This window comes from Psychrobacter sp. (assembly GCF_049295055.1).
In the GTDB taxonomy this organism is placed as follows: Bacteria; Pseudomonadota; Gammaproteobacteria; order Pseudomonadales; family Moraxellaceae; genus Psychrobacter.
The window spans coordinates 1-115,343 of record NZ_JBAQQF010000033.1 but is presented as its reverse complement, the minus strand read 5'-3'; the positions used below and the strand labels follow the sequence as shown (position 1 = coordinate 115,343).

The 115,343-nt window shown below is 42.7% G+C and carries 90 protein-coding genes, 4 tRNA genes and 1 pseudogene (1 of these 95 running past the window's edge); 30 read left to right on the top strand and 65 right to left on the bottom strand.

All coding sequences use genetic code 11. From position 1 onward, the window contains the following. Nucleotides 1-819: the 5' portion of a DNA gyrase subunit A gene (gyrA, locus tag WAZ74_RS04585; protein WP_422306254.1), read on the bottom strand. The gene continues 2,016 nt to the left of window position 1, outside the view; only the first 819 of its 2,835 coding nucleotides appear in the window; the start codon lies at nucleotides 817-819; the stop codon falls past the left edge of the window. A 538-nt stretch (nucleotides 820-1,357) separates the two neighbouring features. Between gyrA and WAZ74_RS04580 the strand changes: the two genes are divergently transcribed. Then, nucleotides 1,358-2,236, top strand: coding sequence for a methyltransferase domain-containing protein (locus WAZ74_RS04580; RefSeq protein WP_422306252.1), 879 nt, complete (start codon nucleotides 1,358-1,360; stop codon nucleotides 2,234-2,236). 73 nt (nucleotides 2,237-2,309) lie between these two features. On the opposite strand, the gene WAZ74_RS04575 is transcribed toward WAZ74_RS04580, so the two are convergent. From WAZ74_RS04575 to WAZ74_RS04545, 7 genes are all read right to left on the bottom strand, one after another. After that, nucleotides 2,310-3,548, bottom strand: coding sequence for an ABC transporter ATP-binding protein (locus WAZ74_RS04575; protein ID WP_422306250.1), 1,239 nt, complete (start codon nucleotides 3,546-3,548; stop codon nucleotides 2,310-2,312). A gap of 268 nt (nucleotides 3,549-3,816) precedes the next feature. Continuing rightward, complete coding sequence (locus WAZ74_RS04570) at nucleotides 3,817-5,535, bottom strand: ABC transporter permease (RefSeq protein WP_422306248.1); 1,719 nt, start codon at nucleotides 5,533-5,535, stop codon at nucleotides 3,817-3,819. 91 nt (nucleotides 5,536-5,626) lie between these two features. After that, nucleotides 5,627-6,751 (bottom strand): Fe(3+) ABC transporter substrate-binding protein, encoded by a 1,125-nt coding sequence (locus WAZ74_RS04565; protein ID WP_422306246.1) that lies wholly within the window; start codon nucleotides 6,749-6,751, stop codon nucleotides 5,627-5,629. Nucleotides 6,752-7,012: 261 nt separating this feature from the next. Further along, the gene (locus WAZ74_RS04560; protein ID WP_422306244.1) at nucleotides 7,013-7,792 is read right to left on the bottom strand and encodes a 16S rRNA (uracil(1498)-N(3))-methyltransferase; all 780 of its coding nucleotides are present in this window, start codon (nucleotides 7,790-7,792) and stop codon (nucleotides 7,013-7,015) included. Continuing rightward, nucleotides 7,789-9,381: a 3-deoxy-D-manno-octulosonic acid transferase gene (locus WAZ74_RS04555; protein WP_422306242.1), complete on the bottom strand. Its 1,593-nt coding sequence runs from the start codon at nucleotides 9,379-9,381 to the stop codon at nucleotides 7,789-7,791. The genes WAZ74_RS04560 and WAZ74_RS04555 overlap by 4 nt, the downstream gene beginning before the upstream one ends. Before the next feature lie 132 nt (nucleotides 9,382-9,513). After that, entirely contained in the window at nucleotides 9,514-11,157 is a 1,644-nt protein-coding gene (locus WAZ74_RS04550; protein ID WP_422306240.1) for a tetratricopeptide repeat protein, read from the bottom strand. A 164-nt stretch (nucleotides 11,158-11,321) separates the two neighbouring features. Beyond that, nucleotides 11,322-12,962, bottom strand: a complete 1,641-nt coding sequence (locus WAZ74_RS04545) for a cardiolipin synthase (RefSeq protein ID WP_422306238.1) — start codon at nucleotides 12,960-12,962, stop codon at nucleotides 11,322-11,324. 262 nt (nucleotides 12,963-13,224) lie between these two features. Here WAZ74_RS04545 and WAZ74_RS04540 point away from each other — a divergent pair. Beyond that, a tRNA-Val gene (locus WAZ74_RS04540) sits at nucleotides 13,225-13,300 on the top strand. A 54-nt stretch (nucleotides 13,301-13,354) separates the two neighbouring features. Then, nucleotides 13,355-13,431, top strand: a tRNA-Asp gene (locus WAZ74_RS04535). A gap of 460 nt (nucleotides 13,432-13,891) precedes the next feature. On the opposite strand, the gene WAZ74_RS04530 is transcribed toward WAZ74_RS04535, so the two are convergent. Continuing rightward, entirely contained in the window at nucleotides 13,892-14,329 is a 438-nt protein-coding gene (locus tag WAZ74_RS04530) for a CopD family protein (protein WP_422306236.1), read from the bottom strand. A gap of 60 nt (nucleotides 14,330-14,389) precedes the next feature. Between WAZ74_RS04530 and WAZ74_RS04525 the strand changes: the two genes are divergently transcribed. Beyond that, nucleotides 14,390-14,869, top strand: a complete 480-nt coding sequence (locus tag WAZ74_RS04525; RefSeq protein WP_422306234.1) for a hemerythrin domain-containing protein — start codon at nucleotides 14,390-14,392, stop codon at nucleotides 14,867-14,869. A 255-nt stretch (nucleotides 14,870-15,124) separates the two neighbouring features. On the opposite strand, the gene WAZ74_RS04520 is transcribed toward WAZ74_RS04525, so the two are convergent. The 3 genes from WAZ74_RS04520 to surE all read right to left on the bottom strand — a co-directional run bounded on the left by WAZ74_RS04520 (nucleotide 15,125) and on the right by surE (nucleotide 18,316). Beyond that, nucleotides 15,125-16,429: a lytic murein transglycosylase gene (locus WAZ74_RS04520; RefSeq protein ID WP_422306232.1), complete on the bottom strand. Its 1,305-nt coding sequence runs from the start codon at nucleotides 16,427-16,429 to the stop codon at nucleotides 15,125-15,127. Nucleotides 16,430-16,577: 148 nt separating this feature from the next. After that, complete coding sequence (locus WAZ74_RS04515) at nucleotides 16,578-17,390, bottom strand: LysM peptidoglycan-binding domain-containing M23 family metallopeptidase (protein WP_422306230.1); 813 nt, start codon at nucleotides 17,388-17,390, stop codon at nucleotides 16,578-16,580. Between the two features lie 113 nt (nucleotides 17,391-17,503). Then, entirely contained in the window at nucleotides 17,504-18,316 is an 813-nt protein-coding gene (gene surE, locus WAZ74_RS04510) for a 5'/3'-nucleotidase SurE (protein WP_422306228.1), read from the bottom strand. 560 nt (nucleotides 18,317-18,876) lie between these two features. Between surE and WAZ74_RS04505 the strand changes: the two genes are divergently transcribed. Then, the gene (locus tag WAZ74_RS04505; RefSeq protein ID WP_422306226.1) at nucleotides 18,877-19,311 is read left to right on the top strand and encodes an MCR_0457 family protein; all 435 of its coding nucleotides are present in this window, start codon (nucleotides 18,877-18,879) and stop codon (nucleotides 19,309-19,311) included. 489 nt (nucleotides 19,312-19,800) lie between these two features. Next, complete coding sequence (locus WAZ74_RS04500) at nucleotides 19,801-20,967, top strand: D-alanyl-D-alanine carboxypeptidase family protein (protein WP_422306224.1); 1,167 nt, start codon at nucleotides 19,801-19,803, stop codon at nucleotides 20,965-20,967. A gap of 165 nt (nucleotides 20,968-21,132) precedes the next feature. On the opposite strand, the gene WAZ74_RS04495 is transcribed toward WAZ74_RS04500, so the two are convergent. From WAZ74_RS04495 to WAZ74_RS04435, 13 genes are all read right to left on the bottom strand, one after another. Continuing rightward, a complete protein-coding gene (locus WAZ74_RS04495) occupies nucleotides 21,133-23,094 on the bottom strand; it encodes a sensor histidine kinase (protein ID WP_422306222.1) in 1,962 nt (653 codons plus the stop codon). A 207-nt stretch (nucleotides 23,095-23,301) separates the two neighbouring features. Beyond that, entirely contained in the window at nucleotides 23,302-24,723 is a 1,422-nt protein-coding gene (der, locus tag WAZ74_RS04490; protein ID WP_422306219.1) for a ribosome biogenesis GTPase Der, read from the bottom strand. 473 nt (nucleotides 24,724-25,196) lie between these two features. After that, nucleotides 25,197-26,405, bottom strand: coding sequence for an outer membrane protein assembly factor BamB (bamB, locus tag WAZ74_RS04485; RefSeq protein WP_422306217.1), 1,209 nt, complete (start codon nucleotides 26,403-26,405; stop codon nucleotides 25,197-25,199). A 190-nt stretch (nucleotides 26,406-26,595) separates the two neighbouring features. Next, on the bottom strand, nucleotides 26,596-27,390 hold the full coding sequence (locus WAZ74_RS04480) for a YfgM family protein (RefSeq protein ID WP_422306215.1): 795 nt from the start codon (nucleotides 27,388-27,390) through the stop codon (nucleotides 26,596-26,598). 114 nt (nucleotides 27,391-27,504) lie between these two features. Further along, complete coding sequence (hisS, locus tag WAZ74_RS04475) at nucleotides 27,505-28,818, bottom strand: histidine--tRNA ligase (RefSeq protein ID WP_422306213.1); 1,314 nt, start codon at nucleotides 28,816-28,818, stop codon at nucleotides 27,505-27,507. Nucleotides 28,819-28,945: 127 nt separating this feature from the next. Continuing rightward, on the bottom strand, nucleotides 28,946-30,061 hold the full coding sequence (gene ispG, locus WAZ74_RS04470; RefSeq protein ID WP_422306211.1) for a flavodoxin-dependent (E)-4-hydroxy-3-methylbut-2-enyl-diphosphate synthase: 1,116 nt from the start codon (nucleotides 30,059-30,061) through the stop codon (nucleotides 28,946-28,948). A 148-nt stretch (nucleotides 30,062-30,209) separates the two neighbouring features. Continuing rightward, a complete protein-coding gene (locus WAZ74_RS04465) occupies nucleotides 30,210-31,028 on the bottom strand; it encodes a helix-turn-helix domain-containing protein (RefSeq protein WP_422306428.1) in 819 nt (272 codons plus the stop codon). Beyond that, the gene (gene pilW / locus WAZ74_RS04460; RefSeq protein WP_422306209.1) at nucleotides 31,025-31,966 is read right to left on the bottom strand and encodes a type IV pilus biogenesis/stability protein PilW; all 942 of its coding nucleotides are present in this window, start codon (nucleotides 31,964-31,966) and stop codon (nucleotides 31,025-31,027) included. Before pilW ends, WAZ74_RS04465 begins: the two co-directional genes overlap by 4 nt. 236 nt (nucleotides 31,967-32,202) lie before the next feature. Further along, complete coding sequence (gene rlmN, locus WAZ74_RS04455) at nucleotides 32,203-33,432, bottom strand: 23S rRNA (adenine(2503)-C(2))-methyltransferase RlmN (protein ID WP_422306207.1); 1,230 nt, start codon at nucleotides 33,430-33,432, stop codon at nucleotides 32,203-32,205. Between the two features lie 340 nt (nucleotides 33,433-33,772). Further along, a complete protein-coding gene (gene ndk, locus WAZ74_RS04450; protein ID WP_193011877.1) occupies nucleotides 33,773-34,204 on the bottom strand; it encodes a nucleoside-diphosphate kinase in 432 nt (143 codons plus the stop codon). A 382-nt stretch (nucleotides 34,205-34,586) separates the two neighbouring features. Beyond that, complete coding sequence (locus WAZ74_RS04445) at nucleotides 34,587-35,006, bottom strand: lysozyme inhibitor LprI family protein (RefSeq protein ID WP_422306203.1); 420 nt, start codon at nucleotides 35,004-35,006, stop codon at nucleotides 34,587-34,589. A 276-nt stretch (nucleotides 35,007-35,282) separates the two neighbouring features. Further along, the gene (locus tag WAZ74_RS04440) at nucleotides 35,283-36,572 is read right to left on the bottom strand and encodes an adenylosuccinate synthase (protein ID WP_422306201.1); all 1,290 of its coding nucleotides are present in this window, start codon (nucleotides 36,570-36,572) and stop codon (nucleotides 35,283-35,285) included. Between the two features lie 204 nt (nucleotides 36,573-36,776). Then, nucleotides 36,777-38,084 carry an ATP phosphoribosyltransferase regulatory subunit gene (locus WAZ74_RS04435; protein ID WP_422306199.1) on the bottom strand — a complete coding sequence of 436 codons (1,308 nt, stop codon included), beginning with the start codon at nucleotides 38,082-38,084 and terminating at the stop codon, nucleotides 36,777-36,779. A gap of 434 nt (nucleotides 38,085-38,518) precedes the next feature. Between WAZ74_RS04435 and WAZ74_RS04430 the strand changes: the two genes are divergently transcribed. Both WAZ74_RS04430 and corA read left to right on the top strand, forming a co-directional pair. Further along, the gene (locus WAZ74_RS04430; RefSeq protein WP_422306197.1) at nucleotides 38,519-38,908 is read left to right on the top strand and encodes a DUF2237 family protein; all 390 of its coding nucleotides are present in this window, start codon (nucleotides 38,519-38,521) and stop codon (nucleotides 38,906-38,908) included. A 46-nt stretch (nucleotides 38,909-38,954) separates the two neighbouring features. Further along, entirely contained in the window at nucleotides 38,955-40,178 is a 1,224-nt protein-coding gene (gene corA, locus WAZ74_RS04425) for a magnesium/cobalt transporter CorA (RefSeq protein WP_422306195.1), read from the top strand. Between the two features lie 134 nt (nucleotides 40,179-40,312). Here the strand turns inward: corA and WAZ74_RS04420 are convergent, their stop codons facing one another. The 4 genes and pseudogenes from WAZ74_RS04420 to WAZ74_RS04405 all read right to left on the bottom strand — a co-directional run bounded on the left by WAZ74_RS04420 (nucleotide 40,313) and on the right by WAZ74_RS04405 (nucleotide 42,848). Beyond that, the gene (locus tag WAZ74_RS04420; RefSeq protein WP_422306426.1) at nucleotides 40,313-40,795 is read right to left on the bottom strand and encodes a phosphate-starvation-inducible protein PsiE; all 483 of its coding nucleotides are present in this window, start codon (nucleotides 40,793-40,795) and stop codon (nucleotides 40,313-40,315) included. A 74-nt stretch (nucleotides 40,796-40,869) separates the two neighbouring features. After that, nucleotides 40,870-41,766, bottom strand: coding sequence for a bifunctional methylenetetrahydrofolate dehydrogenase/methenyltetrahydrofolate cyclohydrolase FolD (gene folD, locus WAZ74_RS04415; RefSeq protein ID WP_422306193.1), 897 nt, complete (start codon nucleotides 41,764-41,766; stop codon nucleotides 40,870-40,872). A gap of 235 nt (nucleotides 41,767-42,001) precedes the next feature. Continuing rightward, a pseudogene (locus WAZ74_RS04410) lies at nucleotides 42,002-42,575 on the bottom strand (IS5 family transposase); the annotation flags it as partial. A gap of 18 nt (nucleotides 42,576-42,593) precedes the next feature. Then, on the bottom strand, nucleotides 42,594-42,848 hold the full coding sequence (locus WAZ74_RS04405; RefSeq protein ID WP_422306424.1) for an IS630 transposase-related protein: 255 nt from the start codon (nucleotides 42,846-42,848) through the stop codon (nucleotides 42,594-42,596). A 278-nt stretch (nucleotides 42,849-43,126) separates the two neighbouring features. Here WAZ74_RS04405 and rluB point away from each other — a divergent pair, with 278 nt between their 5' ends. Next, the gene (gene rluB / locus WAZ74_RS04400) at nucleotides 43,127-44,047 is read left to right on the top strand and encodes a 23S rRNA pseudouridine(2605) synthase RluB (protein WP_422306191.1); all 921 of its coding nucleotides are present in this window, start codon (nucleotides 43,127-43,129) and stop codon (nucleotides 44,045-44,047) included. Between the two features lie 97 nt (nucleotides 44,048-44,144). Here rluB and WAZ74_RS04395 read toward each other — a convergent pair whose 3' ends face one another. The 3 genes from WAZ74_RS04395 to WAZ74_RS04385 form a co-directional block, all read right to left on the bottom strand. After that, nucleotides 44,145-44,702 (bottom strand): hypothetical protein, encoded by a 558-nt coding sequence (locus WAZ74_RS04395; protein ID WP_422306189.1) that lies wholly within the window; start codon nucleotides 44,700-44,702, stop codon nucleotides 44,145-44,147. A 61-nt stretch (nucleotides 44,703-44,763) separates the two neighbouring features. Then, nucleotides 44,764-45,411, bottom strand: coding sequence for a hypothetical protein (locus tag WAZ74_RS04390; RefSeq protein WP_422306187.1), 648 nt, complete (start codon nucleotides 45,409-45,411; stop codon nucleotides 44,764-44,766). Between the two features lie 334 nt (nucleotides 45,412-45,745). After that, on the bottom strand, nucleotides 45,746-46,540 hold the full coding sequence (locus WAZ74_RS04385; protein WP_422306185.1) for a hypothetical protein: 795 nt from the start codon (nucleotides 46,538-46,540) through the stop codon (nucleotides 45,746-45,748). 129 nt (nucleotides 46,541-46,669) lie between these two features. Between WAZ74_RS04385 and WAZ74_RS04380 the strand changes: the two genes are divergently transcribed. Continuing rightward, nucleotides 46,670-47,272, top strand: coding sequence for a LysE/ArgO family amino acid transporter (locus WAZ74_RS04380; protein ID WP_422306183.1), 603 nt, complete (start codon nucleotides 46,670-46,672; stop codon nucleotides 47,270-47,272). 256 nt (nucleotides 47,273-47,528) lie between these two features. On the opposite strand, the gene WAZ74_RS04375 is transcribed toward WAZ74_RS04380, so the two are convergent. From WAZ74_RS04375 to WAZ74_RS04360, 4 genes are all read right to left on the bottom strand, one after another. Then, nucleotides 47,529-48,911 (bottom strand): NAD(P)-binding domain-containing protein, encoded by a 1,383-nt coding sequence (locus WAZ74_RS04375; protein ID WP_422306181.1) that lies wholly within the window; start codon nucleotides 48,909-48,911, stop codon nucleotides 47,529-47,531. Between the two features lie 333 nt (nucleotides 48,912-49,244). After that, nucleotides 49,245-49,886: a MarC family protein gene (locus WAZ74_RS04370; RefSeq protein ID WP_422306179.1), complete on the bottom strand. Its 642-nt coding sequence runs from the start codon at nucleotides 49,884-49,886 to the stop codon at nucleotides 49,245-49,247. A gap of 293 nt (nucleotides 49,887-50,179) precedes the next feature. Beyond that, a complete protein-coding gene (gene nadC / locus WAZ74_RS04365; protein WP_422306177.1) occupies nucleotides 50,180-51,040 on the bottom strand; it encodes a carboxylating nicotinate-nucleotide diphosphorylase in 861 nt (286 codons plus the stop codon). 241 nt (nucleotides 51,041-51,281) lie between these two features. Next, entirely contained in the window at nucleotides 51,282-52,364 is a 1,083-nt protein-coding gene (locus WAZ74_RS04360; protein WP_422306175.1) for an NUDIX hydrolase, read from the bottom strand. A 298-nt stretch (nucleotides 52,365-52,662) separates the two neighbouring features. Here WAZ74_RS04360 and nadA point away from each other — a divergent pair, with 298 nt between their 5' ends. The 3 genes from nadA to WAZ74_RS04345 all read left to right on the top strand — a co-directional run bounded on the left by nadA (nucleotide 52,663) and on the right by WAZ74_RS04345 (nucleotide 56,681). Beyond that, nucleotides 52,663-53,802: a quinolinate synthase NadA gene (gene nadA / locus WAZ74_RS04355; protein ID WP_422306173.1), complete on the top strand. Its 1,140-nt coding sequence runs from the start codon at nucleotides 52,663-52,665 to the stop codon at nucleotides 53,800-53,802. A gap of 1 nt (nucleotide 53,803) precedes the next feature. After that, a complete protein-coding gene (gene nadB / locus WAZ74_RS04350) occupies nucleotides 53,804-55,702 on the top strand; it encodes an L-aspartate oxidase (RefSeq protein ID WP_422306171.1) in 1,899 nt (632 codons plus the stop codon). Between the two features lie 76 nt (nucleotides 55,703-55,778). Next, nucleotides 55,779-56,681 carry a phosphatidate cytidylyltransferase gene (locus WAZ74_RS04345; RefSeq protein WP_422306169.1) on the top strand — a complete coding sequence of 301 codons (903 nt, stop codon included), beginning with the start codon at nucleotides 55,779-55,781 and terminating at the stop codon, nucleotides 56,679-56,681. Between the two features lie 30 nt (nucleotides 56,682-56,711). Here WAZ74_RS04345 and WAZ74_RS04340 read toward each other — a convergent pair whose 3' ends face one another. The 3 genes from WAZ74_RS04340 to WAZ74_RS04330 are packed head-to-tail and all read right to left on the bottom strand — an operon-like array spanning nucleotide 56,712 to nucleotide 61,554. After that, complete coding sequence (locus WAZ74_RS04340; protein WP_422306167.1) at nucleotides 56,712-57,593, bottom strand: SDR family NAD(P)-dependent oxidoreductase; 882 nt, start codon at nucleotides 57,591-57,593, stop codon at nucleotides 56,712-56,714. Beyond that, nucleotides 57,593-58,780 carry a patatin-like phospholipase family protein gene (locus WAZ74_RS04335; protein ID WP_422306165.1) on the bottom strand — a complete coding sequence of 396 codons (1,188 nt, stop codon included), beginning with the start codon at nucleotides 58,778-58,780 and terminating at the stop codon, nucleotides 57,593-57,595. Before WAZ74_RS04335 ends, WAZ74_RS04340 begins: the two co-directional genes overlap by 1 nt. Before the next feature lie 14 nt (nucleotides 58,781-58,794). Then, nucleotides 58,795-61,554, bottom strand: a complete 2,760-nt coding sequence (locus tag WAZ74_RS04330) for an alpha/beta fold hydrolase (protein ID WP_422306163.1) — start codon at nucleotides 61,552-61,554, stop codon at nucleotides 58,795-58,797. Between the two features lie 274 nt (nucleotides 61,555-61,828). Here WAZ74_RS04330 and WAZ74_RS04325 point away from each other — a divergent pair, with 274 nt between their 5' ends. Beyond that, the gene (locus WAZ74_RS04325; RefSeq protein WP_422306160.1) at nucleotides 61,829-62,740 is read left to right on the top strand and encodes a lysine exporter LysO family protein; all 912 of its coding nucleotides are present in this window, start codon (nucleotides 61,829-61,831) and stop codon (nucleotides 62,738-62,740) included. A gap of 45 nt (nucleotides 62,741-62,785) precedes the next feature. Here WAZ74_RS04325 and WAZ74_RS04320 read toward each other — a convergent pair whose 3' ends face one another. The 6 genes from WAZ74_RS04320 to WAZ74_RS04295 all read right to left on the bottom strand — a co-directional run bounded on the left by WAZ74_RS04320 (nucleotide 62,786) and on the right by WAZ74_RS04295 (nucleotide 68,367). Next, complete coding sequence (locus tag WAZ74_RS04320; protein ID WP_422306158.1) at nucleotides 62,786-63,508, bottom strand: OmpA family protein; 723 nt, start codon at nucleotides 63,506-63,508, stop codon at nucleotides 62,786-62,788. A gap of 78 nt (nucleotides 63,509-63,586) precedes the next feature. After that, the gene (locus WAZ74_RS04315) at nucleotides 63,587-64,243 is read right to left on the bottom strand and encodes an OmpA family protein (RefSeq protein ID WP_422306156.1); all 657 of its coding nucleotides are present in this window, start codon (nucleotides 64,241-64,243) and stop codon (nucleotides 63,587-63,589) included. A gap of 63 nt (nucleotides 64,244-64,306) precedes the next feature. After that, nucleotides 64,307-64,891, bottom strand: a complete 585-nt coding sequence (locus WAZ74_RS04310; protein ID WP_422306153.1) for an OmpA family protein — start codon at nucleotides 64,889-64,891, stop codon at nucleotides 64,307-64,309. A gap of 11 nt (nucleotides 64,892-64,902) precedes the next feature. Then, nucleotides 64,903-65,601, bottom strand: a complete 699-nt coding sequence (locus WAZ74_RS04305; protein WP_422306151.1) for an OmpA family protein — start codon at nucleotides 65,599-65,601, stop codon at nucleotides 64,903-64,905. Nucleotides 65,602-65,638: 37 nt separating this feature from the next. Continuing rightward, nucleotides 65,639-66,943 (bottom strand): FAD-dependent oxidoreductase, encoded by a 1,305-nt coding sequence (locus WAZ74_RS04300; RefSeq protein ID WP_422306149.1) that lies wholly within the window; start codon nucleotides 66,941-66,943, stop codon nucleotides 65,639-65,641. 122 nt (nucleotides 66,944-67,065) lie between these two features. Beyond that, nucleotides 67,066-68,367: an FAD-dependent monooxygenase gene (locus WAZ74_RS04295; RefSeq protein ID WP_422306422.1), complete on the bottom strand. Its 1,302-nt coding sequence runs from the start codon at nucleotides 68,365-68,367 to the stop codon at nucleotides 67,066-67,068. 722 nt (nucleotides 68,368-69,089) lie between these two features. Here WAZ74_RS04295 and WAZ74_RS04290 point away from each other — a divergent pair. Together WAZ74_RS04290 and ybeY are read left to right on the top strand one after the other, a co-directional pair. Continuing rightward, entirely contained in the window at nucleotides 69,090-70,172 is a 1,083-nt protein-coding gene (locus WAZ74_RS04290) for a PhoH family protein (protein ID WP_422306420.1), read from the top strand. Nucleotides 70,173-70,273: 101 nt separating this feature from the next. After that, nucleotides 70,274-70,906, top strand: coding sequence for an rRNA maturation RNase YbeY (gene ybeY / locus WAZ74_RS04285; RefSeq protein WP_422306147.1), 633 nt, complete (start codon nucleotides 70,274-70,276; stop codon nucleotides 70,904-70,906). On the opposite strand, the gene WAZ74_RS04280 is transcribed toward ybeY, so the two are convergent. Beyond that, nucleotides 70,903-71,778 carry a mechanosensitive ion channel family protein gene (locus tag WAZ74_RS04280; RefSeq protein ID WP_422306145.1) on the bottom strand — a complete coding sequence of 292 codons (876 nt, stop codon included), beginning with the start codon at nucleotides 71,776-71,778 and terminating at the stop codon, nucleotides 70,903-70,905. The two genes, ybeY and WAZ74_RS04280, sit on opposite strands and share 4 nt — an antisense overlap. Nucleotides 71,779-71,898: 120 nt before the next feature. Further along, nucleotides 71,899-72,786 (bottom strand): energy transducer TonB, encoded by an 888-nt coding sequence (locus tag WAZ74_RS04275; RefSeq protein WP_422306143.1) that lies wholly within the window; start codon nucleotides 72,784-72,786, stop codon nucleotides 71,899-71,901. Nucleotides 72,787-73,164: 378 nt separating this feature from the next. Between WAZ74_RS04275 and WAZ74_RS04270 the strand changes: the two genes are divergently transcribed. Further along, nucleotides 73,165-73,971: a hypothetical protein gene (locus WAZ74_RS04270; protein WP_422306418.1), complete on the top strand. Its 807-nt coding sequence runs from the start codon at nucleotides 73,165-73,167 to the stop codon at nucleotides 73,969-73,971. A 103-nt stretch (nucleotides 73,972-74,074) separates the two neighbouring features. Here the strand turns inward: WAZ74_RS04270 and WAZ74_RS04265 are convergent, their stop codons facing one another. From WAZ74_RS04265 to ndhC, 14 genes are all read right to left on the bottom strand, one after another. Continuing rightward, a complete protein-coding gene (locus tag WAZ74_RS04265; RefSeq protein WP_422306141.1) occupies nucleotides 74,075-74,929 on the bottom strand; it encodes a ferredoxin--NADP reductase in 855 nt (284 codons plus the stop codon). A 169-nt stretch (nucleotides 74,930-75,098) separates the two neighbouring features. Further along, the gene (locus WAZ74_RS04260; RefSeq protein WP_422306139.1) at nucleotides 75,099-76,577 is read right to left on the bottom strand and encodes an NADH-quinone oxidoreductase subunit N; all 1,479 of its coding nucleotides are present in this window, start codon (nucleotides 76,575-76,577) and stop codon (nucleotides 75,099-75,101) included. Nucleotides 76,578-76,580: 3 nt separating this feature from the next. Continuing rightward, entirely contained in the window at nucleotides 76,581-78,209 is a 1,629-nt protein-coding gene (gene nuoM / locus WAZ74_RS04255) for an NADH-quinone oxidoreductase subunit M (protein ID WP_422306137.1), read from the bottom strand. 1 nt (nucleotide 78,210) lies between these two features. Next, entirely contained in the window at nucleotides 78,211-80,085 is a 1,875-nt protein-coding gene (gene nuoL, locus WAZ74_RS04250; RefSeq protein ID WP_422306135.1) for an NADH-quinone oxidoreductase subunit L, read from the bottom strand. A 4-nt stretch (nucleotides 80,086-80,089) separates the two neighbouring features. Next, a complete protein-coding gene (nuoK, locus tag WAZ74_RS04245; RefSeq protein ID WP_045445153.1) occupies nucleotides 80,090-80,398 on the bottom strand; it encodes an NADH-quinone oxidoreductase subunit NuoK in 309 nt (102 codons plus the stop codon). Nucleotides 80,399-80,496: 98 nt separating this feature from the next. Beyond that, entirely contained in the window at nucleotides 80,497-81,237 is a 741-nt protein-coding gene (gene nuoJ / locus WAZ74_RS04240) for an NADH-quinone oxidoreductase subunit J (protein ID WP_422306133.1), read from the bottom strand. Continuing rightward, nucleotides 81,237-81,785: an NADH-quinone oxidoreductase subunit NuoI gene (nuoI, locus tag WAZ74_RS04235; RefSeq protein ID WP_422306131.1), complete on the bottom strand. Its 549-nt coding sequence runs from the start codon at nucleotides 81,783-81,785 to the stop codon at nucleotides 81,237-81,239. The genes nuoJ and nuoI overlap by 1 nt, the downstream gene beginning before the upstream one ends. A gap of 62 nt (nucleotides 81,786-81,847) precedes the next feature. Further along, a complete protein-coding gene (gene nuoH, locus WAZ74_RS04230; protein ID WP_422306414.1) occupies nucleotides 81,848-82,843 on the bottom strand; it encodes an NADH-quinone oxidoreductase subunit NuoH in 996 nt (331 codons plus the stop codon). A 49-nt stretch (nucleotides 82,844-82,892) separates the two neighbouring features. Next, nucleotides 82,893-86,021 (bottom strand): NADH-quinone oxidoreductase subunit NuoG, encoded by a 3,129-nt coding sequence (gene nuoG / locus WAZ74_RS04225; RefSeq protein WP_422306129.1) that lies wholly within the window; start codon nucleotides 86,019-86,021, stop codon nucleotides 82,893-82,895. Nucleotides 86,022-86,031: 10 nt separating this feature from the next. Beyond that, the gene (nuoF, locus tag WAZ74_RS04220; RefSeq protein WP_422306127.1) at nucleotides 86,032-87,456 is read right to left on the bottom strand and encodes an NADH-quinone oxidoreductase subunit NuoF; all 1,425 of its coding nucleotides are present in this window, start codon (nucleotides 87,454-87,456) and stop codon (nucleotides 86,032-86,034) included. Next, entirely contained in the window at nucleotides 87,453-87,962 is a 510-nt protein-coding gene (nuoE, locus tag WAZ74_RS04215; protein WP_422306125.1) for an NADH-quinone oxidoreductase subunit NuoE, read from the bottom strand. Before nuoE ends, nuoF begins: the two co-directional genes overlap by 4 nt. Nucleotides 87,963-88,110: 148 nt before the next feature. After that, nucleotides 88,111-89,886 carry an NADH-quinone oxidoreductase subunit C/D gene (gene nuoC, locus WAZ74_RS04210; protein WP_422306123.1) on the bottom strand — a complete coding sequence of 592 codons (1,776 nt, stop codon included), beginning with the start codon at nucleotides 89,884-89,886 and terminating at the stop codon, nucleotides 88,111-88,113. Nucleotides 89,887-90,108: 222 nt separating this feature from the next. Then, on the bottom strand, nucleotides 90,109-90,777 hold the full coding sequence (locus WAZ74_RS04205) for a NuoB/complex I 20 kDa subunit family protein (protein ID WP_422306121.1): 669 nt from the start codon (nucleotides 90,775-90,777) through the stop codon (nucleotides 90,109-90,111). A gap of 195 nt (nucleotides 90,778-90,972) precedes the next feature. Beyond that, the gene (ndhC, locus tag WAZ74_RS04200) at nucleotides 90,973-91,599 is read right to left on the bottom strand and encodes an NADH-quinone oxidoreductase subunit A (RefSeq protein WP_422306119.1); all 627 of its coding nucleotides are present in this window, start codon (nucleotides 91,597-91,599) and stop codon (nucleotides 90,973-90,975) included. Nucleotides 91,600-92,731: 1,132 nt separating this feature from the next. On the opposite strand from ndhC, the gene WAZ74_RS04195 reads away from it, so the two are divergent. The 5 genes from WAZ74_RS04195 (at nucleotide 92,732) to argB (ending at nucleotide 99,856) form a co-directional block, all read left to right on the top strand. Further along, a complete protein-coding gene (locus WAZ74_RS04195) occupies nucleotides 92,732-94,765 on the top strand; it encodes a UvrD-helicase domain-containing protein (RefSeq protein ID WP_422306117.1) in 2,034 nt (677 codons plus the stop codon). 129 nt (nucleotides 94,766-94,894) lie between these two features. Continuing rightward, nucleotides 94,895-96,298, top strand: coding sequence for a magnesium transporter (mgtE, locus tag WAZ74_RS04190; protein ID WP_422306115.1), 1,404 nt, complete (start codon nucleotides 94,895-94,897; stop codon nucleotides 96,296-96,298). Between the two features lie 92 nt (nucleotides 96,299-96,390). Continuing rightward, nucleotides 96,391-96,855 (top strand): dUTP diphosphatase, encoded by a 465-nt coding sequence (dut, locus tag WAZ74_RS04185; RefSeq protein WP_422306113.1) that lies wholly within the window; start codon nucleotides 96,391-96,393, stop codon nucleotides 96,853-96,855. A gap of 154 nt (nucleotides 96,856-97,009) precedes the next feature. Further along, nucleotides 97,010-98,800: a phosphomannomutase gene (locus WAZ74_RS04180; RefSeq protein ID WP_422306111.1), complete on the top strand. Its 1,791-nt coding sequence runs from the start codon at nucleotides 97,010-97,012 to the stop codon at nucleotides 98,798-98,800. A gap of 144 nt (nucleotides 98,801-98,944) precedes the next feature. Continuing rightward, nucleotides 98,945-99,856 (top strand): acetylglutamate kinase, encoded by a 912-nt coding sequence (argB, locus tag WAZ74_RS04175; protein ID WP_422306109.1) that lies wholly within the window; start codon nucleotides 98,945-98,947, stop codon nucleotides 99,854-99,856. Between the two features lie 124 nt (nucleotides 99,857-99,980). Here the strand turns inward: argB and WAZ74_RS04170 are convergent, their stop codons facing one another. Beyond that, nucleotides 99,981-100,340, bottom strand: coding sequence for a hypothetical protein (locus WAZ74_RS04170; protein WP_422306107.1), 360 nt, complete (start codon nucleotides 100,338-100,340; stop codon nucleotides 99,981-99,983). A 122-nt stretch (nucleotides 100,341-100,462) separates the two neighbouring features. Beyond that, nucleotides 100,463-100,816 (bottom strand): Spx/MgsR family RNA polymerase-binding regulatory protein, encoded by a 354-nt coding sequence (locus WAZ74_RS04165; protein WP_422306105.1) that lies wholly within the window; start codon nucleotides 100,814-100,816, stop codon nucleotides 100,463-100,465. Nucleotides 100,817-101,035: 219 nt separating this feature from the next. On the opposite strand from WAZ74_RS04165, the gene leuS reads away from it, so the two are divergent. The 7 genes from leuS to WAZ74_RS04130 all read left to right on the top strand — a co-directional run bounded on the left by leuS (nucleotide 101,036) and on the right by WAZ74_RS04130 (nucleotide 110,362). Then, complete coding sequence (gene leuS, locus WAZ74_RS04160; protein ID WP_422306103.1) at nucleotides 101,036-103,768, top strand: leucine--tRNA ligase; 2,733 nt, start codon at nucleotides 101,036-101,038, stop codon at nucleotides 103,766-103,768. A 97-nt stretch (nucleotides 103,769-103,865) separates the two neighbouring features. Then, on the top strand, nucleotides 103,866-104,585 hold the full coding sequence (locus WAZ74_RS04155) for a hypothetical protein (protein ID WP_422306101.1): 720 nt from the start codon (nucleotides 103,866-103,868) through the stop codon (nucleotides 104,583-104,585). A gap of 88 nt (nucleotides 104,586-104,673) precedes the next feature. Then, the gene (locus tag WAZ74_RS04150; protein WP_422306099.1) at nucleotides 104,674-105,753 is read left to right on the top strand and encodes a DNA polymerase III subunit delta; all 1,080 of its coding nucleotides are present in this window, start codon (nucleotides 104,674-104,676) and stop codon (nucleotides 105,751-105,753) included. A gap of 291 nt (nucleotides 105,754-106,044) precedes the next feature. After that, a complete protein-coding gene (locus WAZ74_RS04145; RefSeq protein ID WP_422306097.1) occupies nucleotides 106,045-107,454 on the top strand; it encodes an efflux RND transporter periplasmic adaptor subunit in 1,410 nt (469 codons plus the stop codon). A 221-nt stretch (nucleotides 107,455-107,675) separates the two neighbouring features. Further along, on the top strand, nucleotides 107,676-109,673 hold the full coding sequence (locus tag WAZ74_RS04140; protein ID WP_422306095.1) for a MacB family efflux pump subunit: 1,998 nt from the start codon (nucleotides 107,676-107,678) through the stop codon (nucleotides 109,671-109,673). A gap of 373 nt (nucleotides 109,674-110,046) precedes the next feature. Beyond that, nucleotides 110,047-110,122: transfer RNA gene (locus WAZ74_RS04135), tRNA-Lys, on the top strand. A gap of 164 nt (nucleotides 110,123-110,286) precedes the next feature. Beyond that, nucleotides 110,287-110,362: transfer RNA gene (locus WAZ74_RS04130), tRNA-Lys, on the top strand. Nucleotides 110,363-110,624: 262 nt separating this feature from the next. On the opposite strand, the gene WAZ74_RS04125 is transcribed toward WAZ74_RS04130, so the two are convergent. Further along, a complete protein-coding gene (locus WAZ74_RS04125; protein WP_422306093.1) occupies nucleotides 110,625-111,407 on the bottom strand; it encodes an MBL fold metallo-hydrolase in 783 nt (260 codons plus the stop codon). Between the two features lie 328 nt (nucleotides 111,408-111,735). Beyond that, a complete protein-coding gene (locus tag WAZ74_RS04120; protein ID WP_422306091.1) occupies nucleotides 111,736-113,823 on the bottom strand; it encodes a catalase in 2,088 nt (695 codons plus the stop codon). Nucleotides 113,824-114,267: 444 nt separating this feature from the next. On the opposite strand from WAZ74_RS04120, the gene WAZ74_RS04115 reads away from it, so the two are divergent. Beyond that, nucleotides 114,268-115,065, top strand: a complete 798-nt coding sequence (locus WAZ74_RS04115) for a dienelactone hydrolase family protein (protein ID WP_422306089.1) — start codon at nucleotides 114,268-114,270, stop codon at nucleotides 115,063-115,065. Nucleotides 115,066-115,343 lie beyond the last annotated feature (278 nt).

The window sequence follows — 115,343 nt, the reverse complement described above, 5'->3', positions numbered from 1 at the left end:
CTTAGCTTTATTAGATTGATAAGGTACTTCGGTGAAAACAATGCGCTCACGATCACGGTTGACGCCAGTGTCAGTCATCGGCTCAATATGATAGCGACCGCGAATATGCAAACGACCTTTGCCAGTGCGATAGGCATCTTGGATGCCAGCGCGACCGTAGATGATACCGCCAGTAGGAAAGTCAGGACCTGAAATATATGTCATCAGCTCTTCAGCAGAGATTTGCGGGTTACTGGCATAAGCCAAGCAAGCGTTAACCACTTCAGTAAGATTGTGCGGCGCCATATTGGTCGCCATACCAACGGCAATACCAGTAGCACCGTTGACTAGTAAGTTTGGAACCCGTGCTGGCATGACGCTAGGCATACGCTCAGAGCCATCGTAGTTGTCTTCCCAATCGACCGTATCTTTATCCAAATCAGCCAGCATTTGGTGGGTCAGCTTGGTCATACGCACTTCGGTATAACGCATAGCAGCCGGTGGATCATCATCAATCGAGCCAAAGTTACCTTGACCATCGACCATCGGGTAACGCAAGCTAAAATCCTGCGCCATCCGCACAATCGCATCATATACTGCACTATCACCATGGGGATGGTACTTACCAATGACATCACCGACCACACGTGCCGACTTCTTATAAGGCTTGTTGTAGTCATTAGACAATACGTGCATCGCGTACATTACGCGGCGGTGTACAGGCTTAAAGCCATCACGCACATCAGGCAGCGCACGCGATACAATCACGCTCATCGCATAATCCAAATAGGATTGTTTTAATTCTTCGACGATGCCAATAGGACTGACCGACTCGCTCATATACACTCCCTCACTGGTTCCACTCCCTAAAGTTTACGCGGTTGCTATTACTCATAATGCTGGTAGTCATACAAAAATACAGCGACATAAACGTGTCGCACCTATCAATATATAAACCATAAAAAAGCACTATTAAGCGTGCGAAACAAAGGAGAAATGGCGATAGTTTTAATAATAATTAAAAGAAGCTATTTTAGCACAAATTTGTTTATTTAGGGGGTTCTAGATGCCATTAAAATCAAGCAAAACAGCTCATTAGCGGTCTTTTTTCAATCGAATAATAATTATTAAAACGACTTTAACGACATACTGGTTTAGACTGGCTAATCTTGCCTTTTTTGCAAACAGACTCGCCATTTTTTAAGCAGTGAGAGACAGCGGCTATTTTACAGGAACAATGTATATTGCGTGCTTGCGCTTGATTAATAGCGATTGCAATAACTGCAAGTGTCAGTAGTGGCTAAACCAGTCCTAGCTTAGCCTCATACTTTATTGTACGATACCCAACAATATAACACCCTGATATAGATAGATCTTTATGCAGACCAATCGTCAAGATATTAAAAATAGCCAAGCAACAGACTCAGCAGAACAAGTTATAAAAAAACCAATAGAAGTTACGCGTACGGATCGTAGCTTTGATACGATTGCTGATCACTTTGAAAAAAAGGTCTACGGTGGCTTAAAGGGAGATATTCGGCTGGCAGTATTGCGCCGTGATATTTTTGCATATAGCGCGCAGATGAGTAAAACGCTTGGGCGACCCTTACGTATTTTAGATGTAGGCGCAGGACTTGCACAGATTGCCATTGAGCTTGCTGCTCAGGGACATACGTTGGCCATTAATGATATCTCAGTAAATATGCTGGACAAAGCAAAAGAAAGTGTAGAACAAAGTACACAAAATTTAGATATCACTTGGTATGTTTGCCCGTATCAAGCGCTTGAAGAAGAATTGGCAGTAAATACAACGGAGAATTTTGATTTAATCATGTGCCACGCTCTGCTCGAATGGTTAGCAGAACCGGCCGCAGTGATGGATTTTTTTGACCGCCATCTGACTGAGAATGGCGCAATTTCGCTATGCTTTTATAATCCAGCAAGCTTCGATTATCGCAATCTTATTATGGGTAATTTTAACCTATTAGATAACACAGAATACAAAGCTGATAACAAAAAAAGCCTGACACCAAATCATCCGGTGGCAAAAGAAGAAGTGCAGTCTTGGTTAGAGACTCATCATTATCACACGCTACTTGCCAGCGGTCTGCGCGTGTTTCATGATTACTCCCCGCTTAAACGTGGCGGTCATAATGACCCTGAAGCAGTCATACGTATGGAGCTACGCTACTCGCAATTAGAGCCCTATAAATGGCTTGGACGTTACTTACATCTACTCGCAACGCGTACCTCTTAAACTTACCTATAGTAAGAGCTGTAAAACTTAAGTATCAAGCATCCTTTTGATAAAGATAACTTGATAAATGCTATCAGATGTCTTCAAGTCGCTCTGATCTATCGTACTCTGACCATGTGGTGGCATTGATATCTTTTTCATCAAACACCACGACATGCTCTAGGATAGGTAAGATGCCAATTTGTGAGCCAATTTCGTGATTATGATGACTGGCCACTAAAGACAGTACCGTTTGACCATCATCAAGCTGCAAGCGATACAAATAGTTGGCACCGCGAAATACCCGACCCACTACCAATGCCGTCTGTGTACTCTCATCATCATGGACGATGTCATCAGGGCGTACCAGTACTTTAATCGGCATACCATTGGGATAATCATACTCGCAATATAGCGGTTGTCCTGACTCATCATAGACTTCCGTGCGTCGATAAATATCGCCAAGCGCCGTTTCAACGTGGCCTTCTTTGATGATGCCGTCTATCATGGCTCCTTCGCCGACGAACTCAGCGACAAACGGACTAACCGGCTCGTGATATAGCTCGCTTGGCGTTGCCCACTGCACCAACTTGCCTTTGTTCATTACTCCAACTTTATCCGCTAAAGCAAACGCTTCGTTTTGATCATGAGTTACCAAAATAGCAGTGGTATGGGTGCGTTTGAGAATATCACGGACGTTCATTGCCAATGACTCACGCAGCACCACATCCAAATTCGAAAACGGTTCATCGAGTAGCAAGAGTTTGGGCTTTGGTGCCAATGCGCGGGCTAATGCTACCCGTTGCTGCTGTCCACCTGATAGCTCATTTGGGCGCTTATCCGCATGCTCAGACAATTCAACCAGCTCTAACATTTCAGCGACACGCGCTTTTTTGTCGGCAGCTGACCATTTATTCAGACCAAAAGCGATGTTTTTTGCCACACTCAAATGCCCAAAAAGTGCATAATCTTGGAACACCATACCCATGCCACGTTTAGCCGGTGCGACTGCAAATGAGACTCGTGCTGCCTGCTCTGTTAAACGCTGACCATTTAAGCTGATTTTTCCGCCACGACTTGGTTCTAACCCTGCAATGGCTCTTAGCGCCGTGGTCTTTCCGCAACCGCTATACCCTAAAAAACAGCCAATCTCACCCTGCTGTAAATCTAACGACAAGCCATTGACGATTATCGTATCGTCATAGCCGACGACCAAATCTTGTACACTAAAATAAGGCTGATTAGCGATCGTTGTCTCAGTATATTGACTAACGGCAGTATTTAGCTTTAAAGCGTCTTGTTGTATGCCTTTATCAGCTCGAGCTTGAGACATTTGAGCCTTTGTTAACAGCGTTATTGCTGGCTTTTTCACATTACTCTGTTGTGCCTTGACCCTAGCCTTTACAGAATTAGAGTCTGCTGGATTTATTGAATCGTTCATCAAGTCAGTATACATAGACAGTACCAGTAAGCTATTAGTGAATAAAACCCATCATTAAAACGCTAAAAATGATAATGAGCATCAGCCAACCATTAAAAACCAGCTGGCTAGTTAATAAAAGATACATTTAAGAAAAAATAATTCAATTTATAGAAAAACCTTAACCTTGCCTGTCACTTTGACGAAGCAATATCCAAACAGGAATAAGACCTACCAGCACAATCAATAAGCTTGGCAACGCTGCCCGTCCCCACATGCCTTCGCTGGTCATTTCAAACACGCGGACGGCTAGCGTATCCCAGCCTTGCCGCCGTGTCATCAAGGTAATAGGCATCTCTTTCATCACTTCGACAAAGCCCATCAACAACCCAGTCAGTACTCCAGGGCTAAGAACGGGCAACATCACTTGGCGCCAGCGCTGAAAAGCACTATCACTGAGCAATTTAGCAGCCGCTTCTTGATTGACGGTCAAGCGCTGCAGCTGACGGTCTACCGGCTGGAAACTGACGGTCATAAAGCGCGTCGATAAAGCAAGGAGCATCACAATCACACTACCGGACAAAAACTGCGTGGAGGTCACACCAAAAGCAATCAGTTGATTATCAAGCCAAGCAATAGGAATAAAGATACCGACTGCTAAGACCGTACCCGGAACCACATAACCCAAATTGGCTAACGTAGTCATAAGCTTGGTGGACTTATCAGGATATTGGCGCTTAACCCACGCAATAATAATCGCTAAAAAGGCGATAAATGCCGTGGTCATACTAGCAATCATGAGGCTATTAGTGACAAAATCAATATAGCGCGCATCAAAATCTTGTTGAAAATTTAATGCGGTCCAATAAATCAGCTGTAAAAACGGTATCAAAAACGCCACTAAAAATACTAGCGTACAAAGCAGCGTCATTGCCCACTTCGCTGGTTTGTTGGCTTCAAAACGTTGGTTGCTCCCTTGAGCGACCGTATTGCCACGCTTTGTCTGCCAATACTGCTCAAACAACACGACAATAAATATCACGCCGATTAGCAGTGCTGCTAACTGTGCCGCGGTCGTCAAACTAAAAAAACCAAACCATGCCTTATAAATCGCAGTGGTAAAGGTATCGACATTAAACACCGAAACCGCACCAAAGTCTGCTAGCGTTTCCATCGTTGCTAGCAACAATCCACCGATAATCCAAGGTAGTGCTTGCGGTAATGCCAGCCGAAAAAACACTCGACTACGACTCAAACCAAGCATCTGCCCTGCTTCAATCGCTCTCCTGCCTTGCGATAAAAAGGCTTGGCGTGCCAGCAAATAAACATAGGGATAAAAAGCCAATGATAATACTAACCCTGCACCCCAAACATTGCGTACCGATGGGATAGCAGCCGTAAAGCCAAAATCCCTCAAGGCAGTTTGCAGTGGCCCACTAAAATCAACGATACCAACTGTGACAAACGCTAGTACATAAGCTGGCATCGCCAGTGGCAGCATCAACGCCCACGAAAAAAACCGCTGCCCAGGGAAGCGGTACATGCTGGTGACCCAAGCCATTGCGGTACCGATAGTGCCAGAAATCACCGTTACCATCATCAATAAAATGGCGGTATTCTTGAGCACTTGTGGCAGCACGTACTCACGCATATGCGTCCAAATATCGGCTACCGGCTGCGTCCATGATAATAGTACGACTAAAATCGGCACTAGCATAAAAAACGAAATCAGTCCTAAGACTGATTTTGAGATAATACGTTTACGAACAGCATGGTCTTGGCTAACAGATTGGTTAGTATTGCCATTACCATTACCATTACCATTGCCATTGCTATTGTCATTATTAGCGTCGTTGACAGTATTGTTCTGACTAGCAGACGATTCTGGTATTGTTAGCATAAATTATTACCGTGCCATACACATAATGATCTCAGTTACTCAATTAATAGCGGCCAGCCAATTAACTGGCAGCTAAATGATTGACAATCTTTTATTTATAACCTGCTTTATCCATCATTTGAATGGCTTGGGTTTGACGTTCACCAAATTTCTGTACGCTGATGCTATCTTGTTTGAATGGACCCCAAGATCTAAGCAGCTCTGATTCATCAACACCTTCTTTCACTGGATATTCTTTATCAGAACTAGCATAGAGACCTTGCGCCTCATCAGAAGATAACCACTCCATCAATTTGAGCGCGCCATCAGGATTGTCTGAATCGGTAATAACGCCAGCGCCAGAGATATTTACATGGGTACCAGTAGTCTCTTGGTTTGCCCAAAATATCTTCACTGGGAAATCAGGTTTCTCATCCAAAATACGACCATAGTAATAGCTGTTAGCGACACCCACTTCACACTGACCAGCAGCGATAGCTTCTAACATACTGGTATCGTCACTGAAGGCGTCAGTTGCTAGATTAGCAACCCAACCACGAATAATTTGTTCTGTTTTTTCTTCGCCTAAATTTTCCATCATGCTAGCAACCAATGATTGGTTATAGACGGCCTTTGATGAACGTAGACAAAGCTTACCTTTCCATTTTGGGTCGGCTAAATCCTCATAAGTGGATAATTGGTCGGCGCTCACTTTACTTGGATCATAAAAGATAGTACGTGCGCGCAATGACAGACCGGTCCACTGACCTTTTGGATCACGATACTTAGCAGGTACATTTGCCTCTAAAATCGTAGAAGCAACAGGTTGTAGCAAACCTTGCTCTGCCGCTTGCCATAAGTTACCCGCATCAACCGTTAAAAGTATATCAGCTGGAGTATTTTTACCTTCCGCTTGTAGACGTGCCATCAGTGGACCCGTCTTATCGGTAACCAGCTCAATCTTGACACCCGTCTGCTCTGTATAACGGTCTAACAAAGGCTTGATTAACTGCTCATTACGTGATGAGTAAATCGTCACTATCTGTCCACTGGCAGCAGTAGCATTATCTTTAGCCACTTCTTGCTCAGTGCTAGGCGCTGGCGTTTCAGCATCAACACTTTCTTCTGGCGTAGATGATTTGCTACAGCCAGCAAGCGCTAACATCGCGCCAAATACAGCAACTGGTAAAGTAAGCTTGATAGAAGATAAATTTGCACTGATCGCATTTAATGACATGGATTTCCCCATAAGAGCACGACGGATAGATGAGATAAAACGACATTAAAAATCATGTATTGATAGGATTAGGAAGACCTTAATGTCTGGAAACCATATACTAATGGAAATGAGATTAATTATCAATACATTTTATTTAACTCAGTAATTCAGCTAAATGATGACTTATTGATAATGCTTAAAAAGCTGTTTTTAAGCCAATTTTTATGCTTAATAGTATGGGTTTAGCCTTGATTTAGCATTGGTTTTTTAACTGTTGTTTTATAACAGCCATTGCCCCAAAATGACATTAACTGCCGCTTCCGTACGCAATATTCGTTGACCTATATATACGGCTTGGCAACCTTGTGTGGCAAGCAACTCAACCTCATAATCAATCCAGCCGCCTTCTGCGCCTATAAATACTATACTTGGTAAAAAAGCCGTCTTATTTGACGAACTGGAATCTACAGATAAAATCTCATTTTTTTCAGGTGTTACCAACGCTTGTTGTTGCAGGTATTGTGAAAATGATAATGCAGCATAAGGGTGTGCGACGATTGCTCGATTGCTAATTAGAGGCGCTAATTCATCTTCAACAAAGGGTTTAAAGCGTTTTTGTAGGCTAATACGCGGCGCAACGGTATCAACACTTTGTTGCAGTCCTTCTAATACAAATTCATCCAAACGACCTAGCATTGGACTTTGCCAATAGCTCTTTTGGGTGCGATAGCTATTAATAAGAATAATGTCGCGTACGCCAAGCGCGGTCATATCCATAATGAGACGGCGCAATACTTTTGGTCGGGGCAATGCTAATACTACGGTGAGATCTAGCTTTGGTGGCGGAGCCATCGTCAACTGTACATCACGCAGCTGAATATTTTCAGGTGTTATATGCTCAATGATAGCAGTGCCGAGATTACCGCCAAGCTGTCCGATCTTTAAGCTATCACCCACTTTTGCTGCTAATACTTTATCAATATGAGCTATTTGCGCTACTGTATTAATTTGGGCAGAGTCACCTGAGAAATTTGCAGCCGGCAATAAAATACAGTTCATAGCGTCTCTGAGTTTAAATCTTGAGTCGAATGCTGCTCAATAACGTCTTCAATCATCGATAGCTGACGACTCAATACTGCCTGTTGCTGCTCTGTCATCTGCGCGCCTGCGCGCCCTGCTTGCTTAGCTAAGGATTCATGATTTAACCAGTGTTTTAGCTGTTGATAAAGAAGCGTCTCATCATCTAAAGACTTTTTATCCGTCTCAGACGAATGCGTTTGAGCGCTTTGCTCATCACCCGCAGTGGGACTATAAACCTCGTTCTTTGGTTGATATAACGCTCCGACACTAGCTAGTTTATCTACGACGCTTTGGCAGGATTGCGTATGAATACCCATCAATACTGGCGTTGCCACACTTGCAGGCTCGACCGGATTATGACCACCAATATCTACTAATGAGCCACCGACAAACGCCACATCAGCGAGCGCAAACCAAGCCATCAGCTCGCCCATACTATCTGCCAGATATACTTGTGTTTGCGTTGTGACAGTGTCATCAATACTACGCCGTGCCATTGCAAACCCTGATCTTTGGATACGCTCTGCCACTTCATCGAAGCGTTCTGGATGCCTAGGAACGATAATTAATAGTGCTTCTACTAATATAGGATTGGACAATATTTGCTGCTGCCATGCCAATACAACTTCTTCCTCACCGCTATGAGTGCTTGCCGCCACCCAAATAGGACGATTAATCATGCCTAAATCTGTGGGGATATCGCTCGTGCATGATTCTATATCAGTAAGCTCATCGGCTATATCGCCCTCTATATTAGCGACTTTATCCTCCAGCTTAGGTGTATTAATCACCCACTTCAGCGAGCCTGCCACACGGATTTGCGCACTATGCGCACCCAACTGCCGAAAACGTTTGGCAGAGTCATTATCCTGCGCAATAATCAAACTCAGATTTTTCATCATACTGGCGCTCACCGCACCAATCTTTTGATAGCTTTTAAAAGAAGATGCTGACAGTCGCCCATTGACCAAGATACTCGGAATATTATGCTCGGATAATTTGGTTAAGATATTTGCCCATAGCTCTGTTTCCACAAATAAGGCGGCCACAGGTTGCACATGAGTCAAAAACGTCTCGATCACAGCCGGACTGTCAACAGGCACATAACTATGGCTTAATCGACCTTGCGCAATGTCCTCGGCAAAACGACTGGCACCGCGCGCAAAACCTGTCTGTGTAGTATTAGTCAACCATATCCGATAACCACGAGCCAATAACGCCTCTAATAATGGTGCGACTGTATTGGTTTCACCTAAGGATACGGCATGGCACCATATGACTTTTTTATTATTATTTTCGTAGCCATAGCCATTTACATCCGCTTTAGCATTTGCCGTACTTACTGACTCATTCACAGGCGATGCTGGATAACGCTTCCCAAAACGCTGCTCAACTTCTTGTTGATAATTCTCACGTTTATGCGAGCGTCGCCATACTTGCAGACGGTATAGCGGCTTTAGTAAGCCAATGCTCACTTGATAATATAGGGGTGGTTTAGAAACCGCTCGGCTCTGCATAGGCTGAACGGTTGCACTAAAGGGTTTTGCTGAGGTATCAGAAGATGGCATGAAGAAGCTCAGATTATTAATGGATCAGACAAGAGGAAATGGTGATGAAAAACGCAACAATTCTACCTGAATTCTGCGCTTAACGATAAGCTTTTAAATACAAATAAATGCAAAGCTTAAGACACCGTTTCTTTAAACAAGAAAGATGATGAGTAATGCTATAACGATAATCACAGCAAACAATATCTGATAGCGCTTGAGACTATGCTGCTCTTGCTTTTGCGTCGTGATTAACGCCTGCGCTTGCTGCCATTGCTCTGCCAAACTGGCAGCCTCTGCATGACCGTTTTCTGCGGCTTGCTCTAGCCAATATTTACCAATGTTTATGTCTTGTGGCAGACCTACTCCTTGGTAATACATTTTACTCAGTAGACGCTGGGCACGACTGTCATTTTGACTGGCTGCTTGCTTCACCCATTCAACCCCTGAATCTGCGCTAGCTGCTTTATCCGTTTTTAGACCTTCAGCAAGTAACTCATACATCGCAAGACGCAGCATAGCAGCAGTATTGCCAGCATTTGCAGCGTCTTGTAATATCAGCAGCGCTTGCTTTTTTGAATCTACATGAGCCTCTGAAAATACCATTTGCGCGCGTGGTTTCTGTTGCCGAGCGATATGCTGTTCAAACTGATCCAAGACCTTACGCGCTTGCTCATATTCCGTCTTGCCAGCCGATTGTATTACCTCTATCTCATCTAGCTCTGTTAGCAGCTGAACGAAAATCTCCGGCGTTGGCGATATTTTTACCGCTGTTTGCAAAGTAGCTGCGGGCTTAGTAGCTACCAATGGTATCGTTGGCGCTAATGGCGACTCTATTTTAGAAACTACAGACTTAGAAGTTGGAGATTTGGAAAGTGCAGATTCAGAATATTCAGGTTTTTGCTGAAGCTGATTTTGATATATTTCCGTATCAACTGGCTTATTTAGAATGATTTTTTTAGAGATTTCATCATTCACAACTATAGCGGCTATCGATTCTTTATTAGTATGCTCATTTAATAATGGATCGATTAATAATGAGTCGTTATAAGTAGCAGTTTGGCTCGTATTAATAGCCCTAGCTGAATCAACATTGGGATGACTATTTTGAGTAATGCTTTGAGTAATGCTTTTATCAATATTTGGCGTGTTGTTTGAAGCGTTATTTGAAATGTCACTTGGCGTCGTTATTGATAAGCTCTTATCATCAATAGAATTTGGCAGTCTTGCACTGACCGCTTGATATAAACCGCTTGGCACTTGACCACCTTGCACCGATTTAAACGGCCGGTCGATATGACCAAATAGACGCAACCCTATCGTCTCTAACGCAAAAAACAGAGGTGCTTTTACATTATCATTACTATTTTGAGTGTTTTCATAGACAGTATGATCAGAGCCATAAGATACCGCCATATGCTGATAAAAATCATCTGTTATCAGCGATAATTCCGGATAACGCTGACGTAGCTCAAACTGACCAAACCAATGCGACGCATGTTGCCATTGCTGTGCCAATACTCGTCCTGCATAAAACGCTAAAAACACCATAAAATTACGATAGCGCTCGTCCGTTAATAACGTTGCCTCATCCCACATGCTAGCCTTAATCATATCGCGGCGTATCTGCGACAGCAAAACATCTACTCGCTGTAAACTTGCCAGCGATTCATCCAATGTGCAGTGGCGCAACTCTGCTTCATAAGCAATACCGCCAGCGATAGGACGCTTAGCTAAAAAATCCTGCCAATAGCCTGCTGCAATATAATCAAGTGGCGTTAAGGGTGATGCAGACATAAGAAAAGCGTATCCTTTAAAAATATACAGTGATAATAGAGAGGATCAGGTAATCACGATGATAATATAAAATGTGTCGCTTACCTTAACCTAAAATCCAAATAGCTACAATCCAAATAGCTACAATCTGAATCCTTGCAACAGCAGTCTATATGATACTAATTCTACAATAACGGACTAAACAAACGCACCACATTATCGAATAAGCGTTCATAATCACGGCGCTGTTGCCATTCCTCTAACCCTAAGAAGCGACAGCTTTGTAAATATGACTCTTGGCATGCAGCCACTTGTGCGACCATCTCTGGGGTATAGATAGCCAAGCTGACTTCCATGTTCAAATAAAAGCTGCGCATATCAATATTAACGGTGCCAAATAGGCAATAATCATCGTCGATGACCACGGTTTTAGCATGTAACAGACCGCCTTTAAACAAGGCAATGGTCACGCCAGCTTCCAACAATTCTTGATAGTAAGCTTGCGAAGCGTGCTGAACCAAGAACGAATCGACCTTTTCAGGAATAATGAGCGTGACTTCAACCCCGCGCTTTGCTGCCGTGACCAGCGCCCCTGATAGTGCCTCATCAGGTACAAAATAGGGTGTAGTGATGCGAATACGCTTATTGGCGCGATGTAGAATAGTCACTAACGTATTATAAATGACATGTGCCGTCACTTGCGGTGCTGAAGGAATCAGCTGCGCGACCACACCTTTTACGATAGGCAACTGCGGAATGATAGTAGACATTGACCCAGTACTGGTCTGCTCAAAAGGCTCTATATCCTTATTTAACACTTTTATTCGACTATTGATATCATTGATGGTTGGATGGCGCACATACAATTTACGCGTATAGCTATTCACTCGTTGGTGTAACGCGTCTAAATTGTCACTATTCTCAGCACCAATATCGGTGACCACTACCTTTGCCATCGCGGTTGTAATACTGATCTCATTATCGCTGACGCTGCGTATTGCCACATCAATCCATTCACCGACATCTTTATCCTGCTTAAAAAACTTAGGATCAACTAAATTAAAGCTGCCGATATACCCAATGTACTCATCAATGACTACAATTTTGCGATGATTACGCAAATCAGAACGTTTAAATAATGTCTTAAATAGTCCTACTGGCAGCGATTGGTGTACAAAAACGCCAGCTTTTTCTAGTTTTCGATGTTCAGCACTGTTAAAAAAGCTAAAACTACCCACACTATCGATCAGAATGTGACATTCCAAACCGCGCTGAGCGGCCGCTATCAACGCTTTTATCACATCTAACACTTGCCCCTTGGGGTAAATAATATAAAACTCCATTAAAATAGTGCGCTTGGCAGCATTGATATCATCGATCAAACGCTTAAAAATAATATTAGGGTGTGTCAATAGTTGCATGTCGTGGTCTGAAAACACACCGAACCCTGTCCAACGCGTCCCAATTTGACTGACACCGCGGTAATGCTCGGATAGGACCTCTTGACCTTCATCAAAGATCAGTCGCTCCCGCTGTGCCATCTCATTCATAAGCAACCGGGCTTGATCCATGCGATTGCGATAACGGCGACCAATCATCGGCTCGCCTACCAAAATATAAGCAATCAACCCAAACACAGGCAGCGTAAACAGAATAGCTATCCACGCAATGGCTACTCCAATGTTTCGCTGTACAGAGACAATCCGCAAGGTCATCACTATCATCAGAACAATATGAACTATCAGACCCAGTCCGGCAAAATCAGTCCATGACCATGCCGCAATTTGCTGCTCAGTAGTCGCTAAAGCTTCTATATTCGCCTCCAATCATCAGCACAACTAAATATAATTGACCCAGTATAGTGGCTTTTAACGTGCACGCAATAGGTAACTATGTAGCCACTACAGGGGTTGCCACTGTATTTAGTGCTACTCTTAGCAAAATTATTAACAAGCATTTTATAAAAAACGTGAAATAGTATTTGACAGCCATGTGTAAGTGTATATAATACACACCCACAGCAGCAGAGCTTAGTGACAAACTTAGAGCTCGGTTAATGTGGAATAAATTGCCTAGCAATTGTTCGAAGGGTGATTAGCTCAGTTGGTAGAGCGTCTGCCTTACACGCAGAATGTCGGCGGTTCGAATCCGTCATCACCCACCACTATTTTAGTGAAGTGGGCCTCTTTAAAAAGGTGAAACGCTAAAGACGACCTAAGCAGCGGTAGTTCAGTTGGTTAGAATACCGGCCTGTCACGCCGGGGGTCGCGGGTTCGAGTCCCGTCCGCTGCGCCATATTTAGTAAAAAGTTAAAACGAATTTAAACTTTCGAGTTTAAGCAAGTTTCGCCTCAAACATAACTTTGTTTGAGGTTTTTTTGTGTCTGAATTTCCGCTTAAAACCTTTATCCGTAAGAGTTAGTTATTCTTTCTTTATCACCCCTTGAGAAGTAATATACTTTTTAACAATGTATTTTCTATAAGTCTGTGTGCATGCATTCTGCTTTTTAAGAATTGGTGACCAAGTGCTTATTACAACTTGCGACCAAATACCGATCATCATTATAAATTTACATGACATACTTGGGATGGGGTAATATCTCATGGTCAAAGATTAGAGTTTCATCCGCTGCGCCATATTCTGTCTTAAACATAAAACGCATTTACACCGTTAAGTTTAAGTACGTTTTACCTCAATTATTTGTATATCTAATTTTCTGTGCTTATCATTTTATTTAAATAACTCACTGAAGCCATCAAAAACCTGTACGGAATAACGTACCGATCACTACAAACGTGACTGATAACAACGTCACTAAAACAATATTAACAGCAAATCCATTTAAATTGTCTGCTGATAAACGTGGTATCACCCAAAAACGCGCATGCATAGCGACAGTAGCCGTCATCAATAAGAGTATTAACTTTATACCAATCAAGATGCTAATATCGTTATCAAAAGCAAACCAAGCGCTCACATTAGGCAAGATATTATGAGCCATCCATAAGCCCGTAATAATTTGGATAGCTAAAGCTGGCATCCCAATCTTTTCAAACTGCTGCTCAAATTGTAACAACGCGTCTAAATTACGTGAAGATAGCACTTTAGGCAGTATCACTAATGCTAAGATTAAATGACCACCTGTCCAAATTGCTGCGCCGAGTAAGTGCAGGATTAGTAGATAGTTGAACATATAGCATCCCTCCAAATAATTGACAAATCATGATTTCTCGAATCATTAAGGTATTGTATTATGAAGCGCGCCAATCAATTACAGCCACTATCACGCCAGCATCATCTTGGGCTTAACCTGTCTCGCCATGCTAAAGAATGCAGTGATGAGCCTGAAGAAGTTGCCAAACACTGGGATAATCTCACCTCTTACATCAGCGATATGCAACATCACTTTCAGATTGAAGACAACATAATCGCTCATGCTTTAGAGCCTTACCGCGCCTCGCACTCTGACGTTGCCTCAGTACTTGATACGCTTGATGGTCAGCATAAGCAGTTATATAAACTGATGGATGAAGTTGAGCAATCACAAAAAACTGTTAGTAAGACTATAACCGCTGTGCAAGTTCAAGAATTGGGCGCTCTATTATACGACCATATTCGTTTCGAAGAACGAGAGTTGTACCCTACGGTGGAGAAATATCTGACAGAAACAGAACTTGATGCCGTTTATGCAGCAAGTCCAGACAGTATTAAGCGTCCCGATGAAAATCGCTAGCGCTTCAAACAGTATGATTGAAGTAGCACTTTCACTTTAACTTATTAAAAAAAGTCCTCAAACGAAACGAGCGCCAATATTGAACTCGTTTGTCTGAGGACTTTTTTCTTATCATGTTACAGGCTAGCTTATATTGTGAACGATTAACCTCAGACTATCTAGAATAGCCCTTATTCATAACCATTATTCAAAAACAACCGTTGAAAACAACCGTTGAAAACAACGATTATCCAAAAACAGTGATTTCAATCTGTCTCACCATGACGCTAATGAAGACGCACTACGTTGAGTGATAAAGCCATCTGGGGTCTGACCGTTGGCTGCTTGCCAGCGCTGAAACGCATTGCGAGTATTGGTACCAACGATACCATCAGAGCCTTTCGTATCATAGCCTGAGCTGGTCAAACGCTGCTGTAAATTACGTACTTGCGACGTTGATAACGGACGCTCATAACGCGGCCATGACTTTTGCAATCCACCTTGTCCGACCAGTGCTTTACCCAATAAGCTGACACCTAGCGCATAGCTTGATGAATTGTTATAGACTTTGATTACATCAAAGTTTGGGCTTAGCAGTAGCACTGGACCGTCTTTACCAGCCGGCAGCCATAGCTCCATGTGAGTATTACCATTTAAAGACACATCGGCTATGGTATCAACGCCCATGGCTGCCCATCTAGCAGCCGTTTGCTTGGTACCAACGGTCGAATAATCAAATGACGACGGAATAGTTGCTTCATAAAAAGGTGCTAAACCACGTACCCAACCTGAATTGCTCAGATAATTGGCCGTCGAAGCCAAAGCATCACCCGTTGCCCATGGGTTACGATGTCCATTACCATCGCCATCTACGCCATGCTTAAGCCACGTATCAGGGATAAACTGCGTCTGTCCCATGCCGCCTGCCCAAGAGCCATCAAGCTGTGACCAAGACACATCGCCGCGCTGCAATAGCGTCGCTAACGATAGTAACTGAGTTTCAGCAAACTCTTGGCGGCGACCGTCATAGGCAAGGCTTGCAAGCGAGCTTGGTATACTGCTATTACCAGTCACGACGCCATATGACGATTCCATACCCCAAATAGCAGCGATGATTTCTGCATTGACACCATATTGTGATTCTAACTGTGATAAGAATGAGCGCTGCTCAGCAAACTTACGCTTACCCGTACTCACGCGGCCATCTGATACGGCAGAATCAACATATTCCCATGGCATTTTAGAGAATTCTGGCTGTCCTGAGTCAAGCGAGATAACTTGCTGATTTAAGTAAGCAGAATCAAGCAGACGGCGAACCGTTGAAGCATCATGGCCTGATGAAATCGCGCGCATAGAGAAGTCAGACTTCCAGTCAGAAAAGCTATTATAGCTCGGCTTTGCAACTGGCGTCGGTTTGATGACTGGCACTGGCGTCGGCTTCACCTGAATGGTTTGCGTCTGGGTAATTTGGACATTCCCTTGACGAACCGGCTTATTAGGCTGCTGCATCGCCTGCTGACTGGTACAGCCGACCATAACCAAGGCTGGAAAAAGGGTCAGGTATTGTTTTTTTAGTTGCATAATAAGTCTCAAGTATCAATAAGTAAGTTGGCTTAGTTAAATCCATTTAATGAAGTGGCTTAAGTAAAGCCTGTAAGCAAAATTTATAAGTAAAACCACTCAATAGCCAAGTAACGAAACAAGTTGCATTAAATTTAATATCCTGAATTTAACGCCCTAGCACTGCACGCGGATCGATAGGATTGCCATTTAAGCGCACTTGAAATTCTAAGCCTACTTGATTGGTTTGACCACTGTTACCCATATTTGCAATACGCTGACCTCGTTGGACGCTATCGCCTTCTTTAACAAGCAACTGGCTGTTATGGGCGTAGGCGGTGATATAGTTATCACTATGACGAATCATAATAAGCTCGCCGTATTCTGGCAGACCATTACCGGAGTAAAGCACCGTACCTGATTGACTGGCAAGTACCGGATCGCCCACTGTGCCAGCGAACCACATACCCATATTGCCAGCGGCTGCATCAAAGTTACGAGTTATTTGGTTGCGAGTCGGATATTCATAACCAGAGGTTGCATTGGCAGTGACTTCATAAACGGGGTTTTGCGAATAATTGGGTGTACTTGTCACTGGCGGCGTGTAGGTTGGTTGTGCAGGCGCAGAGGTGTTGTTCGAGGCATTGTAGCGATTGTTATTAGTAGCACCTGCAGGCTCACCTTGCCACAATTTGAGCCATTGACCACTATAAATCGTATATTTACTGTCTAAACGATTGAGTGCCCCGATTTGACGGTAACTAATACGATAGCGCTCGGCAATTTGACTGACCGTATCGCCGCGCTGTACACGATGATAGTTAGGCACACCTTGACCATTGGTAATAATTTTAGGCCCAGCTTGGTTGGCTGATTGGTAAGTAGGCTTGGTTGCACAGCCCACCATAGTGACTGCAGCGACCGTCATAGTGCCCATCAATGCCAACGTTGCAAAGCGCGATCCAGCAATAAGCTTCTTCATATAAGATTTCCTATTCTTTATGTTACTCACAAACTCCTTGTGTTACTCACAAGCATTTTGCTAATTGTTATATCGTTAGGTGTTTAGCTACCATCGTCAATATTCGATTTAGTTTACAGCACTAGCGTTGAGAGCGTATCGAGTGCGGCGATTGGCGTATGAGGTAATCGTACTGGTGACAGACTAATATAACCTGCGGCAACCGCTTGCTCGTCTGTCAAGTTTATTGCAGATGACTGAACGTCTTCTGTTTCTGCTGACTGCTCATTCTGACATTTACGTAGAGATAACCAATAAGCATCTCGTCCACGTGGGTCGACCATATTGTGTACAGGACGTGCAATCTGACTGTGACCTAAGGAGGTTATCTTGCGACCTTTGATGTCATCAACACTACCAACATCAGGAATATTAACGTTTAATACGTGATAGGGCAAATTTTTACACATATCCAATATTGGCGTATCTACCAATAGTTTAACAATCTCATCTGCTGCCATTTGATAATGACTGGCTTGCTCTTGCCCGTCACCTTTTACCCCGCCGCCCACTAGGGAGGTCGCGATGGCTGGTATGCCAAAAAGCTGTGCGGTCAATGCTGCCCCAAAGGTGCCAGAAAATAAAACATCCTGACCAAGATTAGCACCTGAATTGATACCAGTAATCACACAATCAAAGCGTGTATGGCGATACAACTCATGTAAGGCCATATAAATACAATCAGCAGGCGTACCATTGACGGCAATGAAGCCAGAATCTAACTGATGAGTATATAAAGGCGTGGTGATACTCAATGAGCTCGCGCAGCCACTTTGTTCATTATTTGGCGCGACTACCATGACCTCACCAATACTGGATAATGCCTGATATAGTGCCAGTAACCCTGGGGCATGAACCCCATCATCATTACTAATTAAAAATTTCATTTTTACTCAATAAATTTATAAATGACCATCTGTCTACTTATCTGCTTTGTTATCGCAAAATTGCTATAATCAACCTACTCTATTGGATTTTTGTGCGCGCTGATTTTTTATACTTTTGATTAAAGCTAGTGCTTATATTTTCTTAAATCCCTGATTTAATATCTGCTTAAGTCTTTATTAGACATTCTGAACTTCTGTCTGAGATTTTGATAGACACGACTATATTTTGGGCGATTATACCCTAATAGTCCATAGACACGAACCCAGTCTTTATGCAGAATTTGCTTGATAGTCGAGTTTATTGCTTACTTTGTCGTTGCGAATACCGTCATTTTTTAGCGTAAAAACCTCTGGCGAGGTTACAGTAGGCAACAACCTACAACAATATTAACTTATACTTTTATGTTGACGTAACTTACCCCTTTATACTACTGATATGTTGCTGTAGACGCTGTTTGGCTCACAATATATCTACACATAAAGCAATATTTTATGTGACTTTTGTTTTTTTACCCATTAACATAGCACCATTAAATAAAGATAAGCGAGTGTAATACTGAATGAATAATCAATCGATATTATCTATAGTTTCTATACTAGCAAAGACTGCCTCAAAAGTTGGGCTCGCAGGACTGATAACGTCTGTTGCTATGCTGTCTCAAGCGACCAATGCCGCGTCTAATTCTGCGACTACCATCCCTCTAGATTTATCCGGCGTTAATATCACTAAGCACGAAATTGCAGTTATGCAGGTGCTGGCAGAGATATGTCCGTCGATGCTGAGTGGCAAACAAAAACAACGCTTTTATAAATCTTATAACGTCCAGCTTCACGAGTTGATGCCATCGTTAGAAGATCCAAAAGCGGCTATCCAATACCTGTCTACACAGCAGGATTACCGCCAGATATTACAAGGTATCCGTAGCTGGACGATGGGCTTCTCTAAGCAAGAAAACAAAGCCTTATGCGAAGATTTAGCGGATGCTGAATATTAGTAGTAAAATCTTGCGAATGAGCGTGCTAAAGTAAAACTGATAATATCCGCCATAATTAACGACAATAACTCAGCGGCATTATCTATTTATAACGTTTATATCTTATAACGTCTGTATCGAAATGCTTAATTAGCATTATGGAAAAATATCTTTATAAGCTTAGCCATTTAGGTAACTTGATCTAAAAGCTTGCTGTTATCCTAGTTAACTAATAGGGATAGCAGCAAGCTTTTTTATGAGTGATTTTTATAAATCTGGCTACTCTATTTTCAATAACGTCTTATTTTATTGCATATATCGTTTCCCCATCGGTCGGCATTTTGCTAAGATAAGGCGTTAATTTTATGTCCATCGCTCAGTCGTCACTGCTCCCCTCCAAAATCTATTTTAAACCTTAGATTTGACTTAGCTTATCTAAGTTATATATGAGATTCAGTACCAGACATAAGCGATAGATACATTTGGTTTTATGATGCGGTGTAACAATCTATGACAGTAAAGCGTGTGAAAAAACAGTTGGTACAGCTGGTAGTGGGCGTCAGTATTTCTATGAGTGCAATGATGGCGAACGCAGCCATACAGCCACCAGAGATGGAAAATACGGCCTATGTATTAATGGATTATAATACTGGCGAGATATTGGCACAAAAAAATGCTAATCAAGCACTACCGCCAGCGTCCTTGACTAAAATGATGACCAGTTACATCATTGAGCAGCGCTTAGCATCAGGTGACCTCAAAGAGGACGAACAAGTACTGATGAGCCCGAATGCTTGGTGCCGTGGTAGTAGCAGCCAATCATGCATGTACGTGCCAGTAAATAAAACGGCGAGTGTCATCGATATGCTACGCGGTATTATCATTCAGTCTGGTAATGATGCCTCAATGGCTATGGCTGAACATATCGCCGGTAGCGAAGCATCATTTGCTATTTTGATGAATGAGCAAGCGCAAAAGCTTGGTATGGAAAACACCAATTTTATTAACTCTACGGGTATGCCTGACGAAGGTCACCAAGCTTCCGCTTTAGACTTGGCGAAATTGGCACGTGCTATTGTCAAAAATAGTGGCGACTACTACGGTATTTATGCAGAAAAAGAGTTTACCTATAACGGTATCACTCAAGGTAATCGTAATGCCCTGCTTGCCACTGATCCGACGGTTGATGGTCTAAAGACAGGACATACAGACGCTGCAGGCTATTGCTTGGTTGCTTCTAGTAACCGTGAAGGTATGCGCTTAATTTCTGTCATCATGGGTACCAAAAGCCAGCAAGCACGTGCTGATCAGTCACGTGAATTACTTAATTGGGGTTTTGGTCATTTCACAACCGTTACCAAAGCACCTGCTGGGCAGTTTGTCAGTAAAGTACCCGTATGGTTTGGGGAGTCAGATGAAATAGAGGTTGCTACTGGCGATAACTTACAAATTCTGACCAGTAAAACCCAAAAGAATAAAATCACGACTGTGGTCAATATTCCTGAAAGCTTAGAAGCTCCTATCAAGAAAGGCCAAGAAATTGGTAAAATGATGGCGGTTATCGACGGAAAAGCAGTGGCATCTGTGCCTATTATTGCGACTAGCGATATAGAGCAATCAGGTTTTATGAGCCGTACATGGCAACGTTTTAGTCGCTGGATGCAAAATTTATTTTAACCAATTGTTTAAAACATAGCTTTAAATCATAACTTTAAAACATGGCTTTAAAAAACAAGTTCTAAATAATAACGCTTTTATCAATAATTTTAATATTTAAAAAAAGACGCCTTTATATAGGGCGTCTTTTTTATGTCTGCTTTTATATACGTTTCATATCTATTACTACGACCATGCTAGCCAGCTTTTTAATAAATCACTCAGAGCTTTATCTTCATAATTGGCAACCGCACAATAATCTATACCCGCTGCTTTTAAACCAAACTCAAAACTGTCTAAATGTCGTGTTTGCTGCTGTGGATACCAAAATACCAATAATGCACGATAATCCGTCTCAGAGGCACGGATACGGCTTGCTAATGACTCTGCTTTTCTTGCGAATACATCTTCTGCAAACATGAGCATATTGACTTTTTTTGTCCTCATCTCATCAATAACAAGCTGCTCATGTTGATAGCAGATGACAGAAGCGCCTAAATGCTCTAATTCATCCACCAAAGATCCTTTCTCATGATAATAGTAATATACCACTGTCAATCCACTCAGTAGCTGCTGCTGTCGAGGTTGACGTTGGTTAGACATGGGAATGGTAAGTGTAAAATCCGTACCCACCCCTAGCTCACTGTCAACTTTAATGCCTGCACTCATGAGCTGAACCATTTGCTTAACTACTGGCAAGCCAATACCTGTACCCTCATATTGACGAGTTTTTGAAGAATCTACCTGAAAGAATTGATTAAAAATATCTTCTATAAAGTTGTTGTCAATGCCGATACCGGTATCTTTGATATTAATCTGCCAGCGATTACTGTTATCAAAGTGGGTCAACTGGGAGGCAATAGTAATCTGTCCTGCTGGGGTGAATTTAATCGCATTGTTAACGAGTATCGATAATATCTGCTGTATTTTTTCGACATCGCCCTCAAGGGTATAATCTGTATGATGGATATGGCTAATTAACGCTAAGCCTTTTTGCTTGGTAGCTGGCTCAAAATCTGCCAAAAGGTCAGCGATTACTTGCAGCGGGTTAAATTCACGCGACTGCAGACTGATTTGACCTTTTTGACTCTGATTCAACTGAATAATTTGATCCAGAGCCAACACCAAATTGTCGCTACCATTTCGAATGATATCAACCGCGTCTTTTTGCTCGTGGTTTAAATGCTCATCATCCAATAGCTGCAAGCCGCCGACAATTGCATTCAGTGAGGTTTTTAGCTCATGGGTAATCATACTTTGAAAATTGTGCAGCTGCACATCAAGCGACAAGTCTTTGTGATGCAATTGTTGCTCAAAAACAGCAAGCGCCTGATAGTCTTGCTTAGAAACTTGTAAACGATTGAATAGAGTGATAAAAGCCTGCTTAATTTTCACCAATTCTTGAAAACCAAAACGCTGCTGAATCATAGGTAATTGATCAAGTTCTAGATTTTTTATCACCATATCACAGACTTCAGTGAGCGCTGCAATATCTTTAGACGGCCAGTTCAGCTTACGCAGAATAAACAATGCCCAAATAATAGCCAAAATCGTCGTAATGAGCCAAAGTAATAGATTATTTTTAATCCAATTTACACGCAGTGTTGCTACATTTAAGGTGATATTAATATGACCAACCAAGGCATTGTCAGTATTTAGTTTATTAGAGATATCAGAGACAAGCGTATTGTTTGGCAAGCTTATAGCGGGTCGCTGGCGGGCGCTTGTTTGGTTGGTATTTGTATCACCTATATCTATAGATGGTGCAATATTATTGGTATGATCGCCAATTACGGGATAATTAAAGCTAACAGTATTGGCAAATAAAGCATTTTCCCAATCACCGCTTAATTGATTGGCATCAACAATAGGCTGAGAAGTGGTATAAAATAAGATACTTTTAATACCAAGCTCATCTTTTAATAAAAAACGTACTTGCTCATTAACAATATCATCCGCATTTTCCGTCGAAGCACTAATACTCAGTAAAGTAGCGAGCTGCTGAATATGCTGACGTGTCTCTTTATAATGCTGCACGAAGCCATACACAAAAGATAATAGCAGACCTGCCAATACAGCCAAAATCATGGTCTGCATGATAGACTGCCAAATGAGCATAGGAAGTGTTTGAGATGGACGGTTGTTCATATCACTCAACTGAGTTAAGACAACTTTTGGTTATATTACAGCTATTTTAAAAGCATGATAATTAGAACATAAGATTTTGATACAAATTTTTGATGCGAGGCTTCAACACAATTTTATTATGATAACTGGGATAGTCATCATAACAAAGTTGTATAGAACGTACTTTATCTGCTAGAAGAACATAAAGACGATGGTAGTTTGGTAAAATTAACGCGGTTTTTTCTCTTTGGTAGTAAATTTCTGCGCGCGATTACGTTCGCGTTGACGCAGCTGCTGTGCTTTAGCTTTGGTTGGCGTGTCGCTTTTATTGGCGTATGGATTGTCATTTTGTTTAAAGATAACATTGAGCGGCGTACCTTCAAGCTTAAATACCTGACGGAATTGGTTTTCAAGATAACGCTGATAGCTTTTCGGTAGCGACGTCGTTTGGTTACCATGAATCACAATCACAGGTGGGTTATGACCACCAATATGCGCATAGCGTAACTTGATACGGCGACCAGCGACCGTTGGCGGTGGATTGGCAGTGACAGCATCTTCTAGAATTTGCGTCAAACGATTCGGCGATACTTCAAACATAGACGATTGATACGCGCGCAAGATAGACGGATATAAATTACCCACGCCTGTACCGTGTAGTGCTGATATTTGATGGATTTTGACATAAGGAATAAAGTTAAAACGACGATCCATTTCTATCTTAATATAGTTTTTTTGATCGGCAGTCAGACCATCCCACTTATTGATCGCCACAACTAAAGCACGACCAGCATCCAGTGCATAACCAATCATATGCAGATCTTGATCGACGATGCCTTCATGAGCATCAATAACAATAACGGTTACGTTAGAGTCTTCAATTGCTTGCAAGGTTTTAATAACTGAGAATTTCTCAACTTTTTCATCGATTTTACCGCGGCGACGTACGCCAGCCGTGTCAATCAATACGTAATCTTTGCCTTCACGCGTATACGGGATATAGATACTATCACGAGTGGTACCTGGCATGTCAAAGACGACAACGCGGTCTTCACCTAACAAACGGTTAACTAGCGTCGATTTACCAACGTTTGGACGACCGATAATGGCAAGTTTCAAGCCTTGTGGCTCAACCACATTTTCTTGACTAGGCATATCAGCGGTCAATACTTCGAGCAGGTTACCGACACCGCGACCGTGACTAGCCGCCATCGGATAAGGTTCGCCTAAGCCTAACGCATAAAACTCAGCAGGTGCTGAATCATGCACGCCATCGACTTTATTGGCAACCACATAAACCGGCTTGCCAAGGGTATGTAAAAACTTACCAATTTCGGCATCAGCACCAATCATCCCAGCACGCGCGTCGACCACAAACACAATAATGTCGGCTTCATGAATGGCAGTATACGATTGCTCAGACATATAATCATCAATATCGCCTCTGCCATCGTCCGCTTCACCAATACCACCGGTATCAACAACAATAAAAGCTTTGTCTTCGTAGCTTGCATCACCGTATTGACGGTCACGAGTCAGCCCTGACAAATCGGCAACTAATGCTTGACGACTTTTAGTGAACTGGTTAAATAAAGTGGATTTACCGACGTTTGGACGACCAATTAAGGCGACCACAGGCTTGATACTCATGGGTTACTCTCAGTGAAGGGCACAATAACGAACAATGCGACTACTTAGATAAAATCTCTTTTACAACGCTAATTTATCGTAATAAAAAGTAGTAAATAGCAGCAGCTGACCGTAAATTTAAATGAATGATAAAAATAAAATAATAGTAAAAAATACTTACTATCTAACAATGAATAAATGATGTTCAAGTAATTGAATCATATATATGTAATATTTATAGGTACTATTTATAGGTACTACGTATCGTATATAGGTATTACGTATCGCTATTATATAGAGATAACACCGATAATGCATCGGTCGCATAGCGTACGCGAAAGCCAATATGTAAACAAGCAATTTTAAAAGGCATTAAACGCTGACTATGCAGCGTTTAATCTATTCACCATAAGCTCTTCATACGTCTATTATCACTCAGAATATTTAATAAGAGCTATAGAAACACTTATTAGATAGACAGCTAAGAATCCGTATTAGCGTGCCAACTGCCAAATAGCGACTTGCCCTGACGTGCTTTGGGTCATCAAGCGGCTACCTTGTACTTGCAAATTGGTCAACGCCCCTTTGGTCTGTACACGGCTGACGATCTTACCGCTGGCTGGGTCAAATAAATGCACCACCCCATCGAAATCACCCACTGCAATGTAATTACCGATCATCACAGGATTGGTTAAGTGACGATAGGCCAACTCTTCACTTTCCCACAAGACTTCACCATTACTGCGGTTATAAGCGACGACTTTACCATCTAAACTGGTGCCAATAACTTGCTGATTGTTTACTGCAAGCGCTTTTAAACTGGCAAGCTCATTGACGAACATCACTTGTCGTGAGGCTAAGTCAATGCCCAATAACTGACCACTATAACTGATGGCAAATAATTGATTGTTGTCTACCGTAGGCGTTCCATCGACATCGCTCATGCGCTCGACTTCACTGCTACCTGCACCAACACCAACGCGTCTTGACCAGAGCGGCAAGCCATTATCCGCTGTAACGGCATGCAAACGCCCATCAGCAGTGGCCAACAATGCAGTCTTATCATCCAATAAAGTCGGTGCGGCACTACCACGCACACTAATAGCAGGCAATTGAGTCGCAAACTGCCAGACTGACTGACCGGTCTGTAGCGATAAGCCATGTAAAAAACCATCATTAGCCGACAGGATAACGCGGTTATTGGTAATGAGGGCTGGCGTCAACACTGAACCTGTTAACTGTTGCTGCCAGCGTTTTGCGCCAGTTGCACTGTCAAACGCCATCACTTGACCGCCACGGGTACTAATAATAGCCGTTTGGCTGAGTGCATCTAATGCCACACCGCCTGTGATTTGCTCGCCGATATTGACTGACCATAAACGCTGACCCGCCTTATCAAAACCTATCAAGTCACCACCGCGTGATGCCGTAACGATTTGCGAGTTAGCATAACCAACTTGTAAATCGAGAGGATCTTTTTTACTGACGTTTTTATTACCGACGTCAGTACTAAAAACAGGCTGCAAAACACTAAGCGGTTGCGCAATTTGTACCAGTTTTACCGGGTCATTAACCACTGGCTTAATACCTCGATTACACCCGACAACCGCAGTTGCCATCACTGCAATTACTGCTACGTGCATGGCCGTCGACTTCATAGTCTTGGCTTTTATAGTTTTGTTAGAGCGAATAGCTAGAGTCATTATAGGGTCTCACTACAAATAAATTAATCATTAATAAATTAGCGATCAGCAAGCACGTGGCGAATAATAGTAACAATGTACCTTAAATAAGTACTGATTATTAATACTATACTACTGACTTACTGCGCTAATTCGTTTGTAGAACAGTTTGAGGTATTGCTATATTAGTGAACAGATTCGAGCTGAGCAATTATGCGCCAGTATTTGCAGCACTTTCTGCAGCTTCTTCAGTCACTACTGGTTGCGGCGGCGTAGCAGACTCTTGGATAAGAGTCGTTTGCTCATCGATAGGCTCTGGCACTATACCAAGACTTTCCATTTTTAATGCTAATACTGCACGTGTTTCTTTGCGATCACGTAACAACTCCCAAGCATTATTGTAAGATTTAACCGCTGAGTCTTTATTATCTTGTGCTAGATAAATATCGCCTAGCAATTCTTGCTGGCTGGCTGCAAACGAGCTTGGCATATCATTATTGGCCTCGGTCAATGCCGCTTTTGCATCTCCTGCCGCTAACAGTGTTGTCGCATAGCGCAGACGAGTAATTGCCTCTAAGCCTGCATCTCCTAAATCAATCGCTAATGCTTTTTTAAAGGTTTCATTTGCGGCAGCAAAATCATCACTATCAACTTGCTGACGCGCTTTAATCATCAATGCCTGCCAAGCGTAGACAGATTGTCCATGTGTACTCACCAAAGCATCAATGTCTTTATCTAGCTGGGTACGACTCTCAGCCAATGACGCTTTTGCTTCAGCTTCTAGGTCTGGATTTTGAGACGCTAAGCTGACTTCTTCGTTCAAGCGCTGGATATCAGCGTAGCGATCCGCCGCAACTGTATCTACTCGCGCATGATTGTTCTGCCAATAAGTCCAGCCAAAATAGGCGGCTAACGCTAACAAAATCGCAGTGACAATATAGCTGCCATATTGCTTTAACGCTTGCATTGAGTTGTCTGTATTCGGCGAATTAGGGGTCAGAGCCATATACTTTTACCTGATAAAATTTATATTAAATTGCTAAAGCTAAGCACATTGGCATATAAAAACAATGCCATGTTAACTCAAATAATTAGCTAACTATATTAATGCGAGCAAAAATTAATGGCGAGAAAAATTCTCTTTATTCGACAACCAATCTTGCGCGGCAGTCTGCTGTTCACCGGTCTGCATATCTTTAATACTAATGGTGTGATCATCAAGCTCTTGCTGAGCGATAATAACGGTCAATGCAGCGCCTGACTTATCTGCTTTTTTCATTTGTGCTTTCAGACTTGTCGCACTTGCCATTTTTACCCGCAAATCGGGACGACTGTAACGCAAGTTTTGGGCATAATTAATACCTGCACTATAAACCTCTGGATGGGCAACCACAAAAATATCGCAAGCTGGCAGATCAGTAATCGGTGCAACAGCTTCAATCAGTAACAATAAACGCTCAAGCCCCATCGCAAAGCCAACCGCTGGTTCAGATTTTACTGGCTTGCTGTTCTCTTTATTATTCTCTTTGCTATCACGCACATCTATAGACTTTAGCTGTCCGACTAGACCATCATAGCGACCACCAGCACAGACAGTCGCTTGACTACCAAGCTTGTCAGTTACCCACTCAAACACTGTTTTATTATAATAATCAAGACCGCGTACTAAGTGCGGATTAATCTCAAAATTAATACCAAGTTCAGTCAAATAAGTTTGAACTTGCTCAAAATGTGCCACACTTTCCTCACCCAAAAAGTCAGCAAGCTTTGGTGCATTGACCAATAGCGCTTGGGTGCTGGCTTCTTTACTATCTAGGATACGTAGCGGATTGGTCGTCAAACGACGTTTACTATCGTCATCCAGCTGCTCTTGTTTGTCAGTTAGATAGTTTACGAGTGCTTCGCGATAAGCATGACGCTCATCAATCTCGCCTAAACTATTCAATTGTAGGCGCATCTCATCTTTTAGACCCAATGCTTGCCACATCAGATGCGTCATCGCAATCAGTTCTGCATCCGCATCCGGTAATGCACTACCAAAACTCTCGACACCCAATTGATGAAACTGACGATAACGGCCTTTTTGTGGACGCTCATAGCGGAACATCGGGCCAATATACCAAAGTTTCGGTGTATCACCGCGTAATAGATTGTGCTCGATGACGGCCCTTACCGCCCCTGCAGTCCCTTCAGGACGTAAAGCTAATGGCGTTGGCGGATCAGATTTATCAGTAAAGCTATACATCTCTTTTTCGACGATATCAGTTGCGCCGCCAATAGCACGGGCAAATAAGTCGGTTTGCTCAACGATAGGTAAGCGAATATGCTCATAACCGTATCTGCCCAGCACGTCAGCCAATATCGACTCTAAGTGCAGCCATTTTGCAGACTGTTCAGGCAAAATATCATTAAACCCTTTAATCGCTTTAATCATGGTACGGTCGTGTCCTTAAAATTTTTAACAGTGATTGTTGTTATTATTATCTTTGCGCTTCATTGAGCGTTGTTTTAACGGCTAACTTGCACTTAAATGATTTGCACTTATAAACCAAAATTATCAATTACCTTACGCGAATGATCTCATTTTCACGTTTTTTTGCTAAGTCTTCTGCATGGGCACGTACCATACTCTCTATCTCATCGACTAGATTATCTGTATCAATCAGATGGCTTTTTTCACCCATACGGTATACCAGCGATTTTGGTGCCGCACCGACGATACCAATATCGGCTTCTTTGGCTTCGCCCGGACCGTTCACTTTACAGCCAATCACTGACAAATTCATCGGTTCACGAATATCTTCTAGACGTGATTCTAGCGCGGTCATCACCCTAATCACGTCAAACTCTTGGCGTGAACAGCTTGGGCAAGCAATAAAATTAACACCGTTAGAGCGAATATTCAGCGACTTTAAGATATCAAAGCCAATTTTAATTTCTTCTTCCGGCTCTGCAGCCAATGAGATACGGATAGTATCACCGATTCCATCTAATAATAAACCACCAAGCGCAATGGCAGATTTGACCGAACCGGTACGATAAACACCGGCTTCGGTCACGCCTAAATGTAATGGGTTATCAATCTGTGCAGATATAAGACGATAAGCATCCATGGTCAAAAATACATTACTGGCTTTGACCGATACTTTATATTGATCAAAATTAAGACGCTCTAATATATCGATATGACGCATCGCTGATTCAAGCATCGCTGCGCCATTCGGCTCCTTATACTTACGCTGAATGTCTTTTTCTAAAGAGCCAGCGTTAACGCCAATACGAATGGGAATATTATAGTGCTTAGCACAAGCAACGACTTCGCGTACTTTGGCATCGCTACCAATGTTACCAGGGTTAATACGTAAACAATCGGCACCGGCTTCAGCAACGGCTAAGGCAATTTTATGGTCAAAATGCACGTCAGCAATCAATGGTACGCTGACCAATTTGCGAATTTCACCAAATGCTTTGACCGTATCCATCGTCGGGGTCGAAACCCGCATCAAATCTGCGCCTGCTTCTACGCAGCGCTCAATCTGTGCAACGGTTGCTGCCACATCACAAGTATCGGTATTAGTCATGCTTTGCACGCTAATCGGTGCATCGCCGCCGATCGCAACATCACCGACATATATTTTCTTGGTAAGACGACGGTTAATAGGCGCTGACGTTGACATAAACAAACCCTTTCATTGGAACGAGAAGAACGGAAAATGAACGTGATTATAATCGTTTTCAAACAATTGTTTTTGAATAGTTGCTTTTAAGCCACTGTTAAGCCACTATTTTTAAAACCAGTCATTTACAAGCCGACCTGATAATACTTTAAGGTACTAACTCAAAGTTGGCTTGCTTACCAGATGTATAGTTATTTAAAGCGACTGCTTTTTGATTAAGCATCAAGCTGACATTATTAATATTATCAATCTGCACATTAAATGGTGGCATGCCTGATAGTTGATAATCACCAGCCGTCTGAGAACCATTGATCAAGCTACTACCAGAGGCATCTGTGATACTAACAACAGCAGCAGCAGTTAGCTTAATATCTAAAGTAGCAGGCGCTGTACTTGGATCGCCACCTAAATTGAGCGCTGAACCTGAAGCGCCAACGCCTGTAGAATCCGTATTGATTGCGGCGCCTTGCGCTTGTTCAACCGCTGAGATATCCTCTCCCGTCGATACCGGCTGTTCAGTGTTTTCCTTACTCGCATTACTGACCATACGGAATAGGAAAATCGCTAAAATAATCACCCCGATAACTGCAATAATAAGTAGCGGATTAAAGCGAATACGGTTGTGCGTATCACGTTGCAATGTACCCATAGGACGCAATGGCGATTGAATATTACCGGGCGAACGTGACTTTAGCTCATTAGGGTAAGCGGCATCAAAGCTACTCGCTATTCTGACTGGGTCTAGACCCAAAAATTTGGCATAATTGATCGCAAAACCACGAGCAAATGCTGCTTGCGGTAAAACAGTAAAATCTTCATTTTCTAATGCTTGCAAATGACGTTTTAAAATAAACAACTCAGCGGCCGCGTCTTCTAAACTGACTTGCTTAGTTTTGCGGGCTTGCTGCAACATGGCACCAAATGATCCCTGAGCGTTAGATTGAGCGTTCGATGATGGGTTGGTCATTTCCATGGTGCCTCTGGATTATTAAGCCAAGTCTTAAGTTGTTTTGCTTCATCGCTTAGCGGATAAGCGGATAAAAGTTGCTGTGCTAATTGCTGGCGCGTTGCTATGTTATTTTGCGCAGCGGCAAGTTTGATACCTTGTAACAGCAAGCGCGGACTAATAGCCTGCCCTTGCACCAGCATCAACGTCTCATCATAAAGCCCTTGTGCTTGCTGCACGCGCTGCTGTTCGAGTAGTAAATCGACCAACTCAATATGCGCGATAATACTATTACGATTACCGTCTAAGGCACGTAAAAAAGCTTTAGCCGCTGCTGGATGGTCGTTCAGTTGAAGATAGGTACGACCTAAATTTTCTAACGCCCCAATACGACCTTCGTAGCCGAGCGCGGCGCCTGCAATCTCAAGCTGCGCTGCTGCCTCTTTGTAACGCTTCATTTGTGACAAATATACGCCATAATTATTGTTTGCTTGATAAAACTCTTTATCAAAGGCAATGGCTTTTTTAAAATACTGATCGGCTTTTTCAAGATTGAGGCGGCTACCTTCTTGCTGCATCAAAACGCCCATCATATCATAGGCTGGCGCATAACGGCTATCGGCAGCCAAGGCTTTTTCGAGCTGACGCTGTGCCGCATCAAGCTCATTTTTGCGGATATATTGTGCAGCAAGTGTCGTCCGAACGCGAGCAATTTCTTGCTGATCCAAATTACGATTGTCACTGGGTCGCGTTGAGGTTTGATAAGGTGTACCACTTATCAAATCATTGGTTGGTGTGCTTTGACAGCCTGCCAGTAACAAAGCGCTCAGCGCACTTGTCAGCAAGACACGTTGACGTTGCGATTTGCTTTTTTGAATAGCAACAAAGCTCAACCGCTTCACTGCCTGAGAAAAGGGTGTTTGATATTTGATTTGACAAGAACTTTTAGAAGTCATCATAGCCGCCATCATAAAACTGTTATTCAATGCGTTCGATCTTCGAGGCATCAGTTTAATGGATTTAACCTACTTAAGTACAATTTAGTTGCTAATTAGTGGTTATTAATCACTACGGCTACATTTCTGTTACTATCAAGACGGAAAAAGGACCGCTAAGAAGCTCTGAAAACGGTCAGTAAGTTTGCCTAAATTGTGCTTGAACCCTTTAGCTTAAATCTAGTTGTTAAATCTTTGCATTAAGCTTTTTCACGATCTTTAATACTTTGCTGCCAAGCCGCTGAACGACGTGTTCTGTCAGCTACTTGCCCAACTAATTGACCACACGCAGCATCAATATCATCGCCACGCGTTTGACGAATGGTACAAACAAAACCTGCTTCACTTAATATATTACTAAAGGCATAAATGCGATTATTACTCGATTTATCATAGTCTGCATGCGGGAATGGGTTAAAGGGTATCAGGTTAATCTTACTTGGCAAATCACCTAATAAGACAACCAATTGCTTAGCATGATCATCGCTATCATTGACACCATCCAACATAACGTATTCAATAGTCACATGTTTTTTGTGGCGTGGATTGACATCAAAAACGTAATTTCTCGCGGCCGCCATCAGCTGCTCTAGTGGGTATTTTTTATTAATCGGCACTAGCTCATTACGCAGCTCGTCGTTTGGCGCGTGTAATGAAATCGCTAAAGCGACGTCAAGCTCTTGGGCCAGCTCATACATCTTTGGTACTACACCTGAGGTGGATAGCGTGACACGGCGCTTTGACAAACCATAAGCATGGTCGCTCAGCATCAGCTCCATTGAGCTAACCACCGGACGATAATTCAATAATGGTTCTCCCATGCCCATCATAACCACATTAGTAACGTTATTTTCCCATAAGCTATGGTCAACATTTTCTAAGCTATCATTTTTATCCGTCATATAAGAGGCATTTGCCACCCATAATTGTCCGAGAATTTCAGCCGCTGTCAGATCACGCTCAAAACCCTGCTTACCAGTACTACAAAAGCTACAGTCTAGTGCACAGCCTACTTGTGAAGACACACATAACGTCTTACGACCGTTAATTTTGCTATCATCAGCAGGAATCAATACCGTCTCAACCAATGAGCCACCAGTGACTTCGAATACCCACTTACGCGTACCATCATCACTATATTGGCGTTGAATGACTTTTGGCGGAATGACGCAGGCATTGGCTGATAATTTATCGCGCAAGGACTTACTTAAATTTGTCATTTGCTCAAAGTCAGTGACCCCTTGCTGATAAATCCATCTGATTACTTGAGTTGAACGAAACGGTTTTTCGCCGATACTTTTAAAGTATTCCGCCAGTTGCGCTTGCGTCATACCTAATAGATTGGTTTTTGCCTGCGCCTCATCTACTAGCTTGATGCTATTAGCAGGCTTTACGGGTACGTGTTGGATAGGTGTTTGAATAGTCGACATAATAAATAACCTTTTTGCATGCGCTTATATGAGCGATGCAATGATTGATATGGGCGTTGCCATAAGTGGTGCATGAGCAATCCGTTATGAGCGTAATTTTCATCGATATGTGTATTATCAATTAGTACTTGATAAAATAAAATGCGATAAAAGTATGCTGACAAGGGATTGATAACGCTCAATAAATACAATAATGAGGGAAGCTGCTAAAAATTTCAATAAACAATCAGATTATAATAATAGATAAAACGGCTTATACCAAAAGATATAAGCCGTCTCGCCACACTAATTATTAATCAGTACTATTATTTATAACAGCGCCTATTAATAAAAACTGCTATTAACGCGTACGTGCACAAACTTCATCTTCATTGAAGAAGTAGCTGATTTCACGTGCTGCTGACTCAGCTGAATCTGAACCATGAACGGCGTTTTCATCGATGCTGCTAGCGAAATCAGCACGGATAGTGCCTTCAGCTGCGTCTTTTGGGTTAGTAGCACCCATGATGTCACGATGCTTAGCGATAGCGTTTTCGCCTTCTAGTACTGATACCAATACTGGACCTGACGTCATAAATGAGACTAGGTCATTATAAAATGGACGCTCAGCGTGCTCAGCGTAAAAACCGCCTGCTTTTTTGTCATCAAGTTGCATCATCTTAGCCGCAACAATTTTTAGACCTGATTTTTCAAAACGGTCGTAGATAGCACCGATGTTATTGCCAGCGACTGCGTCAGGTTTGATGATAGATAAAGTACGTTCGTTAGCCATGATGAGCTCCTAATAAATGATAAGTTAGATAATAAATACTTTATTTTATCTTTGATCGCCGTGCTGATGTCTTTCATTTATGTATGCCAATGCAGAATACATAATGCTCAGCGCGTGATTGCTGCCTATTATAATGATTGAGGCTATAAATGATAGGATTAATTTATGACCGTAGCTTGCACAAAGGTAAATTTAGCACTAATTAATCGCTGACAGGTTTTTATTCACCGATTACACCCTTTCCTATTTGCGAGCATAAAACTTAGTAAAATGATTTATGAGCATTATTAAAAAAACCCCTAACATATAGCATTAGGGATTTTTGCTCAAATATGAAATCTGAGGAAGCTTATAACCACTAAGCAGCAGCTTTATAATCTAGCTACTCCTCTCCTAAACGACTGTCGCGGCAACTCCCAGCGGCACATTCACGCACACGCTCATTTAAGAAGTTCACGCGCTTCGTAGTTGTTCGAGTAGCACAGTTCATGTTGACATAAAAACCGTCTTCGTCATTATAACTGCATCGATCATTACGCTCACGCATCCAAGCAAGCTGTCCGCGCTTTAACGTGGCTTTTTGTTTGGTATTTAGAACCTTAGTTAGCTTTGAGTAAGAATTATTGAGCTCTTTGTCTGCTTCCAAATATACTTTGGTTAAGCAATAAAGACCGTCAAAGTCATTGATGGGTTTATCACAATTCTGTGCGCCCCAAGATAGCGTGGGTAACATAAAAGCAGCTGACGTCAGTAGTACTAGAGATGCATTGCGAATTGAGTGCTTGATAATATTAGTAGTCATAACATTCCCCTCTCATGGTTTTGATATAGTTGAAATTCCTTTTCAACACCTTTAGCTTTCTTAATTAAGAATAATGTTAGAAAATCTTATCCTAATTCTTTTTATATTAGCTTTTTTTAGCTTAGCTTGCGCTGATTTTATGTAATTATAAAATTAATAACACTGTACATAAATTCTTAAAAAACTCTCGTAAAAAAACCTCCATTGTATTTAAACAATGGAGGTTAGTATTAAGCATTACTAATTAGCTTTTTTATCACTTAACTCTGCTACTAATTAAGCATCATACGGATCGCGCAGTACGATAGTCTCTTCGCGGTCAGGACCGGTTGAGATAATATCAATTGGGCAATCGATCAATGCTTCGATACGTTTGATGTATTTTTTAGCATTTTCAGGTAAGTCATCATAGTTAGTGACACCAACCGTAGACTCACTCCAGCCTTCTAATGTCTCATAAATTGGCATTACTGACTCGTAAAATTCAGCATCGTGCGCGCCAGCACATTCAGTTTCTGGTAAATCATAGCCAACGCCAATGCGCAGCTCCTCAAGACCATCTAGAACGTCAAGCTTAGTCAAGCAGATACCGGTTAGCGAGTTTAATACCACTGCACGGCGTAAAGCTGCTGCGTCGAACCAACCACAACGGCGCGCGCGTCCTGTTGTCGCACCAAATTCGTGACCAACTTTGGCTAGATGAGCACCGACATCATCAAACAATTCCGTTGGGAACGGACCGCTACCAACACGAGTGGTATATGCTTTAGTGATACCCAATACATAGTCGAGATATAACGGACCAATACCAGTACCAGTAGATACGCCACCAGCGGTTACGCTTGAGCTGGTTACAAACGGATAAGTACCATGATCGATATCAAGTAACGTACCTTGCGCGCCTTCAAACATCAGGTTCTTGCCAGCACGGCGCAATTGGTCAAGCTCTTCGGTCACATCAGTAACCATGCCTCTGATTTCTTCTTTCCACTCTTTACAAAGCTTAAGCGTCTCATCAAAATCAATTGCTTCAACTTTATAATACTGAGTCAGTTGAAAGTTGTGATATTCGATTAAGTTATGCAGCTTTTCTTCTAAATCATCACGGAATAAATCAGCAAGCTTAATCGCACGGCGCGCTACTTTGTCCTCATAAGCAGGGCCAATACCGCGACCAGTGGTACCGATTTTACCGCTACCGCGCTTGGCTTCACGGGCTTGATCAAGCGCCACGTGATACGGCATGATAAGTGGACAGTTTGGAGAAATACGCAAGCGCTCACGAACTGGGACGCCGTTATCTTCTAAGCCTTTCATCTCTTTTAATAGTGCATCAGGTGCGAGTACCACGCCATTACCGATGAAACAAGTAACGCCTTCACGTAAAATACCTGATGGAATTAAATGTAAGACAGTGGTTTTGCCATCAACAACTAATGTATGTCCAGCGTTATGTCCGCCCTGAAAGCGTGCAACTGCTGAAGCTTTTTCAGTCAATAGATCGACGATTTTACCCTTGCCTTCGTCGCCCCATTGGCTACCTAAAACTACGACATTCTTACCCATGATGAATCCTTACCTTTATGTATTGAGGTGTGTGCAATAATAGTTTAAAAATAACATATCAAAACTAAAGTAATACTAAAAATGATGCTCTTTAAATATGTAGCTCTTAACGACTTAATAACTGAATAATTTTTGTTTAAATAGCTTATAGACTTAAATACTTTCTAAGCTTAATTACTTTCTAAGCTTGAATAATTTGTAAATTTAAACGGCTTGTAGCTGCCATTGATTATCCATAAAACTTAAGCGATGCGTCATATTCGCTGGACGATCTTCTGCACTTAATGGCATAGTGACGCGATAGCCTTGTTGACGTAAGCTTGCCACTTGTTGTAATAGCATCTGCATCTGTTCGTTGTCCGAGCTATTTAATACGTTATAATCGACCAACACGACGATTGGCGCGTCAAGCTGAGTATGAGCGAGCAAACGGCTGACATCCATACTGAAGCCTGTTGCTTCACGCGGGGGATTGTTTGTTAATTGATTACCGCTTTTCATACCATCAAAGCGCCCGCCACGTACTAATGGCTGGGTCTCACTATTGATATAGCCATTGAACACAATACCGGTATGATAGTGATAGCCTGATAGCTCTGTCACATCAATGCTCACAGGGCACTGCCACTGTTCTTGTAAATGTGTTTTTAAACGTTGTAACTCATCGATAGCGGTCACAATTTCGCTATCTTGCTGAGCGCTATCTGACAGTTTCGCTAATAAGTTTTCGATATCATGACCAAAGCGCGCTAAGGCATAAAAGTCATCACCCATCGGTAATAGTTGGCATACCCGCTTAAGCTCTGGTAGATTTTTATTGGCATAAAGATGCATCAATTGCTCAGTGTCACTATCAGATAACTCAGCCAATTCTGCTAAGCGCTTAAATATGGCTACGTGACCTAAATCCACGTGCAGTGCAGCGCTCATATTTAGACTATTTATCATGCTAAACAAGACATCTACTAACTCAATATCTGCAGTCAATGACGCACAGCCAAATATCTCAGCGCCGATCTGTAACGGCGTGCGTGAGCCAAAAAGCCCTGACGGCAAGGTATGAATCACATCGCCTGCGTAGCAATAACGTGCGATACCATCGCCGCCCCAATGCGCATCGATACGCAAAATCTGTGGAGTAATATCAGCGCGTATACCCATCAACCGACCCGTCAATTGATCGATAATCTTAAAGGTTTGGCGCTTTAAATCTTCTGAGGCACCACTCAATAACGACTCAGTAAACTCAATCATTGGTGGGCACACCAATTGATAACCGTGCGTGATGAGCTGCTGTGTCAATTGATACCTGAGCACTTCTTGCTTATGCGCATCTTCAAACAACACATCGACTACCCCATCAGGCAGCAACCAACTATTGGCAACTTCGCTAGCAAAGCTACTTAGATAGGGTAAGCGATTGGATACAGCATTATTATCAGCAGGCTGAGTAGCCGCTTGCTGTGTAGAGTTTGACAGGGTAGGTTTTGCAGAATCAGAACTGGCAGACACAATAAATCCTTGTTTGGCGTATCGCTTACCAAAAACGCGGTACTGATGCGGTACTTAAAGGTTATATTTACAATTGCAGGGATGTCAGGCGGTTTTTATTTTTAACGCGCAACATCACCGACCCAATTATCGATAAGCAAACTAGGTAACCGCAAAAGGGTGAGTAATAAGTATAAGTTAGGATAATAAGACGAGTATCTTTCTTTATGCGCTAAAAAATTACGATAAATAATCAAGGCGCTTTATGCCTCAGTTTAGCATAGCAGTTAAGCTTCGCCTAGTAACAATTGACCAAAATCGCCATCTAATTCCTTCTCGAAGTTTATAAAAACGTTACTCAGGTAATCCGTTTATTTCAACATCATCCATATGCTTTAAACGCCTTCGAAGTCGACTCATGTTACACTAGCATATATTTTTATCTCGGAAGCCTTATGTCATCTGATTATCATCCAAATCCAGCCATCAATCAAAGCAACGTCCTCGGCACTGCCCTAGCCAGCTGTTGTTTTGACCCTATTACTGGCTATTATCGCAATGGTTTTTGTCATACTGGCAATCATGACGTCGGGCAGCATACGGTGTGTGCCAAGATGACCAGTGAATTTTTAAATTTTTCAGCCAGTCGCGGCAATGACCTTATCACGCCCCTGCCTGAGTACGGTTTTTCTGGCTTACAACCTGGCGACTATTGGTGTATTTGTGCGCTACGCTGGGTTGAAGCATTAGATTTAGATATGGCGCCGCAGATAAAGCTTGAAGCCTGTCACGAAAGCTTATTAGACCTCGTCGATATCGATACTTTAAAACGCTTTGCGCTATAAGCTGCCTTTTTATATTTATTTTTCTACTTAGACTAAAGGAGAGGGTATGAATCAAGATGATGACCTGATTGTCAAAACGACAACGCGTATCACACCCGAGTCTAATGTCAGTCTTATTGATGCCACTATCAGAGATGAGCGCTCTTATTTAGATAATTACGATGGCTATGACAGCTATATCTATGGTGATGCGGATGCGACGGTCGAGGACACTATTGAAACAATGACTGTCTATGATCCCGACTCTGAACGCTATGAGGATATCGATTTATCCAGTGATGATGAAGTCGTCAATTGCTATGCTTACTCACGTAAGACCGGTGAAAAAACTAATAAAGTAGGGCTGAATGATGTCAGCCGCGCGTTGAGCAATAGCGGTCAGTTTATCTGGCTTGGTCTGTATGATCCCAGCTTAGAAACCATGGTGAAAGTTAGAGATGCGTTTGAGCTGCACGAACTAGCGATTGAGGATGCTTTTGCCGAGCATCAGCGTGCTAAGGTTGAGAACTATGATAATGATATGATATTTGTCGTGCTACGTACCGCCAAACTAGAAGACAATGTCATTCGCTATGGCACTACCGCGATATTCATGGGCAAAAACTATCTGATTACGATTCGTAATGGTCCTTCTAACTCTTATACGCCAGTACGTGAACACTGCCACCGTCGCCCAGAAAAGCTACGAATGGGACCTATATTTGTCCTACATGCCATTCTCGATTTTATCGTCGATAACTATATGCCGATTACCGATCGTTTGGGCAGTTATTTACGTGAGCAAGAGCGCAATATTTTCACTTATGAATTTAATAAAGAAACGCTCAGAAATTTGTATGAATTAAAATCACAATTGGTGCATATGCGCGCGGTTATTTTACCGGTACAAGATATCTGTAGCTACTTTATTAATCATGATAAAAGTGATTTAATCTCGCCATTTTCCCATGCTGCTAAGCCTTATTTTCGTGACGTCAATGACCATCTATTACATTCTTTAGATGCTATTAATGGTTTAAATGAGATGCTGAGCGTAGTCATGAATACCTATCTTGCTATGGTAAATATGGGGCAGAACGAAGTGGTTCGTAAACTTGCGGCTTGGGCAGGTATTTTAGCAGTACCGACAGCGATTGCGGGTATTTATGGCATGAACTTTGACTTTATGCCTGAGCTACATTGGCAATACTCTTATCTTGTCATCATGCTTGTGATCGGCTCGCTATGTAGTTATCTATACTTTAACTTTAAGCGCTTGGGTTGGTTGTAATAATCACCTCAAAAATTATAAGTTATTTTCTAGAGTCAAAAAAAGGGCTACCATTATTGGTAGCCCTTTTTTATTAGTCAGTTATTGATAGGTAGAAATGTCTTTAGCAGTGCTAGCGATAACAAAAAGAAAAGCTATTTACGATAATTCTTACTATCAACACTCGGCAAGTGATGTTCAGTGCTAGTAACTTGATGATCGTCCAAATAGTCTTCTGGTCGCCCAAACATTTTAGCGGTCCACGTCAGTATGACAATGGAAGCACTAAGTACCATAATGGCAAAAGAAATCGTTGCCAATAACCACAAATGAAAATTATCCGACACTGCTTGTACATCGACTACTAAATGTCGTGATAAGGCTGTAATAGCGATAAATATCAAAAACTGTACTGGTAGACGATGGGTTTTAAAATAAATACCAATCATCGCCAGCAGCTCAAGATAAATAAAGAGCAATAAAATATCTTTTAAATCTGCCGAGCCTTTTTGAAATATAACAAAAAACTCTTTACCGGCTGTCCAAACCACCACCACACTGATTAAAAACAAAATAATGTAATGGCAAATATCGACAAACTCTCTGCCAATATGCTGCAGGCGCTCGTGTATATCCATATAGGGCTTTAGCGCATTAGTATCTTTTTCTTGCTTGGGTTCCGGCTCAGTTGAATGCTCAGATAAAGGTTTCATCAGCTAATTACGCTATTGTCCAGACCAGCCGATTTTTCAGCAGCATCGACTGTTTGGCGTATCAGGGTATTAATAGTCATTGGACCGACGCCACCTGGGACTGGCGTATAAGCACTGGCGATATCTTCCACACCCTGCATTTCGATATCACCAACGCCGCCGTTCTCGGTTGGATGGAAGCCGGCATCAATAACCACAGCCCCTGCTTTAATCCACTCCGCTTTAATCAATTCGGGTACGCCAACTGCGCCAACGACGATATCGGCGCGCTTAATATGAGATTCTAAATCTTGCGTTCTTGAATGACAAATAGTCACTGTACAGTTAGCATTTAATAGCATCATCGCCATTGGTTTGCCCAAAATAGCGCTGCGCCCGACGACGACCGCTTCTTTACCAGCTAGCTCGATATTATAGTGCTCTAATAAATGCATGATACCTTGCGGTGTGCATGAACCATAAGCGGACTGCTGCATCGCCATACGACCAAAGCCCAGACAGGTCACCCCATCGACGTCTTTTGCCAAGTCAATCTGCTCAAAGCAAGCACGCTCATCGATATGCGCAGGCACAGGATGCTGTAGCAAAATACCGTGCACGTCTGGATTGCTATTTAGCTCATCTATCTTAGCTATCAGCTCTTCAGTGGTAGTTGCACTTGGCATCTCAACTCGTATCGAATCCATACCAACACGCTTACAAGCGTTGCCCTTCATACGTACGTAAGTCGCTGAGGCTGGGTCATCACCGACCAATATTGTCGCTAAGCTTGGTGTACGTCCAGTTTTATCCTTGATGGCATCGACACGCGTGCGTAGCTGCTGTTCTATTTGTTTGGCAAGTGCTTTGCCGTCCAAAACGGTGGCGGACTCTTGGGCAGTAGACGCAATAGACATAGGAACTCCAATAGAGGATGGGATAAAAAATTAAAGACAGCGCCCGCAAGTGTCTTGCATGCCTGTCTTATGCTTGGTCAAGTCTTTCTGACCGTTAATTAAGAATGCTATTGTACCTGTCTGCGCTACAAAATCCTAGAGTGATATAACAGGTGTATAATTATAAACTTCTGTAAGAAGCCAATTAAAGCAACTTTAGAAATAAGTTTAATTTTAATTAGGGTCTGTTGAACATTCATAATTTCAGCCAGATAAAGGCACAAGCTAGCGCCACTGTATTCTCATAGCTTTGTTTAAGATTATCAAATCTGGCAGCCACTGCTAAGAACCGTTTTGAGTGAGCGAATACATTCTCAACTAAGTGACATACTTTGCACAAGTCTCAGTCCATATAGTTATTGTCTGATTTCTTATTCTATTTTCTAGGGATGTTATCGAATCTTCTTACTTGTTTAATATGTTATCGCAGTCCATCAGAGTTATAGCTTTTATCAGCACATAGAATATCTATATTCCTTAAATTAATCTTATCAACTAAATCTGGCGCTACCTTAACATCGTGAGTAATATCATATATCCTGAGTAATACCATCTGATATGATAAAAATGATTGGATTACAGTGAGCATCAACCGCTAAGTGAATCTTGATCGCGCGACCTGCCACACTTTCACTAATAGCCTGCGCAGTCTCATCAGCACCACTACTGTGCTGATGGGCTTTTATATGAATACCGTCTATAAACATCCTTTCAAGGTCTGAGACTTTGATTAATAAAGCAAACAGTTAAATCAACTTGTTGCTGCAAAACCTTGAGCGATGAAGTCGTTAAGTTTGCTTAGGTATTTGGCTCTCTTTACTGGGCATGTTTTTGGATGTTCCAAGATCTTTTTTTTGACTAATACCAAGACGTTTTAATACAGTTTCAATGCCTGATTTACTACAACCTAAACGATATGCGCGCTCATACATGTAATCGTCTGGACGCTGCTCAACATCTTTTAATAAGGCTTCATTAGGTATTTTGGTAGGTGCTTTTTTTCTGGTTGTTTTAGGAACTAAGTCCTGCTGCCAGCTGTGAATAACGCTTGTACTAAGATGATGAAAGTTAGCGGCTTCTTAGATGGGTATACTGTCTTTAATGCTTCTTAATACTTGTTTGTGAAAATCGATTAAGTAAGTCATCGTTTATGTAATTAAATGAAATTGTTATAAATATAATATCGGTTTTATTCAGGGTTAACTACATAAAGCTTAAAACCATTCAAAACTAAACTTCACAGTACTTATAAATAGCGTATAATATTCAGTCCAAATTTATACATTGAGAAATGTAAACCCACCGATTCTAGGAAATCGTTATGAAAGATGAAAAACTGCAAAAAGCACTCGCCCGCATGGGGCTTGGTTCACGTCGTCAGATGGAAGAAGTCATTAAAGCAGGTCGTGTAACCGTCAATAATGGCCCTGCAACCATCGGTGACCGCGTTGAGCAAGGTGATGAGATTCGCGTTGATGGTCGTCAGATTAAATATACTGCTGAAAATGAGAAGCGCCGCCGTGTCTTAGCTTATTATAAGCCTGAAGGCGAAGTTTGTTCTGCTAATGATCCAGAAGGCCGTCCAACCGTGTTTGAGCGTTTGCCTAAATTGACTCATGACCGCTGGGTAATGGTAGGTCGCTTAGATATCAACTCTACAGGTCTGTTACTGTTTACCAATGATGGCGAAATGGCGCATCGTTTGATGCATCCTTCTAGCGAAGTGACTCGTGAATATGCGGTACGTGTACTGGGCGATGTGACGCCAGATATGGCTCGGGCGATGACAACAGGTGTGATGTTAGAAGATGGCTTGGCTAAGTTCGAAGATATCAAAGAAGGCGGCGGCGAAGGCGTCAACAAATGGCATCATGTTAGGCTTAACGAAGGTCGTAACCGTGAAGTACGCCGTCTATTTGAATCACAAGGTCTTAAAGTTAGCCGTCTATTACGTACGAGCTATGGTAATATTGCGTTACCAAAAGAGCTGCGTACGGGTCGCTTCTTAGAGCTAGATAGAAAGGACATTAATACTTTAACAGACCTAGTAAGCTTACGTCCACGTTATGGTACTGGTCTTCATGGCGCCGCTAAAGAAAAGCAAGAACGTATTAGAAATAAGCCGCTCAAAGCACGCCGCACTGAAAACAGTTCGCGTAGTACTGGTCCAAAATCTAGCGATAGCACTAAACCAGCTAATCGTGGTACGCGCAACACTAGTGATCGCAACAATCGACGTTAAAATAGTAGCATACTAAGTCTTCATAAAAAAAGCGTTCAATAATGAATAATTATTGGACGCTTTTTTATTTTTTATAATTATTTTACCAGCCCAAAACTTAACTGTTATGACTATCGATATAATTCTTCATTACTCGTAAATCCTGTAATTTCTGGCTTTGTATTTGCTCTAATAGATTATCTAAGCGTTGTTCAATATTATCTAATGCACCTTGTAATAACTTGCCAGCCTCAACACTTTGTTGGTTGTTCGGTTCTCTAGCGTTTGTATTGATAGCTGCTAGATGATAATAACTGGCGAGTATTTCAGGCAGTCGCGTATGCAACATTTTATGCAATACAAACTGCTGCTCAGTGATTTCAGGTGTGATGTTCTGTGCTTGTAGCTCTTTTTGATAAGCTTGATAGTTACTTACTTTTTTATCAATACGTTGTAATTGGTAGAGCTGTGCGTCTGCTAAGGATTTAAGATGTTTTTTATTAAGATTCAGCTGTTGCCAGCTTATATTTGATAGCGATAATGGTGTACTAGCATCCTGATAAATAAGCACACCAGGCGTAATACCGACCGCTTTATGCAAGGCGTGCCAACCTTTTTTGCCCAAATAAAAAACGGTTACTGTCGTTACGACACCAACGCCTATTAATATACTCATACCAGCTCGCTCTTTATCATTCAATCGTGCAACTTATGATTTGACACTTATAGTGCGCCATCTAAAGCTTAATATCTTCAGTATCAGCGCGTTCGCCCGTTGGGTTTCCAATAGCTGTGATCTCAGTCGCACTACTATTAAGCAGATGCGGTATGTCGGCCTTGCTTGTCGGATTCTCAAAACGCTGCTGTAAATACCTATTAGTCGCTAGGAGCTTTTGCCCATCTTGATGATATGACGCATTAAGCAGGTCATCAAACTGCGTATTAATCGTCATAAGTATCTCTAGCAATGCCTCTTTACCAGTAACATCAGAGTGTTTTATTTTGGTGTTGTCAGCCAACGCGCCATCTAAGTCATGTAAACGACGATAGTCTGCTATCGCTTGCGGCACGTGCCTGTCCATCAAGTTTTGAATCATGATATAGGTTTCGTCAACCGTATCTTTATCATCTATCTGGCCATCATTATTGCTATCACCATAAATGACACGCAGCTTCTCACCTTTTTCATTTATTTGGCTAAGGGCTGTTTTAACTTCCTCTGGTAGGCTTTTTTCAGGAATATAACCCAACTGCGGCATCGCTTTATATTCAAGCATTTTGGGCGCAGTCACTTTTTTGATGCCACGATACCCTAGATATAACCCAGCTACTGGTAACACCCCATATAAAACAAACATCACTAACATTGCAGTTACTTGGGTCATTAGATGATCCTTATTATTTAGCAAAATTGATTAAGAATTTATTTTTATTTTAAATACTCTGGCCAGTTCAAGATAAAACCGATACATTAATAGCTATTTGCGACTGAGATAAATTTTCCTTGCTTGCTGCTATCACAGAGGCTACGAAAAATTCATCCCCGTCGCGCTGCATTAATTTTAAAGTAAATCTAATATATTCCCGTCTTTTAGCTCTTATTATTAAACAAAAAAATAAGGCTCTGTTAAAGCCCTATATTGTTATGCATTGAGTCGATTGTGTGTAATAAAGCTCACGTATTTTTATTTGATAATACCAATTTAAAGTGCTCAGCAGTTAGTTTTGCGTACGGCTTTTCACATAGCGATGGGTTGAAGCAAGACGATTCATCACGGTTTGATGTAACTCATCCAATAACTCATCAAGCTCATAATCGATTTCTAAAAATAAATCAGTCAACATACCGCCTGCGGTCATTTTACCCTGCACCATATTATTCTTGGTACGATGTGGACTGAAACGTTGCAGCTGCTCGTAATGATGTAGCGCTTCAGGAATGCTTTCAGACACCAGCTTATCAATGACAAATTGGCGCTCATTATGTTGCTGTTGTTGTTGCTCATTGAGCTCGCTACTCCACTCACGGTAACGCTTTAGCTTACCATTGATTCGGTCTAGTATCGCGACAGCCTCAATAGGCATGGCGTTTAGGGTGGCTTCATCGACCACATCAACAAGCTCAGTCATAATCGGACAGCGTCCATGTTTGAGATACCATAACGTATCTGGGTCAAAAGGAGGTCTATTAGTCGGTCGCATTTTGGCACGATTGGACAAATAACGGTCGGTTAATGGCGTTGGCGTCCGAATATCATTCACTTGTGCTAAAGCATCGCAAATACGTTCGGTACGCTGCGGTTCGCTAAGCGGTGAAGCGACAGACGTTCGAGTATTGTCATGTTCCTGCTTATCAGAATTAGCGCGACGAGCAGTAGCATTCCCATTACTAGCAAGGTTATTACTAGCAAGGTTATTAGCAGCCGCTTGCTGAGCATTTTTGGCAGCGGCGGTTGGCAGGTCATCGTGTGCTTGCCCAAATGACTGTAGCATTCTTGTCAAACTTATGACCATAACTTACCCTGCTCCTCGCCTATTTACTGATTGCATTCGAACAATTAATCCCTTATCTTAACAGCTTTTTTCGGCGCTGCCAGTAAGCAAACGTCACCGTTTTGGTTTTTAAAGGTCAAGTCAACTATCATGAATATCACCGATTACAGTTCTGGTTTTTTGCTTGGCTTATCCCTGATTATTGCTATTGGTTCACAAAACGCTTTTGTCCTTAAACAAGGGCTAAAACGCGAGCACCTATTTTTTGTTTGTCTGTTTTGTGCCGTAAGTGATGCATTTTTAATATCGGCTGGCGTTGCTGGTTTTGGCGCAGTAACGGCACGCTATCCACAAGTCGTCAACATTGCAAAGTTCGCTGGCGTTATATTCTTAGTAGGCTATGGCTTACAGAGCTTATATGCCAGTGTACGCTTATCACATGCGCTCACCGTCGATGGACAAGTCGTCACCAGCTTAAAAAAAGCGCTGTTATTATGCTTCGGCTTTACCTGGCTAAATCCACATGTCTACTTAGATACATTGGTACTCGTCGGTATGGTTTCAACCGGTGCCAGTAGTAAATTGGCATTTGCAGTAGGTGCGGTCAGCGCGTCGTTCTTTTTCTTTTTTGCGCTGGGCTACGGTGCAAGATTACTCAAACCTTTATTTGCTAAACCAAAAGCGTGGAATATCCTTGATGCTTTGATAGGCATATTGATGTTGTATTTGGCTTGGCGTCTGTACCAAAGTTAAAAAAGCTATTTAGCATCAGAGATACCCGTACTAAAAACAATAAATACAGTCGGTAAAAACAAAAAACCAAACACATTTATAAGAGGTGTTTGGTTTTTTTATGCCTTTAGCTCATACCATCTAAGAAACGATACAGTGCTACTGATAATAATTTTTTGTAGCCTCTGTCAAGCTTGCGAACAGCAAACAAGAAAAATTTATATCAGTAGCACGTTGCTGTAAACATATCTATTTTCTTATGCACGCATTATATAGGCTATGATGCTTTTTTACGTTTTTTAGGCTTAACAAAGGTTAAGTTCAAAAAGTGCTCTAACGAATCATCAAGGATATCTAACCAAGGCTCTGGCAATTCAGGTGATAGCGTACCTGTCAAGGTAGACCGATAAGCCTTTTCTCTAAAGGTCATAATATCTTCGGCTTTATCTTTTTGCCATTCTTTTAAGATTTCACCCTGCTTTTCAACTGCAAACTCTGGATAATCAGTGCCATTGGTTAAATCACGGATATAGTTTGCCTGAAAATCAATCGAATCACTGACAGTCACGCACTTAGTATAAGTTGCTAACCATTGTTGCTCGTCTGCTTCACGGGTTGCTAGATCAGGCAATTCGACATTGCCCATGATGACATCGCGTGCGTACCACGCTTGGGCATCAAACATATTAAAGGTGAAATACTGGTCTTGCATACCCAAGTAAATCAGCTTTGGATTAGGCTGCCAAAAAATACCTTTGTACAAATTAGCAGGGTACAAGCAGTTATGCGTCTGCAAACGTAGCTCATCTGGCATAAATGGGAAGTGAAATAGATAACCCGTACACATGATAATGGCGTCAAATTTTTGGCTGCTACCATCGGCAAAATGCGCCACATCATCTTCGAAGTGGGTCACTAACGGAACTTCTTTAATACCTTTTGGCCATTCATAACCGAGTGCTTGCGAGCGATAGCTAATAGTGACGGATTTGGTGCCATATTTATAACATTGCGTACCAATATCTTCGGCAGAATAGCTACTACCGATTAGTAGAATGTCTTCGTCTTTAAACTCTAGCGCATCACGGAAATCATGAGCGTGGAGGATACGACCTGGAAATTCTTCTAAGCCTTGAAAGTATGGCATATTTGGCGTTGAGAAATGACCAGTCGCTACCACGACATAATCAAACTCTTCAACTTCTTGCTCATCCGTTTTATGGTTCATGACCGTCACGGTGAATTTTTGCGTGTCATCATCGAACGACACCCAACGTACTGGGCACTCAAAGCGGATGTATTTTTGGATATCTTGTTTATCGATACGACCCATGATGTAATCTTTTAAGACTTCACGAGGCGGATATGAGGGGATGGCTTCACCAAAGTGCTCATCAAACGAATAATCAGCAAACTCTAAGCATTCTTTAGGGCCATTAGACCATAAGTAGCGATACATACTGCCATGAACGGGTTCACCGTTTCTATCTAAACCCGTACGCCAACTGTAATTCCACATGCCACCAATGGCATTTTGCTTCTCATAGCAAATTATCTCAGGTAAGTCCTTTACTCCGGCCAATCGAGCCGCTTCAAAAGCACGTAACTGTGCCAAACCACTTGGACCTGCACCTAAAATCGCAATTCTTTTGTTACTCAAAACCAACTCCTGTAATATTGTTGTGACTCTACCATAACATATTTTCATGAATGGCGTTTCAGGAGTAGACTTTTGGTGATTAATCGAAATTATTGATTTCATAGCTAAACGTTAGAAAACTGTCATTAAACAGGCTTTCATCTCGTTTTAAGCGAATGATATTCGAAGGCTATTGAGTTATCTTGATGAATAATATTTGAGGTGCTTTTTAGGGCGTGTTGAATATTCAAAGATAAGCTAGGCTGTATTTTTCTGCACAGCCTAAATAATGAAAAACGAGGTAAAGAAGAATGATTAAAGAATAGGAAAAAAGGCCAGAGAAAAGTAAAAGCGTTACATCAAATTAGGGAATAGCGTGCGTAGTCCGTTAACGATAATTTCGATAGCAACTGCAGCCAATAGCATACCCATGATTCGGCTCATAATATTAAGACCAGTATCGCCAAGTACACGACTGATACGACCTGCCGCCATCAATGCTAAATAACAAAACAGACTGATAAACAAACCTGCAATCAAAATAGCGGATATTTGCAAGATGCCAGAAACTTGTGATGAGTAAATAATAACGGTTGAAATACCACCCGGTCCGATCATCATCGGAATAGCAATCGGTACCACTGCGGCTGCCATGGTTGGCGGCGCACCTTGCAGATGGTCAACATCGAAATTTTCTTGATCAGGCTTTACCGGATTACCATCGCCATTCATCATATTGAGAGCGATTAGAAATACTAAGATACCGCCTGCCAATTGGAATGAACCAATGGAAATGCCCAAGATTTTTAGCAGCGTCTCTCCTGCCAAAGTAAAAAAACTGATGGTAATAAAAATCGTCAGACAAGCAACGCGCGCCACTTTTCGTCGATTATTCATTGAATAACCGCGTGTCGAATCCAGGAACAACGTCAAGGCGCTAAAGGGGTTAATCAATACCATAAAGGCTAAGATTATCTTGATAATTTCAGTATTCATTGAGCGCTCGCTTGTCTATCTATAAAAGATCTAGCAAAAAAATAAGGCCATCGTGCGAGTGCAACGATGACCAAATGGGCAGTTAACAGCGGCATTGTATCATAGGCGGATAAGCTAATTAAATCATTAACTCCACTTGATTTTTTGCCATAATAATACTGACAAAAGACTCCATTAAAAAGTGACAGTTTAGGCGTTTTATAGGTGTTCTAAAACCATAACATATCTGAGTACGCTAATTGATAATGTGCTCTAGCACGGCGTACTGAGCACTAAGAATCAAAAACCATACGCTAAGCACTAAAATCAAGACCGATATCGAGTGCAGTCGTGCTATGGGTCAGATAACCCATTGCGATAAAATCAACGCCTGTTTTTGCGACTGCTTGTACCGTTTCAGGAGTGATACCACCTGATGCTTCAGTTTTTGCGCGACCTTTACACATCGCGACTGCCTGTGACAATATCTCAGGCGACATATTGTCCAGTAAAACTAAGCTTACGCCAGCATCAAGTGCTTGCTCCAACTGCTCTAAGGTATCAACCTCAACTTCAATCGGAATCAGATGACCGGCAAACTCCTGCGCCTGTTTGATAGCACTTGTAATATCACCAGCAATCGCAATATGGTTGTCTTTGATTAAAATCGCATCATCCAATCCTAGACGATGATTGCGACCGCCGCCGCAGCGTACCGCGTATTTTTGTACGATACGTAAGCCTGGAATGGTTTTCCGCGTACAAGTAATTTGCGCAGGATACTCTGCAACGCTATCAACAATCTTCTTAGTATCTGTCGCAATACCGCTCAGATGGGTCATAAAGTTAAGCGCTGTACGCTCTGCGGTCAGTAAGTTTCGCGCATTACCACGAACGACAGCCAATAATGAACCCGCAGCAACCTGATCGCCATCAACGACGTGCGCTACAAACTCAATCTGAGCATCTATTAACGCAAAAGATAAGCGTGCTAAATCGATACCGCAGATAACACCCGCCTGACGCGCTTTAATCTGTAATTGTGCTTGCATATCTGCTGGAATGGTTGCTTGCGATGTCACATCACCGCGTCTGCCCAAATCTTCGGTTAACGCCGCTTCTACTAACGGTTTTAGCAATACTTCATCTAATGCTGGTTCTATTTTAACGGTCATATTTACCCCTTTATACTCTTTATTAATATCAATATCACTTATTAAAACCTAATGACTTAAACTCAAAATGAGCATAAATATAGCGTAAAGTAAGCACGCTCGCAAGATAAGGTAGCGATTTATACAAAGTTAAAGTGATGTTTCCAGCAGAAAAAATGACACAAGAATACCGCGTATTGCTAGTGCAGGCTATTTCCAAAAGCTATTTTTAAAAGTTGTTTACATAAGTTATTTACAAATGCTATTTACGCTTAGGTAATTTACTATCCATCAATAAACTTTGTAATTCAATGTCATGACGAAAGCGATATAACTTCGCTGGGCGACCACGCTGGGCGTTACTACTTTCCCCTGTAGGCATCACTAAATTCTGCGCATCTAGTAGACGGCGGAAATTCTGCTTATGCAAACCCATACCTGATAACGCTTCAACGCTTTGTTGTAGCTGCGATAACGTAAATACATCAGGCATCAAACCAAAGATAAGCGGGCGATACTCTATCTTTGCCCTTAGCCTTGAGATGGCAGTTGCAATGACGCGGCGATGGTCATAATACATCGGCACGCCTATGATCCGTGACCATTCGGCCGGTAAATTATTAGGCTGATCACTAGTCAAATAAATAGGCGGATAAGTGGGCGCTTCAGGAATGAGTCCTGCCTCATACAGCATCTCGTAACGCAGCAAGACATGCTCTGCAACCCAATTATCATTGCCTGTTAGCTCAGAATCATGACGCTTCTCTGATATTTTATGATTACTAGCCTGTTGATCATTACTACTTTCATCGTCAGACTTTGTGTCTAAACTTTTCTCACATACGCCCCAGCACAAACCTATGCGCTGCTGGCGTCGGTGTTGGGTGAGCGCATCTGTCGCTGCATTCGCCCATTGTAATAACGCAGGAATAATCAGCCGTTTAATCAACACAGGCTCACCGTCCAAATGATTCTCCCATGGAAAATAGTCATACCAATCGCGCCATAATGCTTTACTTTGCAGCTGCGACGTTTGCGCCTCTTGCACCAAGCCTAAGTAGCTCACATAGACCAGCGCATGACCATCGATATTGCGGCGATTGGTATCGACAAAGGTATATAGCTGCTCCAAATAACCTAGCGGCTGTAGCGTCTGCTCCTCCACCCATTGACGTACACCCGCTTGCAATGAGCGATGAAGAGGCATCAAAGGTCCGTTGGGCAATAATTTACCTTGATCAACTGTCAACACACTTGCCGTATGATCAGTAATAGCGACGAGTACCGCGACTACTTCGGTCGTACCACTGCCCTGCTGGTGTGCATGCGAATAAGACAACGTCATTTTTTTATGATTACCTTTATATTTGGTGAATTAACTCTCAAAAACCGTAACTTTAACAATAATACTTAGTATAGCGTAAATGGCATTTTGAATACTGTTTCACCATCATAACGGCTATCCATTTATTTAATATGAATAGCGTTAAAAATAAATTCTACAAAAAATCCTTGCACTTATGCTCAAAATGAGCATAATTAAAACACTATATTTTATTCGCTGTTCTAATCTGTTTTATTTTTCTTACTTATAGCAGTTAGCAGCGTAATTATTATCGCTATCGTATTGAAGGCTAGTCTTTATGAAAACTTATCCTTATGACGCTCCCTTATTAAGTGCTGATAAAAGCAGTGCTATCAAGCTTAATATCGAATATGCCAAAGCCAAGATGCCGGCTGATTTACCACGCTCTGAACGACTCAAAGTTGAAGCTAATATTAAGCAGCTGCTAAAAGATAATAATGCGGTGTTGGTCGCGCATTATTATGTAGACCCTTTTATTCAAGATTTGGCATTGGCAACAGGCGGCTGCGTGGGCGATTCGCTCGAGATGGCACGCTTTGGTCAAGCGCATAGCGCCCAGACGCTAGTGGTCGCAGGCGTACGCTTTATGGGTGAATCGGCTAAAATACTAAGTATGGAAAAAACAGTATTGATGCCAGATTTAGAAGCGGAATGCTCACTTGATTTGGGCTGCCCTGCCGATGAATTTTCCGCCTTTTGTGATGCCCACCCTGAGCGTACTGTCGTCGTTTATGCCAATACTAGCGCAGCAGTCAAAGCACGCGCTGATTGGGTCGTAACTTCATCCGTTGGCATTGACATTATTCGTCATTTGCACGCGCAAGGCGAGCCTATTATTTGGGGTCCTGACCGTCATTTGGGTAAATACATTGCGGCTGAAACTGGTGCAGATATGTTGTTATGGCAAGGCTCATGTATGGTGCATAATGAGTTTAAAGCAACCGAGCTTGAGCAATTAAAAGCAGAATATCCAACAGCGAAAGTGTTGGTACATCCTGAATCACCCGATAGTGTCGTACAATTGGCTGATGTGGTCGGCTCAACCAGTAAGCTCTTACAATCAACCTATGAGATGGACGCGGATACCTTTATTGTCGCCACCGACTTAGGTATCTTGCACGAAATGCAAAAGCGCTCACCAAACAAACGCTTCTTAGCAGCACCGACGGCTGGCGAAAGTGCCAGCTGTAAGAGCTGTGCTTTTTGTCCATGGATGGCGATGAATGGCCTGCAAGGTATTGAGCAGTGCTTGACGAAGCATACTGGTGAGGTGACCATGACGCCCGAGCTGGCAGCGGCAGCTAGAAGACCATTACAACGCATGCTTGATTTTGCTGAATCACAAAAACAGCGAGTAGCGGCGAGTGGAGATATCGTCAAAGACCGCGCATTGTTTGCAAATGTTGGGGCTGCCTAATATGAGTAATACACTCAAAGCTGATATGACAATGAGTACTGCTGATGATATCAAACAAGCAGATGTGCTTATCATTGGTGCTGGGCTTGCTGGTTTAAGTACCGCCCTTGCTTTGCCACCGTCGCTAAGCATTACGGTATTAAGCAAATCAGCGCTTGAGGTCTGCTCGAGCCATTATGCGCAAGGGGGTATCGCCGCAAGTTTGGATAAAAACGACTCAGTTGCCGATCATATCGCTGATACATTAATCGCTGGCGCAGGATTGTGTGCAGTGGATAATACGGCAAGCATTTTAAGCGCTGGACAACAAGCTGTCCAATGGCTATGTGAGCAAGGCGTACCCTTTACTCAGATTCCGCAAGAGAATGATGGGCAAAACTACAGCGCAAAATCTTTAAATGAACTACAGACTACCGATTTGCATTTAACCAAAGAAGGCGGTCATGGCTGTAGACGCGTCGCCCATGCTGATGATGCAACTGGTCGGCATATTATGGAAGCGTTGACTATAAAAGCTCAAGCGGCTGATAATATTACTATACTGCCCTATCATGAAGCGTTAAGTCTTTTAAAAGGCCAATGCCAAGGCGCACTTATTTTTGACCATAATACTCAATGCCAATTGACCTTTCATAGTCGTGCAGTCGTGCTCGCCAGCGGTGGTTTAGGTCAGTTGTTTCAACGAGCCAGCGCGCCCAACGTCTGTGTTGGTGACGGCGTCATGATGGCATGGCAAGCTGGTTGCCGCTTGGCAAATTTAGAATTCATTCAATTTCATCCAACCGGTCTAGCATTGGGTGATAGTAGCTTTTTGATATCTGAAGCCTTACGTGGTGAAGGTGGACACTTGTATTGTCCAAAAACGGGTAAGCGCTTTATGCTTGATATTGATACGCGCGCTGAGCTGGCACCGCGAGATATTGTCGCTCGTGCAATCGCTGAGCAGATTAATACTAATGGTCTTGATTACGTGCATCTCGATGTTAGTCACTTGCCAGCAGAGTTTCTAAGAAGTCATTTCCCTGATATTTATCAAACACTATTAAAGCTAGGTATTGATATCACTACTGACCCTATCCCCGTTGCGCCTACTGCTCATTATAGCTGCGGCGGTGTGGTTACCGATGCCAATGGCATAACTGATGTGGCAGGGCTTTATGCGGCTGGTGAAGTCGCTTATACAGGTCTACATGGTGCAAACCGCTTGGCGAGCAATTCATTATTGGAATGCGTGGTAGTTGGGCGCAATATTGCCGCTGATTTGCCGCGCTATTTGACCGTAATAGAAAGTTTAGATAGTGCTGATTTTTATAAAAACTTAGACTTATTAGCGCCTAAAGTTTGGACAACACCAACACTTAAAAACACTCAAGTGATTACTTTGCTTTCCTCTACCTCATCTTTATTTACTGCTAACCATTACAATAATCATGACGCTAATATTAATATCTCTAATATTAATGTCGCTAAAATAACAGCAAAATTAAAAACTCTGATGACGTCCAATATGGGTATCACCCGCAATGCTGAATCATTAGAACAAACACTGATACAAATACAACAATGGCAGCAGCTGCTTAAAAATACTACGCCAACCCAGTCAAATAATAATGCAAAGAATATCAGTGATACAAACAGCGTTATGACCGCTGATAAACTTGCACATTTTCAACTAGCAAGACAATTACAATTAGCGACTTTAATTGTCCAGTCTGCTGATCAACGTTTTGAAAGTCGCGGCGGACATTATCGAAAAGACTATCCCAATCTAACAACCACGCCCCGAATCAGTGTGATTGAACCATTATCAAATTTGCAAGAGGCTAGCATTGATTGGTTGGTTCAGCCTATAATCAATCATACAGAAGCTAGAGTGCCAAAAGCAGTTGCTAACGTTTAATAGCGGTTTAGGATTGCCGCTCTAACCATTTCTAAACGGCTACTTGCCGTTCTCTATCTCTTAAAGTGCTGAGTATATGGCTACCGATACGCTATTTGTTATTGGACTCATGATGGTGGTCAGTCTGACATGGGGTACGCTTGCGATACCACGTCTACGCAAACGCCTACCAAAGATTTATCTGATAACACGCTCTTGGTGGCTGATGTTAGCCGCACTCTGCATCTGTTATTTGGTTGCCAAAATAACTCATAATACTCAACAGTTTCAATCTGCAACGCAATTTCAGTCTCACCCTTATCAATGGCTGCTCATTACCTTTTTTATCTTAATCGGTCTGCGTGGTAGTTATGAAATCAAACGCATATGGTGTCTAGCTAGCAAATCAAGGCTTATTCGCAAACTCCAAGCGCGTGGCTTGCAAGAAAAATCCATCTCTACTGACAAAAACTCAAAACCCACTTACTTTTATAGCCGTCTAAACGTATTAGATCTACTGTTTAGTGCTGCTTTTATTGCATTGATTATTAGCCTAATTGCATTGCAACAATTAGCGTGGCAGCGCGAGCAATATGGGGTGTTATTGTTTGTATTATTCGCCAGCCAGTTCAATGACATTGCTCAATATCTATGCGGACGATTGCTTGGAGGTAGACTATTTCAACGTGGTCTGGCGCCGAATGTTAGCCCAAATAAAAGCATCGAAGGTGCTATTTTTGGCAGCTTTTTTGCTGCCGTACTGGCGTCGTTACTCGGTATTTGGCTGACGCCTCTTGATTGGTTATTAGGTTTATTGGCAGCCTATGGTTTGGCGGTAAGCGGTATCGCTGGCGATTTATTAGAATCGGCCTTTAAGCGTCAGCACGGGGTAAAAGATACTGGTACTTTGCTTGCCGGGCATGGTGGCGTACTTGATAGAATAGACAGTTTATTGCTTGGTGTACCATTATTTACCTTAGCCTATTGGCTACTTGGTTGAATTCAATAAAGCTATATTGTTTGAGTAAAACTATTTATTTTTATCCAACTTACTGCGTAATATGAAATTTAGTAAAGGCTTGGGTAAATAATTTAGTGCGCGAGTAATATACTGCATAGAGCGTGGAAATATCGCCAGCTCAATATCCTCGTCAATCGCTTGCATAATATGCTCAACCGCCATTTGCGTACTGATGATAAATGGCTTATGACTGGCATCGCCATCATTCAAATCACGCAACGCTTGGGTATTAATATAGCCTGAGGCGATACAGTTCACTTGGATATCATAAGGCGCAAGTGCAAGTCGATAAGCACTGGCAGTCGCAATCATCGCGCTTTTGCTTTTGGCGTAGAGACTGGCATAAGGATAATCCATCATACCTGCGATAGAGGCAATACAAATGAGGCTTGGCCTGCTAATTTCCGCAAGATCTAGCGATAGATTTTGAAGCTTTTTTTGATACTTTAACTGCTCAGTCGCCCATCTAAAAACCTGCTCAAATGCTTGCAAGTTAATCGCCAGCATTTTATCGCTGTCTGCATGGTTTAGCTGACGAATACGCTCATTAGTATAACTACCCGCACTATAGATTAGCCTTTGAAAACTTATATCCGACAAGCTATCTAATAATTTTTGAGTTTGGGCACTATCCGTTAAATCGCAATTATAAGTTACGATATTAGGATACTGACTATTGATAAGGTTTATCTTCGTTGCACTATGGCCGACCACACTCACTTGCCAGCCAAGCTGCTGATGGTGAAGCGCCAATGCCAAACCAAGACCGCTTGTACCACCAATAACGATAAGATGTGGTGCTACATTAATATGAGCAGCTACATTTTCCTGCGCAGATGAATGATTAGTACAGTCGAGTAGCATCATATTTTCTATTATAGGCTCTGTCATTATAAGCCTTGCTGCTGTATATAGTCAGCTGTACGCTGATAGCCATACTGCCATTGCGCTTGCATCTGCTGCACAAAACCATCGTAGTCACTGTGCATCAGCTCGATTGTCATTTGCTTCATATTAAAGCGCTTTTGCACGTGTTGCCCTACCAGTTGTTGACCGTTATCAGCAAATGGTAACCAATGTAGCTGACTGCTATTCTCAAAATTATCTTGATATGACTCAGTATTTAGTAAAAAGCCATGTACCTGTGCCAAACGCTGATTGGGGTCAAAACCAAAAACGCGTTGAATAGCAGGCGCAGCGAGCCATGAATCATAACCTGCCTTGGTCTCTGCAAATACCGTTTCTGCCAATTGGCAAGCCAACTCAATGGGCGTGAGATTAATCACGCCACCCAAGCACCAGCCAAGCTCCTCAATATGTGTTGGCGGTAGATAATACATATCTGCCATGGAAGCGCGAATCGCTGCAGAAAAATCCCACTGGCTCAGTATTTTAACAGACGGATGTATGCGTTCCTCAGCAAATACGTGCGCAGGTGATCGCATTTTTTTATCAGTGAGTTCTGATAAAAAAGCTGTCAAACGTGGCGGTGCAAATAGCAACTCTTGGAGCTTTAATGGATGGTTAGACGAAATGAGGGTAGCAGGCTTTTGATAAAGACGGCTGGCAATGATAGCTATCTCTGGGTTGGTAGAATTAAACTGACTATTGTCATTTTTGGTAAAAGAAAAACCAGATAGATCATCAAGCCATTGCACCTCGTTATCGATCCGAAACATAGCTAATTGCTGCAATTCATCTAATAACTGCTCGTAACTATCGGCTTGCTGCTGTGCTTGCCGTTTAGATAGCTGCCTTGATGAGCGCCAACGTTTGAGTGCATGAGTCATATAGCGTATTTTTAGACGTCTACTGGCTTCATCTGGCGACACATGCCTGATTGCGCTAATAACATGATACAACTCGCGGCTACACATCAATTGCTGCAAGTCTTTGGGGTCGGACGCGAGCTGTACTAAATAGGCTGATAAGCTACCACCACACGTACCAATGATAATATCGGGCGTTAAATCGTGAGCCACTAGTGCCGCATAGCTCCCTAAATAATAACCCAAACGTGAGCCACCGCCTGAAAAGAGCTGCACACGCTGATAAGGCTTTATACTGTTATTACTCATTAATTATTCATCTATCAATTATCATCGATTGTTGTGGTTTTAATCGCTAATGAGACGGTAAAGATACCGAACTTATCGATACGCATTGCGACCTTTTTAAAGCCCACACCCTCAACCAATTGATCCATTTCAGCTTGTGAACGACAGCGCATCACCCAACTGCTACCGCGATGATTATTTAAAGTTTTGCTGATAAATTCCTGCTCAGGGTGCCACGGCTGATTGGTATAAAGTAAATAACCCCCAGCTTTTAAACTGTCGTAAATACCCGCCAAAGCTGTCGCTGGTAGCGTGTTGTCAGAAAATAACTCAAACACACCAGAGGCAATGGCGATATCAAATCCTTCATCGTTAAGATTTTTAATATTGTTACTCTCTGTCTGCGCATTAGCATAGCTTGCACAATCAAAGGCATCTTTCTTACAAGTGGTTACTCGACTAGAGACTCCTAAACGCTCTGCTTTTGCCTGTAATGCTTGGATATTATGGATCTCATAATCTCGTAGCTCAGCATGCAAATCCTCAAACTCTGTCAATAAATCAAACGCATAAAAGCCATGTCCACTGGCGATATCCAGTAATTTTGGCTGGTATGGCTTATCAGGGCTGTTTTGATTAACTTGGTTTTGATTAAATTGGTTTTTATTGGCAAGTTTAATATCGGCGAAGGCTTCACGTGCCAGCTCAAGTATGTGCTCACGGCGAATACGAATACCTTGCCAGCCGACATTATTGAGATAAAACTTATCGACTGCTTGACCAAATTTATTCTGACCACTTGGCTGATTATAATAAACATGATCGAGCGAATGACCGGAGTCAAAGCCATGCTCAAGTCCCGTGGCAATAGCTTCGCTAACATGACCGAACTTTTGCATGGCAAACCGTGTAATCGCAAAACTTGGATTAAACGGTTTAATTGCTAAGCGATCGACCTTGTCTTTACTGGCACTATTAAGATGCGCTGCACTCAAATCAGGCGCTTGTACTGGCGTGCTGAATACTTGCTCAGCGAAATCAAGACAGTCAGCAAAGACATCTGCTTTATTAGTCTCATGAAAGATGGCATGGTAGCTATCGGGATACAGCTGCCAACGCTTCACAAGCGTATTAATTGCCTCATAAAATTGACGCTCAGCCTGCTTATCGACCACGTAATCCTTACCGGCACATAATACAAATGTCGGCACAGTAATAGCGCCGGCATCATCAAGCAAACGTTGACCAGTCGCATGGGTGTCGATAAGCAAGTCGGTTGAGATACTATTTGATATCAGCGGGTCGGCATTATAGGCTTGCTGTGCTTCTTTATCGTGGGTCAAGACTTGCGCTTTGACATAACTACTAACGCGTGACATCAGACCTAGCGTACGCGCTACCTTTAATGACGGTATCGCAAAGGGCATATACAAGCGAATGCTCAGTGCGGGCGTACCGAGTATCATGCCACGAATATTGGGCGCATAATCATGTACCCACGCTGCCGCTAACACCGCGCCAATACTACTGGCAACGATTAAAGTATCGTCAATGGCAATACCCGTCTGTCCAATAACCATTTGCACAAAATCATTTAAATCACGCTCAAGTTGAGTGACACTCTCCGCGTGGTCTTTGATGCCACCCGAGCGCCCATTACCACGCGCATCCCAAGCAAATACTTGATAGCCAGCTGCGGCAAATTGCTGTCCTAGCTCTGCTAATCGTCCTGAATGCTCGTGACCACGGTGCAATAAAATAACTTGGCGTCGTTGCTGTGGCTGGTTGGCTTTTTTTATGTCAACTAAAGGCATCGTTAGCCAATAGCGATAATAAATAGCGGTGCCATCGTAAGCGTTATAGCAGCTTTCACCATTTATAACAGCCTGTTTAGATAAGTCGGAATTATTGGTTACATATTTTGGCGCATCTTCATTATTTGTAGGAAATGGTGACATTATTTTGGACTCCAAAAAGGAAGTTTTATTAGAGGCACTATGCAAAAAGGCAGGAGAAGTAAGGCCGTCAAACTTTGTATAAAATATATTTGATTGCTGCTTTGATTGAGAGCTTGATAATATATTTACTGTCGATCTAAGTTCAGGTGGCTGACGCGTCAAGTATAAACTTACCATATAGCGTAAACGGTTCAGACAAGTCTTTATTAACAACGCCTCTGTCAATAAGCATAACTGTCTTATTCTTATCGGAGATAGAGATAACGGAGCTTTACTACCCATAAAAACCCCAAACACACCAAGCATAAAAGCCCGATCACTTTTACCTAACGGCCCTTGGTTTGCCCGAATCTTTAGAAATACATCGCTGGTTATAGCCAACAGCTCAGTACTCATACTTAGCGCAATAAGGTTAATAATATGGCGCTGGCTAGCAAGTGAATTATTAACAGATGGTTTATTAGCAGATAAGGTGCTTGTTGACACTTGTGATTCGTTATTAGCGACATAAGGCGCAAGACTTGCTATAAACGCCGCATCAGCCACGATGTCACCAACTTCATTAAGCACCGCGCCAAGCGTTGATGCTTGCCCATGCTCACGCGCCATCATGCCATCAATTGCATTAAGGCCCATGCGTATAAATAATGATGAAGGTAATAGTAGCCATAACGCCTGATTATCTTTCGCTGGCTTAGCAATCACATAAGCTGTGCCAACACTCAGTAATAGCGCTGACACCGTCACTTGATTTGCCGTACACTTTCGCTCAACCAGCGCATCGCTTAGCGGTCGTAGTTGGTCTTGAAATTGGGTTTTGAGCTGATACAGTGACATGATGCTCGCCAGATATCTTAGTGATTGGGTGCTTGGATGCTTAAGTGCTCTCTTAATGTAGCAACAAATATGCGTCAGGTAAATACTTAAGCGATATGAGCAATTTAACTTGACTCAAATTAAAGTATTTATACAATATCACGGCACGTTTGCCACTTTTTGCTGATGAATTTTATCTGCTCATATCAGTATTATTACTCTGATATGTTACAATCTCGCCTTCTTAAAAAAGCCTTTCTAAAACGCTTTTAAAAAATGCCGCGAGCCCCTCAACATGCAAAGCTTAGTTACCCTTGTTTTGGTTTTAATGCCAATGTTTATTGGCTTTGCCATTCCATCTAATCCAACCTTGACTAAAATTGCCGATAAAGGCTTGTCTTATTTGGTCTTTATTATTTTAGGCTTGATTGGTATTGAGCTGGCGCAAGTTGAAGGGCTTGGCAGTCAGATAGGTGAAATCGCACTTTACGTGACTATATTGTCGATATTGACAATTGGATCGGGTTTATTTGGGCTTATGTTATTTGACCGCCTGCGCCCGTGGCATGCCAAAAAGCCAAGTGTCAAATCTAAAGAACATCGCGTTAGTATTCGCGGCAGCCTTACCCAAGTTATTTGTGTGGTGATAGGCTTTGTGATCGGCTACTTCTTGCCAGCCGATTATATACCGCCTGAAAACACCATGACGGTCATGCTAATGATATTAATCTTGCTGGTTGGCATTGGTCTAAAAGGTTCAGGCATTACGCTCAAAGAAGTGCTGTTGAATAAACGCGGCGTTGAGATGAGCATTATCTTTACGCTTGCGGTGTTAATTGGCGGGCTTATCTTTGCGCTGCTGTTTAGCGATGTCTCTTGGACAAAGGGCTTGGCGTTGGCGTCAGGATTTGGCTGGTATTCGCTATCAGCGATTGTAATGACCGATGCTTACGGAGCGATTTGGGGAAGTGTGGCGTTATTTAATGACTTGATACGTGAGTTCTTTGCGTTGATATTTATCCCCGTTTTTATGCGTAAATATCCGTCTGCTTCGGTTGGACTTGGCGGCGCAACTAGCTTGGACTTTACCTTACCGATTATTCAGCAATCAGGTGGTCTAAAGGTCGTGCCGTTAGCGATTAGCTTTGGCTTTATTATTAATATTGTCGCACCCGTGCTGATGGTGGTGTTTTCGGCGTTGGGGTAAGGTTGAAATTTGATGATTAACAGTCATTAACCATCACTTGCACCGTTATTCAAATAATTCACAGTACTTGCCATATTCACCATATTTTCTAGTATAAGAAACATATTCAAGATTCTCTAAGTCATGTACTTCACTGCTCGCCATTAAAGTGGCGCGGCGCTGTTTTGCCTCAAGACCTTTCATATTAAGTGCTTTAAAACTAGGGTTTATATAATCTGTCTCTTTAACCAATAATTTATTTGAACACTCATAAGTACGGATACGCTTAGCATCAATATTATGTTGCAAAACTAAAGTATCTTTGATGATAAGCGCTCGATTGCGCGATAAAGCATCGAAACTAAGAGTCGCTAAAGCATCTTCATCAATTTCATTGGTAGCTGCATGACCAAAAATAAAAACACTAGCTTCTGGATGCTCGTTGATTTTTTCTGCAATTTTTACAAATTCTGCATTATAAATAGCAGGTAATTGACTGCTCATTGGCGGAAAGAATCCACTAAACTCCATCTCAAGTGCCTCGCCTCCCTCAATTATTATTTCACAGCCTTTAGCATCGACTACTATGTTAGGTCGCGTTTCAGAGCATTCGTCGATGGCATCAAGTACCCCATCGCCATCTAAATCGCTATCTGCTTGCATCGTTCTGATATTTTCATACTGAGGTGTGGTTTTGGACGGTATAATTTCGGTAGTTTGGCAGCCAGCTAATGTTATAGATGCTACTAGTAGCAATAAAGTGCGATGATTTTTAATGGTCATTATCATTATTATTCTCTTCCAATATCCACAAAACTATTTTTTATTTATGTTGAGCTGACAGACATTTATTAATAAAGACTCTCTTTAAAATTCAACGCAGATGCCTGCTTTTAAATTGCTAGGATAGTCATTGCCTTCTTGTTCTTCAGGTTCAGTTAATAAACCATAAACCCGGCGATTAACGGTCATACCCTCTTGAGTATCATTGGGTGCAATAGGTGCTCTAGCCTCACAATTTAGAGTCGTTAAACGACTAGACTCTATGCCGTGTTTTAATAAAAGATAGTTTTTGACCATCAGCGCTCTATTTTTGGCTAGCGTATTTGATTTAGCTATCGAATCACCATCGTAGATTTCATTTTCTGAGATACTGCCTTCAATACGCATCGTAGAAGTAGTATGTGTGTTCATTATTTCACCAACTTTATCCAGTTCAACCTGATACTTTGGCGACAGCTCACTACTACCTTTTGCAAAAAAGGCGCGATACTCCATTTTTAGACCTACCCCAGGCATCGTAAAAGGGCAGCCTCTGTCATCTACTACTACGTTTTCTGGTGTGCTTGGACATTGATCTAGCTCATCAGGTACACCATCGCCATCTGTATCTACGCTCAGCATTAATATTGGCATTGGCGCTGTCACTATGTTATCAATCGCTAGTTTTGGCGCAGTTTGACACGCTGATAATGCCAAAGCACTACAAAGAGTAGTACTGACTAAATATAAAATTGCTTTCATATCAACGTCCTTTTTCAATTATCACATATTATTTATTTTCAATCTTTTGAAACGTTCAATATATTACTCAACATTGCTAATAAGCGCATAAATACGCTGGTTGAGCCAACTATTTTCGGCGTCATTTGGCGCAATCGGGCGATCTGAACCATAATAAGAAGTTTTGATACGATCAGGATCAATATTATATTTCATGGTCATATAATTTTTAATCCCTTCCACACGGTATCTTGATAATGTTTGATTGGCACTATTGTCTTCACGCTTGGATATATGCCCCTCGATATGCATAACAGCGTCCAAATGATCTTGCATTTTTTTGCCTGCGTTATCTAGCTGTTCGTAATACTCACTTTTTATCTCACTGCTATTTTCATCATAGTAGGCTCTAGCTTCCATCCTAAATTCGTTTTCACCAAAAAGTAAGGAATGCGGACAGCCCCTTTCATCTATCACCATGTTATAGGGAGTGCTTGGACATTGATCTAACTCATCAAGCACACCATCGCCGTCGCTATCCAAATTAACCAGAACCGTTGGCATATTGATAGTTTGACTTGTTTGCTTAGACAAGTCGGCGGTTTGACAGGCGGATAATGTTAAAGCGCTGATTGAAATGACAAGCATACTTCTTAATAGCATATTCATAACTGATACCTTTAAAATTGCTGACAGAATTCTTTATAGTACGTGAGTGATTGCTCATTACCACCGCCCGTATAAAAATCATCTGCCTTTAACGCTTTACCATAAATACGCTGGTTCATTGATCTACCTTCCTCAGTATCGTTAGGTGCAATCGGCATATTATCGGCGCAATCAAACGTATAGATTTTATCAGAAGCTATATTTCTCTTAATCAAAGCGCCTTTTATCGCCTGTGCACGATCACGTCCTAATTGACGTTTATAAACTTTTGCTTGATTCATTTCTCCGTCTATCTCCACTGATGTCTGCGCAGCTTCAAGCTTAGAGGTATGACCAGACAAAACTACTACTAGCTCAGGGTCGCTATGCATTTTTTCCGCTACTTTTTCCACTTCTGGCAAGTACTTCGTTTGCAGCTCATTACTATTATGCTCAAAGAAAACTCGTAGCTCCATCATAAAATTACCTATTAAACTCACCGCTATTGGACAGCCATACTCATCCGTTACGACGCTTTTAGGAGTGTTTGGACAGTTATCGATAATGTCAGGGACGCCATCATTGTCTGTATCTGCAAGTGGCTCTATCAAGACTTTAGGTGCAATATATACTTTTTTATCTGTTACGGTAGTTACTGGTGTGGATTGGCAGGAGGCTAAAATTAAGCTCGCTATTAAAACGCCTATCGTCATCCATGATTTACTTTCCATACGCCATCCTTAGTTCATCTAAACAGTTAGTTAAACCCTAAACCCCACTCGCCTGCTTAGCAAACAACCGCATCAACGGTTTAATTTTGCTAACGCGATACATACCTTCATTACGAATTTGTTGGATAGGACGCAATTGAGCCAGCGAGCCCGCAAACAGCCAGTTAAGCGCCGAAAAGCTGTGCATCATCAGACTGTTATGCGGACGGCGCAAACGCTCATAGCTACGCAAGGTTTGATTGGCACCCCAAAGCGTACTGCCACTACGGTTATAATCATGAGCCAATTGTTTGCTTAATGCTTTTACATCGAGCATACCTAGATTTAACCCCTGTCCCGCAAGCGGGTGCACCCCATGTGCAGCGTCACCAATCAATACCAAATTATCCGCAACATAAGTCTTTGCTTGCTGCGCCGCTAGCGGAAAGCTTGCGATTGACTCAATTTTATGGATAGCCCCAAGCTCATAATGACTGGCAGCAGCCAATTTATCAGCGATATATCGTGGGTGTTCTTCTATCAACGCCAATGCCTGATTGCGTGGTAGTGTCCATACAATCGACTGCCAATGCTGTGGATTTGCTTTGTCTTCATCAGTGATATCAGCGAGCGGCAATAATGCTAACGTACCAGTAGGTAACATGGCTTGACGAGCAGTAGCTAGATGCGGCTTTTCGGTTTGAATGGCGCAGCAAATTGCCGTTTGATTATAATCGAGCACATCTAGCTCAATGCCAGCTTGCTTGCGCACAAACGAGCCACGACCGTCAGCACCGACTACTAAACGCGCATCAATGACAGTGTCATTATCCAACGTCACACGGTAGCCTTGCGTTGCACCCAGCCAATCCATATCAATAACTTTTTGACCATCGATAACGGTTAAATATTGACTGACATCAGGCGCTGATAAACGCTTCCATAAAGCGTATTCAATGACGGCTGGCTCAACCATGCTACCGAGCATTTTTGGCTCAGCATTACCGCTGTTATTAGCAACATTATTATTACCATCAGGACTGACGTTGGAGTTACCACTCTCGCCAAACAATAACTCACCCATACCGTTTAGCTGCCACACTTGCATCTGTGAATAATCAGCTTTGCGACTTGACGCTGCTATCTTTTGCCAGGCACCAACTTCTTTTAATAATTCAATACTGGCAAGGCTAAGCGCATAAACACGCGCATCTCGTTGCCCAAGCACCTGCTGCCAATCAGCCTCGCTACGCTCAGGGCGCGCATCAATCAGTGTTACCGGTTTATTATCTTGTGCCAGTTTAAGGGCAAGCGTTGCACCGACGATACCGCCACCAATAATCAGCGTATGGTTATTTTTCATAAAACATCCTTTGTATGGCTATTTATGCTATCCGCTCATCTTTATCGCAGTTAGCAACAGCTTAAATGTTGGATTATTTTTAGTAATTTCTCAAATAATTAACGAAACATCACTTCTACGAACTAGGATTTTAGACCCATCGCATAGTTGGCGATTAACGGTTTAATATTGGGTAATTTATCAAAAGCAACTAAGGCTACGTTACGCGCCAGTTTTACCGCTGGATTTGGATGAGTAAAACCATGTACGACGGCGTCACAGAATCGAATAACGCGCTTTTGGTCGGTTTGACGGGCTTTCTCATAACGTTTAAGTAGTGTTGGGTCACCGATATCAGCGCCTTTTAATACTTGTGCACTCATCATTTGTGCCAATACATGCGCATCACGCATACAGAGGTTAAATCCTTGACCTGCAACCGGATGTAAAGTATGTGCCGCGTTACCCATGATAACGCAGCGACCGTCGACTTGTTTATCTGCCAGTACTCGTGTCAATGGATAGGCACCACGGCGACCCGCGTTCTGGAACGTGCCAGCGCGCTCGCCAAAGGCTTGCTGTAAAGTCGCTAAGAAATGCGCGTCATCTTCTAAATATTGCGTTTCTTCTCCTGTCGGACAGACCCAAACGACTGAACGTCTGTAACCCGCTTGATATTCATCATTACCGTCACCCTCTGGATCAGTCAACGGCAGCACAGCCAGTGGACCAGCAGGGCTAAAACGCTCAATCGCATTATGCTCATGAGGTTTGTCTGTTTCTACCACGCCGACGATGGCGGTTTGCCCATAATCATAGTTGGTAGTAGTGATATCTAGCAGCTGACGTACGGTAGAGTCGCGCCCATCACAGGCGACCAACACGCTGCCCTGCAATTGCTGCTCAGGTTCTTCCTCGTTATAATAGCTAAAACTCAGGGTCACGCTATCACTTTGTTGGTCAACAGCAATCACATCTGCATTATCAATCAGGGTAATCAGCGGCTCTTGTTGGGCAGCAAGGAGCAACTTACGTCCAAGCCACGCGTTTTCCATCACTTGTCCAAACGACTCGACTTGTTCATCGGCTTTATTGAGTTGCGCACGTCCAAAGCTACCCTGCTCGCTAATCTGCACCGCATCAATTCGGCAAGCGTGACTTTGCAATTCATCCCACAGCCCAATCTCTTGATAAATCTGTACCGTACGTCGTGACAAAGCAGTATTACGACTGTCCAAATAGTGACTACGCTTGCTATCATCATTCGGGCTGATGGTTGGATAGCTGTTCTTCTCAAGCAAAGTACTGGCAACACCATGATGTGCCAATAGCAAAGCAAACGATAAACCAACATGACCGCCACCAGCGATAAGCACCTGCTGCTCCGTCATCGCAGCGTGTTTACAATTATTAGATTTTGATAAATTTGCTTCAGTAGTTTGCATCATTGTTATTCCTATAATTGCCCATGTAGCACGTTTTTATACGTGATTGTTATTCATATAAAACTTCATTTTATTAAAAAACTTATTGTTCTTTGAACATATTAAAAACTTTCTAATATAGTGGATGCACTTTTAAAAGAATACAGTGCTACTGGAATTAATTATACGCAGCCTCTGTCTGCGTAGGCACAGCAAGCAAGAAAAATTAATACCAGTAGCACCTTATAATGTTTGTATTTATTTCATTTAAGACTGACTATAGCGTTATCGCATGGAGAATAGATTACCACAAATCATCTGCCATTCTGTGGTCTTGACAGTATCCATAACGGCTATAGAGAATGTTTATGAGATAACTTCTAGAGCCTATTGACTGTCGTTGCAATCACCATACAAAAAACAAAGCGCTACCTGCCTTGATATAGCTTGAAATTTAAAATCTATCTACCATAATGAAGACAGAACATTTACTTATCATTCATCAAACTTATCATTCATCAAACTTATCATTCATCAAACTTATGATTAACCAAACTTACTATTCGTTAAACTAACAGCTACTCAAACTAACAGCTACTTTGCCGTCACGTTCATTTCTACTATCTAAAAGCAATAAAGCACAACTAACCATTTTATCTCTTAAGCCCGTTTGACTATGCAGCATAGAAGCAATAATCATAGCAGCGGGCAACCAACACAAGGATAATCGCTTGACTGATTCCATGAGCCGCCGTATCAAATTTGAATCCTTAACCCCAGCACAACTCAAAACTGTGCTTGGTGAATATAATAATCACATGAAATACATTCAAGAACGCCTCGATATCAAAATTAGCCAACGCCAAGGTGACTTCTGTCTGAGTGGCGACATATTGGGTGTCGAACGCGGCGAACGTATTATTTATAAAATGGTCGATGAAGCGCAAAACACCAAAGACATCAGCGCAGCAGAGCTACATCTTATTATCCAATCAAGCATCGCACGCGATGAGGATGTAGAAGAGGATGAGCAACTGGTTGATGAAGAGCGCTTAGACTTGGCGAGCGAATTTACACCAGTTAGCCTGCGTACCCGTAATGGCAAAATCATTCCACGTGGTGGCAATCAGCAACGCTATGTTAAGGATATTTTATCCTCTGATGTGTCGTTTGGTATTGGCCCAGCTGGTACCGGTAAAACTTATCTTGCCGTTGCTTGTGCCGTTGATATGATTGAGCGCAATGAGATTGAACGCATTTTGCTCGTACGTCCAGCAGTAGAAGCGGGTGAAAAACTAGGGTTTTTACCCGGTGACTTAACGCAAAAAATCGATCCGTATCTACGTCCTTTATACGATGCGCTGTATGAGATGATTGGATTTGAGAAAGTTGGTAAGATGATTGAAAAGCAAATCATTGAAATCGCTCCGCTTGCCTATATGCGCGGTCGTACTTTAAATAACTCGTTTGTTATTTTGGACGAAGCGCAAAATACCACGCCTGAGCAGATGAAGATGTTTTTGACGCGCTTGGGCTTTGGCTCACGAGCCGTTATTACTGGTGACATCACACAGGTCGATTTGCCACGTGGTACTAAGTCAGGGCTGGCACAGGCAATGGAAATCTTAAGTGGTATCGAAGAGATTCGTATCACAAAATTTGACTCAAAAGATGTGGTACGCCATCAGTTGGTACAAAAAATTGTTGAAGCTTATGATGTTTATGATGATGAGCAATTGGTACTAGAAGAAAAACGTAAGCAAGCGCGTTTTATCGCTGAACAAGAGCGTAAACAAGCGATAGCAGATGCGGCTGCCAATCTGTAATCTATCTTAGTATATAGATTAGAAGTAAAAAACCGGATTTGATATCCGGTTTTTTACTGTTAGCTACTTTTAAATTGATGTAGAAATAAAAGGATTATGGTATGAGCCAAGACAGTAATAACGATGCTAGCAATAATGTTGACGATAATTTTACCAACAGTTTTGATAGTAATTTCAATAGCAACGAAAGCTTAGACGCTCTTGATATCAGCGCCAGTGAAAGCATTGATGACGAGATAATTAATAATTATTATAGTCGTGAATACTTACACTCAGTCATGATGGCAACGCTTACATATATCGATAAACACTTAAAAAGCGGTCTAACACTGCCTTATTTTGAGGATATCGATGTTGAACAATGGCAAGAAAAAATAAAAGCGCTCGATATTTATATTACCGATGAAGATGAGGCTCGCGAGCTGAATTTAGAAGCGCGTGAAAAAGACTATGCAACCAATATCCTATCTTATCCAAGCGACTTACCGGCAGCTATTATTGGACTGATGCCAACATTGCCACTTGGCGAGCTAGTGATTTGCCATGCGGTTATACTACGTGAAGCCGCAGAGCAGAATAAAGAAGCGGTGCAGCATATTAGCCATTTACTAATCCATGGCATACTGCATCTACTCGGTTTTGATCATGAGCTTGGACAAGCTGAGCAAGATGAGATGGAAAGCTTTGAGATTGAGATTTTGGCAGAGCTCAATATCCCAAATCCTTATATCTAATCTTTTTTCATAGTGATTTTTTGTGCTTGATCCATCTGATTAATCATCTGATCAAGCCCTTTAACATGAACACTGCGCTGCGGGAATGGCATATCAATTTTATTATCATCCAGTGCATATTTAAATTGCTCCAATAAATCACATTGCATTGACCACCAATCATCATTAGTCGTCCAAACATTCAAGGTGAGATCAACGGAGTTATCGCCCAAATTGGTGACACGGATGACCGGTGCAGGATCAGTAAATGCCTTTGGATTGCTGGTTGCCAGATGTAGCATCACATCTTTAGCGGTCTTGATATCAGCATCATAGCCTATGCCTACGGTAATATCGACGCGGCGATTTGGCAGTGCGGTGTAATTGACAACGGCTGAAGTAGTAATACTGCTATTGGGAATAATAACATCATGATTGTTAGTCGTCGTTAAATGCGTATTCACCAAAGTGATTTCTGTGACCGTACCGGTATGGCTACTAATTTGCACATAATCACCGCGTACAAAGGGGCGAAAAGTCACAATCATGATGCCAGCAGCGAAGTTTGATAGTTGATCTTTCAGTGACAAACCAATCGCAACCGCCGCACCGCCCAAGATAGCAACTACTGATGTAGTCTGCACGCCTACTTTACTCAGTGCTGCCAAAGCAACGACTACCAGCAATAAACCATATATAAGACGACCTAAAAAGTTAGCCACGGTATCATCTAGATGGCTACGGGTCATGATTTTATGCGCGAATGTCACCGCTTTTTTGGCAAGCCAGCGCCCGATAATAAATATCAGCAGCGCTAGCGCTACTTTGGCAGCAATGCTCAAGGCGTTATTGGTTAAAGTGGCAACATCAAGGGTAAAACCTAAAAATTCCATGCTTACTCATTACTCTATATCTGTGTGTTATGTATTTGATACTTTAATTAATACGTCAAAAATGCAGGACTACTGTTAGTAAGTCACTTCTAATAGGTCACTTCTAATAGGTCACTTCTATTAATAAGTTACTTCTACTATATCGCTGTAGCGATAAGTACGTATCAGACGCAACTCGACAATATCTTTCATGTCTGCAGTAAATTTACCGAATGGCGCCGCTTGCCGGACTGACTGCTTAGCAGCTTCATCTAATATCGTCGAGTTTGAGCTTTCAAGCAGACGAATGGCTTTGATATTACCGTCGTTCGCGATAATCACCATCAAACGCACTTCGCCGGTGATGCCTTGCGCACGCGCTTGGGTAGGATATTGCAGATTACCAACGCGCTCAACGTGCTCACGGAAGGTGTTAATATAATCAGCTGCGGCACCGTGCGTCGTTGAGTTGCTATCCATGGTTACTACTTTTGATTTGGTCGCATAGATTTGTTGACGCTGAGACAGCTGAGCCTCCAGCGTTGCGATTTGCTTACGCAGCCGCTCCTCTTGCGCCATCATATCATCTTGCGCTTGCTTACTATCGTTATCAGATTCTACGCTCGCTTGACGCCAGCTTAGCGTAGTACGTAGGTAGCTTTCTTGATAGCGCTGCTGACGAACTTGACGCTGCAAACTAATGACATCTTGCGTTTCGCTCATTTTCTCAGCAGATAATGGACTGCTTTGGTCGGTTTCTTGTCGTAACTGCTCTTGCACCGTGCCGCCACCTTCTTGCGATGCATTGGCAATAAATTGTGCATCTTCATTCAGCTGCATGTCATCAGTCAATGCTTTGGCAACATCTTGCATCAATCCAGCAGGGTCTTGCCCCATCGAAAAGCTGACACCAAAAATAAGTAGTGCATGGGCCGTTACGGCAATGACGATAGCCATCGGCAAGCTGATATCCCGTTTCGGCGCTTGCGTTGAAAAATGGTAGCTTTGTGAGTCTTTTATATAGGCCACAGTCGGTCTCAGCTTATGAATATAAGGGCAATCGGCAATAAGCGTGCTAATATTAGCGCCTGTCGTCTCATGCCGGCGCTATCATAACATGGCATAGAATTGTATCGCTAGCACAACCGTATACTGCGAGCATTAACCTGCCTGCCTACTATTATTATTATCGTTTGGTATTATAGGTATTATTTGAATAGGTGTTATCTGAGTAGGTATTATCTGACCATAGTGGTCATTAAGAGACAAAAGCATCCAGTATCATAAACAAATGAATGATGACGAAACGTAGCCGTTCATTTTGCACAACTCTATTTTCATATATACTGTTTTATAGGTATCGTATTAACCGCTTTATACGCCACTAACTAGATAAAGACTGCGATAATTATAAGGATAATAAGTTTGAGTAATTCTGATAACTTTGATCATATTGATCATTCAAACAACTTTGATGAATTTTTTGAAAATATCGGCTATCGCTTTGACGATTCATTCAGCGATGGTTGGGATCGCCTTACCCAAACGATTAAAGATATCTATCAGAGAACGACCGGTAAGCTTGAAGATGAACTAGCGCTACCAGTGGCGCAAACATACGTCAATGATGCGCTGCAAAAATTCGTCACAGACAACGTTAAGGCAATCTTAGAGCTGCGCGTTGAGATGCATGATGACTGGTTTCGCTTATACTGTACGGTTGATGCCGGCGGAATTTATGCGGAGGTGGCGAGTAACTTTAGCTTGGTTCATGTACAGCTTGATCGCAACGTTCAGCGCTTTGTCTTTGGTCAACAAACTTATACCGACGTTCTTAATCTACGCTGTGAATCTTTTATCAAGCGCCAAGGTATCAAGCTATTTATTTGGTTCTATCACAGTATTCTCAAAAAAGACCCGTTAGGCTTTATTTTGTCTTATATCAATATTGCTCGCGCAAAAGACGAGATCATTTATATTGATATCAATCGCTGGTTGAAAGGTAATAAAAAAATCATCAGCACCTTGCATAAAGTACAAGTGAATTATGGTGAGCTTGAAGAAGAACAAATGATTTTGAAGGCGCAAATTAACTATCGAGATTTATTAGCGTCCAGTAATAACGAAGATATCATTAGCGATAAAGATGAACCTGAGCTGATGCAAGGTCCTATCAACCCGATTGATGACGCGACCGTGCCAAGCCAAGTTTAACTATTATTCTTTATAAAAAACGCTAACTCTTAGAGACAATAGTCTTTTAGAGTTAGCGTTTTTTTATAAAGAAATTCATAATGCATTCAAATTAAGCATGCCACTACCAGTAGTTTTCTACCGCTATATTGCCTTCACCGCGACGATTCATGATCAAGCCTAGCGACTTCAAAGTTTCTTTAGTATCTTCTACCATCTCTGGATTGCCGCATAGCATGATGTGGGTGCTATCAATATCTAAAGCAATCCCAGCTCGCTCTTGTAAGGTTCCGTCTAATAGCAGTTTTGGCAGACGTTCAGTCAGCGCACCTTCGATAGGCTCACGGGTAACGATCGGTATAAAAATTAATTTTGCAGGATTATCGACTAAAGAGCCAAAGTCTTCTTGTAGGCTTTCAATTTTCTCAACGTAGGCCAACTCTGCTGCTGAGCGTGCACTATACGCTAATACGATATGTTCATAATCTTGCCATGTTTTTAAATCTTGTAGCATAGATAAGAAAGGTGCAAGCCCAGTACCGGTCGCCAATAGCCATAAATCTTTTGGCAGCGGCTTCTGATAACGCGCTAAGGTTAAGAACCCAAAAGGCATGGTATTAAGCAACAGCTCATCGCCTACTTGCAGATGTTGCAACTGTGAGGTAAATGCGCCATCAGGAATGACGATAGAGAAAAACTCTAATATCTCATCAAAGGGTGAAGATACAATTGAATAAGCCCGAAAGATGTCTTCGTTTAATGCGGTATCAGCCGTTTCATCGCCCGAATCAGCAAGGACTTCACTAGATACTTTACTTGACTGCTTATAATGCTGTAACTGACTGGGATTGACGCCCAAACGCACGAATTGCCCAGCAGTGAATTTAAAGCTATCAGGACGGCTAACAGTAAAACTAAATAAATCCGGCGTCCAAGTAGTTTTACTGAGTACGGTTACCCTTTGAATATTGTCACTCATAATAATAAATTCCCCATATTTTATTAATATTTATTTTTATAAATCTAATAACACGAACAAAAAAGATGCGCCAAGCTTATCACAAAGCGGGCGCATCTTAGTTTTCTAACCGTAACAATCAATAGGTAACAACATCAACGTACCGCTACTTACTTTATGCTTTTCGTGCTTACCAAATACGAGCTAAGCTTGCCCATTCAATCATACTGTTTGGTAATACGCCAAAGAATACAATAAGCGCCGTTACCGCAATGACCATGATACCGCCAGTACGTAGACCCCATTGTCCAGAAACGTCAAACTCAATAAACTGTTTCGGGCGTTTAAATAGCGTGAGCATAACGCGCAAGTAGTAGAACAAGCCAATTGCACTACCTAAGATAATCATCGCTGCCAAGAACCAGTTGGTACCTTGTACGGCAGCAAGTATAGCGAACAGCTTAGTAATAAAGCCTGCAGTCAATGGAATACCCGCTAAAGACAACATCATGATGGTCATGACGCCGGTCAATACCGGACGGCGCCAAAACAAGCCCTGATAATGGATCAATTGATCGGCTTCACCAGACAAGCGATAAGGGCTCGACATCAGAGTCACGACACCAAAGGCACCGATAGAGGTAAAGGCATAAACGGCCATATACATGCTAGAGATACTATCAGCGGCTGAGCCAATGCTGACAATTACGATAAGTACGTAACCCATATGAGCAATTGACGAATAACCCAATAGACGTTTGAGACTGGTTTGGCGTACGGCTAATACGTTGCCTACTAGAATTGATAAGGTTGCCATCACCATTAGCAGCATTTGTACGGATGGTAGCGCCAATAAAGACGTATCAATTAAGAAACGAACCGCAAGCGCCATCATAGCTACTTTTGATACCGATGCTAAATAGGTAGCGATAGGTGCAGGTGCGCCCTCATAAACATCCGGCGTCCACATATGAAAAGGAGCGGCAGAGAGTTTAAAGGCAATACCAAACATCATCATCGCCGCACCTACGATCAACAGTGGCGACTCAAAGACATTGACCAAGGTCATACTGATAGGTTTAAAAGCCAGCGAACCTACTTCTGCATAAATAAACGCCATACCCATTAATAAGGTTGCTGATGCCGTCGCTGATAGCACTAAATACTTCAGACCTGACTCAAGCGAGCGCTTACGCATATAGGTATATGACAGCATGCCGTACAGCGGTATAGACAGCATCTCTAAACTCATAAAGAATGATGCCAAATGCTGCGCGCTTACCATAAGCAATGCGCCAACCGTTGATAGCAACATGAGCAAGTACAGCTCTTCTTTATGGTCTTTTAAATCTGCTAAATAGGCATAGGACAACGTACAACATGCCAATGCACAGATAAAGATAATCACCATATTGAACTGCGCAAAGTTATCGATAACGAATAACTGCTCAGCCGCTGGTACGAGCGTGCCACTATCGACTATACCTGCCATTTGCCCAAGCAAAATAAACAGACCGATATTGAGACCGATGACCGAAATGGTACCGGTCACCATATGTGAGCGCTTAATAGCGATGGCAATCATAACCACCAATACCGTAATGACTACCGTAATAATGGGGGCATAAGGCAGTAGCCCCATCAAATCATTCATCGTAAAATTATTCATGACTTAACGTGCCTCCATTGCATCAAGCAGCTGCGATGCATCTACTTGTGTCACTTGACTGTATACATAAGCATTATTAATCCACTGCATCGCGTGACTTGAGGTATCAAGGAACGGTTGTGGATACAGTCCGAGCCATACCAATCCTGCTGCAAGCATTAATAGTAATGACAACTCACGCTTGCCTAAGTCTTTTAAGGGACGCTCTGGCAAACCATGCGACTTGGTTTCTCGCAGTGCCAATTCTTTAGTATTGTTAGCACCGAATAACGCACGATGAATCAAGATAAGTGAGTACAAACCTGCCAATACCAAGCTGAATGTCGCAAATACGACAAACACGGGATACTGAGCAAACGCCCCTAGTAAAATCATGAACTCGCCGATGAAGTTACCTGTACCTGGAATACCAAGCAAGGCGGCACAGAAAAACATCAGTATCGGTGCATAATAACGGAACTGACCCCACATACCACCCATCAAGGTTATATCACGAGTATGCAAGCGCTCATATAACTGCCCTGCCATGATAAACAGTGCCGCTGAGCTTAAACCATGTGCCAGCATTTGAATCATCAAACCTTGTAAGCTTAACAAGCTTCCGGCATAGATTGCCAACACAACAAAACCCATATGCGAGATACTGGTATAAGCGAGCAAACGCTTCATATCGGTCTGCATAAAGGCGAGCCATGCACCATAGAAGATACCGATCGTGCCTAAGGTCATGGCAATCGGCGCAAAGTCTTGTGACGCAGCTGGAAATAATGGCAAAACAAAACGAATCAGACCATAAGCAGCAGTTTTAATCAAAACCCCTGCCAAATCCACCGAACCCGCCGTTGGTGCTTGCGCATGCGCATCAGGCAACCAGCCGTGGAAAGGAATAATAGGCAACTTAACCGCAAAACCAATGAAGAAGCACAGCATGATCGGATATTCCCAGCCGCCAAGTGGCGTACCGAGCAAGTCATTATAATTAAAGCTAACCACGCCTTTTTGAGCGTAGCTGATAATGACCAATACCAAAATACCGATGAGCATGATAAGCCCAGAAGCTTGGGTATAAATGAAGAATTTAGTCGCTGCGTATTCTTTAGTCTTACCACCAACAACATCATGACCCCAAATGGCAATCAGGAAGTAGATAGGAACCAGCATCATCTCCCAAAAGAAGAAGAATAAGAACAGGTCAATGGCTAAAAACACACCAATAACACCGCCCAAGCTCCACAACAGGTTGAGATGGAAGAAGCCAACACGGCGCTGAATCTCATTCCACGAACAAGCAACTGCCGCAACACCAAGTAATCCAGTTAAGGCAACCATCATCAGCGATAAACCATCTAACGCTAAATGGAAGCTGATACCAAAGCTTGGTATCCAAGGCACACTGAACTCAGCAACCCAAGGCACAGCAGCATCTGGTGCAATGACTTGTTTACTCATGCCAGAAAAATCACCGTATTGCCACAGTACCATTGACAATACAAAGGTCAATGTCATACCAATTAAGGCAATCCATCGCGGTAAACGTTTATTAAAGCGTTCAACCAGCCAGCATAGCAATCCTGCAATAAAAGGAATGGCTATTAATGCTGGCAGCATCCACGTTTGTTGTAACTGTATCATCTTATACCACCGTCATCATTACCAGCACCAACAGCACAGCCATACCCAAGCCAAAGCTTGCAGCATAACCTCGAAGTGACCCTGTTTGTGTCGCAGACAATACCTTATTACCAGCTGATATCAGCTTAGGTAAAATGAGCCACGTTTTATCAACAGGATCGGCTTTAAATAAGCGGCCGATGAACAAAAAGGGTTTTACAAAAACTATATCGTATAGCGCGTCAAAGCCCATACCGTGATAGCACCAATAATATAACGCCCCACCTATACGTGTGCGCTTAAAGCTTGTCAGCATGCGACCTTTATTAACGACATATAATAGCACCGCCAATATCAAGCCTGCTGCCATCGCACCCATCGCGATAAACTCAGCCGTATGCTTACCATGCGCTTGACCAGCAACTTCTAATAAGTGACCAACGCTCTCTGGCAATACGCCTTGTAATGGTGGCGTAATAAATGCACCAACGGCCGTTGATAATACCAGTAGCACGCTAAGCGGCAACCAATACGACACACCAGACAACTTGTGCGCAGGCGTTTTTTCTTCACCAAAGAAGATAATCCAAATCATACGGAAGGTATAAAGTGCGGTTAAGAAGGCACCAAACACACCCATATAGAATAAGACCATATGACCAGTTGCATAACTTTCCCAAAGAATCGCTTCTTTAGAATAAAAACCAACGGTGACCCAAGGTATAGCCGCTAGTGCACCGCCACCGACGATATAGCACCAAAACACCAAAGGTATTTTCTTACGTAAACCGCCCATCTTAAAGATATTTTGCTCATGGTGTACCGCAAGGATGACTGCACCAGATGATAAGAATAGCAACGCTTTAAAGAAAGCATGGGTCATCAAATGGAAGATAGCGCCTTGCCATGCACCCACACCGAGTGCTAAGAACATATAGCCGATTTGGCTCATGGTTGAATAAGCAAGAATACGCTTGATGTCCGTTTGTGCCAGCGCACAAAAGCCAGCAACGACGAGCGTCAAGGCACCCACTGCCCCAACCCAGTACAGTAATACGCCAGGCGTCAATATAAATAGCGGATGTAAACGAGCAATCAGATAAACACCAGCGGTAACCATGGTTGCCGCGTGAATCAATGCTGATACTGGCGTTGGGCCTGCCATCGCATCAGCCAACCATGTATGTAGCGGTAGCTGCGCTGATTTGCCCATCGCACCACCAACCAACATCATGGTCGTCAAAATCATCGTTGGATTATTGATATCAAAAACTTCCGGAGCACGAGTAATGATCTCTTGAATATTAAGCGTACCAAATTCGCGGAATAATAAAAACAAACCAAAAGCTAAGAACACATCACCAACACGGGTAACGGTAAAGGCCTTCATCGCTGCACGACCATTGGCGCGGTCTTGATAATAAAAACCAATTAGCAAGTAAGAACAAATACCAACGCCTTCCCAGCCAAGATAGAGTAAGAACAAATTATCCGCCAATACCAGTAACAACATACTAGCGACGAACAAGTTCATATAACTAAAGAAGCGCGCAAAGCCAGTCTCGCCTTTCATGTACCATGCGGCAAATAGATGGATTAAAAAGCCAACGCCGGTAACAACTCCAATCATGGTCAATGCTAAGCCATCAAAGCTTAAGCCAAAATTCGGTGCAAAGTCACCGACTTGAAACCACGTCCATAACGGAATCTCTACGACGGTTCCGGCTGGATTACTAGTTAAAAAGGTATAGCTCACAATCAGGGTGCATAGCGCTGATAACAGCATACTACCGACACCGACAATCGCTGCCACCTGCTCGCTTAACTTGTCGCGCATAAAGGCTAAAATCAAAAAGCCAACGAGCGGGAATATAAAGGTTAATGGTAATAAATTCATGACATCATCCTTTCATCTCATTGGCGCTGTCGACATCGAGATGCCCACGCTGATGATAAAACCGCAATAATATTGCCAAACCAATAGCTGCCTCGGCTGCTGCTAGCGTCAGAATAAAGATGAACATAATCTGTCCATCTGGATCGACCCAGCGGCTACCTGCCACCACAAATGCCAGTGCTGTCGCATTCATCATGATCTCAAGACTCATCAGCATAAATAAGAAATTACGCCTTACCATGACACCGCACAGACCAATAGCAAACAAGATACCTGCCAAAATCAATCCATGGCTCATGGGTATCATACCCAGTACATTCTGCGCCTCAGCAACCGGCTGCACTAAGCCTGCTACCTCGTGGGCAAACGGCACGTTCACAACCTCTTGTGCCACGCTCGCTGCTAGTAACATCAGTCTGACTCCTTGCGCGTGACTTTATTCTCACCCAACTGCGTACCTGCTTTCATGCCCACCTTCATGCCAACATAGTCATGCGGGTCGACATCTTTATATTCGTATGGTTCAGGCATTGTTACCTTATCAGTATCTATTGGCATGCCGTTATCATCATATTGTTCGATACTGGCTACATTAGCGTTACGTGCTAGGCTATCGTTACCGATAATCTCATCATCGATAGACTCTTTGCCCAAATGATAAGCGGCAACCAAAGCAGCCAATAGTAGCAATGCAGCTACTTCTATCAACATAATATATTTAGTAAATAAGACCGTGCCTACCGCTTTGGCTGAAATAGTTGACCCACCAATTACGGCTGCTTCGTCATGATTAAGACCAATCATCGCATACAGCACAACCGCGATGATAATCGTAAGCCCAGTCGGTATCGCCCAAGTGCCAGCATCAAGCCAGCGCTCTTCCCGCTCGTCATTGCGCATGCCTAAATTCAGCATCATAATAACAAAGACAAACAGCACCATAATAGCACCAGCATAGACAACAATTTCAAGGGCACCAGCAAATGGCGCCCCTATCACAAAGAATATACCGGCGATTGCTAGCAATGACACAATCATCGATAAAATAGCGTGGACTGGATTGGCTTGGGTCACCACACGCAAACTGGCAAATATTGCCACGGCTGCGAGCGAATAAAACCCTGCTAATTCAGGATGGTTTAATATATTCATTATGGTAGCAAGCTCCTTAGATCAATCGGTGCAGCTTCATTTTGCGCCGCTCCTTTTGGTTTATCTGCTACCGCCATACCTGTCACGCGATAATAGTTATAATCGGGATATTTACCCGGTCCTGAAATCAGCAAATGCTCTTTTTCGTAGACCAAATCTTGACGGACGTATTCACCCATCTCAAAATCAGGAGTCATTTGAATCGCTGTCGTTGGACAGGCTTCTTCACATAAACCGCAAAAAATACAGCGTGAAAAATTAATCCGGAAGAACTCTGGATACCAGCGACCATCTTCACGTTCTGCTTTTTGTAGTGAGATACAGCCGACTGGACATGCCACGGCGCATAAGTTACAAGCAACACAGCGCTCATCGCCGTCAGGGTCACGAGACAAGATAATGCGTCCACGAAAGCGCGGCGGTACAGGTACCGGCACTTCAGGATAAAGAATGGTATCGCGCGGTCTGATAGCATGACTATTGACCATCCACATGCTGCGGACAATGGTAAATAGTCCAATGATAGTCTTTTTTATAGCAGTAAACATGGGATTATTATCCTTATCAGCTTTACTCTAGTTCATCAGTGATGGGCTAGTAACAGTAACGATTACAACGTTGGGGAAAAAATCAAAATAACTGCAGCAGTAACCAATAGGTTAATCAACGTTACCGGCAGACAGACTTTCCAGCCAAAGTTCATCACCTGATCATAGCGCGGGCGCATGAGTGAGCCTCGAGCCAAAATAAACATGGTCATAAAGAATAGCGTCTTAATCATGAACCAAAAAGCTGGTGGAATAAATGGAATATCTAAATTAAACGGTGCCAACCAACCACCAAAAAATAGACACGTCATTAGCGCAGAAATCAGAACGACGTTGACATATTCGCCAATAAAGAACATACCAAACTTCATGCCAGAGTATTCAACATGATAACCTTCAGCAAGCTCTTGCTCTGCTTCTGGCTGATCAAATGGATGTCTATGGGTTACCGCAACACCTGCAACGACAAAGGTTAAAAAACCAAAGAATTGCGGGATGATATACCAACCATCAGCTTGCGCTTCGACAATGGCACGTAAGTTAAATGAGCCAGTCAGTGCTACTACGCCCATTAACGATAGGCCTAAGAACACTTCATAACTAATCGTTTGCGCGGCTGAACGTAAACCGCCGAGTAGCGAGAATTTATTAGCGGACGCCCAACCACCGAATAACACGGCGTAGACTGCAATACCTGCCATGGCAAAGAAGAATAAGATACCAATATCCCAATCAGCGACCCCAAGAGTTGGTGAAATGGGAATAATGGCAAATGAGGCCAATGCGGTAAACATCGCCACCGCTGGCGCCAAGGTGAACATAAACTTATCGGTAAAATTTGGCGTCCAATCTTCTTTAAAGAAGATTTTGAGCATATCAGCAACCAATTGCAACGAACCAAATGGTCCAACACGGTTTGGACCATAACGGTCTTGCCATAAAGCAAGCATCCGGCGCTCATAAACAATCATCATAGCAGCGACAATCACCACCACTAAAAAGATGACCAGCGATTGTACAACCATAAAAAGTATAGACCATGTATCAAAGGTCATCATACCAGCAAAAAAGCTTGGCACATCAGGGATAATACGGGTAACTTGCATATTACACCTCCTGTGTGGTGGTCGGCGCTGTAGTAGCTACAGTGGCTGGCGTTGTGCGGTTATTATTATTTTCAGCATTATTTAAAGCAATACTATTAATGTCATTAGCGATGCTACCCATCATCGTGATTGGTGCATCCACTTTGCGTACCGATGCTGGCATCGATGGATGAATAATACTCACCTGCCCAACGGGATAACCAATACAGCCTTCTGCTAAATAACCAACAAGCTGAATAGGCAAAGTGATTTTCTGTTTATCAATCTCAATGGCTAAATAATCGCCAGTAACCAGACCCCACTCTTTAGCATCATCAATACCGACATGCCATGTAGCTACAATTAATTGTTCTGCAACGACTGGGCTACGTGACGCCATCATTGAGCTGGCATAGATATTATAAATAGGCACTAGCTTAGCTTGTCCTTGCTGCATATCCGTTGTGGTCGAAGACATCGCTTCTGGCGCAACATATTGACGCGTCGGTAGGCGCTCTAAACGGTCGAACAAGCGTACACCTGGATCACCATTTCTAAGGCTACCACCGACTTTATCTTGATATTTATTCCAAGCTTGCGGTGAGTTCCAGCCAGGAGCACTTGCAAACGGAATCATCGCACTTGGCGTTTGTTTACCGCTATAGCCTTCCATTGAAAAGGTCAAACCGGTATCCAAATCTTTTGGTTGCATCGGCTCATGGACAGAAACTGGCGCACGCATAGAAGTACGACCTGAGTAGCGGCGCGGCTGACGGGCAATTTTCAAACCAGTCATCCGGTAATCAGCATCAGGTGCGGCTTCTTTAATACCAGCAAGCTTAGGATGCGTCGCTATTAACGCGTTAATCACATCATCGAGCTGTGTCCAGTCGACATCGCGACCCTCTAAGCTGCTGTGCACCGCATGTAACCAGCGCCAGCCTTCTTTAATACTGCTTAGCGGATGATAATAGTCATTATCATAAACTTGGAAGAAACGCTGCGCACGACCTTCAGCAGAAACGAGGGTTCCGTCTGCTTCAGCAAAGCTTGCCGCTGGCAATACAATATCGACGTCTTTGTGCCAATCAAGTAATTGATGATCCAGCGCAATCACTATTTTATCGGTTAATAGCTGCGTTAATTTATTCGCATCAATGGCATCAGTCAGCTGATTTTCAGCGACGATTACCACATCAAAATCAGTGGCTAGCAATTCTTCAACTGAATGTCCGCCAAGCAAACATACACCGATACTATTGGCATCTGGAACCGCTAAATAAATACCGGCTTGGGCGGAATAATTGTTATTGACTGATTTTAATTCAAGCTTAGTTGCAGGCTTACGCTCAACATTGTCCTGCGCCTCTGTATCCACACCTGTTTCAGGTTTGTTTGGTTTGGCAGATAGCTCTTTATCTTCGGTTTGTTGCACGGTTGCTGCTTGCGCTTCGGCAGCTTCAACCTTGGCATTATTCGTTTCAACTTGATGCTGTTCAGTGGCTTTAATAGCGCTACGCTTTTGGCTTAATGCTTGGGTAATTTGCGCCGCTGCTTCTATTAAGGCAGTAGACGATAAGCTGTTGCCAGAGACTACCAATGGCTTATCCGCTTGAATCAAATCATAAGCAATTTGCTGTGCCAACGCTTGCATAGGATCAGTATTGACATTAGTATCAGCAGTGTTATCAGCATCTTGCTCAGCCGTGCTTGGGTCGACTATTTCTGCGAAATCATCCGCAAAGTTAGCAATTTCATCGGCGACTTTAAAACCAAGCTTAGTGATATCTTCAGGCGTTGCTACTACGCTAACTTTACTAATATCCTCAAGTTTGGTTTGGGTGACATCGATAATATATACAGGGCTTTGCGCGCCTTGAGCAATACGTTTGACAGGCTCAGCCAACCATGATTGCGTCTTGGTAGCAGCCGCCATTTTGAGTGCTTCGTTTTTTGCCGCTTGGCGTATAGACAGTGCGACACGTGGTGAGGTTTGAGTAATATCTTCACCCAAAATCAGTACCGCATCATGACTTTCAATATCGGTCATACCTGGGTTATAGATGCCTTCCGTGCTGAGCACTTCAATACATTTATTAACCAGTGCTTGCTGCTGATGGTTCAGACCCGTTGAGAAATTCTCAAAGCCGACCATATTTTTTAGCGCAAAGTTGGTCTCTAAACTGGCACGTGGTGAGCCAATACCGATGACTTTTTTACCTTTGATGCGCTTAATAGTTTCATCAAGGGCATAATTAATATTGATTTTGACATGCTTATCATTGATACGCTCAAGCGCTTGCGTTGGACGATCTTCACGATTGACATAGCCATAACCAAAACGACCACGATCACATAAGAAGTAACGGTTTACTTCACCGTTATAACGGTTTTCAATACGGCGCAATTCGCCATAGCGCTCACCGGCTGAGATATTACAGCCAGCTGAGCAGCCATGACAGATGCTTGGCGCATACTGCATATCCCATTTACGATTATAACGGTCTGAATGCGTCTTATCGGTAAATACACCAGTTGGACATACTTCAGTCAAGTTGCCTGAAAATTCACTCTCAAACTGACCATCTTTATCACGACCAAAATAAACGCGTTCATTTGAGCCATAAACACCCAAATCTTCGCCGCCCGCATAGTCTTTATAAAAACGTACACAGCGATAGCAAGCGATACAACGGTTCATCTCATGCGCAATAAATGGCCCAAGCTCTTGGTTATGATGGGTGCGTTTGGTAAAGCGATAGCGACGACGACTATGACCTGACATATAAGTCATATCTTGCAAATGACAATGTCCACCCTCTTCACAGGTTGGACAGTCATGCGGATGGTTAATCATCAACAGCTCAACCATCGACTTACGAAAAGCCTTTGCTTCGTCATCAGTGACCGAGATATACATATCATCGCTTGGTGCGACCATACATGACATCACCAGGCGACCGCGACCCGCTTCCATATCTTCTTTGCTTTGATATTGCTTAACCGCGCACTGACGGCAAGAGCCTACTGAGCCGAGGGCTGGGTGATAACAAAAATATGGCACATCAATGCCGAGTGACAGACATGCTTGTAGCAAGTTGTCCGCGCTATCTACTTCGACAGTGGTTCCATCAATATGTATGACTGCCATGCCGCTCTCCTTATTTCACATCTAGCTGTTGATTGGCTGCAGCCTCAATGACATCTTTACCGACCGCCTGCGCAATTTTTTGATCAAACTCAGGACGGAAATATTTAATTGCACTCATCAATGGTTCCATAGCGCCAGGGGCATGTGCGCAGAAGGTTTTACCGATCCATAAGTCACGGGTTAAACCTTCTAACTTTTCAACATCACCGATTTGACCTTCACCATCATTGATGGCTGTCAATAATTTAACACCCCAAGGCAGACCATCGCGGCATGGCGTACACCAACCACATGATTCACGTTGGAAGAAAATCTCAAGGTTGCGCAGTAATGGCACCATATCTTGTTCTTCATCGACGACCATCAGTAAGCCTGTACCCATACGGCTACCGGCTTTTTGAATGGTATCGAAATCGACGACGGTATCTAAATGATCGGCTGTTAAAAAATCAGTAGAAGCGCCACCCGGTAGCCATGCTTTAAGCTTTTTGCCTTCCTGCATTCCACCAGCGAAATCTTCAATAATTTCACGCGCCGTATAACCAAATGGCAATTCCCAAAGACCCGGATCATTAACTAAACCTGAACAACCAAATAGCTTAGTACCAGGAGTTTCAACCACGCCTTTTGCTTTTGGTAAATCCTGATACCATTGACTGCCATGCAAAATAATCGCTGAGACGTTATGCAAGGTTTCAACGTTATTAACTACGGTTGGACGACCCCATGCTCCCGCTACTTGTGGGAATGGTGGTTTGGTACGAGGGTTGGCACGGCGACCTTCTAGGCAGTTAATCAATGCCGTTTCTTCACCGCAAATATAGCGACCAACGCCAGTATGCACGTGTAAATCAAAACTAAAATCTGACCCTAAGATGTTGTCGCCGACCAGATTATTGGCTTTTAACTCTTTAATCGCTGCGGTGAGACGCTCCGCTGCTAAAATATATTCACCACGGATAAAGATATAACCGGCTGTCGCACCAATCGCGTAGGCAGAAATCAGCATACCTTCGATGAGCTGTAATGGCAGACGCTCCATCAGCAGACGGTCTTTAAACGTACCCGGCTCCATTTCATCGGCATTACAGACTAAGTAGCGTGGGCCACCATCAGGTGGTGCCATCAGCGACCACTTAATACCAGCGGGGAAACCTGCACCGCCACGACCTTTTACCACGGCTTCTTTGATGGTATTTAAAGTGTCATCTGGTGATTGATTTAAAGCCATCTTTAGCGCTTCAAAACCACGTAATGATTCATAAGTCGCCAAATCTAATACCGCGTCGTGATGTGCTAGGCGCCACGTCAGTGGTTTGGTTTCACTGGTAGCCGTTGCTTTGTCACCATAGACTGGAATGCGCTGCTCGTTAAGTTGGCTTGGTGCTTTGCCTTGATTGCGAAGCGCAATCTGCTCTGAAACGGTTAATCTCATGCGTATAGCTCCAACAATTGCGCCACTTCGTCAGGCTGTACAGGACCATAGGTGTCTTCATCAATCAACACCGCAGGACTTTTGTCACAGTTACCCAAACAGCAAATCGGCAATAGCGTAAAACGACCATCAGTCGTCGTTTGACCATAGTCGATACCTAGCTGCGATTTTAGTTCGGCGGTAAGCGCTTCATAGCCTGTCAAATAACACGCTACTGAATCACAAATAAGGATGACATGACGACCAACCGGCTGACGATAGATACGATTAAAGAAGGTTGCCACTCCCTCCATATCGGTCATGGGAATATTTAGAATATTAGCGATGGCATTGACTTGCGCATCATCGACCCAACCGTTACGCTTTTGCACGATTTTCAGCGCATCTAAAGACGCTGCCCGCGGATGTGGATAATGATGCATATGCTCATGAATAGCCGCAATTTCTGCGGCGGTCAAAATACTTGCCACATCTACTTTTGGCATTTTATCGGAAACAATTTTCATAATCTTTTTCTTTCCTCACTCAGCCCACTGTTTGAGTTGCACTCATGGCGCAATGACAGCGTTTTGGTGTGCCAATTTGGCGATAACATAATAGTAAACTTATCTTACTTTTAAAATGTCTAACGATAAACTCATAACCGCACATACTTTAACGGTCACAATCCGCCATCACAATATCAATCGATGCCAGATACATGATGGCATCAGATACGAGCGAACCATTAATCACCGATGGCATTTGCTGGATATGCGCAAATGTTGGGGTGCGGATACGTGTACGATAGCTCATCGTGGCTTTATCTGAGGTTATATAATAACTATTCAGACCTTTAGTGGCCTCAACGATCGTTGCACATTCGCCCGCTGGCATCACAGGACCCCAAGAAACAGAGATAAAGTGATTAATCAACGTCTCAATATCGTTCAATGTGCGGTCTTTCGGTGGTGGTACGGTTAATGGATGGTCCGCTTTATAAGGACCTTGTGGCATATTGTCCATACATTGACGAATAATACGTAAAGACTGACGCATCTCTTCCACTTTCACCATACAGCGATCATACGCATCGCCGTTATAGCCGACTGGCACTTCAAAGTCGTAATTCTCATAGCCCATGTACGGACGCGCTTTACGTAGGTCAAAATCTAACCCTGTCGCACGTAAACCTGCACCAGTAACGCCCCATGCTAATGCTTGCTTGGTGTTATATTGCGCAACACCTTGGGTACGACCTTTAAGCACGCTGTTTTGTAATGCCGCTTTGACATATTCATCCAAGCGTTTTGGCATCCAATCTAAGAACTCACGAACCAGACGCTGCCAGCCACGAGGTAAATCATGTGCAGTGCCGCCGATACGGAACCAAGCGGGATGCATACGATAACCGGTTACCGCTTCGATAACGTCATAAGCTTTTTGACGATCGGTAAACATATAGAATACCGGCGTCATACCACCGGCATCCTGAATGAAAGTACCGACGAATAGTAAGTTATTGGTAATACGGAAAAATTCACTCATCATCACGCGAATGGTTTCAGCGCGAGGCGGTATGGTAATACCAGCCAGCTTTTCAACCGACATGATGTAAGGCAGCTCATTCATCACACCGCCGAGATAATCAATACGGTCGGTATAAGGAATAAATGAGTGCCACGTTTGACGCTCAGCCATCTTTTCAGCGCCGCGATGGTGATAGCCAATATCTGGAATACAATCGACGACTTCTTCGCCATCAAGCTGTAGTACCAAACGGAACGCCCCATGAGCAGAGGGATGGTTAGGACCAATGTTCAAGAACATAAAGTCTTCATCACGACCCGAACGCTTCATGCCCCATTCCTCAGGGACAAAACGCAGGTTCTCTTGCTCGTATTGTTGTTTGGCATTATTTAGGAAGTAAGGGGTAAATTCAGTCGCACGCGCATGATATTCTTTACGCAGTGGATGACCTTCCCAATATTTAGGTAATAGAATACGGGTTAGATGCGGATGTCCAGTAACAACAATACCAAACATATCCCATACTTCGCGCTCATACCAGTTAGCATTTGGCCAAATCTGTGTCGCAGTTGGAACATTTAGATCGTCTTCACTGAGTGCCACCTTGATACGCACATCGCTATTACGCTCAAGCGACATTAAATGATAAAACACCGTAAAGTCACTGTCAGGCAAACCTTGGCGATGCTGGCGCAAACGCTCATCTATCGCTGACAAATCAAACAGCATGACATAAGGTTTTGGCAATTTACGCAGGAACAAGAGAACGTCTAATAAATCAGCACGTGCCACCCAAACCGTTGGAATTTCATCAACCGTATGCTGCACGACAAACTTACCAGCATATTTTTCTTCCAGCTCTTTGATGACCGCTGGGACAAGCTTGATCTTAGGATCTATGTTTTCGACTACCGTGACCATGAATGATGTATTCCTTCATTAATCATAACTAAACTATTTTAGTCATAACTGAGCTATGTTAGTCATAACCAAATTATGATGAGCGTACGCATACTTAGCATTGCTACGAATTATTAACTATTGAGCCAATTTACCGAGAGTTGCCAAGCCAATGCTATTTAAATAAAAACTATCTGAATAAAGACTATCTAAATAAAAACTATCTGCCTAAATACCATTTACCTAAATGCTATCTGGGCTACGTAAGTTTTTCACAGCGATACGATCCGCTTGTTTACGATCACGCTCAGCCATCATTTGTGGCTGATAAATACCCTGATCGTTGACATGGATACCTAACGGGCGACGTTCTTTAGTAATAGATTCTTGCAATAACATCAAGCCTTGAATCAACGCTTCTGGACGCGGCGGACAGCCTGGTATATAGACATCAACTGGAATAATTTTATCCACGCCTTGTACGACTGAATAGATATCATACATACCGCCCGAGTTGGCACAAGCACCCATGGAGATGACCCATTTCGGCTCAAGCATTTGCTCATAAAGGCGTTGAATAACCGGTGCCATTTTCACAAAGCAAGTACCAGCGACGATCATCACATCTGCCTGACGGGGTGACGCACGAATAACTTCTGCACCAAAACGTGACAAATCGTGAACGGCGGTGAGCGTAGTAGCATATTCGACATAGCAGCAAGACGTACCAAAGTTAAATGGCCACAATGAGTGCTTGCGCCCCCAGTTTGCTGTCGAATGCACAAGATCTTCTAGACGACCCATAAAGACGTTTTTATTGACCTCATCTTCCATCGGGTCATTAACCGTTTCACGAGTCTGTGCAGGATAAACGTCTGCATCAGGATTGGCTTTCGTTAATGTGTATTTCATAACATACAACCTTTATTTTAAGCGAAGCGTGACCATTATCTTGTCATCACTATTGCCGTAACTTCTATTATTAATAAGTGACCATTAATATATTTATACTACAAACCTGCTTGCGTCATCATACTGCTGTGTCTATCTTTATAAACTATTAAAAATCAAGGCAAAAATAGTCGAAATAACAACTATCAAAGCCGATTAATGCTTCACGTTATCTACTTGCGCAGACGTCGCAAAGTCCACAGAAGTAACATTACCCGTGGTATTAATATTATGATCGAGATTTTTCAGGTGACGGCGATTGGTCTCAATATTGTTTGAGACGTTAATCTGTCCTGAAGACTGCGCAGGTATCTTGCCCGTGGGGTCAACCATTAGCTCATCAACACCATCAAACTGGGTGATATCTGCCAAACTGAAACCTGCAGGAGCGGCGTATAAACGGGGTTTTTTCAAACGCTTATCAGAAGGTGCCCAGTTCATCGCACCTAAGCTCAACTCGTATACCAAGCCAATGATTAAGATAGTGATAAATATCGCTGCTGCTGCAAAACCAAGCCAACCCGCTTCACGTACCGAAACGGCATAAGCATATAAATACAGCGCTTCTAAGTCAAAGATCACAAAGAAGATTGCCACCAAATAGAATTTAGCAGACAAACGAATGCGGGCGTTGCCAGCTCCGACAACACCCGCTTCAAATACTTCTTCTTTTTGTGAGCCGTGAGAGCGACCGCCGAGCAAGCGCGGAACGACCAGCATAAAAATAACGAGCCCAATGGCGGCTAAAATAAAAGCAATGGCTGACCAATTAAAAGCAGACATGATAATACGTGCTCCTCACCCAATCGAGTGTTAAGCGCAGCGCGAGGACTGACCCATTAAAGGTCGTCTAGCGACAGGCGTAACACAGACGAAAACACAAAGTAACTGTCATTAAGTCACTGTATTTAAGTAACTACGTACTTAAGCAACTATGTATTTAAGTAACTATTTTAGGGTCTGTGCTGGTAATAACCAATTATCAAGCTTATTGACGACGATGTCAGACGTGACCAACTGTAGAATGTCCGCTATATACGCGAATAAAAGGCTGGTCGCCCAACGCATCTTCTAACAACGTAAGATCAACGTATTAAATCAATATCATATTTGATAGTTTACTTAATTGATTTAATAGCTCATTACACGTGGTCAACAATGACGTGACAACTGGCATAAATTATTTACGTACTATACGCATATCGGCAATCAAAAGCTAGTTTTTAACTGTATTGAACGGTCACTTTATCTGCAAAAAAGATGTGTTTTTTGCACTATAAACTATGATATAGACGGTACCTTATATTAAGCCTAAATCCATATTTTTTATAACTCGCTATAATAAGCACAATAACTCTCGAAAACCAAATGCTTTACGACACCTTTTGTATCCGCCAACTCCGCACCCAAAGCGATGATTTTTGCTTTATAATGGCCCACCTAATTTCGATGGCTTATTAGTCGATTCATTATAAAAAAAATACGGTATGGCTGGTATAAATTTTTCGAAGCCTCTGTCTGACAAAGTGCATAGTAAGCGAGAAAAATTTACACCAGTAGAATAGTTGTGGCAATCGTACGTATTTTATTTTGAACTTACGACAACGTCATTACATAGCCATTCTTATGGCCTTAATTATCTGATTTATTTTATTAAAAATCGAGCCTATATAGCCAGTTCAATATAGTCAGTTCAATGTAAAAACGATACAGCGGAACTAGGATGAATTTTTTGCAGCCTCTGTCGGCGTAGGCACAGCAAGCCAGAAAAACTCATCCTAGTCTCGCGTGATAAAATAACGTATCTGTTTTATTGGGTATCAACTATATCGATTTGATGATAGCCGTAACGTTTATTTAACGACGCTGCGCTCAGCACTACCCTCTTTTTTGCTTTTGTCTTACAGGTCATCTTATGAGTCAACTTAATCCCAAACAACAAGAAGCGATGCTCTACGTATCAGGTCCATTGCTTGTGCTAGCAGGTGCCGGTTCCGGTAAGACATCAGTGATTACGCGCAAAATTGCTTATCTTATTGAAGAATGTAACATGCCAGCGGAGCGCATCACGGCGGTGACCTTTACCAATAAAGCCGCGCGCGAAATGAAAGCTCGCGTCAGTAAATTACTTCCGAGCGAAAAGACGCGCGGGCTGACGGTATCGACCTTTCACCAATTTGGGCTGCAGTTTTTACGTTATGAGCTGATTCATACACCGCTAAAGGGCAACTTTTCCATCATGGACAGTGACGACAGTAAGCGTCTATTGATGGAGCTGATGATGCGCGACAACTTATCGGGCGCTGAGAGTCGTGAGCTGGTTGGTAAAGCGATCAAAATGATTTCTGATTGGAAAAACGATTTGATTGAACCTGATAAGGCGATGGAAACCTTAGACGATCCAGAAGATATGATTTTTGCGACGCTTTATGCGCTATATGAGCGTAACTTGCGTGCTTACAATGCGGTTGATTTTGATGACTTGATTGTACTGCCAACTAAAATATTACGTGAAAATAGAGATCTACGTGATAAATGGCAAAACCGTATTCGTTACTTGCTCGTCGATGAATATCAAGATACCAATACTGCCCAGTACGAGATGATTAAATATTTGGTCGGACCACAAGGACGCTTTACCGTCGTTGGTGATGACGACCAGTCTATCTATGCGTGGCGCGGTGCAAAGCCTGAAAACATGGCGCTGCTCAAAGAAGATTTTCCAAAATTAAAAATTGTGATGCTCGAGCAAAACTACCGTTCGACCAGTCGTATTTTGACTTCTGCTAACGCCGTTATTACCAATAACGAGCATTTATTTGAAAAAAAGCTGTGGTCAGATAAAGGCCAAGGCGAAAAAATCCGTATTATCAATTGCCGTAATGACGATGATGAGTCCGAGCGCGTGGCAAAAGAAATCGTCACCCATAAACTGCGCTTTGGTAATGAATGGGAGCAGTATGCCGTCCTGTATCGCAGTAACTTTCAGGCGCGCATGTTAGAAGCACAACTGCGTCAACTGCAAGTCCCTTATAAATTATCCGGCGGTCAATCATTCTTTGCCCGTAGTGAAATCAAAGACGTCATGGGCTACTTGCGTTTAATTCTCAATCCAGAAGACGACAGTGCATTTTTGCGTGTCATTAATACACCCAAGCGTGGTATGGGGCCAGCAACGCTTGAGAAGCTTGGCTTATTTTCACAGGAACATAGCATCTCGCTATTGGCATCTTGTACCCATGGTGGACTGACTCATGTGCTGCCATCGAAAGCTTATGGCACTTTAAAAGAGTTTGGTGATTTTATTGAGCATTATACTCGTGAGCTGGACGGACACCCGGACCCTGTGCCTATCGTACGTCAGATGATCGATGAGACCGGTTACATTGACTTTGTCCGTAGTGACTCTAAAACCCCGCAACAAGAAAAAAACCGTATCGACAATATCGATATGCTCTATACCAGTATCCAATCGCTGATTAATCGCGCTGAAGAAGATGAAGACCGGACGATTGATACCATTATTCGCAAGCTGGTGTTGCTTGATATGCTTGAGCAGCAGCAAGAAGAAGAAAATACCAATAAAGTTAATCTGATGACCTTGCATGCGGCAAAAGGCTTGGAGTTTGATTTTGTTTATATTATGGGGCTTGAAGAAGAAATGCTACCGCATCGCAACTCTATCTTAAGCGAGACTGTCGACGAAGAACGCCGCTTAATGTATGTAGGCATTACTCGCGCCCGTCGTGAGCTGACCTTGACACTAGCTACTCAGCGCCGTGCAGGTGGTCAGATGCGCGTCACTTCTGAATCACGATTTTTAGATGAGCTACCAGAAGAGCATATCGACTGGCCAGCTAAAGCCAAGAAGAAAAAAGCCACCAAAGATCCTGAAGCCGTCGCTGATGAATACTTGGCTAATATCCGGGCGTTATTGGGTAATCGCTAATGCTTATACAAATGCTTAAATGAGCATTACAACGACTGACTGATAACCAAGATTACAGCCGTTATTGTCATTTATATTTTTAAAAAACATAGAAATCTAAAACCTAGAAGTTTAAAACTTGGAACATTTATGCCCGTCCCTACGCCGAATATAGAACGACCACCGACACGACAGGGAGATTATAATCCGGCTGAGTATAGCGCCGAATATAAGCTGCTTTATTTGCAAGAGCTGGTAGCTGATAAAGCGTATGTGGCCATTACTGAGTTTTTAGCCAAGCAGTCAGAATATGAGATTGCCAACTTACTAGAGTCATTTCCTACCCAAAACCGACTATTGATTTGGGCGCAAGTTCCAGAGAATATTAAAGGTGAAGTCCTCGCCGAGTTAGAGTTTGATACACGCCAGCCATTACTAGAGAACGTCTCCTCAAAAGAGATATCGCTGTTTACCCAAGACCTCGATGCACAAGACATCTCAGAGATTTTGGATACCGTAACCGAGAGCGTGCGTACCTCGGTGATGGCAACCTTGGACGAAGATATACGTGTTCAGGTCAATAAACTCGATACCTATGCCGACTGGGAGGTTGGTAGTTATATGGATCCTGAGCTGATTCAGGTCAGAGAAGATATGACGTTAGCTGATGTACAAAACTGGCTGCGAGAAGATATTGAGCTGCTCGACGATGAAAGCCAAGAGCTATTGGTCGTCGATCAAAGCCAGCAACTGCTTGGCTTATTGAGTCTAGCTGATTTGATTAAACATGATCAAAATACCTTAGTTGCTGATTTGATTGATATCGCTATCACTATTAACGATCGCCTAGATATTCAAGATGCCGCCGCAATTTTTCGCTCAGAAGACATTCGCTTTGCCCCTGTCATTAATAGTCATGGCGAACTGGTCGGTCAGTTAAATGGTGAGGATATCATGGAAATTATCCAAGATGATGTCGATAGCACCATGAAAAACCTTGCTGGTGTCAGTCAAGATGAGGAGCTGTTTGCGCCTATTTTAACCAGTGCCAAAAGCCGTAGTATTTGGTTGGGAATTAACTTATGTACCGCCCTATTGGCGGCCGCTGTGATTGGACAGTTTGAGGCAGTATTGGCAAAAGTAGTGGCACTAGCGATACTCATGCCAGTGGTCGCTAGTATGGGCGGTATTGCAGGTTCACAGACGCTCACCGTCGTCATTCGCGGTATGGCCATGGGTCAAATCGGTGGTTCTAACCGTTTATGGTTACTAAATAAAGAGCTGTGGGTTGGGGCGATAAACGGTATCATATGGGCGATAATCATGGCGTTTATTGCGCAATTGTGGTTTCATAACATTAAAATTAGTGCGGTCATCGGTCTGGCTATTGCGATTAATATGACCGCCGCCAACGTCTCAGGAATTAGTATTCCGTTGATGCTAAAGCGCATGAATATCGATCCTGCGTTATCTGCCTCAGTGATCCTGACTACCGTAACTGATATTGTCGGCTTTATGTCGTTTTTGGGTTTAGCAAGCCTGCTAATACTATAATCGAATATATAGCTTCAAAAAAATCGTCAATCGTATTTCTTAGATGAAAAAATAACATTTATAAAACCATTAAATCGCTAAGTGAGTGTGTTATGCAAGCAGTACAAGTTAAAGTATTAAACCCTAAAATCACTGAAGATGAAGCGTTTTCGCTACCAACACGCGCCACTGATGGTAGTGCTGGTATTGATCTACGTGCTTGTATCGATGAGCCTTTGACCATTAAAGCTGGTGCAACGCATTTGATTGGTACTGGTCTCGCTGTTTATATTCAAGACCCTAACTATGCTGGCATGATTTTACCGCGCTCAGGTCTTGGTCATAAACACGGTATCGTTTTGGGTAATTTAGTCGGCTTGATTGATGCCGATTATCAGGGTGAGTTGATGGTCAGTATTTGGAATCGCAGCAATGAAGACTTTGTTCTCAATCCAGCAGAGCGCATGGCGCAATATGTGGTTGTACCCGTTGCACGCCCTGAGTTTGAAGTCGTGACAAAATTTAGTGATACCAGCACCCGCGGTGCCGGTGGTTTTGGACATTCTGGTCGTCAATAGTAGCGGCTTTTGAAATAATATAAGAAGTGGCTTTTGAAACACTATAATAAGTAGTGCTATAAATTACATACATAGCCAGATACGACTGTTCATTTTTTATTAAGCACCAAACCATTAATCACCCAATCAATCACGATAATAAGGAGAGTCAGTAATGCCATTTTTTGCGGCGCAGCACTCCTTATTTCGTGCTTATGACATTCGCGGGTCGCGCCAGCATTTCGCCACTGACTTTATCCAGGCACTGGGGCATGCGTTTGCTCATCTTTATCAATTGCAAAAAAACATTGATAATAATAAAAGTATTATCGTGATTGGCTATGATGTGCGCTGCGGTAGTGACACTATTGCTAAGACACTCACCCATATATTGACCGAATGCGGCTTACAAGTTATCCAGCTCGGGTTAATTACTACCCCTATGATGGTTTTTTGGGCAGAGCAAAATCAGGGTCATGGCATTGTCGTAACAGCCAGTCACTCTGCTAAAGACATTTTAGGTATTAAGTGGTTATTCAACCATCAATCGCCTAGCGTAGAAGACATTCAGGCGCTTTACCAGCAAGTAATTCATCAGCAATTAGTTGTACGATCCTTAGATAATAGTCTACTGGTAGAAAGTGGCTTATATCAGCATGAACTGCAAAAAATGGCTCTCCATAAAGATAATGAATCGTTAAAAACAGCTAAAAATCGCCCTATCATAGAACAAGCTTATTTGTCAGCTGAACAAGTCGCAGCGACTTATACAGATACTATTGTGCGAGTGTTTAAACAGCTCTATCCACACACTAACGAAGCATCTATTAATCATACTACTGATAGCCAAAAACTCTTCTCTTGCAAGCTTGATTTGGTGGTTGTTATAGACTGTATGCATGGTGCAACCAGCAATATCGCCCAACCCTTATTTGAGCGCTTTTGCCAACGTGTTATTATGCTCAACGATACCGCAGATGGAAATTTCCCCTCTGGCAATCCTGATCCTACTGAACCGCATCGGCTTAAGCAGCTGCAGCAAAGCGTTATTATGCATCAAGCAGATATAGGCATCGCGTTTGATGGCGATGGCGATAGATTGATGATTGTCGATAATAACGGTAAGGTTGTTACGCCTGACCATTTATTATATTTATTGGCACAAGTAGCGCTGACTAAACGTCCTAAATTTCTAAGCAATTCGCAATTATCACCGCAAATTCTCTTTGACATTAAATGCTGCCATCATTTACCCAAGCTCATTACCGAACTCGGCGCGATACCAGTGATGAGCAGGACAGGTAGCAGCCTGATGCGCCTACAAATGCAACGCTCTGCTGGCCAAATTGTTTTTGCTGGCGAGTTATCAGGGCATTTTATATTTAATGATGGCTATTTTATCCTTTATGATGATGCTATGTACGCGGCATTACGCCTCCTACATTGGTTGTCTTACACTGCTAGCAGCCTGAATCTGACAACCAATCTCGCTGATATCATTTATAGCTTGCCAGTCATCGTCAGCACCGCTGATCATTACTTACCGCGTCCAAAGACAGCTTTGACAGACTGCTCAATCGTCGAGCAGTTGACTCGGCTGTGCTTGTATTTGCAACAACTTATAAAAGTAACATCAACTGTTACTGCTCATTCTAATGACCAGGCTGTCATCAACTGTGCACCAGCGCATTGTACTTGTCGTGCTCAAAAACACTCTATAACTTTAGAAGAAGCAAAAGAACTCTTACCAATCGGGACAAAGTTGAGCTGTATTGATGGCGTGCGTTTAGATTTTACGCACGGTTTTGGGGTAATACGTCAATCAAATACTAGCCACAATTTAACCGCACGCTTTGCTGGTGACAGCGTAGAGGACCTAAAAGACATTCAAGCAAAATTCGCCGCTTTATGTCGTCCATTTGATGAGAATTTAGCAGCGCTAATTATGGCTATTCCTCCTGAATAGCCAATTACCTGAGTTGCTATTTTGCTAAAAATTGAACATCGCTAAGCAACAGCTGTTCGAGCTGATTTTCGCCATTTATTTGTATTTACCCATTTTTACTATAGAAACAACCAACCGCTTAACACGGTATTTTAGGAGTTTATAATGACACTTAATTTGGATGAAGCCAAAATTACCGCTGAAGTCTTGACCACAGCCCTGCCCTATATTCAACGCTTTGTCGATAAGCTCATCGTGGTCAAATACGGTGGCAATGCCATGACTGACCCCGAACTTGAAAGCTCGTTTGCCCGCGATATCGTGCTATTAAAAACAGTTGGCATGCATCCTGTCGTCGTACACGGCGGTGGTCCACAAGTGGACAACCTATTAAAAGAGCTTGGGCGTCAGTCAGACCGTATCGACGGTATGCGCGTCACCGACAAAAGCACGATGGATATCGTCGAGATGGTATTAGGCGGTAGCGTCAACAAATCTATCGTCAGCTTAATCAACAAGCATGGTGGTAGCGCCATTGGTTTAACTGGTAAAGATGCCAATTTAATCTTAGCTAAAAAGCTGAAGATGGAAAAAATTGGCGAAGATGGTATTGCGGTACCAGTAGATTTAGGCTTTGTCGGTGATGTGGTGAGCGTCAATAAAGAGGTCATTAATATGCTCATTGCCTCCAACTTTATACCTGTTATTGCCCCGCTTGGTGTTGATAGCGAAGGCAATACTTATAATATCAATGCGGATTTGGTCGCGGGTAAAGTGGCGGAATTTTTACAAGCAGAAAAATTAATGCTACTGACCAATATCAAAGGGGTGTTGGGTCGTGATGGTGAAGTAGTCACTGGTTTGACGCCTAAAAGCGTGGATGGGCTGATTGCAGATGGTACAATTTCAGGCGGTATGATTCCAAAGATTCAATGTGCGCTTGATGCGGTTCGTGGCGGTGTCAAAAGCGCGGTCATTGTCGATGGTCGCGTCCCTCATGCGACGCTTCTAGAGATTTTCACCAACGAAGGTGTCGGTACCTTGATCAGTCGTGACTTAGACTCGTCATTAAGCTAGCAAACTATCAAGCTATCATAATAACTGGCATCAAAAAGCCCGAACTTAGCATTTAACCTCTAAGTTCGGGCTTTTTTAGTTTTCTAACTTTCTAGTTTCTTACAAGGGCTTAACCTAAAAGCAGTTAATAAGCGCAGAATTCAACAGCGCTATGGCTACTATTGCCATAAACTTTCATATGATGATTGCCTTTGCGCTGGGTAATATAAGACGTTTCATTATCATAGCGATCGCCGCTTAAGCGTCCAGTAGGTCCTGAGACATAAGCGACATTGATTTGATCGTCACCAACGTTACGAATAACTAAGTTTTGATCGGGCATCAGCCATAAACGGAACACTTTGCCATTCTTGATATTGCCAGTAAAACTACCGCAGTAGCTGTCTTTTGCAAAGGTTATCTTGGTTGACGTATCCGCCGCTTGTACGCTTGTAACCATTAAAGGTGCTACGGCAAGTGTTGCCATTAACAATAACTTTTTCATAGTCTTATCCTCATCCTTGAACATTATAAACTAGCTATCTTAATCCTAATAACATTAGCATAAGTTCTAAGAAATGAAAGTGACACTTTGATGGTAATGAGCTATTTATGAAAATGTTTTATTTATAAAAAAACCGCATCAAACTCTGCCTCATCATAACCGCATAATAGCACTGACTGTCCTTCAACTATCGGACGCTTAAGCATGCTGGTATTTTCTACGAGCAAATCAATCGCTTTATCCACATCGCTATCTGCCGCTTGCTTTTGACTGTCATCCAACTTGCGCCATGTCGTGCCACGCTTATTCAGCACTTTATCAATACCTAAACCATCAACCCAGCGCTGAACGCTTTCTTTCTCAATACCTTGTTTTTTATAATCATGGAAATCATAGATGACACCTAACTCGTCAAGCTTGGTAAAAGCTTTCTTCATCGTGCTACATGATTTGATACCGTAAATGATAATACTCATAAGATTCCTCGTTAATTAACATTACTGTTTATTATACCCAAATAACCTCTAAGGCTGTTGAGCATCAGATATAGATATGGTGAGATGTACCCATTTAAACGACAAAGCTATCGCGCAAAGGCAGCATCATATCGTCGCAATTTTTATCAAATTACGCTATGCTATGGCATTATAAAATTTCACCCCATTTATCATGTAATAACCAATTCCGAGCTAACTATGAGCAACGCCGTGACAGCAGAAACTGCTAATACAGACCATACTAATAATACTTCTAACGATAATAGCCAATATCAGCCGCAACTTATTGAAGCGCAGCAGCAAGCCAAATGGGCAACAGATAAGCGCTTTGAAGTGAGCAATGAGCCAAGCGATAAGCCTAGCCGTTATATGCTGTCAATGTTTCCTTACCCAAGCGGCAAGCTGCATATGGGTCACGTCCGTAACTATACTATTTCTGACGTCTTAAGCCGTTACTACCGCCTTAAAGGCTATGAAGTCATGCAGCCAATGGGTTGGGACGGTTTTGGCTTGCCAGCTGAAAACGCCGCGATTGCCAATCAGACACCGCCTGCCAAATGGACATTTGAAAATATTGACAGTATGCGCGCGCAGCTAAAATTGCTTGGTTTGTCTATTGACTGGTCACGTGAATTTGCCACTTGTAGCCCTGAATATTATCAGTGGGAGCAGTGGTTGTTTTTGCAATTATACAAAAAAGGCTTGGTCTATAAAAAGCTTGCGACTGTTAACTGGGATCCGGTAGACAACACTGTCTTAGCCAATGAGCAAGTCATCGATGGTAAAGGCTGGCGTAGTGGCGCGATGGTCGAAAAACGTGATATTCCGATGTATTATTTCAACATCACCGATTATGCCGATGAGCTATTAGATGATTTGGATCAACTAGAAGGTCATTGGCCGTCTGAAGTTATTACCATGCAGCGTAACTGGATTGGTCGTAGTGCTGGTATGGAAGTACATTTCCCTTATGAGCTGGCAGGTGAACAGAATACGTTAAATGTGTTTACCACTCGTCCTGATACTTTGATGGGCGTGACTTATGTTGCCGTTGCTGCTGAGCATCCTTTAGCACAATACGCCTCTGAGCATGATGAAAAGATTGCCGCATTTTGCGCACTTTGCAAAAAAGGCTCAGTCGCTGAAGCCGACCTTGCTAAAGCAGAAAAAATCGGTATGGATAGCGGTCTTACGGTCACGCATCCGCTGACAGGCGCACAAGTGCCAGTTTGGGTTGCCAACTATGTATTGATGAGCTATGGCTCTGGTGCAGTCATGGCGGTTCCTGCGCATGATGAGCGTGATTACGAGTTTGCTATCAAATATAGCTTACCTATTAAGCAAGTGATTGATATTCCAGCTGGCTATTTCGATGAAGCGGAAGCTGACGCCAAAGAAAATAACACTGAAAGCAACCGTGCTTATACCGAGCGTAATAACTTGGTCAATTCAGGCGAATTTGATGGCCTAGATTTTGAGCAAGCGTTTGCAGCGATGCTTGCTAAGCTTGAGCCACAAAAACTTGCTAACAAAAAAATCCAATTCCGTCTGCGTGATTGGGGTGTTTCTCGCCAGCGCTATTGGGGCTGCCCTATTCCAATGGTCAATTGTGAGCATTGCGGTACCGTACCGGTTGATGAGCAAGATTTACCTGTTATTTTACCGACTGATGTTGTCCCTGATGGACGTGGTAATCCGCTTAAAAATATACCAGAATTTGTGAATACTACTTGTCCTAAATGCGGCAGTCCTGCTGAGCGCGAAACCGATACCTTTGATACCTTTGTTGAATCAAGCTGGTACTATGCGCGCTTTGCTAGCCCGCATGATACGACCAACATGGTCAATAAGTCAGCGGCGAATAAATGGTTGCCTGTCGATCAATATATCGGCGGTGTTGAACATGCCGTTATGCATCTACTGTATGCGCGCTTCTTCCATAAGCTGATGCGCGATGAGAACTTAGTATCAGGCGATGAACCTTTTAAGAATCTAATGACCCAAGGTATGGTACTTGCGGGCACCTTCTATCGCGTCAATGCCGATGGCAGTACGACTTATTACTTCACTAAAGACATCGATATTGACTTTAACGAGCGCGGTCAGCCGATTAAAGCCATCTTAAAGTCAGATGGTCAGCCAGTAACGATCGGCAAAATTGAGAAGATGTCTAAGTCAAAAAACAACGGTGTCGATCCACAGATTACTATTGATAAATACGGCGCTGACACGGTTCGTTTATATACCTTGTTTACTGCGCCTGCTGATCAAACGCTTGAATGGTCTGATGACGCCCTAAAAGGTCCTTATAACTTTGTTAAAAAAGTCTGGCGCATTGCTTCTGAGCATGTACAAGCGCTAGCTACTGCCAACTTAAGCACTGATACCCTGAATAATAGTACGCTTAATAATGATACATTGAATACGGATAACTTAAGTAAAGAAGCAAAGTCATTACGCCGTAAGACTCACGAGACTATCGGTAAGATTGACAGTGATTTAGGTAAGCGTTTGGCGCTAAACACGCCTGTTTCTAGCCTGATGGAGCTGGCAAACGAGCTAGGTAATTTTAAAGCCAGTAGCGAGCAAGATCTGCAAGTACAACATGAGGCACTCATTGATTTATTGATTATGCTATCGGTATATGCGCCACACATCGGTGAGCATTTACTTGAGCAACTAGGTCTTGATACTGTGAATCTAAACTACCCTGCGGTCGATGAGAGCGCACTGGTGCAAGACATGGTTACAATGGTGATTCAGGTCAATGGTAAAATGCGCGGTAAGATGGATGTGGCGCCAAATAGCGACCCTGAGCAGATAAAAGTACAGGCACGGGCGATTGAAAGTGTGGCAAAATTCCTTACCGGTGAGATTAAAAAAGAGATTGTCGTACCTAATAAGCTGGTCAATATTGTGGTTGCAGGCTAGACCTATTTAGGCATGACGTTTTTAAACATTGCTTTTTTAATAATGCTTTTTTAAACAGTGCTTTTTAGGTCTTATTATAAAAATAAGGATAGCGACTATGTCATATAAACACCCTGCTATGCCGTCACATCAAACACCATCAAAGGGACAAAAGCGTATGCCTAACAAGCCGATTAGACAAAAACTAGTGACAGCATTACTTGCGGCTTTGCCAATATTTGCAATAGTTGGTGCGACTGCTAGTATTAGTGGTTGCGGCTTTCAACTACGCGGTTATGGCGCACCCATGTTGTTTGATGTGGCTAAAACAGCCGTGATTATCGAAGACAATCGCACCTCATTTCCACTGAAGTTACCACTCACAAGGCGCCTAGAAGCACTAGGTGTCGACGTGATTGATAATATGACCTTGGCTGACGTTACTAATAATAACCAACGAGCAGGCGCTGAAACCATCGCTGCCATTACTGTCAATAACATACGTTTTAAGCGTTATGAATTGGTCGGCGTATTAACGGAAATTCGCTTAGTATTGTCAGCCAATGTCAGCTATCAAAGTATTGAAAATGGCAAGCCTGTGACGCTTACCAATCCTATTCAAGTTGAGCGTAGCTATCAGTATAACGAAGCGTCGGTGAGTACCGATGACCAGCAAGGTGATCAAATTCGTGACTGGCTCTATGACAGTTTAGCGCGCCGTATTACCGATCAGTATGTCGCGATTGCGCTGCCTAAAGTGACACCTGCCAGCGCCAACACATCTGCTCAAATTGGTAAAGGCTCAGCCTCTAATGTCGTTATCGTACCCAAACCTTAGTTTTTAGCCGATTGCTCCTTCTAAAATTGCACTTTTTAAAATTGTACTTTTTAAATCCATATCCATAACCCTGTGTTCTTATCTCTCTATGCAAGATACTTTTATAAAAGCCTATCCAAAACTACTACAATCCTCAGTTGCAGTAGCTGGCTTATGGTTGGCACATGGGGATGAGCCGTTACTGAGTCAATGGCTAATTGATGCCTTGCGACCGCATTGGCGCGCGCAAAACTATGCCATCAAACGCATAGAGCTGGTGTCGGTTAAGAGCTGGCAAGAAGTACTATCAGAGCTTGGTAGCCAGTCTTTATTTGATGATGCCAGTGCATTGATTGTGACGGGCAATCATAAGCCTGATAAAGCGGCTATCACCGAGCTAGAGCGCTTTGCACAGGACGCTCAAACCGGTGCGCATAGTAATAGCCTACTATGGTTAACGTCCAAACAAGACAAACGTGCCCAAAGCAGCAAGTGGTTTGCGCCATTTGCTCAATACGGCCATGTTATCGACTGCAATTTATATAATGAGCAGCAGCGCCAGCAGCTATTACAGATACAGGCCCAGCAATTTGGCTTAACGCTGTCTCAAGATGCTTGGCAGCTACTCATGTTGCATACTGAACATCATTTACTAAGCGCCTATCAAGCTTTATGGCGGTTATCCTACTTATTTGCGCCGCAGCTAATGGCAAATAATGATGGTGATAATGCTAATCACGAGAATACCTCTAGCCAGCCTATTACAAACGTTGCATTAGATATTAGTGACTTGCAAGCCGCTTTGGTCAGTGATGCCCAATTTAGTGTGTTTGATTTATCAGATGCGATGCTTGCTGGTAATAGCGCGCAAGTAGCCAAAATCATCTTCCAGCTCAAAGCCACTGATGAACCAACAACCTTGGTTTTATGGTCAATCAGTAAAGACATGCGCCAAATTATGCAGCTAATGGATGGGCAAGACCCGCAAGCTCTTGGTATTTGGCGTAGCAAACAAGGCTTATACCAGCAAGCTTGTCGCCGTCAATCAAAAGCGCAAACAGCAGCATGGCCTGCGTTACTTTATCGCTGTGATCAAGCAATCAAAGGGCTTGTCATTCAACCAGCTTGGGAGCTATTATTACAAGCAGCGTTGGAACTATCAGGGAAGCGATTGTTTGAGGCTAAATGAATATGAATAAGCAAAGATGCTGTCTTCTGCTTATTATTGATAATTTTTCATATATTATATTTAAGCTTTAATAAATAAGCTTTTATAAATAACACTTCTAATTATACCCTACTCTTTCCTAGACCAACTCTGCTCACAACTCTAAACGCCCTTTTTAAATTTAACTTTAGCGTTCCTTCTTTGTTACTTCAGCGGTCTTTCTTAACCTTTCGCAAACTAATTGCCATTCCCTTTTGCTCATGAAGCCTCTACTATAGCTACACTTGATTTAATTGTGATTGGATTGTTGTCATGCGCAAAATGAGCAAAAAGTCTGCTATTAAATGGGGCATTATCGCCCTAGTCATCGTAGCTTTAGGGGCGTTGGCCTATAAAACCTTAAAACCAAAAGAAATCACGCCCAACTATCTAACGGCGACCGCTGAGATTGGCGATATCGAAAATAACGTCATGGCTTCTGGTAAAGTGAAAGCGCTAAATACAGTAGACGTTGGCGCGCAGGTATCTGGTGAAGTGACGCGTCTATTCGTTGAAGTCGGCGACGAAGTAAAAAAAGGCGATTTAATTGCGCAAATTGACCAAGTCACCCAAAAGAATAGTTTAAGCAACGAGCAAGCGAGCCTTGAGCAAAGCGAAGCCGCCCTGCAAAGTGCGCGAGCAGAATCGTTAAGTCGGCAAGCAGGTTTAAAAAGCGCCCAAGCTGATCTTGCCAGCCGTCAAGCCGAGTTAAGACAAGCGCAAGCAGATTTTTCACGCTTGCAAGGCTTACTCGCTATCGATGCGATATCGCAGCAAGATTATGATACCCAAGGGACAAAGGTTCAAACCGCTCAAGCAGCAGTCGCCAATGCGCGTGCTTCAATCGACACGGCCAAAGCGGCAATTGCAACCACTGCAGCAAATATTAATAGCCAGCAGGCAGCGTTACGTAAATCTCAGACCAACGTTAGCACCGCGCAGGAAGATTTAAGCTACACCACTATTCGTGCGCCGATGTCAGGTACTATAGTATCGGTCACGACGGAGCAAGGTACGACGGTTAACGCCAATCAAAGTGCACCAACCATTGTCACCTTAGCCGATTTATCCACTGTGCGTATCAATGCGCAAATCTCTGAAGCCGACGTCATTAACGTGCAAGCAGGTCTGCCAGTCTATTTTAATATTATTGGTAACCCCGACCAAAAATATAATGCGACTCTCAAAGCGATTGAACCTGCTCCTGAAAAAATCAGCGATACCAGCTCTACCGATGCCGCCATCTATTATGTCGGTTATATCGAGGTGCCAAATACCGAGCGCCGCTTCCGTATCGATATGACAGCGCAAGTTTATATCGTTATTAATCAAGCTAAAAACGCCTTATTAATTCCTTCTGCCGCCTTACAACCTGCTGGTAAATCTAGAAAACCTAAGAACTCTAAAAGTCCTAAACCAGATTCTAGCACTGCGCCTAATGCTAATAACAAGTCTGTTAATAAGCTTGATAAGAAACCTGATAACGACTCTAACACAACCATGGCCAATGTCCGCGTTCTAAAAGCCGATGGCGAAGTCGTTGAGCAAATGGTCAAAGTAGGTATCAATAACCGTGTCAATGCTGAGATATTAAGTGGTCTCAAGGCAGGCGATGAAGTCATATTAAGCGAAGAAGGTCCTGATAAAGGTGGCAAAAGCGGTAGAGGTGGTCGACCATTCTAATCATAGACTCTCATCACAGCATATCTAAATACATGCTGAAATTTATGATTAAGAATAGATGTCAACCATTGAGACTTTCGTATCGTTGATTCAATTTATGCTGGCATAATAGAGCTACTTGTAGATATATAAACGATGCTACAAGATTTTGATAAATTTAAATTGAATCGACGATATTAGCAGAGTCGCTTTGATATTGATTGAGATAAGCAGGACATCAAATGAGTACCCAATACCCAATTTCTAAAGCCACAGCCGATACTCCTTTGATGCAAGTTAAAGGATTAATTAGAGAGTTTAAAGCTGGCGAGCAGACCATTCGCGTCTTGCATGATATCAATTTGACCATTAATCAAGGTGAAATGGTTGCTATTATTGGGCAATCAGGCTCAGGTAAATCAACCTTGATGAATATCTTGGGTTGCTTAGATCAAGCGACTGCGGGCGACTATCAAGTATTTGGTCAGTCGGTTAGTAGCTTAGAGGCCGACGAGCTAGCAAAACTACGCCGTGAGCACTTTGGTTTTATTTTTCAGCGCTATCATCTATTGGGTGATATCAACGCTCGCGACAACGTATCTGTGCCTGCCGTTTATGCGGGTATGGACGGACAAGCCCGTAATGAGCGCGCCGAAAAGCTATTGTCAGACTTAGGACTGGCAGACAAAGTGAATAATCGTCCAAGCCAACTATCAGGTGGGCAGCAGCAGCGTGTGTCTATTGCCAGAGCGCTGATGAACGGTGGTGATATCATCTTAGCAGATGAGCCAACAGGCGCGCTTGATAGCAAATCAGGCGAAGATGTCGTACAAATCTTAAAAGACTTAAATGCGCAGGGTCATACCATTATCATGGTGACACATGATCCAGGTCTTGCTGCACAAGCTGAGCGTGTGATCGAACTTAAAGATGGTTATATCATTGCTGACTATAAAAATGAGAACTATCAGCAAGAAGAAGCACAACCGACACCCATGATAGATAAGCACCGTAAAAGTGCCTTGAGCAGCTTTATCGACCGTTTATTTGAAGCTTTCAAAATGTCGTTACTGGCCATGCGTGCTCATAAAATGCGCACTTTATTGACGATGTTAGGGATTATTATTGGTATTGCTTCCGTGGTGTCAGTTGTCGGTCTTGGTAAAGGCTCACAAGCGCAAATTCTGTCCAATATCAGCTCATTAGGTACCAATACCATCACCGTCACCGACGGCTACCCATACGGCGACCCTAGACGCCAATACAATGATGACAATCTAACCCCGCAAGACGCGCAAGCAGTCGCTGATCAGCCTTATGTCGTCAGTGTCAGTCCACAGCTCAATAGCAATATGAATGTCCGCTATCGCAACGTTCAAGAAGCCGCTAGTATCAATGGCGTTGGCAAAGATTATCTCGATGTGAGCGGTGAAAAGCTTGCAATGGGTCAAGGATTTGATGAACAAAGCATATTACGCCGTACCCAAGACATCATTATTGATAACAATGCTAGCAAGACATTTTTTCCTGACAATGCCAATCCCATCGGTGAAGTAGTGATGATAGGCAGCGTCCCTGGGCGTGTGATTGGGGTGCTAGAACCAAACGAAGGCGGCTTTGGTAGAGGTGCAGATTCTCCAACGTTATACATGCCCTACACCACTATGATGTCGCGAGTGATCGGCAGCGCCTATATTGAAAGCTTCGTCGCGTTGATTGACAATAATATCTCCTCCTCTGCTGCTGAATCTGCCATCTCTGAGCTCATGGAAAGCCGTCATGGTACCGATGACTTTCGCATACGTAACTCCGACTCTATCCGCCAAACTATCGAATCTACTACCGCTGCATTAACCTTACTGATCTCATCTATCGCTATTATCTCGTTAATTGTAGGTGGTATCGGCGTTATGAACATTATGCTGGTATCAGTGACCGAGCGCACCAATGAGATTGGGGTACGTATGGCAGTCGGCGCTCGCCAAAGCGACATCATGCAGCAGTTCCTTATCGAAGCTGTCTTGGTCTGTATCTTAGGCGGACTATTAGGTATTGGTATGGCTTTTGCGATCGGCGAGCTGATTAACCGTGTCGGCGGCGACAGCTTTAAAGTCATCTACTCATCAACGTCTATTATCGCCGCCTTTGTTTGCTCGACGCTTATCGGTGTTGTTTTTGGCTTTTTACCAGCACGAAATGCGGCCAAACTTGACCCTGTAGAAGCCCTCTCTAGAGATTAGAGATATTCTGAGCACCAGATTCAAAAGCTACTGTTTTAAAATTGACCGCAATAATAACTGGCTTAGAAAGAAGCTCAAAACCTAAATAATCGTTAAATTTAAATAATTATCACTTATTACATGAGATTTTCACCTTTTTGATAATTCGGGGTTGTAATTGTCCTAATTATATATATAATGTGCTCTCACGTTTAGAGATACAAATAATCTAAACGGGAAAACAAGTTTGTTGTCTCTTTTGATATTGGTAACTCGATAGATAAAGAAATCAAGCTTATAGACATTTTTTAGATGTCTAGTTTTAATAAATTTCCCTTTAAGGAAATTTATCTTGCGAAGCTAAAATTGTCATACAATTTTTTAACGCTTCTCAGGGCCGATAGCTCAGTTGGTAGAGCAGTTGACTTTTAATCAATTGGTCCCGCGTTCGAGTCGCGGTCGGCCCACCATATTTAGTAGTATATTTATTATGTACACCACCCTATAAGGTAGTGACTTAATAAACTAGAAACTCTAGGAGATTTTCTGTTAGAATATCTCCTAGAGTTTATCCAAGGTAAATTCTTTAGTAGTAAGTTTAAACCTAGTGTTGATAGAATATTGTCTTCGCTCAGGGCCGATAGCTCAGTTGGTAGAGCAGTTGACTTTTAATCAATTGGTCCCGCGTTCGAGTCGCGGTCGGCCCACCATATTTAGAAAAGCCCAGTCATTTAATGATTGGGCCTTTTTTTTGAATGTTTTTTGAGTATAGTCAGTTCAATGTAAAAACGGTAAAGCGGAACTAGGATGAATTTTTTGCAGCCTCTGTCGGCGTAGGCACAGCAAGCCAGAAAAACTCATCCTAGTCTCGCGTGATAAAATAGCATATCTGTTTTATTGGGTATCGACTATACTACTTTGAAAACTTTTTGATCAAGTGCTTTATTAGCTTAAGTACTTTTTATTGCCAATTTAGCGCTTATTTTTACGCATAAGAACCCCATCATTTTGACCCCAAAGTAGCTTATGCTTAATCGTGTCTTTAATCGTACGTCGATGCTTAGGTGCTTGAGCAATCAGCATATCAAAAGTGGCCGTATCAATATCTAGCTCGCAACCGTGTGCCATCAAAACATTGCTTGGCTGCAAATCTTTTACTTTTTGCAGTGACTGACTATATACTTTGGGGTCATAAATAGGGAATGGTGCCACAAATTTATGGTGCAGTTTGATGATTAAATCTGCTGTATAAATCTGACGGCTTGGCGTATGAAACAGCGACAAGTCACGATCTGTATGCCCTGGCGTCTCTAATACCTGCCAATCATCAAACTTAGGAATACTGTCACCATCGATAACGGTCAGATCAGGCTTTAAATGCGCTGCATACCAAAGATACTTAGGTGAGCGGCCTTGTCGCCTCGCCACATAGTAAGCAAGACCGATATCTGCCAGATGCATGACGCGCCCACCTACTCCGTCATACCATTGCTTTACCTTATCCGCAGAGACTATTAAGCAGCCGGTTTCTTTTCTAAATTTATGTGCCCCACCTGCATGGTCAGGATGCATATGAGTGACCATAACTACTTTTAAATCGCTTACTGGTCGCTCTAAAGTGTGTTTAATATAATCCAGCACTATTGATACATCAGCACGGCAACAGCCATCAAGTAGTAGGATTTTGTCTGGATATACCGCCAGGTAACTGCTTTGAATATATCCGTCTAACCGTACGATATTACATAAACTCATTTATCTTCCTTGACCTATTCTTGGTCATTATTGTGGTGCTTTTTATTCTTTATAATTGATTATGATTGATTAAATATAACGTTCTAGTATAACGCCCGTTACTGTAAAATAAATGACTTTGAGTGAACGCTTGTGTCCATAGTTTAATCATATTTGTTTTAATTTTGATACTTGCAATAAAATTCCGCATAAAATTATAAACAACGACCCTATTCTATTGCTCTTTATAAATGATTAAAAATGCAAAAACTCAGCACATAGGCTGAGTTCAAGGGTATGGCAGATTATGGTTAATACTATTGCTAATTGACGTGATTTACACTAAGTTCTAAGCTAAGTCACGAACCTTCGGCTCACGCTCCCATAGACGCGATTTAGCATTATCAATAAAGGCATCCAAATCAGACAATGGCGTGACAAAAGCGTCTTTTTCAATGGGCAGCTTACTTAAGATAAATTCATCGGTCGCCCCGCAATAAGAAATCGCTTTACAATGCACATAAGCATCTGTGAACCAATCTAGCGTTGAGCTGTCTTTAGCCAATTTTTTAGCTTGGTCTGGCATAATGATACTGACGACCGCATCGAACATCACTGATGGCGCACCAGCAACACGCTCAGCAGACTGAATACGTGTGCCATCATCAAGTGTGACTTCACGACCTGGGGCAATAATCTTCACGCTTGCGCCTTCCGCTTGCACCGCCTTCTCGTATTTCTCTATTTCACTATGTTTTGAGCCTTCCGCCACTAAAATACCAATCATGCGACCTTTTAGGCTCTTAGGTGACAGACCAATCGTTCTTACGGCAGGAGAAACGTCCATATCTTGCACAGGTGCGGCAGCTTCAGCCGCTTCAGGCAGATCCATACCAAGCGCTTTAGCAACACGGCTCGCCAAGTCTTCATCAATATTGCGCAAATGACTGAGCGTACGAGCGCGCACATGCGCCGTATCTACCTTGCCAAGCTCAAAGGCATAGGCTGAGGCAATATGTGCTTGCTCAATTGGCGTTTGGCTAAGATAGAACATACGTGGCTGACTATAATGGTCAGCGAAGCTTTCAGCACGTATCCGACCTTTAACCCCATCGTCTAATTGCTCATGGAACGATTCAAAACCTCTTTTGGCGCTTTCACGTGGCCTAGTTGGATCCAAACTTTGTGGTTCATATAGCACACGAGTCTTTGGCACTTGCATCTGCATATGACCATCTTGCTGATTGTTAGCAAACGGACATTTCGGTGCATTGATTGGAATTTGCGCAAAGTTCGGTGAGCCTAAGCGAGAAAGCTGAGTATCTAAGTAGCTAAACAGTCGACCTTGAAGTAAAGGATCATTACTAAAATCGATACCAGGCGGTACATGCGATGGGCAGAAAGCGACTTGTTCTGTTTCAGCAAAGAAGTTATCAGGATAGCGGTTTAACACCATTTTACCGACGATTTTGACTGGCACCATTTCTTCTGGAATTAGCTTGGTAGCATCTAAATGATCAAATGGAAATTCATTGGCTTCTTCTTCGGTAAATAGTTGCACACCAAATTCCCATTCAGGGAAATCGCCATTGTTAATCGCTTCAAACAAATCACGGCGATGATAATCAGGATCAGCACCAGAGATTTTTACGGCTTCATCCCATGTCGTTGACTGCACACCGAGTACTGGCTTCCAATAGAAACGCATAAAGGTACTTTTACCTTCTTTATTAATCAGACGATAGCTATGAATACCAAAACCTTCAACCATACGCAGGCTACGCGGCAAGCCTCTATCACTCATCAGCCAAATAACATTGTGCATGGTTTCAGGACTTAATGAAACGAAATCCCAAAAGGTATCATGGGCAGAAGCTGCTTGCGGAAAACCGCGATCAGGTTCAGGTTTGACCGCATGGACAAGATCTGGAAACTTCATCGCATCTTGGATAAAGAAAATGGGCATATCATTACCCACCAAATCCCAATTGCCTTCTTCGGTATAAACTTTAACTGAAAAACCGCGCACATCACGTGGGGTATCTTTTGAGCCTTGACTACCAGCCACAGTCGAAAAGCGCGTGAATAAAGGGGTTTGTTTGCCAGTTTCAGTCAAAATCTTCGCTATCGTATAGTCTTCTAGCGACTCGGTCAGCTCAAAATAACCATGTGCGGCACTACCACGTGCATGGACAATACGTTCCGGGATACGCTCATGGTCAAAGTGATGGATTTTTTCACGTAAGACAAAATCCTCTAATAACGTTGGACCACGTGGGCCTGCTTTAAGTGAGTTTTGATTATCAGAAATTGCCACACCCTGCTGGGTCGTGAGCACTTTAGTGTCATCACCGGCACGTTGATGGGTTTCACCGCCATTACCACGTGTCGTATTCATATCTTTAGCGGGGTCAGTATGATCAATATTCTTATTCATAAAATATCCTAGCTAGCTAATGAGTAAAAATGGGCTATAGATAGACCATTCAATAAGCGCCAACACAGTTTTTATATCCATAGAAATAATTGCGACTTCAAATGTCCGTTCATTTTCTGCGTTGTGGCACGGTTAAGCATAAAATTGACTCAAGCACTGCTGAGATAAAAATGCTGAGGTAGCAATGCTGAGTTCAACTATTATCTTACTCAAAAACCGACGACAGGTATGTCATCTATATCGTTAAGCGTGTTGATATTTGGTTAAGCAAAATAGGCAGCTCTTAATTTTAAAAACGATTTTAATGCCTATTATTTTTAATAATATAGGCTTGTCATGTCGTTATTCTTTACGCTATTCTTTGATAGATGTCTGCTCATTATGGATAAAAGGGTAGATTGACCTTTAAGTACGCTACTTTTCACTAACATAATGAGGCTAGCTATGACATTGACATCTATTTTTACCAAACCATCTAAGCGCTACAGCGAACAATTATTGTATAGTGCCTCTTTGGGCTTAATGGCATTACTGCTTAGCCAAACCGCTGCTGCTATTACGACTAAAAACGTGACTTATACGGTAGACAACCAGATTTACGAAGGCTATTACGCCAAAGCAGATAAGATCAATGCACCGTTTATCTTATTGATTCATGATTGGGATGGGCTAACCGATTATGAGCGCAAACGCGCTGATATGCTGGCGAATGAAGGTTATAACGTACTGGCTGCTGATATGTTTGGCCAGGGTATCCGCCCGACGACTATTGCAGATAATAAACGCTTAACTGCCGCATTATATGACGATCGCAGTAAGATGCGCCGCTTGCTACAAGGCGCATTAAATGCTGGTCAAGCGCAAGGCAATGACGCACGCACAGGCATCACGATGGGCTATTGTTTTGGCGGTACGGTTGCTTTAGAGCTAGCACGCTCAGGGTTCCCGCAAAAAGCGTTCGTACCCTTTCATGGTGCCTTTGATACCCCAACGGGTCAAAGTTATGATAAGACGACTGGCGAAATCTTAGTATTTCATGGGTCTGCGGATGAATCCGTCTCCCTTGAAAGCTTTGCCACTTTGGGCAAGACGTTAGAAGCGGCAAAAGTACCGCATGAAATGGTCACTTATAGTAGTGCGCCACATGCCTTTAGCGTGTTCGGCAGTGATAGCTATGATGCTCGCGCTGATGAGCGTTCTTGGAAACGTTATTTAGATTTTTTAGCCGAAGCCTATAAATAATTTGACTATTGAATGTATGCAAACGACATAAACAGCTATACATAAAAAAAAGACCTCTTAATCGATCGTTATAAGATTTTGATTGAGAGGTCTTTTTTGTTCCAAAGCTTTGGTGATCTATAGTCGATACCCAATAAAACAGATACGTTATTTTATCACGCGAGACTAGGATGAGTTTTTCTGGCTTGCTGTGCCTAGGCTGACAGAGGCTGCAAAAAATTCATCCTAGTTCCGCTATATCGTTTTTACATTGAACTGACTATAGTTTTTTTGAAATA

Bases quoted from the DNA above. Each gene is read 5' to 3' on its own strand.
- WAZ74_RS04170 (WP_422306107.1), bottom strand. From the start codon at position 100,340: ATGAAAAAGTTATTGTTAATGGCAACACTTGCCGTAGCACCTTTAATG.
- WAZ74_RS04195 (WP_422306117.1), top strand. From the start codon at position 92,732: ATGAGTCAACTTAATCCCAAACAACAAGAAGCGATGCTCTACGTATCA.
- WAZ74_RS04430 (WP_422306197.1), top strand. From the start codon at position 38,519: ATGTCATCTGATTATCATCCAAATCCAGCCATCAATCAAAGCAACGTC.
- der (WP_422306219.1), bottom strand. From the start codon at position 24,723: ATGAGTATCAAGCCTGTGGTCGCCTTAATTGGTCGTCCAAACGTCGGT.
- WAZ74_RS04290 (WP_422306420.1), top strand. From the start codon at position 69,090: ATGAGCCGCCGTATCAAATTTGAATCCTTAACCCCAGCACAACTCAAA.
- nadA (WP_422306173.1), top strand. From the start codon at position 52,663: ATGAAAACTTATCCTTATGACGCTCCCTTATTAAGTGCTGATAAAAGC.
- WAZ74_RS04310 (WP_422306153.1), bottom strand. From the start codon at position 64,891: ATGAATATGCTATTAAGAAGTATGCTTGTCATTTCAATCAGCGCTTTA.
- WAZ74_RS04205 (WP_422306121.1), bottom strand. From the start codon at position 90,777: ATGAAATACACATTAACGAAAGCCAATCCTGATGCAGACGTTTATCCT.
- WAZ74_RS04140 (WP_422306095.1), top strand. From the start codon at position 107,676: ATGAGTACCCAATACCCAATTTCTAAAGCCACAGCCGATACTCCTTTG.
- WAZ74_RS04280 (WP_422306145.1), bottom strand. From the start codon at position 71,778: ATGGAATTTTTAGGTTTTACCCTTGATGTTGCCACTTTAACCAATAAC.
- WAZ74_RS04320 (WP_422306158.1), bottom strand. From the start codon at position 63,508: ATGATAATGACCATTAAAAATCATCGCACTTTATTGCTACTAGTAGCA.
- WAZ74_RS04335 (WP_422306165.1), bottom strand. From the start codon at position 58,780: ATGAGTAATAACAGTATAAAGCCTTATCAGCGTGTGCAGCTCTTTTCA.
- ybeY (WP_422306147.1), top strand. From the start codon at position 70,274: ATGAGCCAAGACAGTAATAACGATGCTAGCAATAATGTTGACGATAAT.
- nuoJ (WP_422306133.1), bottom strand. From the start codon at position 81,237: ATGAATATATTAAACCATCCTGAATTAGCAGGGTTTTATTCGCTCGCA.
- WAZ74_RS04145 (WP_422306097.1), top strand. From the start codon at position 106,045: ATGCGCAAAATGAGCAAAAAGTCTGCTATTAAATGGGGCATTATCGCC.
- nuoE (WP_422306125.1), bottom strand. From the start codon at position 87,962: ATGAAAATTGTTTCCGATAAAATGCCAAAAGTAGATGTGGCAAGTATT.
- WAZ74_RS04125 (WP_422306093.1), bottom strand. From the start codon at position 111,407: ATGAGTTTATGTAATATCGTACGGTTAGACGGATATATTCAAAGCAGT.
- WAZ74_RS04560 (WP_422306244.1), bottom strand. From the start codon at position 7,792: ATGAACTGTATTTTATTGCCGGCTGCAAATTTCTCAGGTGACTCTGCC.
- WAZ74_RS04370 (WP_422306179.1), bottom strand. From the start codon at position 49,886: ATGAATACTGAAATTATCAAGATAATCTTAGCCTTTATGGTATTGATT.
- WAZ74_RS04440 (WP_422306201.1), bottom strand. From the start codon at position 36,572: ATGGGTAAGAATGTCGTAGTTTTAGGTAGCCAATGGGGCGACGAAGGC.
- nuoF (WP_422306127.1), bottom strand. From the start codon at position 87,456: ATGAGATTAACCGTTTCAGAGCAGATTGCGCTTCGCAATCAAGGCAAA.
- WAZ74_RS04150 (WP_422306099.1), top strand. From the start codon at position 104,674: ATGCAAGATACTTTTATAAAAGCCTATCCAAAACTACTACAATCCTCA.
- nuoL (WP_422306135.1), bottom strand. From the start codon at position 80,085: ATGAATTTATTACCATTAACCTTTATATTCCCGCTCGTTGGCTTTTTG.
- WAZ74_RS04445 (WP_422306203.1), bottom strand. From the start codon at position 35,006: ATGACTACTAATATTATCAAGCACTCAATTCGCAATGCATCTCTAGTA.
- mgtE (WP_422306115.1), top strand. From the start codon at position 94,895: ATGCCCGTCCCTACGCCGAATATAGAACGACCACCGACACGACAGGGA.
- WAZ74_RS04120 (WP_422306091.1), bottom strand. From the start codon at position 113,823: ATGAATAAGAATATTGATCATACTGACCCCGCTAAAGATATGAATACG.
- WAZ74_RS04525 (WP_422306234.1), top strand. From the start codon at position 14,390: ATGAAGCGCGCCAATCAATTACAGCCACTATCACGCCAGCATCATCTT.
- WAZ74_RS04575 (WP_422306250.1), bottom strand. From the start codon at position 3,548: ATGTCTCAAGCTCGAGCTGATAAAGGCATACAACAAGACGCTTTAAAG.
- WAZ74_RS04465 (WP_422306428.1), bottom strand. From the start codon at position 31,028: ATGACCAACCCATCATCGAACGCTCAATCTAACGCTCAGGGATCATTT.
- ndhC (WP_422306119.1), bottom strand. From the start codon at position 91,599: ATGTCTGCTTTTAATTGGTCAGCCATTGCTTTTATTTTAGCCGCCATT.
- WAZ74_RS04550 (WP_422306240.1), bottom strand. From the start codon at position 11,157: ATGTCTGCATCACCCTTAACGCCACTTGATTATATTGCAGCAGGCTAT.
- WAZ74_RS04495 (WP_422306222.1), bottom strand. From the start codon at position 23,094: ATGAACAACCGTCCATCTCAAACACTTCCTATGCTCATTTGGCAGTCT.
- bamB (WP_422306217.1), bottom strand. From the start codon at position 26,405: ATGACTCTAGCTATTCGCTCTAACAAAACTATAAAAGCCAAGACTATG.
- corA (WP_422306195.1), top strand. From the start codon at position 38,955: ATGAATCAAGATGATGACCTGATTGTCAAAACGACAACGCGTATCACA.
- WAZ74_RS04165 (WP_422306105.1), bottom strand. From the start codon at position 100,816: ATGAGTATTATCATTTACGGTATCAAATCATGTAGCACGATGAAGAAA.
- dut (WP_422306113.1), top strand. From the start codon at position 96,391: ATGCAAGCAGTACAAGTTAAAGTATTAAACCCTAAAATCACTGAAGAT.
- nuoH (WP_422306414.1), bottom strand. From the start codon at position 82,843: ATGATGACCTTTGATACATGGTCTATACTTTTTATGGTTGTACAATCG.
- ispG (WP_422306211.1), bottom strand. From the start codon at position 30,061: ATGTCAACGTCAGCGCCTATTAACCGTCGTCTTACCAAGAAAATATAT.
- WAZ74_RS04315 (WP_422306156.1), bottom strand. From the start codon at position 64,243: ATGAAAGCAATTTTATATTTAGTCAGTACTACTCTTTGTAGTGCTTTG.
- nuoG (WP_422306129.1), bottom strand. From the start codon at position 86,021: ATGGCAGTCATACATATTGATGGAACCACTGTCGAAGTAGATAGCGCG.
- WAZ74_RS04325 (WP_422306160.1), top strand. From the start codon at position 61,829: ATGCAAAGCTTAGTTACCCTTGTTTTGGTTTTAATGCCAATGTTTATT.
- WAZ74_RS04515 (WP_422306230.1), bottom strand. From the start codon at position 17,390: ATGAAGAAGCTTATTGCTGGATCGCGCTTTGCAACGTTGGCATTGATG.
- ndk (WP_193011877.1), bottom strand. From the start codon at position 34,204: ATGGCTAACGAACGTACTTTATCTATCATCAAACCTGACGCAGTCGCT.
- WAZ74_RS04295 (WP_422306422.1), bottom strand. From the start codon at position 68,367: ATGCAAACTACTGAAGCAAATTTATCAAAATCTAATAATTGTAAACAC.
- nuoC (WP_422306123.1), bottom strand. From the start codon at position 89,886: ATGGTCACGGTAGTCGAAAACATAGATCCTAAGATCAAGCTTGTCCCA.
- WAZ74_RS04570 (WP_422306248.1), bottom strand. From the start codon at position 5,535: ATGCTAACAATACCAGAATCGTCTGCTAGTCAGAACAATACTGTCAAC.
- nuoI (WP_422306131.1), bottom strand. From the start codon at position 81,785: ATGTTTACTGCTATAAAAAAGACTATCATTGGACTATTTACCATTGTC.
- WAZ74_RS04390 (WP_422306187.1), bottom strand. From the start codon at position 45,411: ATGACCCAAGTAACTGCAATGTTAGTGATGTTTGTTTTATATGGGGTG.
- WAZ74_RS04480 (WP_422306215.1), bottom strand. From the start codon at position 27,390: ATGGCTCTGACCCCTAATTCGCCGAATACAGACAACTCAATGCAAGCG.
- WAZ74_RS04420 (WP_422306426.1), bottom strand. From the start codon at position 40,795: ATGGATATACACGAGCGCCTGCAGCATATTGGCAGAGAGTTTGTCGAT.
- leuS (WP_422306103.1), top strand. From the start codon at position 101,036: ATGAGCAACGCCGTGACAGCAGAAACTGCTAATACAGACCATACTAAT.
- WAZ74_RS04520 (WP_422306232.1), bottom strand. From the start codon at position 16,429: ATGCAACTAAAAAAACAATACCTGACCCTTTTTCCAGCCTTGGTTATG.
- WAZ74_RS04580 (WP_422306252.1), top strand. From the start codon at position 1,358: ATGCAGACCAATCGTCAAGATATTAAAAATAGCCAAGCAACAGACTCA.
- WAZ74_RS04260 (WP_422306139.1), bottom strand. From the start codon at position 76,577: ATGAATAATTTTACGATGAATGATTTGATGGGGCTACTGCCTTATGCC.
- WAZ74_RS04340 (WP_422306167.1), bottom strand. From the start codon at position 57,593: ATGACAGAGCCTATAATAGAAAATATGATGCTACTCGACTGTACTAAT.
- WAZ74_RS04180 (WP_422306111.1), top strand. From the start codon at position 97,010: ATGCCATTTTTTGCGGCGCAGCACTCCTTATTTCGTGCTTATGACATT.
- WAZ74_RS04360 (WP_422306175.1), bottom strand. From the start codon at position 52,364: ATGACGTTGTCTTATTCGCATGCACACCAGCAGGGCAGTGGTACGACC.
- WAZ74_RS04530 (WP_422306236.1), bottom strand. From the start codon at position 14,329: ATGTTCAACTATCTACTAATCCTGCACTTACTCGGCGCAGCAATTTGG.
- WAZ74_RS04305 (WP_422306151.1), bottom strand. From the start codon at position 65,601: ATGGAAAGTAAATCATGGATGACGATAGGCGTTTTAATAGCGAGCTTA.
- rluB (WP_422306191.1), top strand. From the start codon at position 43,127: ATGAAAGATGAAAAACTGCAAAAAGCACTCGCCCGCATGGGGCTTGGT.
- WAZ74_RS04500 (WP_422306224.1), top strand. From the start codon at position 19,801: ATGACAGTAAAGCGTGTGAAAAAACAGTTGGTACAGCTGGTAGTGGGC.
- WAZ74_RS04380 (WP_422306183.1), top strand. From the start codon at position 46,670: ATGAATATCACCGATTACAGTTCTGGTTTTTTGCTTGGCTTATCCCTG.
- WAZ74_RS04265 (WP_422306141.1), bottom strand. From the start codon at position 74,929: ATGAGTGACAATATTCAAAGGGTAACCGTACTCAGTAAAACTACTTGG.
- pilW (WP_422306209.1), bottom strand. From the start codon at position 31,966: ATGATGACTTCTAAAAGTTCTTGTCAAATCAAATATCAAACACCCTTT.
- WAZ74_RS04565 (WP_422306246.1), bottom strand. From the start codon at position 6,751: ATGTCATTAAATGCGATCAGTGCAAATTTATCTTCTATCAAGCTTACT.
- WAZ74_RS04505 (WP_422306226.1), top strand. From the start codon at position 18,877: ATGAATAATCAATCGATATTATCTATAGTTTCTATACTAGCAAAGACT.
- WAZ74_RS04330 (WP_422306163.1), bottom strand. From the start codon at position 61,554: ATGTCACTGTATCAGCTCAAAACCCAATTTCAAGACCAACTACGACCG.
- WAZ74_RS04300 (WP_422306149.1), bottom strand. From the start codon at position 66,943: ATGAAAAATAACCATACGCTGATTATTGGTGGCGGTATCGTCGGTGCA.
- nuoM (WP_422306137.1), bottom strand. From the start codon at position 78,209: ATGATACAGTTACAACAAACGTGGATGCTGCCAGCATTAATAGCCATT.
- rlmN (WP_422306207.1), bottom strand. From the start codon at position 33,432: ATGTCGACTATTCAAACACCTATCCAACACGTACCCGTAAAGCCTGCT.
- WAZ74_RS04155 (WP_422306101.1), top strand. From the start codon at position 103,866: ATGTCATATAAACACCCTGCTATGCCGTCACATCAAACACCATCAAAG.
- folD (WP_422306193.1), bottom strand. From the start codon at position 41,766: ATGTCTATTGCGTCTACTGCCCAAGAGTCCGCCACCGTTTTGGACGGC.
- WAZ74_RS04385 (WP_422306185.1), bottom strand. From the start codon at position 46,540: ATGGTCATAAGTTTGACAAGAATGCTACAGTCATTTGGGCAAGCACAC.
- surE (WP_422306228.1), bottom strand. From the start codon at position 18,316: ATGAAATTTTTAATTAGTAATGATGATGGGGTTCATGCCCCAGGGTTA.
- hisS (WP_422306213.1), bottom strand. From the start codon at position 28,818: ATGATTAAAGCGATTAAAGGGTTTAATGATATTTTGCCTGAACAGTCT.
- WAZ74_RS04555 (WP_422306242.1), bottom strand. From the start codon at position 9,381: ATGCCATCTTCTGATACCTCAGCAAAACCCTTTAGTGCAACCGTTCAG.
- nadB (WP_422306171.1), top strand. From the start codon at position 53,804: ATGAGTAATACACTCAAAGCTGATATGACAATGAGTACTGCTGATGAT.
- WAZ74_RS04345 (WP_422306169.1), top strand. From the start codon at position 55,779: ATGGCTACCGATACGCTATTTGTTATTGGACTCATGATGGTGGTCAGT.
- WAZ74_RS04395 (WP_422306189.1), bottom strand. From the start codon at position 44,702: ATGAGTATATTAATAGGCGTTGGTGTCGTAACGACAGTAACCGTTTTT.
- WAZ74_RS04115 (WP_422306089.1), top strand. From the start codon at position 114,268: ATGACATTGACATCTATTTTTACCAAACCATCTAAGCGCTACAGCGAA.
- argB (WP_422306109.1), top strand. From the start codon at position 98,945: ATGACACTTAATTTGGATGAAGCCAAAATTACCGCTGAAGTCTTGACC.
- nadC (WP_422306177.1), bottom strand. From the start codon at position 51,040: ATGACCGTTAAAATAGAACCAGCATTAGATGAAGTATTGCTAAAACCG.